This is a genomic window from Clostridium sp. BNL1100 (assembly GCF_000244875.1).
Lineage (GTDB): Bacteria > Bacillota > Clostridia > Acetivibrionales > DSM-1351 > Ruminiclostridium.
Map to the genome: position 1 here is coordinate 1158187 of NC_016791.1, position 115343 is coordinate 1273529.

Consider the following 115343-nt stretch of genomic DNA (forward strand, 5'->3'; position numbering starts at 1 on the left):
AGTTGTGCTTCGGGGAAAGATATATGCATAGAGGAGCGTAATCCCAAAGAGGTTACTGAAATGTGGTATGAAAAAAGAATGGCGCCAAAGGATATTAAAGTTTTTAATCCTGCTTTTGACGTTACAGATGAAAAATTTATTACAGGAATAATAACTGAATTTGGTATAGCTAAAACTCCCTATAATGAATCTCTAAAAGAAATATTTAATCGTAAAAGAGGTATGGTGTAATGGTAGAAACTAAATATCTTACTGATGAGGAAGCCGCACATGCCATAGTTGAAGTTGGAAAGAGAATGTATTTAAAGGGCTTTGTAGCTTCTAATGACGGTAACATAAGCATTAAGACCGGCGAAAATGAAATCTTGACAACTCCTACAGGTGTTTCCAAAGGATACATGACTCCAGAAATGCTGGTGAAAGTGGATTTGAAGGGACAGGTTATATCCGGCAACACAAAACCCTCATCAGAATTGAAAATGCACCTGCGAGTATATAGTGAAAATCCTGAAGTAATGGCTGTAACCCACGCACATCCTCCGGTAGCAACTTCCTTTGCAATTGCAGGGATTGAACTGGACAGGGCTATTTTGCCTGAAGCAGTAGTAAATTTGGGGACTGTTCCCATAGCTCCCTATGCTACCCCGGGCAGTCAGGCTGTTCCAGACTCAATAGCACCCTATTGCCGGGAGTTCAATGCGGTACTTCTTGCAAACCATGGAGCTGTAACGTGGGGCAAGGATGTATTCGAGGCGTATCACCGCCTTGAGTCGCTGGAGTACTATGCCACTGTATTAATGTACACCGGAAATATAATCGGAAAAGCCAATGAACTTAGTTCCAAGCAGATTTCACAGTTGGTTGAAATCCGCCGGAAACTTGGAATTAATACAGGTGGAACACCGAAAGGTAAGGATATGGAATACAATACAGGTGATAATTTACCTGATGAATTTTTAATCCGTGATATTGTTGAACAGGTAACAAGTACTGTGCTAAAGAATTATAAAAGCAAATAAACCATAAGAGATAAATTCTTATATAAATTAGAGTGGAAAAAGTGGGATCAAGGATTATTTTAACATAAGTAATGTTTCAAATAGTACGAACTAAAGATTATTTATATTTGTGCGGGGCGCAGCTTTGAAGTACCGTTAAAATTTAACGGATACTTCAAAAGGTGAGGTGAAGAAATCGTGACAGACAAAAAAATTATAGTACAATTTATATTGCTGACATTTTGCATAGCCTACCTTGTGTCAGGCGTTTTGATTATTCTTGGGCAATTCGGATATTCAGTTCACAATTGGGTTCACTCATTACAGCAATTCGGGATGAATATTCCTTTTGCAATCTATATTTTGTCGCCCACTATTACTTCATATATCGTTCTGAAGAAAAATAACAAAATAGCAAATTTGAGGGAATGGTTGAAAACTGTTTTTTACGCCAAAAATAACATATCTCTTTATTTGTTCGTTGTTGCAGGGCTTGCACTGTATTTTTTGATACATATTGTAGTTTCAGGCCGCACGGAAATGGTACTTAGCTGGCTGGATGTACACACTGCAGCCTGAGCTTGACAAAAAATATGGCTTTGTTTTATCTTCTGTTTCTGTTGGAATCATTTGGATTTTGTGGCATATCCCTCTCTTCTTCATACCGGGGACAAATCACGGAGAGGGACTCATTAACTTTTGGATGTTTGCAATTCAACTTATTGCGTTTCGGTTTTTCAACGGGGCAATCTACAAAATATCAGGAAAAGGACGTGTGTTTATGTGCGTATTATTCCACACCATGTTCAATGCGGCATCTTCCATCTTTGGCACCATAACTATAACTTGGGCTGGAACCATTGCCGCAAATGCTGTGATTGTTCTTGTTTCAATTGTAACCGTTGTCATATACGACAAAAAGAACAGGATAAAAGTATAAGCATTATACGAAGTTAAGTTATGTTATTATATTTATATATCAAGAGAATGATTCTATTAACATACATTCGGTTGATAGAATGTGCGTTTTTATGTGCAAATTAGAGCATAGTAGACATGTAAATAAGTATTAGGAATTCTTGTAAATTGAGTATTGGATATATTTACCGGGGTGGAAACATGCGAACAGAACAGGAAATGTTTGATTTAATATTAGATGTTGCGAAAGCTGATGAGCGTATCCGAGCAGTTTATATGAATGGTTCACTGGCGAATCCGAATATAAAAAAGGATAAATATCAGGATTATGATATTGTTTATGTTGTAGCTGAAACTGAATCGTTCTTGATAGACAAGAATTGGATTTCGGTTTTCGGAGAAATCGCAATGGTGCAGGAACCTGATTCCAACGATTTTGGGTGGGGAGAAAATACAGACTATAGTCGTTCTTATTGTTGGTTAATGCTTTTCAAAGACGGTAACCGTATTGATTTACATATACAAGTCAAAGAAGTAATGAATGAAGAATACACAACAGACAGTTTAACTGTTCCACTTTTAGATAAGGATAATATTTTACCACAAATACCGCCTGCAAATGATAAAGGCTATTGGATACAAAAACCTAACAAGTCCAAATATGATGCCTGTTGCAATGAATTTTGGTGGTGTCTTAACAATGTTGCAAAGGGTATTGTACGAGACCAATTTCCCTATGCCATGAGAATGTATAATGAAATAGTTCACAAAGAGCTTGATAGAATGATTGAGTGGTATATCGGTACAAAAACAGAATTTTCTGTTTCAGTTGGAATGTGGGGAAAATATTTTAAAAAGTATCTTCCAGCAGAGACTTACGAGTTATATACAAAAACCTATTTAAATTACGAAAAGCTCTGGACGGCAATTTTTGCAGCTTGTGAACTTTTTCGTACTGTTGCTTCTGAGGTAGGCAGACACTTCGGGTATGTATATAACCAAAGCGACGATTACAATATGATGAAATATTTGACTAAAATGAAAAATAACGAAAGTTAATAACGGAAATAGAGACTATGCATTGCAACTATTTTAGAGGTGTGAATTTGAGAGTAATATTAGGTGCTGGGCAAACAAGATATGATGGTTGGATATCAACTCAGGAAAATGAGTTAAATTTACTTTCTATAGATGATTGGAATAGATTATTTTCAGAAAAAAGTATAGATGTTATGTTGGCAGAACACGTATGGGAACATTTAACATACGAAGAGGGTATATTAGCTGCAATAAACTGTTATAAATATTTAAAACCGGGTGGTTATATTCGATGCGCTGTTCCTGATAAAAACTTCCGTAACGATTGGTATCAAAATATGGTTCAAGTGGGTGGCCCGGGATCTATCGAACATCCTGCTGCTACTCATAAAATAGTTTATGATTATCAAACTTTAGAAAATGTATTTAAAAGTGCAGGTTTTATAGTTTCATTGCTTGAATACTGTGATGAAACTGGAAATTTTTATTATACATATTGGAACGAGAACGATGGAATGATTGGACGTTCTTTCAGATTTGACACAAGAAATTCTATAGAAAAGCTTGGTATGGTTTCAATTATTATTGATGCAAAGAAACCTCTTATTATTAAAGTTTAATTTTAAATGGGTATGGAAAACTTAAAAGTAAAAGATAGGCTTAGTTTTTGAGGGTTTTTTATGAAAATTAGAGAGAGAGCAAAGCAACTAAAAAAAGATATTCCAGCAGTTTTTTTGGCATTGAATAAAAAAGAAACACCCTGGTTAGCAAGGATTTTAGGAATTATAACAATAGGATATGCTTTGTCTCCAATTGACCTAATTCCTGATTTCATTCCTATTCTTGGATATCTTGATGATGTAATAATATTACCGTTACTGGTAGCAGCAACGGTAAAGGCTATACCAAGAGAGTTAATTGAACAATGCCGGCTTGAATCAGAGCAGTTATGGAAAGATGGTAAACCTAAAAGATGGTATTTTGCAATACCAATAATACTAATATGGGTTATAATTGTTGCTTTAATTATAAAAGCATTATTATAATTGCGAATTAATAATAAGGATTTTATCTCTACCGACATTCAGTAAAATGGTGTGCTTTTTTGATTACACTAAAATACCGCTTTTTAGAAAGTCTTATTTAAATTTAATTTTAGAAATTGGAGATTGAGAATGACAAAACAAAAGCACAGTGAAGCGAGAAAACTCTATGATAATATATTAAAGTACAGCACTCATGAGATTGCTGAAAAAATTGCTTATGATACAGATTTAATACCATCATCAAGCAACAGTGAAAAATCAGAATGGGTAAAATACGTTTCTTCTGAACTTGAGAAACATTTTGAGGAACATACAATAAAGAATATACGAATGAGTTGTTACTGCAATGAAAATGGAAAATTAGACGAATCAAAAGAATTCATTAGAAATATATATAAATCCTCAAATACTATGGCGGATTTTGTTAATAAAATGAATGAATACGGGGCAGGGTGGTACATAGAAGATGGATGTCTGTTCACCAAATATTTTTCTTGCCCATGTCCTATGCTTGAAAGTGTTGATGTTTTACCCACAAAAACTTGGTGTTATTGCACAGTTGGATATAATAAACAAATCTTTGAATATACTTTTGATTGTGAAGTTGAAATTGAATTATTGGAGAGCATTAAAACAGGAAGCAAGCAATGTCTTATGAAAGTTATCACACATAATAAGGATATTATTAAATGAAATGAATAGAGGTAATAGGATTGTTTGTTATACAAACGTTACTGAGTTTAGCCACAAAATTATTTTACGATATATTTTAAGGGGTATAGAATCATGGTAGTACACAATATTGTAACAGATCGACTTATCATTATACCTATGACATATTCAATGGTATGTACTGTTTTAAGCGGTAGCACTGAGGAGTATGAAAAGCTGGGTGTTAATTTTAATGGCAAGTGGCCGCTTCAAGATACTTTAGATATTTTACATTTCCTAAAAGATAAAATGAAAAGAAATGATACTGATGGATTTGATGTATGGATGGTCGTAAAAAAAGAAGACATGACTGTTATAGGTGATGCCGGCTTTAAAGGTGCACCAAATGAAAATGGAGAAATTGAAATAGGGTTTGGTTTAATAAAAGAAGAGCAGCAAAAGGGTTATGGATATGAAGTTGCAAGTTCCTTAATTAGATGGGCTTCACAAAAAAACATAGTAAAGGTTGTTAAGGCCGATTGTTTAATTGATAATATAGGTTCGATTAAATTATTGAAAAAGTGCGGAATGAATGAAATTAAAAGAGATAATGAGTTTATATATTGGGAAAAGAGGATTATATAATATACATATATAGCAATATGCTTAATATCCCCAACATTGGTAATGCTGGATATTAAAGTAAAGGACCCCAATTCATTAGAGGTAGAGATCAGAGGGTATACGATCTTAGCAAAATTCCTGAGTACAACAACATTGTCGTTACTGTGGCATCAATGGATGCATATAAAGCAACTTTTAAAAAGTTGATGTAAAGAGTAAACAATAAAAAACTGAATTTTATTATGTTAAGTCTCCTGTAACAGTTATTAACTGTATACAGGAGATTTTGTTTTTTCACAATAACCATTTATGTTAACATGTTCAAAATTTATCATAAATTGACAGTATAGGTTTTATATGCTAAACTTATGTCGGGTTTAATCGGTTAAACCATAATCTATTTATAAAATGCTTTTCAAAAAGGTATTAAGGTTGGTTTGGGGCTAAATCCCCGGATTAAACTTTAAATACAAAACTATTATATTAAGGGAGGAATGAAAATGAAAAAGTTTTTTGCTTGCTTGCTTGTTTTGGCTATGATTGTTTCAATTATACCAATAGATATCGCAAGTGCGGCAACAGGTGGATATTATGCCACCGGAACCTACAGGAACGTCTTCGTTGAAACAGGAAGGACAGAGGCTCAGGTTCAAGATAAGCTGGCTACTATGTTCGATAAATTTTTCAAAGGAGACACTAACAATCAAAGATTGTTTTATGAATCAGGAACTGACGAGGCATACATAAGAGATACCGGAAACGGTGATGTACGTTCGGAAGGTATGTCATACGGTATGATGGTTTGTGTACAAATGGACAAAAAGAAGGAATTTGATATGCTGTGGAAATGGGCTAGAAACCACATGTATCAAACCTCTGGTCAATTTAAGGGATTTTTTGCATGGCAGTGTAACTATAGTGGCGGTATAATAGATAGCACTCCTGCTTCTGACGGTGATGAATACTTTGCTATGGCTCTTCTCTTTGCTGCACGCAGATGGGGGAACGGAACAGGTATATACAACTATGAAGCAGAAGCACAGACTATATTGGATGCGATGCTACACCAGTCAGACGACGGTGTTGGATATAATTTAATCAATAAAAACACTAATCAGGTTGTTTTCTGCCCAAGTGCAGGAAATTATGATTTTACAGATCCGTCCTATCATCTCCCTGCATTCTATGAATTATGGGCATTATGGGGACCTGAAAGAGACAGAGCTACTTGGAGTACGGTAGCTGCTAAGAGCAGAGAATTCTTCAAAAAGTCTACTAATTCTACAACAGGACTTAACCCTGACTATGCAAATTTTGATGGTTCAGCAAAAGAAGTTTCATGGAGTTCAGGTCATGGAGATTTCAGATTTGATGCATGGAGAGTTATTCAAAATTCTTGCGTAGACTATGCTTGGTGGCAAAAAGACAGCTGGCCTTCAACTACTTTCGCACCTAAAATACAGGCTTTCTTCAAAAACCAAGGTTTATCCTCTTACGGTAACCAGTATACACTATCAGGTTCAAAGCTGAGCAGTGATCATTCTCCGGGATTGGTAGCTATGAATGCCGTAACATCTTTAGCACAAGATGCAACAACTGCTAAGCCTTTTGTTGATGAATTATGGAATACTGCTGTTCCATCAGGTCAATACCGTTACTACGATGGAATGCTTTATATGCTTGGAATGCTTCATGTAAGCGGAGAATTTAAGATATGGGGTGCAGTACCTACAGAGCCTACGGTAACACGTGGTGATATTAACAATGATACTGTTATCGATTCTGTTGACTTTGCATTGCTCAAATCTTATCTCCTGGGTAAGACAACTACATTGCCTAATATGGAAGCAGCAGACACAAATGGTGACGGTACTGTTGACGCAATGGATTTTGCTGTATTAAAGCAATATCTTTTAGGTATAGTTAAAACTCTATAACACCTTAACGTATTATTTTTATACAGGGCAGAGCCGTTACGGGTCTGCCCTGTAATTTTTGTGTTAATACTGCTTATTTGACAGACTTGGTGTAGTAAATTAAACTAAAAACTAGATTTAGTTTAATTCACTACAACGAGGTAATATAATGGATGAAATTAAGATATTTGATGCAGAATTACGATTTATGAACATTATCTGGAACAATGAACCTATAAAAAGCACCGAGTTGGTTAGTATTGCAAGTGAGGAACTGGGATGGAAAAAATCAACTACATATACAGTAATAAGAAGGCTTTGCGAGAGAGGTATAATAAAAAATAAAAACACAAAGATACAATCACTGATAAAGCGAGAGCAGGTAATGAGGTCCGAAACACAGGAGCATATAGAGAAGATTTATTCCGGCTCACTAAAGCTTTTTTTTACTACCTTCTTAAAAAGAAAAAAATTAAGCAAGGACGAAGTAGAAGAACTCAAAAAGATTGTTGATGAAAATAGTTAAATCATACAATTTTTTTATTGTAAAATTCACGGAATTTCATTGAATCATCAATATAAGTTATTTCTCTGCTAAAATTATTTTCGAATAACGCATTTTGAAAATTTGTTATTTTTTTAAAACTTGATTTAATGAACTTTGAATTTAAAAATAAAGAATCATTAAGATTTGTTCCGGCAAAAATTGATTGGAAGAAATTTGCATTGTCCAACTTTGTGTTACTTAAATCCGTACCGCCAAGATTAGCAGCTAAAAAATTAACATTTTTTAATTCAGATTTGCAGAATACAGTACCGTAAAGCTTAGCATTGGAATAGTCGGTATTTATTTGTTTAGTGTTCTCAAAAAAACAATGTTTGAGTTCACTATCAGCAAAATTAGTGTCTTTTATAATAGCTCCATGGAATTTTGTATTTATACCCTGACTAGATATAAATGATGCATTGTCCATTTTAGTTGCAATAAAGTTGGTTTTATTGGTAACAGAATAATCAAACTTTGTTTCCGATAATAAAGCGTGGTTAAAATTTGCCCCGGTTAAATCTGTATTTGTGAAAATTGCTTTTTGACAATTGGTAAAAGCAAACCTTGATTTTCTTAAATCTGCACCATTAAAATTCCATCCAGATAGGTCTATACCGTCTAGAGATACCCCACGGAGGCATGCCTGACTTAAATCATATTTTTTACCGTTCCTTGAGATTAATTCTATAATTCTGGATATAGCTTGTAGAATTCTTTCATACTCTTCAGAAGTTGATATCCATTCACTGATCACCTTATTTTTTTCTTCTTCAGTAATTTCTTCAATTGAAAGTTTTTTTAATTTTTGAGTGGAAGCTATTTTCCATTTTAAGGTTTTTTGAATCTGATTACTCCTATAATCATTGTTTCTATTGTTTATCTCATCTAAATCAAGGAAAAAGTTTTCAGTTAAATCCTCCTTGGATATTCCGAGATATAATAGCTTACTTGCCAATTCAAACTGTTTTTCAAGTAAAGATTTACTTTCATATAATAAATATGGCAATGTCTGCATGGGCATCTTAAGCAAAGCCGCAAGACATGTAGAAATAACATCACTGTTTGAATCAATTTTTAAGACATTTATGAGTAACTGAATGGAATTACTGTATTCACTTAGTGCTTGGATGGCAGACAGACGGATAGTGGTATCAGTATTACCCAATTCTTTAAGTAAATTGGATACACGTTCCTTTTCATTATGCTTAATTTGATTTGAAAGTCCTTCGGCTTGTATTTTCAATGCCCTTGACGTACTTCTTGTTGTTAAAAATAATGTAACAAATGCTATTATAATAGGTATTAGCTGTATTAATAAATTATAAATTCTTGAGTCATGTTCATCCTGAAGTTTTTGTGTTTCCAGAAATACTTTTTCTTTTTCTATGTCAGATTGTTGTACGTTTTTTATAATAGGAGACGGATGAAAAGTACTGACATTTGATTTGTCATAGGGAAAACTACATCCTGCAAGAAATAAAAAAATTAATATAATCAGACTGGCTATCGGAATTTTATTCTTAACCATTAAAGCTCCCCCTGACTTGAAATAGATATGTAAAATAATGCTATAATATGAAATATTACAACAAATGGATTTATAAGTAAATATTAGTGTAAAAAATATAAAACAATTTATATAAATATGTTAAAATGATTAAGAATTTATTGGAAATTTTGGTATTAGAATTTATCGTTACAATAAGGTGAATATATGGGAATTGCTAAAATTGAAATATCAAATTATAAATCTATTAAAAAATGTAGTCTGGATATAACCGACATAAACCTTTTAATAGGGGAAAATGGATGCGGTAAATCCAGTATTTTAAGTGCGGTGAAATTTTTTATGCAAAATTTGGGTTCTGATGAAGAAATAAATGAGTGCGGTAATATCTTTGATATGAATAACCCATTCAGCAATTGTGTAAAAATAAGTATTTATTTTGATATGAGTAAATTCAGATTGATTGCGTCAAATCAATTATTGAAAAATGATGCTAAAAGATATAGAAGTTATTACTTAAAGATAATGAAATTATCTGTAAATAAACTATTAAAAGTATCTCTGACTAAGATAAAAGATAAAAGGATTTTATGGAATATAGCAAGGAATGATAGAAAGATACTTAGTTCCATTTTCCCTGTCTACTTTCTCGATTCTAGAAGAATAGACTTATTTGATTGGTCAGAACTATGGTATTCCATAGGAGATTTGATAAAGCTGGATAATGATATAAGTATGCAATTTCAGGAAGCTATTAACAAGCACATGGATGAATGTAATGATCCGAAATTTTTGTATGCACTTAGAAATATAAATAATATTATTCAAACATCACCGGTACAGATTTTACAATATTCACCTAAAGAATATTCAAATTCACTTTTAAAAACATATTTACAAGGAGATACCTTTACTTATAAAACCAAAAAGCTTACATATTTCTCCAATGGAACAAATGCATATAATTATACTATTTTTCTGTTGGATATTCTGGAGTTGATTTCAAAAACAAAACTTAAAACACCCACTATTGTACTTGATGAACCGGAACTGAGTCTGCATCATTCACTGGTAGATAATCTATCAAATAAAATATTTGAAAGTGGAAGATATATAAAAACTATTGCTTCCACACATTCCCCCAGACTAGTTAAAAATGTTTTGCAGGATAGTGAACAAAAGAAATTAATTTATCATGTAAAATTAAAAAATAACTATTCAAAAACTAGTAGGATGAAATTGTTTACTAATATAAATTCACGTGAAAAAACTTTTATTACTGATGACCATTCCAATGCGTATTTTTCAAAAATACTGTTATGCGTGGAAGGGGAATCTGATCTGGGCTTTTTCAGTAACAAATATATCAGAGACATTTATCCTATATTGAATTCCGTTGATATTTACAAATCCATGTCAAATAAAGTAATTGAAAACATAATACATCCGCAAAAAAGAAAATACTCAACTCCCTGTATTACTCTATTGGATATGGATAAAGTTCTTAATTTCGATTTGAGAAAGTCAAAATTCAAACTGGATTGCTTTTTTATAAAAAGTAAAGAAGCATTTAAGTTTCAACTTTCATATAAGACCGCAAGGCTTAATTACATATACAAGAGAATAACAGGTATTGTAGATAAAAGTAATATAAATTTTAACGAGAAGTGGGGATTTTGTGAAGATGACTATTATTTTAGTTTAGTTAAATTGCTGAAAGAATACTTTGCCAGCCAATCAACCTTTATAAATGCTACAACAATTGAAGGAATGATTGTGACTAAGGATAATTTTGAAATATTTACAGAATTCTTTACAAGCAAATTAAAAAACAATAGATTAAATAAGTTTCAAAGTTTGTACAACTGTTTCGACACATCTGCTCAAAAGTGCAATTTTTTAAGGCTAGTATGTAATGGTAAATCGGATACCATATTAAACACGGATAAATTGAAATTATCCAGATCAGAAAAAACACAAATTGAGGAATTGAGACAAAGAAAGACTGACGGATGGATGAGTGAGTTTATCGAATTCTATGTAAAAAAATTCTTCAGTCAGCAGGGATTATTATGTTCGAGCTTTCAGCAGTATAAATCCATTATATATAAGAAACCTGATTTAAAGGAGCAGCTAAAGAGTAATTTTTATAATGATTTTAAGGAACTTAGTAGTTTAATACGGTTGATTGAATCAAACTGTAATGTTATAATTTAGATGCTTGAGTAAAAACTGGTAGCAAATCTATTAATTATATATAGTTAATAGGCCCTCGTGCGGGAAATGAGTACCCCGGCTAAACCGAGGGGAGTAAATTTCAAATTGGCATCATCTCGTTATTCTGTGTATGTATTTGTAGAGAGTCGCAAAGCGAATATTTAAGAGAGTACCAGTTTTTATTTAAGCTAAATTAAGGTGCCTATGAAAATTTATAAAGAAGAATATTTTTATAATAGCATATTAAAGCACAGTAAAGAAACTGTTTTAAAAGGTTTGGGTGCTAAGAGTGAGGCCTACTTTAAATTCGATATGCCAAAAGCAAATAACGAAAAGAGAACAATATCTGCATTAGATAAAGATAATCTGATTCATGAGCTGCAGTCTAATTTGAATAATAACTTTTTCTCACTTCAACCACTACCCATATGTGTTAAAGGTTTCGTAAAAGGAAATAGCTATTTAGACTATTTGAATGCCCATATTTATGATAATTCTTCAACATATTTTGTCAGATTGGATATAAAGGACTTCTTTGATTCAATCAGCAAAGAGGTATTGATTTCAACCCTACGGGAATTTGTTGGGATAGAAGATGTTATAAATGTCATTTATGATATTTGTACACTTGAGGAAAAGCTGCCACAGGGAGCAGTCACCTCTCCTTTGCTGTCCAATCTGGTTTTGAGAAGAATAGACCAAAGAATAACACTATATTGCCAGAGCTTAGGTGTAACATATACGAGATATGCCGACGATTTGTTGTTTTCAAGCAATGAAATTGATTTCAGACTTAAGAAATGGTTTGTAAAAAAGATAAAATACATATTATGCAGTATAGATTTAAAGATTAACTACAAAAAAGTAAAGTATGGTAAGGGTCTGATATCCATAAACGGATATGTTGTTGATAATAATGTAAATTTATCAAGAAAAAAGCTTTACAATTTAACATCAGTATTATATTTTTTCAATAAAAATAAAGGTAAATATAAAAAGATCTATAAAGTTGACAATAATATATTTTTAAATAGGACATGGTTGGAAGACTTAAATACATTTCTCACAAACTCAACATCGTCAAAATTAATATTTGGCAGTATACAAAAATTACAGAATTTCCTTATAGGTTATCGGGCTTACCTTATATCATGTATAGGTTACTCCAGTGAAAAGAAAATTGACCAATATAGTAGTAAAATAAACCATATTGAGAGCATTCTTAATAAACTTTTGCAATTGAATTAATAAGATAATTTCTTATTGACATTTAACACTTTAGAGTGATACACTAAATTATTATAAATTAAAAATATGTAGGAGCTAATATGTTGAATTTTCAGTTTATAAAACTGAATAATGGGTACAATATTTAGCACTTGTGGCTATGACAAAAAATCATAGGTGCAAGTGCTAAGACTTGTACCTATGTGATACTGTAATAGTAAGAATCACATTGGTAGATTTTAGTAGAATTTACATGTGGTTCTTTTTTTATACAGAAAGGGTGTGATAATATTTGGCATAAAACAATGCCTGCATGAAAACACAAGAATTATAATTGAATTTAACGGCGATGACGAAGAGAAGTAACGCAACTTATCGTTCTCAGTGAGTGGGAGATAGTGAGAACCCCATAAAGTGAATTTGCGTGAATAACACTTTAGCAGCTGCAATCTGAACATCGTACAAGTAATATTGTGTGATAAGTAGGAGAGCCGTAGACTGTACGAAAAACAGGAAGGTTTTTTGAACCGTAGAGTGACTGTTAGTCAGTAATTCAGGTGGTACCGCGGACATTATGTGTTCGTCCTGGACTTTTTAGTTTTGGATGAGCATTTTTTTATGCTCAAATATTGATATAAGGAGAAAACTTATGAACACATCAAACATATATCGGAACAGGACATTGGATAAAATCAGCGAAGGTGATGTTGGCTGGGGATTGAAAATAGCAGGATGGGTTGAGAACATCAGGGATCATGGAGGAGTATCCTTCATAGATCTCAGAGATATGTACGGCGTAATGCAGGTTGTAATGCGAGACAAAAACCTTTTAATCGGAATCAACAAAGAAGACTGTATATGCGTCGAGGGTAAAATTGAAATACGTGACGAAGAAACATATAATCCTAAAATCCCTACGGGAACAATTGAAATGGAAGCACAGTCCGTTGAAATACTTGGCAAGGTATACAAACAGCTACCTTTTGAAGTAATGACATCAAAGGAAATACGAGAAGATTTACGTCTTAAATACCGTTATCTTGACCTGCGAAATAAGAAAGTTAAAGATAATATAATTTTCAGATCGGAAGTTATCAGCTTCTTAAGACAAAAGATGACTGAAATGGGCTTTCTGGAAATCCAGACTCCTATTCTCTGTGCTTCATCACCTGAGGGTGCGAGAGATTATATAGTTCCATCCCGTAAATATAAAGGAAAGTTCTACGCACTTCCACAAGCTCCCCAGCAATACAAGCAGCTTTTAATGGTATCTGGTTTTGACAAGTATTTCCAGATAGCACCTTGCTTCCGTGACGAGGATGCCCGTGCCGACCGCTCTCCGGGCGAATTTTATCAGTTGGATTTTGAAATGAGCTTTGCTACACAGGAAGATGTATTTCGTGCAGGTGAAGAGGTGCTGACAGCTGCATTTAAAAAATTCGCCCCTGAAGGCAGTGTGGTAACAGATGCACCATATCCGGTAATAAGCTATAAGCAGGCAATGCTTGAATTCGGAACCGATAAACCTGATTTGAGGAATCCCCTAAGAATAGTAGATGTAACTGATTTCTTCCAGAGATGTACCTTCAAACCTTTCCACAACAAAACAGTTCGTGCAATCAAGGTACATGCCGACATGTCAAAGGGGTTTCATGAAAAGTTGTTGGAATTTGCTACTTCAATAGGCATGGGTGGTCTGGGTTATCTCGAAGTAAATGATGACATGACATATAAGGGGCCTATCGATAAATTTATTCCCGATGACATGAAGGACGAGATTGCACAAATTGCAGGGCTAAATCCGGGAGATACAATTTTCTTTATAGCAGATACAGAAGAACGTGCATCACTTTTGGCAGGTCAGATTCGCACAGAACTTGGCACCCGTCTTGATATATGCGAAAAAACTGCATACCGCTTCTGCTTTGTTAATGATTTCCCTATGTTTGAGTATGACAAAGAAGAAGAGAAAATTATATTTACACATAATCCGTTCTCAATGCCCCAAGGTGGATTGGAAGCACTTAATAGCAAAAATCCGTTGGAAATACTCGCATACCAGTATGATATAGTTTGTAACGGCATTGAACTGTCCTCAGGTGCAGTTAGAAACCATAATTTGGATATAATGGTTAGAGCTTTTGAAATTGCAGGTTATACAGAGGAAGATCTTCAGCAGAAATTTGGCGCATTGTATAATGCGTTTCAGTATGGTGCTCCTCCTCATGCCGGAATGGCTCCGGGTGTTGATCGAATGATTATGCTGCTGAGAAACGAGGAAAATATCAGAGAGGTTATTCCATTCCCGCTGAATGGTAACGCTCAGGATATGATGTGCTGTGCTCCTAATGAAGTAACAGAAAAACAGCTTCGTGAAGTCCATATTAAAATCAGATAGAAGTATTTTAGAACATAGCAATATAAGGTATACAAGTATAACATTAATAAATGGGAAAATTCAGTCATCCTGTTTATTGATGTTATACAATAGTACCTGGTTTAGTCTGCTTTTATACTAGAATAAATTATGTATAAAAAGGTTTTAAGAGGCGTGTCGCAATTACTTTTACACCACATTCTGATAGCACCCACAAGGCCCGAAGTACAAAATTCAAGAACATATATGTTTTTTAAATTCGTTGAACATGAGGAGTAGCTTGTAAGCAGGCATCTAATAAATCCCTGCAGTTTGTCTTCAAAAGTAATATTCCTTTTGTCGTTAAAAAACCTTATAAAAAAATCCCGATACTCATCAAACAAAGATACTACTTTATCTAGAAAATTATCAGTAGTTGTACTTGCTGCACCTTTAATCAATATATGGAGTTTTTGTTCGATATCAGATAGCACTCTATTTTCCAGACAATCCAGTGCATCATATATATCTTTGAAATAGTCATAAAAGGTTATTCTGTTATATCCGGCTGTATCTGTTAGCTTTTTAATGGTTATTTTGTCTATATCATGACTTTTATATAATTTCCAGAATGCATCCAATAGAATTTCCATGGTAAATTGTCTGCTTTTTGACATTTTATTCATAGTTTACCTCAAAAACATACATTTGGTATATTATTGTATGTTGAAAAAGCACGTAACTGTTTTATTCTATTTATATAACATATTATGAGGGATTTGTAAAATGGAAACAAAAAGGTATAAAAATGGAATATACATAATTTTTGCCGTTTGTCTGCTTGTTGTAATACTTTTCTTAATGTTTATTGCTGACAACAAAAGCGTTCCTACAAATGGCGGCTTAAGCTCCAAAGATTTATCCGTTAATGATATAAAATATCCGCAAACATTTTTAGATGATTCTAAAGTACATACTATTGATATTCAAGTTAATAACCGCACTTGGGATAACATGATAGATAACGCCCAGTATGAACAATACATTCCTTGTACGATGATTATAGACGGTGTCAGGATTGATGATGTTGGGATAAGGCCAAAAGGAGATACTTCCCTTAAACAGGTAGTAGACATGAATTCTCAAAACTTCAGCTTTAAGGTTGAGTTTGATCACTACAAAAGTCAGACATTTGACGGTCTTGATAAAATAACACTAAACAACTGTTCACAGGATACAACATATATGAAGGACTACCTTGCACAACATATGATGAGCTATATGGGTGTAGCTGCGCCGTTATCAAGCTATGTAAATATAACCTTGAACGGAAAGGATTTTGGCTTTTATCTGGCTATGGAAGCCGTAGAAAAATCTTTCTGTGTTAGGAATTACGGCGTCATTGATGGAAAGCTGTATAAGCCTGATGCACTTGATTTACCAAAATATGATTATATAAAAATTATGGGCTACGAGATGGAAGACGGTCAATCCGCAGTTGAGTATCTGACAAATGTTATGTCCGGCAATTCCTATAAAGGCTTTAACAGCGGCACGAGGGTCGACATGCTTGGGGATATGGCAAAAGTACTTATTGACTCAAACGAAATTAACACAGATGTTACAGGTCTGACATATATTGATAATAATCCTAAAAGCTATAAAGCTATTTTGGATACAGGAGTTTTTGCTGTAGATGAAAGTGACGAAGGAAGACTGATTAATTCTATAAAAAAGCTGAACAGCGGTGAAGATTTGGATAATACAGTGGACGTTGACTCTATAATAAAGTACTTTGTAATCCATAACTTTGTGGATAATTACGATGGGTATACAAGTATTTTTTCACATAACTATTATCTTAGTGAACGTGCCGGTAAATTGTCAATGATCCCTTGGGACTATAATCTGGCTTTTGGTTCCTTTGCTGTTGATCCCGGAAATTCATCTTCCAATCTGTTCGGAAATTATATAAAAACGACAGATGCCCGTTTTGGTATGAGTTCTACTAAAAGTATGGTTAATTATCCTATTAATACACCTGTATTTAAAGCTGATTTGGAAAAAAGACCGATGATAAATCAAATACTTAAAAATAGTGAGTATTCAGATAAGTATCATGAATATTTTGAAAAATTTATTACTGACTATTTTATCAGCGGTTACTTTGACAGATTTTATGAATCAACAGTTGATATGATATCACCATATATCAAAAATGATAAAAAGGGATTTTTTACATACAATCAATTTGTGGAGGGGGTTAATGAACTAAATAAATTCTGCAAGCTCAGAGCAAAAAGTGTTCAGGGACAGTTAACCAATACTGTACCGTCTACATTAAAAGGACAAAAAGAGCACCCTGAAAATTTGGTTGACACACAGGGACTGGATATGACCAAAACAATTACGATGTATTCATTATTGGGAATTTCGAACAAAGATATGGATGGGGTATTAAAAATTCTTATAAATTACCTTCCCGAAGAATATAAAACAGACGGTAAAATTGATCTGACCAAATTTGAAGCATCAGAGGATATTATATACCTTAAAAAAATCTTCGGAGTATTGGGACCAATCGCTTTTGAGGTTTCAAAAAGCGTCAAGGCATCAGATAATATTGAAATAAATCCAGGATTATCAAAAGTTCTATTATTTATTTCATTAATTGTAATAATCATATTCACTATGTTGCTAAGCAAGTATTCACGTGTAAAGTATAAAAAAAGAAGGGTAAGGAGGGGAAGTTTTGAAATTACGTCATGAATACAAGATATTTCTTAATTATTCAGACTATCTTACCGTTCGATCACGATTAAGGGCAGTAATACCGCATGATAATCACGTTGATGAAACAGGTGAATACAAAATAAGAAGTCTGTATTTTGACAACATATACAATAAGGCACTATATGAAAAAATAAGTGGGGTTGGTATACGTGAGAAATTCAGAATTCGTTGCTACAATGATAATTATGACTTCATAAAACTTGAGAAGAAAAGCAAAATAAACGGAATGTGCAACAAGGTATCGGAAACCATCACAAAAGAAGAAGTAAGGCGGATAATCCACGGTGACACAGAATGGATGCTTGATTCTGACAGGCAACTTGTTTCCGAGTTGTATGCAAAAATGAAAACAGAACAACTAAGACCTAAAGTGATTGTGGATTATAACCGTGAACCCTTTGTATACTCAGCAGGAAATGTGAGAATTACATTGGACAGGAATGTAAGGACAAGTATAAATAGTGTGGATATGCTTAATCCTGATGTTCCTACAGTTCTGGCAGAAGGTCAGACAATAATTTTAGAGGTCAAATATGATAATTACAAACCTACCATGATTTCAGATATAGTCATGGTTCAGGACAGGCTTATATCATCCTTTTCAAAATATGTAGCCTGCAGAAAATTCATATAAATACTTTTAGGGGGTAAATAAGTGGACAGTATTTTAAATTCAAGTTTTATAAAGAATGCTACAGCTGTAAGCGGTTTTGATATGTTTGTGGGAATTATAGTTTCATTCATAATAGGCTTTTTCATTTTCATGGTTTACAAGAAGACTTTTTCAGGAGTAATGTTTTCAGCAAATTTCGGGTTATCATTAATAGGTATGGCAATGATAACATGTGCGGTTATACTGGCAGTTTCAAGTAATGTAGTACTTTCTCTCGGTATGCTCGGTACACTTTCCATAGTGAGATTCAGGACGGCACTAAAGGATCCCTTTGATATTGTCTTTTTATTTTGGGCAATTACATCAGGAATAGTCGTTGGTGCCGGAATGATCCCACTTGCAGTTGTAACAAGTCTTCTAATGGGTATCGTAATGACTGTTTTTGTAAATAGAAAAAGCAGGACTACACCTTATATAATAGTAGTAAATTGTGAAAACTCAGATGTTGAAGACGGCGTAATGAATCTAATCGAAACAAAATCGGCAAAGTCGACTGTTAAAGGTAAGACAGTATCTAAAACAGGTATGGAGCTTACTGTAGAAGTTCAATTAAAAGATGGATATAGTAAATTTGTTAATGATATAATTGATATTGAGGGTGTTGTAAATGCCGTTATGGTCAGCTATAACGGAGAATATATGGGGTAAAATACTATTTTAGGGAAAGGGGATTCAATCATTGGAGAACAATATTATGACTGAATCAAATATAAAAAACAATAATAATAAGATTTTTGTGAATACTATATTTCTAATATTATTGAGTCTTGCATTTGCAGGACTTATCCTATTGATTAAATCAGGAACAATAGATAGTTTTGACAGTACCGTTTACGATTCATTGAGAAGCCTGAAATCACATTCTACCAAACAAATTGTCAAGTTCCTTGGGAGTATAGGTGATCCACAGGTAAACCTGTATTTGGGATTGGCAATAGCAGCGCTTGGTATTGTAGTTTTTGCTAACAAGGAAGGGTATTCTAAGTATATTTCATATGCTGCTGCAATACTTGTTGTATCTTTTTTAAACCCGCTGCTAAAGGAAATTTTCAGACGCCCTCACCCCGATGTGGAAGTGGATAAATTCTCCTTTCCAAGCAGTCATGCTGCAATGGCATTTATATTTTATCTGGTGCTCTATGTTGTAATTAACAAACGTATAAAGATAAAAGCAGGCAGAATAGCACTTGCGGTTTTCTGTATAATAATGCCGCTGCTTATCGGCTTTAGCCGTGTTTATCTTCAAAACCATTATGCAAGCGATATCATTGGAGGATATCTGGAGGCAGGAATAATATTTACAATTGCAATACTGGTAAATAATATATGTGAGCATTTTTTAGCAAAAAAATAATTTTAGTAAATAAAAAAATTCTTCTTTACGTTAAATTGTAAAGAAGAATTTTTTTTATCTATCAATATTACATAAATATGAACTTTTTCTTAATATTTAACGTCAAAATTGATAATAATTACTAGTGTGTTATAATTGTTTAAAGAAAAAATAGGAAAAAGCTGCTATATTATACTCGGCTGAAAGCGAGGAGAAATACTAAATGTCAAAGAAATTATTATCAATAGTCGTTCCGGTTTATAATGAACAGGAAGTAATAAATGAAACCTTTAAAAGGCTTTCCGGAGTGTTTGAAAATTATTTTATGGATGTTGAATACATTTTTATAAATGACGGAAGTAAAGACAATACATATTTGAAACTCAGGGAAATTGCCTTGGCGAATTCATGTGTACGGGTTATAAATTTTGCAAGAAATTTCGGACATCAGATAGCTATTACTGCAGGCATGGACTATGCAAAGGGTGACGCTGTAGTAATAATAGACGCAGACTTGCAGGACCCGCCTGAAGTTATTCTCCAAATGGTGGAACAATGGGAACAGGGTTATGAAGTGGTTTATGGAAAAAGACTTCAAAGAGAAGGGGAAACCTTCTTTAAAAAGTTCACTGCAAAAATGTTCTACCGTTTCCTTGACAGTATGACGGATGTCAAACTACCTGTTGATGTAGGGGATTTTCGGCTTATTGACAGAAAAGTCTGTGATGCCATGAAATGTCTCCCGGAGCGTTCAAGATATGTAAGAGGGTTGGTTAGCTGGGTAGGATTTAAGCAGACAAGCGTAGAGTATAGACGAGAAAAGAGATTTGCAGGTGAAACAAAGTATCCGCTAAAAAAGATGCTCAAGCTTGCAGGAGATGGAATATTCTCATTTTCGTATAAACCCTTGAAACTTGCAACGTTTGCAGGAATGCTTGTTTCAATAATAAGCTTTATATATTTAATTGTTGTTTTGATACAGAGATTTGTAAAAAACGATATTGCCTCAGGCTGGGCTTCATCAATGGCGGTATCCCTGTTCTTTAACGGTGTTATGCTTATAGTTATAGGGATTATGGGGGAATATGTTGGTAGGATATACGAAGAGGTAAAAGCCCGTCCATTATATATTATAGGAGAATTATTAGGATTTCAGGATGGGGCTGAGAGGAAAAAAGACATTAAATGAGTTCAAGAAACAGAGACGCATTAAACAAGACGATAATAATTCTACTAACAGCTTTTACAGCATATTTACTGTATCTTAACTTTTTGTACTCTGCATATAATAATGCATTTATATTCGCACTGTTGGTAATCCCGGTGGTACTAATTGTTTACCTGATTTCCTACAAGATAAATTTATCTCCGTTGACGTTTTTTACGATAATATTCCTGCTGGCATTTGCGGCTAAAGCTTTAGTCGCAATTACGTCTGATACACTACCTATATCGGATTTTAGCACATTTTATAATTGTGCCGTAAAATTGAATAATGGAGATAAGTCCTTTGGACATGGATTTTATTTTACGTCATTTGCTTATCAAACAGGGCCGGTTATATACTATGCCATGATTATGAAATTATTCGGAACGGGACTTCTGCCATTAAAGCTTGTAAATTGCCTTTTCATGGCAGGGTCCAATTCTCTTATTTATCTTATTGCAAGAAAAATATCGAATGACTATACCGCAAGGTTTATCTCATTATTGTATCTTTTATATCCCGCACCCTATTTTTTGACTCCGGTACTTACAAACCAGCATTTTGCTGCATGTATGTTTATGCTTTCCATATACCTGCTCCTTGAAACCCGTATAAATTTTGCAATAAGAAGTGTGGCGGCAGGCATATTTCTTTCTTTTGGTAATGCTGTCAGACCCCTTGGTGTGGTTATACTCGGAGGTGTTGTGATTTGGGCAGTTGCACAGTCCATCAGAGAAAAAAAGCTTGTACGTATTGGTGCCACAGTGATTATGATTGCAGCTTACTTCCTTTTGAGTTTTACTTTTTCAACGATAGTAAAAAAGGCGGACATAAACCCGGAAGGCTTAAGTAATAACTATACCTTGTGGAAATTTGTTGTGGGTTTCAATTACCAAACTAAGGGAACATTCTCTTATCCTGACCAGAACGAAATATTTTATATAAAGGATTTTAAACAGAGAAATGAAGTATCAAAGAAGGTAATAAAAGAACGTATATCCATAAGCCCGGCGAAAATGTTTGATTTGATTAATACAAAACAGAAGATTATGTGGAGCTACTTTGATACCATGAAGTGGGGCTTCTATGATAAAGTAAACAACCATCTTGTGCCTTCGGAAATCCTTAAAAAATACGAACTCCCTATTCTGAAAATAGAAAAAATGTATTACATCCTTGTATTTATACTCATGTTAGCAGGGTTATGTTTAACGCTCACACGGAAAAAAACCAGTACAGGTGTTGTGTTGATTGCTTCAATAATCGCATGCTATTTTGCAGCTCATGCCTTGATTGAAATACAGGTCAGGTACAGGTATTTTGCCATAATGCTTGTGTTTGTCCTTGCGGCCAAGGGAAGTGAACTGCTGATGACAGGTTTTTATGAATACAGAAAAAAATACAGACTGTCAGACTGACAAAAAGGATAATTCATTATATAATATAAAAAAGTAATATCAATGATGTGTAAAAACTATGCCGGAAATGGAGATATAATTCATGCAACAGTACCTTGATTTATGTAAACATATACTAAATAACGGTATAAAAAAAGAAGACAGAACAGGAACGGGAACTATAAGCACTTTTGGATACCAGATGAGGTTTGACCTTCAGAAAGGTTTTCCTTTATTAACAACTAAAAAGCTTCATTTAAAGTCAATAATACATGAACTTCTCTGGTTTATTAGCGGTGATACAAACACAAAGTATTTAAAGGAAAACGGAGTTTCCATATGGGATGAGTGGGCGGACGAAAATGGCAACCTTGGCCCCGTCTACGGACATCAATGGAGGTCTTGGAGTACCCCCGACGGAAGAAGCATTGACCAGCTTAAGGAAGTCATTGAACAAATAAAAAATAATCCGGATTCCAGAAGACTCATAGTAAGCTCTTGGAATGTCGGGGAAATAGAAAAAATGGCTCTGCCACCATGTCACTGCTTTTATCAGTTTTATGTGGCAAACGGAACCTTATCCTGTATGCTATACCAAAGAAGTGCTGACGTATTTATAGGTGTGCCTTTTAATATAGCGTCATATGCATTATTTACAATGATGGTAGCTCAAAGCTGCGGCCTCAAAGCCGGCGAGTTTGTCCATACACTGGGGGATGCACACATTTATCTCAATCACATTGAACAGGTAAATCTGCAATTGAGCCGTGACCCTAGGCCCTTGCCAAAAATGAATATTAACCCGGATGTAAAGGATTTATTTGAATTTAAATACAGTGATTTTACATTAACCGATTATGATCCTCACCCACATATCAAAGGGGCGGTGGCTGTATGATTTCAATGATATGGGCTATGGGTCAGAACAATGCCCTTGGTTGTAAAAACAGAATGCCTTGGTATATACCGGCTGATTTTTCATACTTCAAAAAAATTACTATGGGAAAAACGGTCATTATGGGGAGAAAAACCTTTGAATCTCTCGGTAAACCCCTGCCGGGCCGAAAAAACATAGTAATTACAAGGGAGACAGGCTATAGCCCTGAGGGCTGTACCACGGTTAATTCAATACAAAAAGCTATGGATTATACAGGGGAAGAGGAAGTCTTTATAATTGGGGGAGCGGAAATATACAAAGAATTTCTCCCTATTGCAGACAGACTGTATCTAACTCTGATAGAAAAAGAGTTTGAAGCGGACACTTTTTTCCCGGAAATCGACTATAGCCAATGGAAACAGGTATCATGCGAGAATGGTATCAAGGATGAAAAAAATCCGTATAAATATAAATGGCTGATATATGAAAGAATAAAACAATAGGGGAAATAAGGGTGTATAAAAATGTTGACAGAGTGAAGATATTTTGTTATCATATTTATGCAAAACAAGAAGAAGTTTTTCCACTTCTCACCTGAGCGGACAATGATTTGCCGGGTCAATATCGGTTTTAAACATATTTATATGTAATGGCTGAGATTTGAGATTATTAGTGGATACTTGCTTCTATCCACTTTTTTTATTGTTTAAATATTATATGGACTTGAAGAGAATCTTCTTGCCTATTAAATGCGGAGGTGTCAGTTATTAGCAAAAATGAATTAATGATCAATGAGGATATAAGGGATAAAGAAGTCAGACTTATCGATGCTGATGGTACTATGCTTGGTATATTAGCAATTAAGGAAGCCCAGAAACTTGCCAATTCAAAAAATCTTGACCTGGTAAAGATCGCTCCACAGGGAGTACCGCCTGTCTGTAAGATAATGGACTACGGTAAATATATGTTCGAACTTGCCAAGAAAGAGAAAGAAGCAAGGAAAAATCAGAAGATCATAAGCATAAAAGAAGTTAGAGTTTCCCCTTCTATTGAAGACCATGATTTTGAATTCAAAGTTAAGAATGCATATAAGTTCTTAAAGGATGGAGATAAGGTCAAGGTTTCCGTTAAATTTAGGGGGAGGGAAATGCATTACACCTCAATAGGCAACGAAATTCTAAACAAGTTTGCAGAAGCAGTAAAAGATGTTGGAACAGTTGAGAAAAGACCAAAACTTGAAGGCAAAAGTATGATAATGATACTTAATCCAAAGCAGTAGGATAGGAGGAGAATGATATGCCAAAGTTAAAGACACATAGTGCATCTAAAAAGAGATTTAGAGTTACAGCTACAGGTAAGATCAAAAGAGGCCAGGCTTGGAGAAACCATAGACTTGTATCAAAGTCAAAAAAGGCTAAAAAGCATCATAGATTAGGTGCATACGTTTCAGCTGCACAAGAAGCTACTATCAAAAAACTTATTCCATATAAATAAGAAGGAGGACGAAGGTTTATGGCAAGAGTTAAAGGTGCGGTTAGAACCCGTGCAAGACATAAAAAGATACTAAAGCTTGCAAAAGGATATTTTGGTGCAAAGAGCAAGCTCTATAGAATGGCAAACCAAGCTGTAATGAAATCTTTGAATTACGCTTTCAACGACAGAAGAGCTAAGAAGAGAGATTTCAGAAAGCTTTGGATCGCAAGAATTAACGCTGCTGCAAGAATAAATGGATTATCATATAGCAAATTCATCAGCGGTTTGAAGAAGTCAGGAATAGAACTTAACAGAAAAGTTCTTGCTGATTTGGCAGTAAACGATGCGGCTGCATTTGCTAAGCTTGCTGAAACTGCAAAAGCTGCTAAATAATAAACTTGACATATGAAGTATATTTAAAATATAAGGAGTCCTTTTTGGGGCTCCTTTATTTGACTTTATGTATTACTACAGACAGTTCCCTTTGAAAGGAGAATGACAGATGGACAGAGTAGTTTTCCTAGTGGATATGAACGCATTTTTTATTAGCTGTGAAATGTCCAGAAACCCTGTAATAGCCGGTAAACCGGCTGCTGTTGCAGGCAATCCCAAAACAAGAACGGGGATAATTCTTGCTGCAAACTATGAAGCAAGAAAATTTGGGATTAAAACTACTATGGTTATTCATCAGGCTCTGAAACTTTGTCCTGAAATGTTGCTTGTTCCACCGGATCACAGGTTCTACGAAAGAAAGTCCATGGAAGTTATGGAAATCCTTGAAAGATTTTCGCCGGTCATAGAACAAAACAGTATAGATGAGGCGTGGCTGGATATGTCGGGTACAGAAACACTCTTTGGAAGCCCTATAGAAGCGGCGCAACAGATAATGGATGCAATAAATGACGAGCTGGGCTTATGGTGCTCTATAGGAATTTCCCAAAACAAGCTTTTGTCAAAAATAGCATCCGAAATTAAGAAACCAATGGGGATAACAGAACTCTGGCAGAAGGACATTCATACAAAATTGTGGCCTTTAAAAGTAACAGACCTGTACGGAATAGGTAAACAGACAGGTCTGAAGCTTAACAATTTGGGGATTAAAACTATAGGCGAACTGGCAAAATATAATCCACAGGCCTTGGTCAGCTTCTTTGGCAGGCAGGGGCTGGAGCTTCAAAGAATGGCACACGGGCTTGATATGTCTACGGTTACGCCTCACGTGTCAGGAGAAATGAAGTCCATCGGGCGGTCAACAACACTTGCATCAGATATAACAGATATTGAAGAAGTGAAGACGACATTTATTGAGATGTGCGAAGAAGTTGGCTATGAAGCCCGGAAAAACAATAAGAAGGGACGTACTATTCAAATAACCATAAAGTATTCGGATTTTAAGACAATAACAAGACAAACAAGTATAGAGCCTACCTATCTCACAAAAGACATATATGAGACAGGTTTTACTCTCTTGAATAAAAACTGGAACAGCTTGATGCCTGTCCGGCTAATCGGAATAAGCATTAGTGGCTTTGAAAATGAAGGCCTTTCAGGACAAATGTCACTATTTGATGCAGCTGATTTTTGTGACAATTCATCCCGAAAAGAAGAAAAGCTTGAAAAAGCCATTGATTCAATAAGAAGTAAATTGGGAACAAACTCCATTGGCAGGGCCATACAAATTAAGAACCCGAAAATAAAGTAATTACTTTTTTGATAATGGATTGTTTTTCAGCATAAGACGCTGTTTTTGAAAAATGTACTTAGTTAGTGTGCTTGAATCCTGTGGAGAAATATAAACAAAATTCATACCCACTTCATGTTTCTTGTTCTCGACACTTATGGAACGGATTACTTGCGCCAGTACCCGTATTTGACCCATGCCTTCAAGGTCTACCAAAATATCTAACATCATACCCGAATCAACAGAATTATCCATAATCAGGCATAGACCGCTTCCACTGATATTTTTGGTTAACGCAGTTTTAAAATCATTTGAGGATATTTCTTTAAATTCTGGCTTTCCTCTAGTCGACGAGTGGTCATCAACAGTGACATATTTGCATTCCAGAACTGTATCCAGCCTATAGTTCATTCTTCTCTGGATTTTGGTAAAATCACTGGTTACTGACGCATCGAAGGTTTCCAGATGCCCTGATTTTTTATATTCTTTTACAGTGGCATTAAAATGCATCAGCTCTTGTCTCTGATTTAAAAAGTACACGATGATGTTCAGCCCGGCTGACAGATACTTATAACGGCCCTCACTCATTGGAGCAGCTATAGTTATGTTTTTTGCATCTGCCACATCCAGAAGTTGACTGATATAACTGGAAGTCTGGGAGGGAAAACTTTTTATGTACTCCGGTATTTCGATTTCTAATTTGGTCCCGATAATAATGTCATTAGCATTCATTAGAATTCTCCATAATAATTCATATTAAATTTTATATCTGATATTTTTATTATATTCTAATTATTATAAATTTTAAACTGCTAAATGAATGATTTTCCGGAGCAGTGGACATGGTATTAAATGTGAGATATAATTATCACTGGCATTATGGGTGCATAATTTTATAATAGCGGAAGTGATGGATATGAAGAGTTATTTTACAGGAAACAGATATGAAACTACAGGGAATAAGAGAAATATATTTGACAAGCTTTTTCTGAATACCAGATGGTATTTTGTTTACGGCTATGCAAAAGTAGTTTTAAAGGGAAGGAACCTTGCAGTAAAGAATAAGTACGATTCAGAAAAATGGGCGGCTTCCAGTTATAAAATATTAGAATGTATTGAAAAGAGCGGCGGCAAACTATTTATTGAGGGTTTGGATAATATTTCAAAGTCAGATGGACCTGTTGTGTTTGTCAGTAATCACATGAGTACATTGGAAACCTTTGTATTTCCTTGTATAATTGTACCGTTAAAGGAAGTTACCTATGTTGTAAAGGATTCTCTTGTATCAATGCCGATATTCGGGTCTATTATGCGAAGCAGAAACCCTATAGTAGTATCCAGAAAGAACTCAAGGCAGGATTTACTCAATGTAATAAACAAAGGAAAGGAAATACTTGCTGAGGGAAGGTCTATTGTTTTATTCCCTGAAGGAACAAGGCAGGAGCAATTCAATCCGGAAAAGTTTAATTCATTGGGTATAAAGCTTGCAAAAGAGGCTGGCGTACCCGTGATACCTGTTGCAATAAAAACCGATTTCTGGGGAAATGGCAAGCTAATAAAGGACATTGGACCAATCCGCAGAAAAGAACCGGTATGTATGTCTTTTGGCGAACCCATAACCATAACCGGAAATGGTAAGGCAGAACATAAGCAGGTTATAGAGTTTATAACCAATAAAATAAATGAATTTAAAAATATCAAAATTTGAAAAAAATTCTCATTTTAGTCTTGTAAAATAAATTACTTCCTAGTAAAATAATATAATGAGATTCGGGGTGTGGCTCAGTTGGTAGAGCGCGACGTTCGGGACGTTGAGGCCGCTGGTTCAAGTCCAGTCACTCCGACCACAAAAGGACTTGCTGATGTAGTTGGCAAGTCTTTTTATATTTTATTCACTCCTTAGTGCTTCCACCGCATCTTTTCTGGAAGCCATCTTAGCAGGAATATGTCCTCCGAGTATGGTAAGAACTGTACTTAGCAAAACAAGCAGTAATGCATGAATTATTTGCAACTGGGCCACACCTTTGAGCTCCGTCATATTGTATATAATCTTATTGATAGGTATAGTCAATAGCCATGCAATTACTATACCAAGGACTCCGGAGAATACCCCTATAATGCAGGTTTCAGCATCAAATACCCGGGCAATATCCCTTTTTCTTGCACCCAATGAACGCAGTATGCCTATTTCTTTTGTACGTTCAAGCACTGATGTGTAAGTGATAATACTTATCATTATTAGGCTTACTACAAGAGAAATGGACGCAAAGGCTAAAAGTACGATGGTAATACCATGCATAATTCCTCCTGTCATCTGAGACATTGTTCCGGCAAGGTCCGTATAAAATATCTTATCAACCAGAGGTTTGCCTTCATTATATGCATCCAGATAAGCCGTAACAGCATCCTTATCACTGAAATTGTCAGGATAAACCATTATCATAAATGGAGAGGCAGTTCCGCCCAGATAGGCAAGAAACATGGATTTTTCGATTTTATCCATATCCTGCATGGTAATGACATTTTTACTGCTGTCCTCCTGCTCCTTTACGATGTCGGAATCTTTTGAGTTGTTTATTACCAACTGGGTTAGCTTATCACTATATGCAATTCCGGGAGCAAGAATTCCGATTTTAACATTTGGCTTTTTTCTGACTACCCCTGTAATAGTAACGGGAATACTGTTTTTAGAAGAATACATGGCTTCATAATTATCACCCGGAAGGTACGTGCCGAACTCGGTTTTAACATAGTAATCATTGTTTGATACTATCTTAAACTGGGTACCTACAATGTTATCAAAATTTATAGATTTCCTATTGTCAGTTAGAAAGCCCATTCCTTTTAGTATAGTATAGTTTATCCGGTTTTTAGAATCTACTACAAGTACCATATCAGTAGGCTTATCGGGGTATTTACCTGCCATGAGCTCATAATTTTTCGAAAGATATGATGGGTCATTTTTTTTTAATTGCTGGGGGTATGAAGAGAGACCGACTCCTTCCATACTGGACGTGTTTGCTTTTTCCTTCATGGCTTCCATTGGGTTAAACAGCGTTACAGGCGAGGCCTTTCCGTTAATTTTCCGCACCAGATTGATGCCTACTATTCGGGCATAGCCTATACTGTTACAGATTTTAGGATCAATTTTACTGATGTATTCCAGATATTCCTCGGTAAAAATATTTCTATGATTAAATTTGCTTTTTGACGAATCGTATAGATATACCTTGTCTGAATCAGCGTATTCAGCAGTTCCGATGTTTGTTTTCTTTGTGTCGCTTTTGAATGATTTTATATTTTCCGAATTCATATGTGAAGGAGTTTGCGTCAGTATTATAGGAAATTCAGCGAGGGCATCACTCTGAAATTTATCAATCTGCTTCTTGAACCCTGTAGATAAGCTCAGAATAACCGCTATACCAATGATTCCAATACTTGAAGCCAATGAGGTAAGAAAAGCTCTCCATTTTTTTGTCTTAATATTGTTAAATGACAGTTTAAGGGCCGTAAAAAAGCTCATGCTGGTTTTCTTCAAATGAAATACCGCTGACACCTGAAGAGGCTCACAGGGATTACTGTCGGAAATAATTTTGCCGTCTTTAAAATTAATGATTCTGTCGGCATATTTTTCAGCAATGGCTGGATTGTGTGTTACCATAATAACCAGACGATTGTGAGATATATTTTTTATTAAATCCATGATTTGAATACTTGTAGCTGAATCTAGAGCACCCGTAGGTTCATCGCATAATAGAATTTCAGGATCATTGGCAAGGGCTCTGGCAATTGCCACACGCTGCATTTGACCACCTGATAGTTGGTTTGGTTTTTTATGAAGATGTTCCTTGAGGCCAACCTCATTCAATACGTCTAGAGACTTTTTCCTCTTTTCTTCCTGGGAAATTCCACTGAGGGTCATACCCAGTTCCACATTATCAATAATACTTAGATGGTTAATCAGGTTGTAACTCTGAAATACAAAGCCTATGGAATTATTTCGGTATGCGTCCCATTCTTTTTCCGTAAAATGAGATGTTTTTTTACCGCTTATACTCATTTCACCTGAATCGTATCTGTCAAGCCCTCCGAGAATATTTAAAAAAGTTGTTTTACCTGACCCGCTTGTGCCCAAAATTGCAACGAACTCTTTTTTTCGAAAGCACACACTTATTTCAGACAGTGCTATAGTGTCCACATTTCCCACGTGATAGGTTTTACTGATATTATTTAATTCCAGCATAAATCTTTTGCTCCGATTTTCTAAAAATACTTATGATGTATAAGAGTATTTTGGTCTATCGCTGAAAAGATATTCAGTAAAATTTTAACGGAATAATAATAAATTCTTATTATTGTATAAATACTATAAAAGAATTGTTAAAAATGTATTACCATATGTACTATGTTCTGCTATAATATTTTTTGGTACTCGAAAGATTATTTTGGTAAAAATCGGCTTTTAGCTGTATTTAATAACCGAGTTCTTTTTTTTTGCTATTTATAAATATTAGATATATCGGAGGAAAAAATGAGTGTTAATCTGTCGGATGCGTTATTGAAGAGTGTTGAGAAACCATCTAGATATACCGGTAATGAATGGAACAGCGTCATAAAAGACCCTAAAAGTGTTGATATACGTTTCGCATTTTGTTTTCCCGACTCTTACGAAGTAGGCATGTCCCATCTGGGTATGAAAATACTATACCATTTGTTAAATGAAAGAAATGACTGCTATTGTGAAAGAGTATTTGCTCCATGGACGGATATGGAAGAAAAAATGAGACAGAACAATATTCCGCTTTATGGACTTGAATCTAAAGACCCAATCAGGGATTTTGATTTTGTAGGCTTTACACTTCAATATGAAATGAGCTTTACAAATATAATAAATATGCTTGATTTGGCAGGTATACCTCTGACCTCGGACAAAAGAAGTGACAGTGATTCATTTGTTTGTGCAGGAGGCCCCTGCGCATATAATCCTGAACCATTGGCTGACATAATCGACTTTTTTATGATGGGCGAAGGCGAAGAAATAATCAATGAAGTAATGGATGCATATGCAAAATGGAAGGGAACAGGACGTTCAAGACAGGAATTCCTTGAAGATATAGTCAAAATAGAAGGTATATATGTCCCGGCATTTTATGACGTTTCATATAATGAGGACGGTACTATAAGAAGCTTTGAGCCTAAAAAGCCGGATTATCCCGTAAAAATAAAAAAGAGGATAATTAAAGATATGGACAAGGCATATTTTCCTGAAAAAATAATAGTTCCATATACTGATATAGTACATGACAGAATAATGCTTGAGGTATTCAGAGGTTGTACAAGAGGATGCAGATTCTGTCAGGCAGGATTTATATACAGACCCGTACGTGAAAAGAGTCACAAGAGATTGCTTGAGCTGGCCAACAAGCTTGAGGAAAGCTCAGGCTATGAGGAAATTTCCCTGACCTCACTTAGTACAAGTGATTATACGGAGCTTCACGAACTGACAACAGGATTGCTTGATGAAATGGAAGAGAAAAAAGTAAATTTATCTCTGCCTTCATTAAGAATTGACTCATTCTCACTGGATTTAATGGAAAAAGCCCAGAAGGTAAGGAAAAGCGGACTTACATTTGCTCCGGAAGCAGGAACCCAGAGACTAAGAGATGTAATCAACAAGGGTGTAACGGAAGAGGATTTGTTAAACGCTGTATCTATGGCATTTAATGGTGGCTGGAACGGTGTGAAACTGTATTTTATGCTTGGACTTCCTACAGAAACCATGGAAGATGTTGAAGGAATTGCTGATCTGGCTTATAAGGTAGTAAATGCTTATAAAAACGTTCCAAGGGAAAAGAAAGGAAAATTCCTCAATGTTACTGTGAGTACATCTTCCTTTGTACCAAAGGCCTTTACGCCATTCCAATGGGAGCCACAAGACAGCAGGGAAAATCTCAATGAAAAGCAGATGCTTTTAAAAAGTAAGATTCGTTCCAAACAGGTAACCTATAACTATCATGAAAATAGACTCAGCCTTCTGGAAGCCGTGTTTGCCAGAGGAGACAGAAGGACCTGCAAGGTGCTGCTGAAAGCTTGGGAAATGGGCTGCAAATTTGACAGCTGGGGTGAGCACTTTAAATTTGATGTATGGATGAAAGCCTTTGAAGAATGTGGGGTGGATCCATATTTTTATGCAACACGCAAAAGAGATTATGAGGAACTGCTGCCTTGGGATCATATTGATATAGGAGTTTCCAAAAAATATCTTATAAACGAATCGAAAAAGGCACTGGAAGAAAAAATTACGCCCAATTGCCGTGTAAACTGCGGCGGCTGCGGTGCTACAATATTTGATAGTGGTATTTGTGGAGGTAATTAAATTGACTATTATACGTGTAAAGTTCAGACGTGGCGATGAAGTCAAATTCATTTCTCACCTTGACCTAATGAAGGTATTTGAAAGAGCCATAAGAAGGGCAAGACTTCCCATAGCCTATTCTCAGGGCTTTAATCCTCACCCGGGTATGGTTTTTGGTCTGCCCTTGGGAGTTGGAGTTACAAGTGAAGCAGAGTACGGTGATTTCGAAATTACCGATGATGAAATGTCAGCACAGGAATTTGCGGACAGACTAAATTTACAGCTCCCTAAAGGAATGGAGGTTTTAGCTGCCAAAAAGAAGGTGTCAAAGCAAAATATAATGGCTACTATAGCTGCATCTGAGTATATTGTAATTGTGGGTACTCCGGCAGAATGTAACCAAAAGACTCTGAAGACGGCTATTGACAAATATTTATCACAAAAAGAAATTGTCGTTAAGAAAAGAACAAAAAATGGTGTAAAGGATACAGATATCAGAGACATGATATTTGATTTAAATTTCGAGCTTCAGCCTTTTGGTACCTTCAACATAATTAGATTTACCGCTCTTGTCAGTGCCGGAAGTAAAGCGAATTTAAAGCCCGACCTTCTGATTGAGTCTCTGTGCGGATATCTTGGAATTGAATACGAGATTGACAGGATTCACAGAACAAAGCTTTTTGTAAGGTCTCAGGATCAGCTTCTGGACCCTATGGAAGAAGTAGTTTGAGGTGATTAGATGGTTAATGAGATTATAGTAGATGTTAGTCCGGGTGAAATAAGAGTTGGTATTCTGGAAGATAAGGAACTGGCTGAGATTCATATAGAAAGAACAAATCATCAGGGGCTTGTGGGTAACATATACAGGGGAAAAGTAAGCAGTGTGCTTCCGGGTATGCAGGCCGCCTTTATCGATATCGGATATGAAAAAAACGCATTTTTGTATGTGGGTGATGCCATTCCCAAAAAAGAATATTCCGATGATGAAACAGAGGTTTCCAGTAACTACGAAGAATATAATATTACCGATATCCTCAAAGTAGGACAGGAGATAACGGTGCAGGTTATAAAAGAACCTATTGGCACAAAGGGCCCTAGGGTTTCAACGCATATAACTTTACCTGGAAGAAACCTTGTTTTGCTGCCAAATGCAGATTATATAGGGATATCCCGAAGGATTGAAAACGATGCGGAAAGGCAGAAGCTAAAGAAAATAGCCGAAAAACTAAAGCCGCAAAACATGGGGTTAATTGTTAGAACCGTTTCTGAGGGAAAAGAAGAATCTGACTTTGTAGAGGATGTTTCTTTCCTTTTGAAGCTTTGGGCAAAAATAAAGGAAAGTGAAAATAAAGGCCCTGTACCAAGGTGTATCCACAAAGATATAAACCTTATATACAGGTCAGTCAGAGATTTGTTCACATGGGATGTAAATAAATTTATTATAAACAATGAGAAAGAGTACTTAAAAGTACTTGAACTTGTTGAAATGATATCCCCACTCCTCAAAAGCAGAGTAGAACTGTTTCAGAAGGATTACAAGATTTTTGATTACTACCAGATAGAAACGAAAATTGAGCGTGCTCTATCCAGAAAGGTATGGCTAAAATGCGGTGGGTATATAATTATCGACAAAACCGAGGCTCTCACTGTAATTGATGTCAATACAGGCAAGTTTGTAGGAGAGAGTAATCTCGAGGAAACAGTACTTAAAACTAATGTTGAAGCAACAAGAGAGATAGCAAAACAGCTTCGACTTAGAGACATTGGCGGTATTGTAATAATAGATTTTATTGACATGAACAACCCCGAACATCAGCAACTGGTATTGGATTCTCTTAAACATAGCTTAAAGAGTGATAGAACAAAGACAATAGTACTGGGTATGACAGAGCTTGGCTTGGTTGAGATGACCAGAAAAAAGATAAGGCAGGAGCTGTCAACCGTTATGAGCTGTGATTGTCCTGTATGCGATGGAGCAGGAAGAGTTTATACCGGGGAAACCAATGCTATGAATATACTCAGGGAGGTAAGGGAGCATATGAATTGTACATCTGCAAAGAAATTTAAGCTGGAAGTACACCCTACCGTAGCTCCTGTAATTGAAGATAATATCGAAAGACTCTCAAAGGAATTTGTGGAGAATAAGGATAAAAAAGTAAAGGTTACTGCCGTCAATGATATAAGACCCGCAGGCTATAGAATTAAAGACATTGACATGGATTAGTCCTTGTGCTAAAATATATCGGTAGCCGCACGGCCAAGGCTCCTTAAATATAATTCATTTGAATTATTGCCTGTGATGAATACTCCTGTTGATGTAGTATATACGTCATAAAGCCGGCGAGATTGATATTAGGAGGTGTATATATGTACGCAATTATAATGACTGGTGGAAAACAGTACAAAGTTCAGGAAGGCGATGTAGTTTTCATAGAAAAGCTCGCTGCTGAAGAAGGATCTTCAGTAACTTTTGATAAGGTTTTAGCTGTATCAAAGGATGGAAATGTTAGCTTTGGTGCTCCTGTTCTCGAATCAGCTTCTGTAAGTGGAAAGATTCTTAACCACGGAAAAGGTGAAAAGATTATCGTTTTCAAATACAAAGCAAAGAAGAACATCAGAAACAAAAAGGGACACAGACAACCGTATACAAAGGTTCAAATCGAAAAGATCAATGCTTAATTAAGGATAACAGTTAGATGATTAAAATTAATATAGGCAAGGATTCAGCAGGTACTATTAGGACGTTTGTAGTAAAAGGACATGCAGGGTTTGCCGAAGAAGGCAGTGACATTGTATGTTCAGCCATTTCCGCAATCGCTTATACTGCGGTAGGAGCTATTGAAGAGTTGATTGGACTAAAAGGCTTTTTTAAACAGAAGAACGGGTTTATGTCATGTAAGCTTGACATGGAGTTGTCTCCTGAAAAAAGGCATGATGCCAATGTAATTATGGCCACAGCGGAAATTGGATTCAAACAGATAGAATTTGCTTATCCCGACTATGTGAAGGTATTGGATGAGGAGGTGTAATCTCATGATAAAGGTTAATTTACAACTTTTTGCTCATAAAAAGGGTGTTGGTAGTTCAAGAAACGGACGTGACAGTGCAGCTAAAAGACTCGGTGTCAAAAGAGCTGATGGTCAATTCGTTCTCGCAGGAAACATTCTTGTTCGTCAAAGAGGTACAAAGATTCATCCCGGTGTAAACGTAGGAATAGGTAAAGACGATACCTTGTTTGCATTAAAGGATGGAAAAGTTAAGTTTGCAAGACTTGGCAGAGATAAGAAGCAGGTTATGATAGTTACTGCTGCTGAGTAATAACAAAATTATCGCATTAAAAAAGGTAGAAAATGTGATACGCATTTTCTACCTTTTTAGCGTATAATGAAAGTTATTTTTCACATAAATTATTTGTTTAAGGTTAAAATAAACAGAGTTCTGGATTATATAAAAAAGAATATTTGTTTTAATGGAGAGAAGATAAATGTTTACAGATAGTGCTAAAATATATGTCAAGGCCGGTAATGGAGGAAACGGAATGGTTTCATTCCACCGTGAAAAGTACATAGCGGCCGGAGGCCCGGACGGGGGAGATGGCGGAAAAGGCGGAGATGTTATTTTTGTAGTTGATGAAGGACTTAACACCCTCATTGACTTCAGATACAAAAAGAACTTCAAGGCTGAGGCAGGCCAGGATGGAGGTCCGTCAAACTGTTCCGGAAAAAACGGGGAAGATCTTATTATCAAGGTTCCTCTTGGCACCATGGTAAAGGATGAAACAACCGATATGGTACTTGTTGATTTGATAAAGCCCGGTCAAACATGTGTTATAGCAAAAGGCGGAAAGGGCGGAAAAGGCAATCAGCACTTTGCCACTCCTACAAGACAGGTACCGAACTTTGCGAAAAGTGGTGATCTCGGCGAAGAGTACAACCTGATTCTTGAAATGAAGATGATAGCCGATGTTGGACTTTTGGGATATCCCAACGTGGGTAAGTCCACAATACTGTCAATGGTTTCTGCTGCAAAGCCAAAAATTGCAAACTACCACTTTACAACTCTGGTTCCAAACCTTGGAGTTGTGCAGATAGAGCAGGGTAAAAGCTTTGTAATTGCTGATATCCCGGGTCTTATTGAAGGAGCACATGAAGGTGTTGGTCTTGGTCATGAATTTCTGAGGCATGTTGAGAGGACAAAACTCCTTGTACATGTTGTAGATGTATCCGGGGTTGAGGGCAGAGATGCAGTAGAGGATTTTGATACAATTAACTCAGAACTGCAAAAATATAATGAGGTTTTGTCTACAAGGCCACAAATAGTAGCCGCAAATAAAATGGATATACCCGGTGCAGAGGAAAACTACAAGGCTTTTAAGGAAGCACTTGAAAAAAGAGGATACAGAGTATTTGGAATATCAGCCGCAACTAATAAAGGGCTCAAAGAACTCATGTATGCTGTTGCAGATACATTAAAAACACTTCCAGACACCATTCTTCTTGATGAAACAAAGAATGAAGAGGTTGTATACAAAGCCCAAGAGGAAAAGCCCTTTGAAATACACATTGAAGATGGTGTATATGTAGTTGAGGGTAAATGGCTGAGAAAGGTTCTCGGTTCTACTAATATCACTAATTATGAGTCACTGCAATATTTCCAGAGAGCTCTTAAGAAAAAAGGAGTTATTGCGGCACTTGAAGAGATGGGAATAGAGGAAGGCGACACAGTCAGAATTTATGATACCGAGTTTGATTATACCAGATAGTAGGAATATGCATGGATATTTTCTATGCGGACATGGAGGATGCGATGCTTACAGGTAAACAAAGAAGCTATTTGAGGTCGCTTGCAAATAATCTTCAACCCATTTTTCAGGTTGGAAAAGGCGGAGTAAGCGACAATATGATAAAGCAGTTTTCAGATGCACTGGAGGCCAGAGAGCTTATAAAGGCAACTGTCCTGAAAAATGCAGAATGTGATACGAAAACCATATGTGAAGAAATTGCAGAGCAGACAAATTCCGAAGTAGTTCAGGTTATCGGAAGTAAATTTGTTTTGTACAGACCATCTGAAAAGAATTCCGTAATAGAGCTGCCGTAGGGCGGCTTTTTAACGTATTGGGGAAATATGTAATAAAATTATACAATTCTGAATAATATAATAAGTATTTCGTTGAAAAAAACTTAGTAAAATTTTCAGGAGGGTATATGAAAGAAAACTACGCTACACAAAATCACACTTATGAATCTCTGGACAAATCATCAATAAAAAAACTCAGCGACAAGGTTCTGCTTGAAAAGACTAAAGATACATATAAGTTTTTAAAATTAAACGAGATTTACCTAAAAAATATAAGAGACGATTATGGGAAACAAAAAATAGCCCAGCTGAGAGTTAAGTTTATTCGTCATCAGCTGGAACTGCTTATTAGAGAGTGCTTTTCAAGGGGATTGAAACATGGACTAAGTAATTATTACTAAAAAGTCAGATGTTATTTTCCGAAGTTATCGTTACCTGTATCAGTGAGTGCCGACAATATTTTACTGTACAATTTCTCTGAATTCTGAGCCCAGTTGTCGCATATTTTATTAGCGTCATTACGGCTTCCAACAGACATTTTTAAATCAATATAGGTAAAGCTTCCTTCACAAATCCTTAAACTAACGATATACTCATTTTCTTTTACGGCAACAAAGTCTGACTGTATGTTTATTTCATTTTTTTTGCTTTTTTTATATTTATTTAAAGCCTCATCAATCCTGGCTTTTATGCCGGCAGGAATTAATGAAGTAAAGTACTCCAGACTTTGTTTTCCGGCAGAAGAAATACTATATGACAGTTTTTCATCAGAATCTATTTTTGTAAGAAACTTTCCCTCACAAAGCTCATCAAGATATTGCTGAAGAAAAATATAATTCATCAGCTTGTTTTCTAAAATTATTTTCGTTATAAGCAAATTGGTTACTGGTGACTCCAGATTATGAATAATATATAATAATATCAGCTTGTTTTCGGCAAGTTCTCTGCTGTTTTCAATAGAACTCATAAATACCTCCGTTCTTAGCTGTAATTTAGCCTAAAATAAATTCCCAAAAATATATTTAAAATTATACCATAAAGGCTTATGGTTTACTATATTACCCCAAAAAGACTTTTTATGCGGTCAAATTTGAGCTTTATTTCCCGTGCATCACCTTTATAGTTAATGATATAATATTTAAATCAGGATTAAGCATAAAAGGAGATATACGTGTCAGATAATTTATATAAAGAACTGGAAACAATAGTATACGGCATGGGGGGAACTTTCTTTGGAACATCGGAAGTAGTGGAGCATTTACCTGACCCGTTAGAAAGCTATCCTATTGCCATAACCTTCGGTATCAGACTGTCAGATGCAATAATAGACGAGATAGGGGATAAACCTACCTTTACTTATTTTAACCACTATAGGTCTGTTAATGCCCTGATAGACCAGATATCACTTAAATTGGTTCTGTCTATTCAGGCACACGGCAAAAGGGCATATTCCATTGCTGCTTCACAAAGCATACCTTCCTCTCCAATACCTTACAGCGGTGTGTTTCCGCATAAAACAGGTGCGGTTTTAGCAGGACTGGGCTGGATAGGTAAAAACGGCTTATTTATTCATAAAGATTACGGCCCCAGAGTAAGGCTTGGGACTGTTCTTACAGATATGGTGCTTCCTTGTGAAAATAAGATACTACAGAATAAGTGTTCATCATGCAACAGGTGTGTAAAAGCATGTCCTGCCCTTGCTCTTACCGGGAATAAGTGGGAGGTTGGGAAACCTCGTGAAAATGTAGTAGATGCAAGAGCATGCTCAGAATATATGAACAGGAATTTAAAGCATATAGGAAGGGGATCCGTGTGTGGTATTTGCATAAAGGTATGCCCAAGTGCGGGTAGTAGAACCTGACGGTAATGCTAGGAAAATTAAGGAAAAATGTCATTAAGAAGTGTTCATACTCGTTGACTGTGGAAAATACGTATGCTATTCTTTTTAGGATAGAAGGTATTCTTTTTTAATGGTTTATTTGAAATATAATCCCTAGAGTATACTACTTTCAGGGATTTTACTTTTTATACGATACAGAAAAATACGTATATAGGGTGGTTTACATGTCTATAGATAGGAAAAAAGTTGAAGAGCATATCAGAGGTTTACTGATTGCTTTAGGAGAGGACCCCGACAGAGAGGGACTTAAAGATACACCCTCACGTGTTGCTCGTATGTACGAGGAGATTTTTGAAGGAATCAGCTATACAAATGACGAGATTGCTGAAATGTATAACAAAACCTTTGAAGATGATCTGGTGATACCTAAAGACAACAAAGAAATGGTATTGGTTAAGGATATAGATATTTTCAGTTATTGCGAGCATCATATGGCACTTATGTACAATATGAAAGTTGCAGTTGCTTATGTACCTAACGGCAAAATACTGGGCCTTAGCAAAATAGCCAGAATAGCCGACATGGTCGGAAAACGTCTACAGCTGCAGGAAAGAATAGGTTCTGACATAGCTGAAATTATGCAAAAGATTACTGATTCAGAGGACGTTGCGGTAATTATTGAAGGACAGCACGCTTGTATGACTGCCAGAGGCATTAAAAATACAGGATCTCGGACTACAACTACTACATTTCGAGGAAATTTCAACACAGATACAAATCTTACAAAAAGATTGATGATACTATATAAGTAATAATACAGGTGACCGTATGGAAAGAGTACAAAGAATATTAAACCATCCGCAATTTAAAAAGTATATGGAGTTGAATTTTCAGGCAGAAAAAGACCGTAAATTTTGCCGCCATGATATTCAACATTCATTGGATGTGGCAAGAGTTGCCTATATTATTGCACTTGAAAACAAATATGACCTTGACAAAGAAATAATTTATATAACTGCACTCCTCCATGATATTGCTAAATGGAAGCAATACAGCCAAAATGCAGACCATGCCGCTGAAGGGGCTGTTTTAGCACGTAAGATTCTTGTTGATTTAAATATGGAAAAAGGCGACACCGAAATGATTTTGGATGCGATTGCAAAACACCGAAAAATGGAAGGACACAGTACTTCTCTAAGTAAGGTTTTATACGCAGGTGATAAGTCCTGTCGCCAGTGTGTCAGCTGTAGTATGGTTAAGGAATGCAACTGGTTTATCAACGGCAGCACACCTGTATTCAATTACTAAAATAATGAAGGATAACACAAATATGATAGCTGGATGTTTTAAAATTGGGAACAGTACATGGGAATGGGGCAAAAAGACTTATGTAATGGGTATTCTTAATGTAACGCCGGATTCATTTTCGGACGGGGGCAGTTATACAAAACCGGAAATAGCACTTAAGCAGGCATTTCGGATGCTTGCAGAAGGTGCAGATATAATTGACGTTGGCGGAGAGACCACAAAACCCGGTGCAGTACCTGTATCCTCTGAAATTGAACAGCAGAGGATAATACCTGTCATTGAAGCTTTGTCAAAGGCGATTAGCCTGCCTGTTTCTGTGGATACCTACAGGGCAGACACAGCAGAACTTGCCATAAAGGCAGGTGCAGATATGATAAATGATATCTGGGGACTCAAATATGATTCCCGCATGGCTCCAACAATAGCAGAGTATGGCGTACCTGTATGTATAATGCACAACAGAACTACTGGAACAAATTACGGAGAAGACTTTATAGGACAAATATTGAGGGAGCTTGAGGAAAGTATATTAATAGCAAAAAAAGCAGGCATAGAGGATGATAAAATAATCATAGACCCCGGTATAGGCTTTGCAAAGACCTGGGAGCAAAACTTAGAGGTTATGCGTAAACTTGAAGATTTTAAAATGCTTGGCTATCCCGTGCTTTTGGGTGCTTCAAGAAAATCCTTTATAGGAAAGGTTCTGGACCTTGAAGTATATGACAGGCTTGAAGGCACGCTGGCGACAACTGCAACAGGTATTGCAAAAGGTGTTGATATTGTGAGAGTTCACGATGTTTTACAAAATGTAAGAGTAGCTAAAATGACGGATAGTATGGTGAAATAAATGGATAAAATAATTATAGAAGACTTGGAAGTGTATGCTTACCACGGGGTAGCAGAAGAAGAGAAAAAACTGGGGCAAATGTTTCTTGTTTCGTTGGAAATATCAGCCGACTTAAGCACGGCTGCCATAAACCATGATTTGAGCTCTACTTTAAATTACGCAGAGGTATGCAGAGTTGTTGGGGATGTTGTAAGTTCAGATAAATATGATTTAATTGAAACGGTTGCATATAAAATTCTTGAGGGTATATTTATTAACTTTAAAAAGGCGGTATCAGTAAAAATACTGCTGAAAAAACCTTGGGCTCCGATGGGATATCATCTTAAATACGCAGGAGTCCAACTTGAACGTACCAGAGGCGAATTCAATGTGTGATAATGTAGTCACTGCATATATAGGGTTAGGTTCAAATATAGGGGATAGGGAATACCAGTTGAACCGGGCAGTTGAACTTCTTAAACTGGCTGAAAAAGTTCAAGTTACGGCGGTGTCCTCTTATTATAATACTGCCCCGGTAGGATATGAACAGCAGCCGGATTTTTTGAATGCTGTGGTTGAAATAAGGACATACTTGTCAGCCAGAGAACTTCTGACAGTGTGTTCAGGAATAGAAAAAGAACTCAAAAGAGAGAGAATAATACACTGGGGGCCAAGGACCATTGATCTTGATATACTGCTCTACGGAAGCGATATAATCAATGAAACTGATTTGGTGATTCCTCACCCAAGGATGCATGAACGGAGATTTGTGCTGGAGCCTTTAAATGAAATTGCACCTTTTGTAATGCATCCGGTTTTTAATAAAAATATAAATGAGATATTTCATGATAACTTTCTGTAATATAAATGGAGGACTTCTATGTGTAAAAAAGGTTTAGTACACATTTATACAGGCGATGGCAAAGGTAAGACTACAGCTGCAATAGGACTTGGAGTAAGGGCCTGTGGAGACAATATGAAGGTTCTAATGGTTCAATTTCTCAAAAGCAGAGATACCTGCGAGCTTCATTCTCTAAAGAAACTGGAACCGGAGTTTACTGTAATAAGAGGTTTCAGCTGTAAAAAGTTTGTATGGAATATGACTGAGGAAGAAAAAGAAGAAGCACGAAAAGAGGCTTCTGAGATTTTTCAAGGTGTAAAAAATCTTATTTCACAAAGTAATTATGATTTGGTTATTATGGATGAGCTGATAGGCGTTCTGAATAATGGGTTTATCAGTGAAGATGATGTTATTGCTATGATAAAAGATAAACCCCAAGAAACAGAACTTGTATTAACCGGGAGAAATGCCGGGAAACGCCTGATAGAAGCTGCCGACTACGTATCTGAAATAAAAGCCGTAAAACATCCGTATCAAGAAGGCATTTCAGCCCGAAAGGGAATAGAATTTTAGAGTCACTGCTATTTCTGCAACGTTTTACGGTACATATTCATGTATTCGTGTGCTGATTTTTCCCAACTGAAATCTGATCGCATACCTCTTTGAACAAGAAGGCTCCAAATGTCTTTTTTATTGTAATAAAAATCTACTGCACGCCTGATTGTATTGAGCATATCGTGTGCATTGTAGTTTGTAAAAGTGAAACCGTTTCCTTCTCCGGTAGTCTCGTTGTATGAAAGAACGGTATCATTAAGACCGCCTGTTTCACGGACTATGGGAACAGCTCCATATCGGAAGCTGAAAATCTGACCAAGACCGCAGGGCTCAAACAAGGAAGGCATAAGAAACATATCTGATGCCGCATAAATTCGCTGAGCCAGAGTATCGCTAAAGGTTATGTTTGCTGAAACTTTGTCTTTGTGCCAATATGCTGCATTTTCAAAAACATATTTGTAATGTTCATCGCCTTTACCAAGTATGATAAGCTGAATATCCATTTGCAGGATTTCTTCAAGTACACGTTCAATAAGGTCAAACCCTTTTTGAGAGGTGAGCCTCGAAATAATACTGATTACAGGTACTTCAGGCTTTACAGGAAGGCCTAAATCCTGCTGTAGTCTCCGTTTGTTTTCATACTTTTGTGATATCTTGTCAGCCGAGTACATAGCATACAATCTTGTATCATTTTCAGGATCGTTTTTTTCGTAGTCTATACCGTTCAATATTCCGTATAAATCCTTTGATCGGCTATTTAATACACCATTTAATCCCTCACCGTAAAAATCATTTTTTATTTCATCAGCGTAAGTAGGGCTTACAGTACTGATGGAGTCCGAATAAACAAGGCCGGCTTTCAAAAAGTTTACACTTCCGTTAAATTCTATTCCTTCGGGGGTAAAGTATCTCCAATCCAATCCAAGCAGGTTCGAAAGTACTTCTTTAGAGAAGATACCCTGGTATTTGAGATTGTGTATTGTAAATATGGTTTTAATGTTTTTGTAAAAGGGGTCGCTTTTATACACAGCCTTCAATAGAAGACTTACAACTCCGGTCTGCCAATCATTGCAATGTATTATATCAGTCTTAAAACCAATAAAAGGAAGTATTTCTAAAAGTGCTTTGCTGAAAAAAGTAAACTGTTCGGCCTGGTCAAAATCGCCATAGAGTTCAGGCCTGTTAAAGTAATATTCATTATCAAGAAAATAATATGTTATTCCGTCATATTTTAATCTAAAAATACCACAATACTGATGTCTCCAGGATACATCTACATAAATGAAGCCCAGATATTCCATTTGTGATTTGTACTGCTCAGGGATTGCACTGTATTTAGGCATAACTACACGAATATCGCAGCCCAGTTTTGACAGAGCTTTTGGAAGGGAACCGGCAACATCGCCAAGACCTCCGGTTTTTGCAAAAGGGAATACTTCTGAAGAAGCAAACAAAATATTTATATTATTCACCCTGTTACCTCCTGTAAATACTAGTGGTATAATTTTTCCAGATACTTAAAGTCTATCAGAAATTGTTTCAACCTACAACAAACAGGGAATAAAGTAAGCATAAAAAATGCTGATTGACACATTACGGAGGTTGGATTATTCTTGTATTAAATATTTGACAGTAAGGTAAACGGAGGGTAGTAAAAATGCAATTCAAAACAAGGGGAACATGCTCAAGTCAGATAAGTTTTGAGATTGAAGACGGAAAACTAAAAAATGTTCGGTTTAGCAACGGATGTTCCGGAAATCTTCAGGGTATCAGCTCCCTCGTTGAGGGTATGCCGGCACATGAAGTAATTACAAAGTTAAAAGGTATTGATTGCCAGGGAAGAGGTACTTCCTGTCCTGACCAGCTGGCTTGTGCTATTGAATCGGCTTTAAAAACACAGCAGGCAGTATGATATAAATTTAATTTATCATAAACCTATCTATCAATTTTAAATGTAAAGTCGTATAATGTTAATAATAGGTATTTTATTATCCATTATTTATAATCTAAATTACATACTTTAATGAAGGAGGCGTTTAAAAATGGATTTAAAGGATTTACTCAAAAAGAATAAAAAGAAATCAACTAAAAAACAGGCTGCTAAAAATGTTGCAATCGGTGCCGGAATAGGAACAGCCGTTGGTGTAGCTGCCGGAGTACTTTTAGCTCCCAAATCAGGAAAGGAAACAAGGGACGACATAGCTAAAGTTACAAAGGATACACTGGAAAATGTTAAGGATGGCTTAAATACGGCAAAAGAGAAGATTGAAGATATCATAAAAAAGGAAAAGGACTGCTGCTGTTGCACTGAAAACGAAGCCGTTGAAGAATGTGTATGTACAGAGGAAGAAAAGGCTGAATAAAAGCTTTTATACACGAAAGGGTGTTTACATATGTCTATTACTTTAGACCTGAGTGTTGTGGCATGGTTCATAATATTTTGTATAGCTGTTATTATAGGAGTTCTTTTAATAATAGTTTTAAGAAATTGTTTAAAGATTACCGATAAGGTTAACAAAATTTTAGATGACAATGCTGACTCAGTGGGAAAGACACTGGAGGTTTTACCTGCCACTGTGGCAAATATAGATGAACTCGCAAAAAGTGCAAAAGGTACGTTAGATAAGGCTACTTCAGTTGTAACAACAGTTGAAGATTCGGTTTCTGATACCATAGATTCATTTTCTTTTAATGCTGAAAACATATTGAGCATTATTAATGTTGCAAGCTCTGTAGTTAAATCTATTATCAGTTCATTTTCTTCAAAGAATTAGTTCTTGTTGCAATGGCTGTTTCAGGCACTCAAAGAAATCTTTTTGAGTGCCTTTTTACATACCTCAAATAACTAATTTTATTGTAAAAGCAATTATTGTGTGATATTATTTACTTACAAATTCCTACCAATTAGTTATATATTTTTACTAAAGAATTTAAAAATACGTTACGGGGTGAAATACTGTGGATGGAAACATAAGGCTAAGTGCTACAGTAATAAGTTGTATGGGCAGCAGCTCAAACAAAGACGATTTCTATTTCAACGGCAGCTTCTCAAATTGCCATAATACACAAAGTATTCAGTGTTCTTTTGAAAAATCCTCAAGTAACTTCGTGTTTGCTGTTTCAGATTCTCTGGGAATTGATGATGGTGAAACGGATAGCATATCTGCTGTAAGAGAAATAAAAAGATATCACGAAACTGCTAAAAAGCAAAATTTTTCTCTTGAAGCTATTACCGAAAAAATATATGAGGCAGTTCAGCTTTCCAGCAATTTAATATACAGTAAATCCGTTATATCCAGTCAGAACAACCCGATATTAACAGGGTTTTCTTCGTTAATTATTGAAAACAACAGGGCTGTAATAATGAATCTTGGTAATAATGGTGCTTTTCTGTTCAGGCATGGACTTCAAAAAGATATTTTTTCAAATGGCGAAAGCAGGAAGAACGAAAAGCTTAAAGCACTTGGGATAACCCCAAACACTGCAGAGCTATATAACGATACCGACAAGATACTAAAAATAGCAGAACAGGAATCAAAAACAAAAATAAAGCTTTCCTCCAGCATAACGATTGAAGAAGGCGATGTTATTCTTCTATGTAGTGACGGAGTGTTAAACAGTTTAAACAGGAGCAGGATTGAAGCAGTTATTGATTCCGGCTTGGACCCTCAAAAAATGGCAAGCGTTCTTTTTCAGGAAGCATCCAAGAATGATATGGATGAAAGTTTAACTCTTATGGTTATAAAAGTTGAAGAGGTAAGAACTTTATCATATATTCCAATGCAAAGAAGAATGGCACAGTTCGATATGGACGAAGATGAGGACGAAGACGAATTACCCGACGAGCCGGAAAAAGGCCATAATGTTGTTAACTACATATTGGGTTTTATATGTGTGCTGATAATATCAGGAGTTTTATTTATGGGGTATCTCATAGTTAGCAATAAGGGACTGTTTGCTTCTGACGGAAAGCAAGGAAATCCTACTCAGTCAACCCAGACGGCTTCAAATACTACTGACACACCTTCCGTATCTACAGATACTGAGGGTACTGCAACAGCTTCAGATACGGATTCCCAATCGGTACCATCTAAAGCCAGTGACAGTAAAAACAGCGATACTAACGTTGATGATGTCAAGGATTCGGATAATGATACAGAACCTGTAAAACCTTCTGAACCTTCGGACACAAAGTCGGAGACTGACGAATATACGGTACATGTGGTTCAACAAGGAGAAACCCTTAGTTCCATTAGTACCAAATACTATGGAACACCTTCAAAGTATACCGATATACTTAAATTCAACAATATGAAGAATGCAGACAGTATTAAAATAGGTGATGAGTTGAAAATACCAAAAACAAAATAATACATGAATAAATGGGGAACAACCTGAGTTACAGGCTGCTCCCTTATTTTTTAATGCAAAAAGGTTACAAAGCTGTTGGTTGTAAAATTAACCATATAAAAATAAAATAGTTATATAAAATATGGAACTTCATAATTCATATTGCGTCTAAGTTTTTGGTAGGATTTACATGCATTAAAAAAATAAAAAACAAGAGGTGATTGTATTGAAAAGATTTATTTCAATGTTGGTGGTGGTTGCTGTCTTGGCAGCTTTTATGATTCCTGCAATGGCAGCCGACGATTCAGCACAGGTGGACAAAGAGCTGCAAAATGCCATTAAGTTTGTTAAATCAAAGATTGATATTCCTAAGGAATGTACTAAATTCAGTTACAATATTTACAACAGAAATGATCAAATTGTTTGGAGTCTGGCCTGGACCGATGAGGATTCACAAAAGAATGTAAATGTACAAGTAGATCAAGACAATTTTATATCATCCTACAATTCCTATGATTATATGCCAAGCGATGGTAAAAAAATACCTAAGTATTCAAAGGAACAGGCATATAAGATAGCAGAACAGTTTGTAAATCGTCTGAATCCTAAACTTATGGATGAGTTCAAACTTAATGAAACAAATGATTATGGGTATAACGGAGGATATAGTATTAACTATATCAGACAAGTAAACGGTATTAAATATAGAAACAATTACATTAACATATCAGTTAATTCTTATACCGGAAAAGTAATAAGTTATACATGTAATTACTCAAAAAACACCAAGTTTGAAGATTCTTCAAAGATAATAAGCCTCAACCAGGCTCAAAAGGCATTTGCTGAAAAACTTGGACTTAAACTGGTTTACAATGTTAAATTTGAAAAGGATAAGTCTGAAACATATCTTGCGTATGTTCCAAAGGCAACAAATAAGTATATAGACGCTGTTACCGGAGAGGTTGAAACTGCAACAAATTATATGTTATATGAAAATGCTTTATCTTCCCAGGCTCAAAAAATGGCAGCAATGGATGCTGCAGGAACAGTTTCAAATATTGCACTTACTCCTGATGAATTGGATGCCGTTAATAGCATATCCAACCTAATTACAAAAGATACTGCCGACAAGAAATTGCGTTCTTTAAGCAACTTCAATCTTGACAGTTCATTTAAACTTACAAATTCTTACTTGGGTAAGGTTTGGAGAAACAGCAATTCACTTGCATGGACATTGACTTATACAAAGGTACTGGATGAAAGCAAAAAGCTGACAAGAGAAGTTCAAATTACCGTAGACGCAAAGACAGGAGCTTTAATAGAGTTCTGGACTAACTATACATCGCCAACAGGTGCAGTTCCCCAAAAGTCTGAGGAACAAGCAAAAGTAATTTGTGACGAAGCATTAAAGACACTTATACCTGATATTTATGCAAAAGTTAAATTTGACGATTCGTATATAAAATATGATTCAAAACCTGAAAACTCATATTCATTCAAGTATATAAGAATTGAAAACGGATTGGAGTGTCCGGATAACTATATCTCCATATCTTATGATAATCTGTCAGGAAACATTAGCAGCTTTTATACATACTGGGCAAAGGATTTGAAATTTGATGACCCTAAAAATGTAATTAGTGTTGAAGAAGCAAATAAGGTTATGTTTAATAAAATAGGTTATGAAATACAGTATATACCTGATGATTCCGACACCGAAGAAACATTAATTATGGATTATAAGCTTGGTGTATCAAATACTCGAAATGCTGTTCTGGGATATTTTACAGATAGCTCAAAGCCATGCATTATAAGTGCAGTTAACGGCGACATTCTGGATAATTCCGGAAGGGTATACAAAGATAATAAAGTTGCAGACTATACAGACGTTAATGGAATTAAAGCTGAAGATAAGGTAAAGGTATTAACACAGATAGGTATAAGATATATTCAGGATGAACTTAAACCGGCTGATGTACTGCTTCAAAAGGATTATTTTATTCTGCTTTCCAGATTAAATGATTTTTATTACATGGACAAAGCAACCGATAATGATAAAATGATTGAAAACATGTACAATCAACTGATTAGCCAGGGTATTATAACAAAGGCGGAAAAAGCTCCTCTTTCCGTAGTTACCAGAGAGGATGCGGCGAAGTATTTTATAAAATTCAAGGGATTAAGTGAGGTCGCTGAAATAAAGGGTATATACAAGAGCAGTTTCAAAGATGCTAATAAAATCAACCCAAATCTTTTGGGATACGTGTGTCTTACTACAGGATTTAAAGCAATGAACGGCAGCAACGGAAACTTTATGCCAAAAAATAAAATGACAAGATTGGATGGACTTATGACCATATACAATTTTCTGGCTGCTAAATAAATAAAAATACAAAAAAAGAGGGACTGGCAAAACTGCCAGTCCCTTAAATAATAGGGATTTATCAAAAATATAGAAATAAGCATTAAAAATAACATGAATTAATACTCATGCCCATGTATAATTATACAACGATTAAAAACATAATTCAAGTAAAATTTTAATAATTTACCATAATAAATCACTAAAACATAAATTACCAAATAATGTAACAAATACTTTGCTATTTTTGTTTGACTATATCCTTTATCAAAGTTAAAATTAAGGAAAATACATAAAATAAATACATGGAGGTATTACAAAAAAATGCTTACACACATTGTTTTATTCAAATTAAATGACAAGAGTGAAGAAACCATTCAGAAAACAAAAGACCTATTGCTTGGATTAAAGGGACAAATACCTTGTTTAAAATTTATAGAAGTTGGAGTAGATATTGTTCATTCTGAAAGGTCATATGATATAGGACTTTACACTAAGTTTGATTCAATGGCTGACATGGAGGCGTATCAGGTTCATCCTGCACACCTTAAAGTTCTTGAGCATATAAAGCTTGTTAAGGAATCGTCTGTTGCAGTAGACTATGAAAGTTAAACAACCACCGTCTATTAATGGGAGAAAACAAATGAAAAATTATATTGCAGCAATTTTAGCATTGGCAATTACTGCATCAGTTACCACAGGATGCGGGGTTAATGAATATTACTCGGGAAATAAGAATGCAAAATCAACAAACAGTACTTCAGCAGTTACATCTACTCCTTCAAAGACAGCAGTAGATACACAATCTCAAGGTAACTCTACAAAGGCAGCCGATAATTCCCAAAAACCCGAACCTGTAAAAATTGACTATAATAAGGTTAAACCCAACGAAGCAGGGCAAATAATGGTTGTTATGTTTCATAACTTTGTTGAAACATACCCAAAGGGAAAAAACGAATATACAACAACTTTTGTAGAATTTGAAAGCTTGTTGGATGAACTATACCAAAAAAATTACAGGCTTGTAAACCTTGAAGACATGTTAAACAATAATATTGACGTTCCGGCCGGGTGCATACCTATGGTTTTCACTTTTGATGACGGGACAGCAGGTCAATTTAATCTTGTTGAGCAGGACGGGCAGCTGAAAGCAAATCCAAAATCAGCGGTTGGGGTAATGGAGGCGTTTAACAGCAAACATCCTGATTTTGGCCTTAAAGGTACATTTTATGTGAACCTTGGAGTAGAAACTTTTAATGGAGCGGGGACAGTTCAGGATAGACTTAAATATTTGATTGATAAAGGTTTTGAAATAGGAAATCATACAAAGACGCATGTATCTTTGCCGGATGTTAAAACTGCGGCTAAAATGCTTGAGGAAGTTGGTGGAAATCAGAAATTAATGGAAGAGTACATATCCGGATACAAGTTTAAGGCATTTTCATTGCCATTTGGGAATGCGTCAAAGGGTTTGAAGGACTATGTTATTCAGGGCAACTACCAAGGTACAGAGTACAAACATACCTCGATAGTACTTGTAGGTGCAAATCCATCGCCGTCACCCGTATCGCCAAAGTTCAATCCTTATGCTGTACCAAGGGTAAGGTCTACAGGACAGGAAAAGGTGGAATGTGACCTTGCATGGTGGCTGGATGCCATGGGAAAAGGAAGTTCACAGTATATCAGCGACGGTAATAAGGATACAGTGGTAGTACCTGAACCAAAAAAACAAAATGTTGATACGTCAAAATTAAACGGCAAGCAACTGATTACCTACTAAAGAAAATTAAATATCTTTAATTATTATGAGCTGTCGGGCGTTATGTCCGGCAGCTTTTTGCATGGAAAACGGTATAAAATTTGACTTACCAAACCATACTTTTAATAAATGCTTATTGCTTTATTTCCCTTATTATATAAGCGGTTAACATGGCAAATACCTCCGATTTCGTTAGGCTGTGTATCTAAACCAACCATGGCGAGATTTACAAAAAAATACCAAATATAGTATAATAAATGTAAATATATGGATAATATTTGCTGACGTATCAAATAGAGAAGGAGTGAATATTTAATGGGTCAAAAACAGGTAAGAAAGATACAAACAGATATAGACGTAAAAAGAAAAGCTGTAAAACAAGTTGTGCTCCATATAAAGAAGAAAATAACTTCTGAATATTTGGGGAGTGAGTATATAAAGGAATGGCTTTTACAAATAGAAGAAATACTTGCAAAGGACGAATTTGATGTAAAGGAATATATTAAGGCAAGAAAGGAGTTGAATGACATAATAGAAAGAACCCTGGACGAGCAGATGCGGTTTAAACTCAGGGATTCATGGTTTAGTTTGGGTAGAGCGTTGGAAAAGAAGGTAAAGATTAACTAAACACAATAGTTACTTACAGACAAATCGGAGGGGAAAATGTTTAGAAAAAGACGCAAAGTAATTGCCCGCAAGGAAGTAGAAGTAATAGACAAAATTAAAAGAGATATAGAAACAGAGTTATCAAAAAAAGGAGTACGTGTATCGTGTATGAATTTAAACATAAATTCTGAAAGGATATCGCTTAATATCTTACTTAATGGCAGCAGAAGGCTGGCATAGCCGATTTTTTTAAAGAAAATTAAAAAAGATATTTGTATGGGATTGAAACTTTTAATATAACCCACCCATACAAATATCTTATATAATTTTTACGCTAAATTAAAGAACTTAAAAATGATTTTGCATTTTCAATGGCCTTTTCTTCGGTTTCACGTGCTGGGCCCCCAACCAGCTTTCTGCCTGAAACACATTTTTCCAGACTTATTTCAGTGTACACATCCTCCTGAATTTTATCTGAAAAACTTTTGAATTCGTCCATTGTCATATCATCAATAGCCTTGTTGTTTTCAATACAATAAAGAACCATTTTTCCGATTATTTCATGGGCACTTCTGAAAGGGATACCCTTTTTTACAAGATAATCTGCAATGTCTGTTGCATTTGTAAAACCACCTTGAGCAGCCTTATACATATTAGCTTTACGGACTTTCATGGTATCAATCATGTTTGAAAAAACAGGAAGACACATTTTAACGGTATCTACAGCATCAAATATTGCTTCCTTGTCCTCCTGCATATCCTTGTTGTATGCCAGGGGCAGGGATTTCATTACAGTGAGGAGAGTCATAAGGCTTCCGTATACTCGGCCTGTTTTACCCCTTGCAAGCTCTGCAACATCTGGATTTTTCTTCTGAGGCATAATGCTTGACCCTGTACTGTAGGCGTCATCAAGTTCAACAAAACCGAATTCATGTGAGGACCAGAGAATAATCTCCTCGCTTAATCTGCTTAGATGCATCATAAGTATTGATAAGCAGGAAGCAAGTTCAATTGCAAAATCTCTGTCACTAACACCGTCAAGACTGTTTTGAGTTACATCGTCAAATCCCAATTCCTGAGCAACCATGTGCCTGTCCAGAGGGTAAGTAGTTCCGGCAAGAGCACCCGAACCAAGAGGGAGGATATTCAATCTGGAATAGCAATCACAAAGTCTTTGGTAATCTCTCTTGAACATTTCAAAATAAGCCATCATATGATGAGCCAGTGTAATTGGCTGAGCCCTTTGAAGATGTGTGTAACCCGGCATAATAGTATCAAGGTTTGATTCCGACATTTTTACAAGAGTCTCTAAAAAAACGGCAACCATTTCTTTTATTGCAGTTATCTCATCTCTCAGATACATACGGATGTCCAAAGCAACCTGATCATTTCTGCTTCTTCCTGTGTGGAGCTTCTTTCCGGTGTCTCCTATTCTTGATATAAGAATTTTTTCAACATTCATATGAATATCTTCAGCATCAATCTCAAAATCAATTTTTCCGGCTTCTATATCATTTAAAATATCTTTAAGAGTATTTTGAATCATACTGCTTTCATCAGTAGAAATAATACCGCATTTTCCAAGCATATTTGCGTGGGCGATGCTGCCCAGAATATCGTGCCTGTACATTCTACTGTCAAAGCGTATGGAAGAATTGAAATCATCCACCAATTTGTCTGTTCCTTTTGCAAATCTACCGCCCCAAAGTTTCATAATTATACACCTCAATTAAAGTAGGATTAAAAATCTAATATATTAAACAAGGGCATACCTGCATAATCAAGAGGTCTTTTGAAAACCTATGGTCTACCGGAATGCCTTATTCTATGTGAATATTCTTTTATTACAAGATTTTCTTAATTCTATTTGATATCCTTGTTTTGCAGCATTTGAGCCCTAACCTTCATTGGTAGACCAAAGAGGTTGATAAATCCTTCTGCATCCTTCTGATTGTAAACCTCGTCTTTACTGAAGGTAGCAATTTCTTCACTATACAGGGAGTATTCAGACTTGGCACCTGCAGGCATACAGTTACCTTTGTAAAGCTTCAGTCTTACAGTACCTGTAACAGTTTCCTGAGTCTTATCAACAAAAGCTGACAAGGATTCACGAAGAGGAGTGTACCACTGTCCGAAGTATACAAGTTCTGCAAATCTTTGTGCAATAACGTCCTTGTAATGGAGAGTGTCTCTGTCAAGGCAAAGCAGCTCAAGCTCTCTGTGAGCAGCATATAAAACTGTTCCCGCAGGAGTTTCATATACACCTCTTGACTTCATACCCACAAGTCTGTTCTCAACCATGTCAACAATACCTACACCGTTTTCCCCTGCAAGCTTGTTGAGAACATCCATCATTTCAATAGGACCGTATTCAACGCCGTTAACCTTTTTAGGGATACCTTTTTCGAAATAAATTTCAACGTATGTAGGTACGTCCGGAGCCTTTTCAGGAGAAACCATCAGCTTTAAGAGCTTTTCATACTGAGGTTCGTTCCAAGGATCTTCCAGATCGGAGCCTTCATGACTCAAATGCCAAAGGTTCCTGTCCATGCTGTAGTTATCTTTTTTGGTTACGGGAATAGGAATATTTCTTGCTTCAGCATAATCTATAGCATCTTCTCTTGACTTGATATCCCAAATTCTCCAAGGTGCAATTATTTTAAGATGGGGGGCCAAAGCCTTTACGGTAAGTTCGAATCTTACCTGGTCATTACCCTTACCGGTAGCTCCGTGGCAGATAGCCGTACAGCCTTCCTTAATAGCAATTTCAACCATTCTCTTTGCTATAATTGGTCTTGCAAAAGACGTCCCCAGAAGATATTTTCCTTCGTAAATTGCTCCTGCTTTCAAGGTAGGATATATAAAATCAGTTATGAATTCTTCCTTCAAATCCTCTATGTAAAGTTTTGATGCACCGGTTTTGATTGCTTTCTCATTTAAAGGTTCAAGCTCTTCGCCCTGTCCCACATCTCCGGCCATGGCAATAACTTCATAACCGTAGTTCTCTTTAAGCCATGGAATAATTATCGAGGTGTCAAGTCCACCTGAATATGCTAATAAAACTTTTTCCTTACTCATTTCAACCACCCTTTCCGCTGATTCTCCAGCAATAAAAACGAATATAAATGCAGATTTATTTCTCTTAAACAACATATTAAAAGTATGCTAAAATATATATGATTTGAATTAGTCAGCAAAAAGCAATGTCCCAAGGAACGGCTTTCTTCGCTGACCTGTAGCTTGGGTTTATTATACAACAAATTGTATAAATATGCAATACTCATCTATAATTATACAAAAATTTATTAACAATATTAGTTTTACGGAGGATATTTACTGTGGTAATAATGGGGATTGACCCTGGATTTGCAATTACAGGCTATGGTGTTGTAAAATATGAAGGGAACAAATTTTCGGTTTTGGATTACAGTGCAGTTACAACAGGAGCATCCATGAAATTTTCGGACAGGCTTCTGGTACTGTATAATGAACTTGAAAAATTGATAGATAAGTACAAGCCTGATGCAATATCCATAGAAGAACTGTTCTTCAATAAGAATATTAAGACTGCACTTACGGTAGGACATGGCAGAGGAGTAGCCGTACTTGCCGCTGCCAAATCCGGAATAGATATATTTGAATATACGCCCCTGCAGGTTAAGCAATCGGTTGTTGGCTACGGCAGGGCAGAAAAGGCACAGATACAGCAGATGGTAAAGGCTATATTGAATCTTCCGGCGATTCCAAAGCCGGACGATGTAGCAGATGCTCTGGCTGTGGCAATATGCCACGGAAACTCTCATAGAATGGGGTCATTGCTGGGGAACGGAAGGTTCTAGAAATTATTATTATTTGGAGAATAAAAAATGTTTGCATACATAAAAGGAACAGTGGAAGTAAAAAACAACGACAGTATAATAGTAGAAACCGGTGGAATCGGGTACAGGATATTTACCGCACTTTCTACAATAAATAACATGGGACAGCCAGGTACACCAGTAAAGATTTATACTCATTATTATGTCAGAGAAGATATTGCAGCCCTCTACGGCTTCGGTACAGTGGAAGAACTGGCTATGTTTGAGATGCTTCTGGCAGTTTCAGGGGTTGGGCCAAAGGCCGCAATATCCCTGATTTCAACGCTGTCGCCATCAAGATTTGCATTGGCTGTTGTCTCTCAGGATACAAAGTCACTGACAAAAGCCCCGGGTATAGGAATGAAAATGGCTCAGCGAATTATACTTGAGCTAAAGGACAAAATATCAAAGGAACAGCTTACAGCTTCTATTCCGGCAGCTGGTCCCGAAAACAGCTGGGCTCCCGGAGATTCTGTCCTGTCGGAGGCTGTTAGTGCTTTGATGGTTTTGGGATACGGCTCGGTAGAAGCATCAAGCATTATAAGCGGTATTTATGAAGAAGGAATGAGTGTAGAGGATTTAATAAAGAAGGCGCTCAAATCCCTTTCAAGATAGCCTTCCTTATTTAAGGACGTTGAGAAAATAAGAGAATAAGTTTCAATATTTTTTGGCAGCCGTAGCTAACGGCTCATGGAGGCTAATATGACAGATTTAACTGATGAGAGGCTTGTTGAGGCCGGTAACCGTTCTGATGATTTTGATGAGGTGAGCTTAAGGCCCAAAAGGTTCGATGAGTACATAGGACAGTCCAAGGCCAAGGATAACCTGACAGTATTTATAGAGGCAGCAAAAAGAAGGAAAGAAGCTCTGGATCATGTTTTGCTTTATGGCCCTCCGGGACTTGGCAAGACTACTCTTGCAAGTATAATTTCATCGGAGATGGGCGTAAACCTCAGAATTACATCCGGGCCGGCAATAGAAAAAGCCGGTGACCTGGCTGCTATACTTACAAACCTTGGTACTCACGATGTATTGTTTATAGATGAAATACACAGGCTTAACAGAAGCGTGGAAGAAATCCTTTACCCTGCCATGGAGGACTATGCTCTGGATATTATAATCGGCAAGGGTCCAAGCGCCAGATCAATAAGACTGGATCTTCCCAAGTTTACCTTGATAGGTGCCACTACAAGAGCGGGACTTTTGACTGCACCTCTAAGGGACAGGTTTGGTGTAATAAATAAATTGGAAATGTATACTTCCGAAGAATTAAAAGAAATCGTAAGTCGTTCGGCCGGGATTCTTAATATTGGTCTTGACCAAAAGGGTGCTTATGAGATTGCCAGAAGATCCAGAGGAACCCCCAGAATAGCAAACAGACTGTTAAAAAGAGTACGTGATTTTGCACAGGTAAAGGGAAGCGGTGTCATAGATATTGAACTGGCAAAACATGCCCTTGATGCACTTGAGGTTGATGAGATAGGTTTGGATGGTGTTGACAGAAACATGCTGCTGAGCATAATTAACAAGTTCGGAGGCGGGCCGGTAGGACTGGATACACTGGCAGCTTCAATAGGAGAAGAATCGGGCACTATTGAGGATGTGTATGAGCCATATCTTATACAATTAGGATTTATCAATAAAACTCCCAGAGGGAGAATGGCAACAAAAAATGCTTATGCACATTTCGGATTGGAGTATGACGGTTAAGCAAGGCTGGAGTATATAATATAGAAAGAGTGATAACACAATGAAAGTACTATTGCACATGTGCTGCGGACCATGTTCCACATATCCTGTACAGGAACTTATGAATGAGGGCGTTGATATACAAGGGTATTTTTACAACCCCAATATACACCCTATCGAAGAACATACAAAACGCAGGGAAAATGTTGAAAAGTTTAGCAAAATTAAAAAAATTCCCGTAATATATGATGATGATTTCAGACAGACTGAATGGGAAGATATGAAGGATATGGGTGATGCCCGGTGTCTTCACTGCTACAGTGTAAGACTTGAAAATGCGGCAAAACTCGCTGCCCAGAAGGGCTGTGACGCATTTTCGACAACACTGCTTGTGAGCCCGTACCAGAAACATGATTTAATAAAAGAACTTGGGGAAAAATACGCAGCGCAATACGGAACTACATTTTTATACCGGGATTTCAGACCCGGGTTCAGACAGGGACAGCAGATGGCAAGGGAGATGGAACTGTATCGTCAAAAATACTGCGGATGTATTCTATCCCTTCCTATTTAATCATTCAGGGTAATTTAGCCCATTATTTTGCCATAATTTTTACATTAAGGTTACATTTGTTTTAAAATGTCTTATTTTTTACCCTTTTTTGTCAAAACAAAGATATAATAGTAGTAAACAAAATAATGGTAAACTATGAGGTGACAGAAGACAAATGAAGAAAAAAACGAATTTAAAAAAAATGCTGGCATGTATTTTGGGATGTTTTTTGGTATTAATACCTCAGTTTTCTGTGTTTGCAGCACAGTCGCTGACTATGAATTATGACGGAAAAAAAGTAAAATATTCCGACACCATTTATAAAATTACAATAGACGGTAAGGAATTAAAAACCGACTTTCCAGGTATTGTTTTTAATAAAACAACCATGCTGCCGGTAAGGGCAGTGTTTGAAAAGCTGGGTGGTAAGGTTGTATGGAACAGTAAAACACAGGTTATGGATGTTTCTTATAATGGATTAAAGCTCCAATTCAAAAATAATGACATAAATACAAAGATGGATGGAAAAACCTATAAGCTTACAACTCAAGCAAAGAAAATTAACGACAGGCTTATAATACCTGTTGACTTTATTAAAAATATAAAAAGTCTTTCAGCGACGGTAGACAGTAAGTCCAAATCTATAAATATAAAAACAGTAAAAGCTGCTCCTCCTAAAAATGAAAATCAGAACGTTAAACCTGAAAAGCCAAGTGAACCGGTAAAGGATAAGCCGGCTGACGAACCCGAAAAAGTACCTGTAAAGCAAGTGTTAAGTTCCTACCTCACATATGTTAGTAATCAGGACAGGGTGTACTTTGCATTTAAAGGAATTGCATTAACAAGTACCGGCTCAACTATAAAAAAGTATTTTACCGAAAACTACGATAAGGAAAGCGGAAGATATACTATTACTATATCTGCAAAAGCAAATTTAAAACTTGCAGAAAATACATATAAAATTGATGACGATTATGTTGATTCCATAGCCATTTCACGTAATAAGGAAACATTGGTTACAAATTTTGATTTTAATGTAAAAAAGGAATTTACATTTTATACTTCTTATAATGAAGATTTAAAACAAACGGAAGTAAATCTTCTCACACCTGCCAAAGAAGGTGAACGGCTGGTTGTTATAGATGCAGGACATGGCGGTGTTGACCCGGGTGCTTCAGGAGGTTCTACCCGCGAGAAGGATGTAAATCTGGATATTGCTTTAAAGCTGGAAAAATTATTGAAGGCTAAAAATGTAAATACTTTTATGCTCAGACAAGATGATACATTCGTAGGTCTCTACGACAGACCTTATATAGCAAATGCTTTAAATGCAACACTGTTTTTGAGTATACATAATAATTCATTCGATAAAAGTACTGCAAAAGGGACAGAAACCTTGTATTACCCGGAAAAAGCCGGAGATAAATCTTTTACAGGTCAAAAATTTGCTCAATTAATTCAGAATTCACTTATGAGCAGATTGGACACATATAATAGAAAAACTGTATCAAGACCCGGTTTAGTTGTTCTCAAATATACACATATGCCTTCAAGTCTGGCAGAAATCGGATTCCTGTCAAATCCGGGTGACTTGCAAAGGCTTAACAATCAGGATTTTCAGCAGAAGACTGCCGAGGCATTATGCGATGCTATAGTTAAGGGGCTGGACCAAATTAATAAAGAACAAAAAAATAAAAAAGAAGAAAATAAAAAAGAAGAAAGTAAAGAAGAAGATAATAAAGAACAAGAAAATAAGGAAGAACAAATTAAGGAAAAATAAACTATAAAATTACCAACACTTACGGGAAATAATAATTTTTGCATATATAGTCTATAATTACCATATGTTTCAAATTACTCTAAGGAGGACTATATATGAAAAAAATTATTAGTATTGTGTTGGTAATTATGCTTTTATCGACAGGATGCTCTTTTATTGGTCACAAAGAAGAACAGGAGCCCAGCATTCAAGCGGCAAATCAAACCCTTAATTCCTCTGCAACAAACACGGCTCAGGATTCTAAAGCAGCAGCTTCCGCCACAGCGAGCAGTTCAAAGGGATTGGCTATGGCTACCGGTACAGCAGCTCCCACAACAACAAGCTCCATGGTAAGCGGTAATTATACCGGGAGCCAGATAAACGGTCTTGTTATAGATAATGGGGCGGGTAAAGGTATGGTTCCTGCTTCTGATAAAACCAATCTTCTTATAACTTTATACTACAAAAACAAAAAAGGACTACTTGTACCTGTTACCAGAACAGTAAAAAAACAGGAAGGTCTTGCAAAAGCAGCAGTCCTCGGGTTAGTAGATGAAGCTGTAACAAAAGAACAGCTGGACTACTACGGGCTTTACCCCGTACTGCCCAAAGGCACAAAGATAAAAGGCATAAATATAAAAGACAAAGTTGCTGTAATTGACTTTTCAAAGGAATTTTTAAATTTATCCGGTAAGCAGGAAGAGCAAGAGGCGGTAGCTTCTGTTGTGTATACACTGACTGGTTTTTCCACTGTATCAGACGTCAGAATAAGGGTTGAAGGAAAGGAAATAACAACTCTTGAAAATGGAACGGACTTATCAATTCTACGAAATAGAAGCAATACATTAATTAATTCAAGTGATACTCAAATTAAGGATGGTTGTGTGAAATGCGACTTATATTACGTTTCAGACGACAGCAATAATCACAATTATCTTGTCCCTGTATCTGTACAGATACCTCAGACAGACCCTAACGGAATACCTGAACTAATCTTTAACGAATTAAGTAAAAAGCCCGATGATACGACATACTTTACATCCATTCCGGAAGGTACAAAGCTCATATCTTTCGACCAACAGGGAAGTACTGCTGTTCTGGACTTTTCAAGCCAGATTACAAATTACGGCGGTTCAGAAAAAGAAGATAGTCTTCTAAATCAAATATATTATACAATCAGCCAGATGAAAGGAATACAAAAAATAAAGCTCCTTATAAACGGTATGGAAAAGCCTTTGCCCGAAGGGACTGAAGTGGCTTCAGCTAAAAGTGTTCCTGTGACCTTTAATAAGGTAATAGATAACTAAAATTATGTAAAGTATACAAAACATATAACATTAATGTTAATTATTTATCTAAATATACGGATGATTTTTTAGGATATTTGGGTTATTATTATTTTGTTTTTAAGATATGGAGGGAATATGTTGAGGCATGACGGAAGAAGCAATACACAATTGAGGCCGGTAAGGATTCTGAGAAATTACATTAAACATGCGGAAGGGTCAGTTCTCATAGAAGTTGGGGATACAAAAGTAATATGCACGGCTTCTGTTGAGGAGAGGATTCCTCCTTTCAAAAAGGATTCAGGAGAAGGTTGGATAACTGCTGAATATTCTATGCTTCCCAGAGCTACAGCTGTAAGGAATCAAAGAGATATTTCAAAATTAAAGCTTAATGGAAGAAGTTCTGAAATCCAACGACTTATAGGAAGGTCACTAAGAACTATAGTTGACCTGAAACTCTTGGGTGAGAGAACTATAACCATTGACTGTGATGTAATTCAGGCCGACGGCGGAACCAGAACCGCTTCCATTACGGGAGGGTATGTGGCATTGGTAGATGCGTGCAGGACACTGGTTAAAAACGGCATGATTTCAAAAATGCCGATTACAGGAACTGTGGCTGCAACAAGTGTAGGAATTGTTAATGGTGAGGAGCTTTTAGACCTCTGTTATATCGAGAATAGTAATGCAGCGGTTGACATGAACGTTATAATGACGGATAAAGGTGAATTCATCGAAATACAGGCTACCGGTGAAAAGTCGAGCTTTAGTAAGAAACAGCTGGATAAACTTTTTGATTTGGCTGAATCCGGAATACATGAGCTGATAAAGGCTCAGAATGAGGTCTTATGGAAAGATTAATTGTTGCTACAAAAAATAAGGGAAAAATGGTTGAAATCAAGCAGGTATTATCAGGACTGCCACTTGATGTTATATCAATGAATGAAGCAGATATTGATATTGATGTAGTTGAGGATGGCGATACTTTTGAAGAAAACTCTCTGAAAAAGGCCCTTGAAATAAGTAAAGTGTCAAAAAGCATGGTGTTGGCAGATGATTCAGGATTGGAAGTCGATGTTCTTGACGGAGCTCCGGGAATTTACTCTGCCAGATTCGCAGGACCTGAAGCAAGTGATGCGGATAAAAATAAAAAATTATTGGAAATGTTAAAGGACGTACCTTTTGAAAAGAGAACCGCAAGGTTTGTATGTGCAATAGCGGTAGTATTTCCTGATGGCAGGCACTTTGTAGTTAGGGGAACCTGTGAGGGATTTATAGATTTCGAATGTAAAGGCAGTAACGGCTTTGGTTACGACCCCCTTTTCTTTGTACAGCAATTTGACAAGACTATGGCTGAAATAGATGCGGATTTGAAAAATAAAATAAGCCATCGCGCTAAGGCACTGGCATTAATGCAGGAAAAATTACAGAAATATTTATAATAATCGTTGTAGCAGGTTTTGCTGTATGGGGGAATGTTGGTAATGAAAGTACTTGTTATGAGTGATACTCACGGGTATCTTACTAATGCAATGAGGGCAATAGAAAAAAACCCGGATGTTGAAATAATAATTCATCTGGGTGACTATTGTCGGGATGTAGCAGATCTTGAACAGCTATATCCGGATAAAAAGTTTGAGTATGTTTATGGAAACAGTGACTTTGGCGTTGGAACGGTTGAGGCGGAAAAGACTCTGGAAATTGAGGGTAGGAGAGTATTTTTGACTCATGGTCACAAATATTCGGTGAAGTGGGACCTGGACCGTATAATTGCAAGGGCAGAAATAGAAAATGCGCATATTGCTCTTTATGGTCATACGCATGTAGCGTTGATTGACCAAGTCTGTGACCGTATGGTTTTAAATCCGGGAAGCATAAGTGAATCCAGAAGTAATTTATCGGAGTCCTATGCAATTTTGGATATAACACCTGAAAAAATAGACGCTGAATTCTTTTATATTTAGCGAAAAGTGAACATAAAAAACATGCGAAAAATTAAAAATAAAATGTTGACAAAAGATAATGTACCTTGTATAATAGTAAAAGTCAGCTGGGGGACACGTCCTAAAGGCTGAAAAAACAAGGTATTGCGGGTGTAGTTCAATGGTAGAACATCAGCCTTCCAAGCTGATTGCGTGGGTTCGATTCCCATCACCCGCTCCATTATGTGCCCATAGCTCAGCTGGATAGAGCAACGGCCTTCTAAGCCGTAGGTCTTGGGTTCGAATCCCCATGGGCACGCCAAAAAAGCATCTACTTATGTAGATGCTTTTTTATTTTGAATAATTCAAATTGTCATAAATGTCAGAATGTCGTATTGTAAAGTTTGTATTATTATTGTGATTAATAATATCGAGAAGTCTCCTGATTTCTTGTACCTCGTATTTTTTCATATGAGGTGAAGCCAGTATCTCTAGAATGATTTTGGAGGGATCAACTTTAACTTTTACTCCTTCTTGGGGGAGGTTTTCCAGTCCGAAATGAAATCTTCGACTGACTTTGTCGGCAAGGATGGTTTCGTCAGTGCAAGTGGAAACAGGGGTTGATTCATTTCTTTCCTTATATAGAATAATTCTGAACTCATTTTCGTAAATAAATTCTTTTCTTTTGTTTTTAAAAGGAAGAAGCTCATTATAAATGTAGTCGGTATCGTTCTCCTTATCAAAATCTATATAGTTTACTTGAGACATTATCATACTGTAACCCTCTGGAATAACCAATGAATTTGCAAGCCTTTCTGTCGTTGTGTTGACCGCAATTCCAAAGCCTGCTTTTGCGTATAATTCCCACATTGCCGCAGATTCGGTGTCGTTGATGTGCCAGCAGCTTATTGCAGCCTTTTTTCTTTTTTCGTTGAAAATTTTTTGGAATTCAAGTATTATATCAGTTTTATTCTTGGCAGTGCCGTAATCCCTGAAATTTTCTATCATACTTTGAAAAGTTTGCTTTGGGATTGCACCTTCATATTTGTCCTTAAAAGTATCGGCGCGGGCAAAATATAATTCACCGTTAATCAATGTCAGAAATTTTATCAAGTCGTAGTATCTCCACAGTTTTTGATCTTTCACTTTAACCTCCAAAAAGCATTGTATATTCATATAATCCCAATAACGAGCATTATAGATGCATGTAAAATAAAAGGCACAAATTGTAAATTGAGTATGTATTATCAATAAACAATTTGCACCCTGTATTAATCTAATCAATGAAGTAGAGAGTTTTGGTTTAGATCAAAGGTAGAATGTGACAAATTTAATTGTAAAGAAATCACAAACTACGATATCATCAGTTTCAGCCTGCCTCAAAACAAGATAGTTGGCACCTACGGCCAGCAGTGTGCCGAATTTATCTACAAGAGTTCCGGTTCCGATAAGAAATTCTACCCTTACGGTTTTACCTATCTGTGTTCTTAAGAATCCGTTCATAAACTCAGTACTTTGAGTTGTCATTGGCTGGGGTTCGGTTGTAGGGGTAATGGGTGCCAATGGATTCATTTGCTGATTCATAATCTGGGGCTGTGACATCATCTGATTTTGTGTATTCATAAACGGGATAGTCTGACCAACCGTTGAAGAGCCCATAGGGAAGGCTGTAGAGCCGAAAGGGCCTCCTGTAGGTATTCCAGTGGGAAAACTTTCGGGGTTTATCATATTGTTATTTTGACGGTCGTCAAAATAACAATCCGGTATGTTGTAGTATGGAGTATGTGAGCTTTTCATAATCTACTTCCTTTCTTTAAGAACGTTAAAGTTTAGGTACTTGCATACTTTTGGGTGGGGATATAATAACAGTGCTGATTTACCCTGGTTAAATATGTTCCGTTTTCACCGGGAGGAAAAAAGGATATACATGAAGGTTTAAACGGATTGAAATACCATAATGAGTTTGCTACAGCACCAAGAGTGTTGCCGGTCATAGCCCAATCGGCTATGTCATAATGTACTTGTAATGGAGTCATATTAAATATATTTTGAGGGTTATATTGACCATTTACGACTTCCATTACACAAGTAAACTGTCGGGGCTGGAATATTGCAGCTCTGATATCACCATGAACTAGTCTGAAAAACTCGCCATACGGAACAGTTACTCTGTTCATAACGACAGAGGCAACCCCTCTCATACCGTTGTCCCCCTCACCTTCGGCTTCACATCGTATTAGTCTTGCAAGCAGTTCTCGGTCTGTTAATGGCATATTAAATCACCTTAATAAATATAATTTTTCTATTACATTAGTAGTATATTAAGACGATGTGCTTAATGTTACATAATACTTAAATATAATTTGTTCCGAGTCCCGGTACTATATTGAATTGTATAGAGATTTAAAGAATAGGAAATTAATTATGTAAATTGAATACGTTAATTAATTTCTAAAAAAAAGAGAAAACAAAAGCCGGTTTGACCCGGCTTTATTTTATGCTATTTCTGAAACAAAATGTTCTATAATTCCTCTGGTAAAATGGGAGGCCGCTTCTTCGATAAATCTTGGGAAGTTGATATTTGCATGCTCATCTGCTTTGTCAGAAATAACACGGAATATAATATAATCTACACCATGTTCGTAACAAACCTGTGCTACGGCTGCGCCTTCCATTTCAATACACTTTAGATTCTCTATTTCCTGAGTAAGGCTTAAAACCTTGCTGCTGTCCGCAACAAATTGGTCGCCGCTTGCCACTGTACCTGTTACAATATTTGGAGTACAGATATTAAACTCTTTTAAGATACTTTCATCGACATCTGTGTTCAAGCAGCTAGATACATAAAACTCCGCAGATTTTTTACCCAGCGACACCATATGAGAAGGAGCAACAAATGTTCCAACTCCCAAAAGTGGTATTTCAAACTTGCTGAATCCCGGCAAGGAACTTGCATCCATATCATGCTGCACAAGCTTGTCCGCAACAATTATATCGCCTATTTTTAAGTTTTTATCAGCCCCTCCGGCAACGCCTGTAAAAAGAACAACATCAACATTAAAGGTTTCAATAAGTGTAGTAACGGTTGAACCTGCAGCAACCTTGCCGCACTTTGAGAAAACCAGAACAACGTCTTTACCAAATAGTTTGCCGATATAATATTCACGCATAGCAATAGTTTTTGTTTCATTTATCAGCATGCTCTCTGCCAATAGCTTTATTTCCTGTTCCATAGCTCCAATTATTCCTATAAGCATAAATAATCCTCCTGCTTTATAAATTTAAAAGGCCTGCAGGCACAAATTGCCTACAGACCTATTATAATGGAAAAAATATTCAATTTAAACTACCAATTCCATTAATTAACTTTGCAGTACTTCGCCATTTGTACCTATTGTTACAATACTCCAGGGCAACATTTTTCCCGAATTAATCAAGGCAGTTTTTACCGCACTTACAATGCCTCCACAGCAAGGGACTTCCATTCGGAGAACTTTTACACTGTTAATGTTATTGTTTGCAATAATTGCAGTAAGTTTCTCAGAATAATCACCTTCGTCCAACTTAGGACATCCGATAAGCGTAATTCTGTTTTTCATAAAATCCTTGTGAATGTTTGCATATGCGTATGCAGTACAATCGGCTGCAATCAGTAGGTCGCAGTTGTCAAAGTATGGTGCATTTACCGGAACCAGCTTGATTTGGCACGGCCACTGCATAAGCTCTGATACCGCCGGAACAGAAGCTGTAGTTGATATAGTTTCCGATGCCGGAGCTTTCTTTATTGCCATTGCTCTTGAACCGGGACATCCGCCATGCATGTGATGATGTACCGGAGGAGTTTGTGCGGCAGCTTTCATTGCTATATTCTTTTTGACAAGTTCTTCATCGTATGCATCTGCTTCACGTTCCTCAATAGTTATTGCATTTGTAGGACATTCGGGAAGGCAATTTCCGAGACCGTCACAGTAGCTGTCGGATATAAGTTTTGCCTTACCGTTTTCTAAAACCAGCGCACCTTCATGACATGCTGTTACACATAATCCGCACCCATTACATTTTTCTTCATCTATCCTAATAATATTTCTCTTCATAATATAACTCTCCTTAAATATATATTTTATTTGTTTGTCGTTTAAATGATTATGTAATGATTATAAGGTATAATTATATTAAGTTCGGTATCTGGAGATACAAAAGGAGGGAAATATGAAATTAAACGAAAGTGAAATTAAAAATATAACAGAAGTTCTTCTCAATTGTGAACTGTTTGAGAACTTTGACAGTAAACAAATTATATCAATCCTTGAATGCTTCAACCCAAAGATTTATAGCTATAACAAGGGGGATTATATTGTAATGGCAGGGGGCAGGTATCACGGGGTGGGGATACTTGTGGAGGGCAACGGAGTTGTAACTAAGGAAAATGCGGCAGGGAATCGTGTAATGATGAATCTCATTAAACCGGGAAGCATTTTTGGTGAGGTCATTGCATTTTCCGGGACGGAAAAATGGCCTTCAAACGTTCAGGCCCAAACGAATTGCCGAGTAATGTTTATCGAAAATGAAATGATATTAAATCAATGCAGTGATGCTTGTTCTCATCATTCTCAGCTTATAAGGAATCTTTTAAAAAGTGTTTCTACAAGGGCGATTATGCTTAACAGAAGAGTCGAATATCTTTCAATGAAAGGAATTAACTCCAAAATTGCATGCTTTTTGCTTGAATACATGGAAAAGGCAGGCAGTAATACTTTCAGACTTCCCATAAACAGAAACGAAATGGCGGAATTTCTGAATATATCAAGGCCTTCCATGTCAAGAGAGATGGGAATAATGCGGGACATGGGTATTATTGAATTTCAAAAGGAAGCCGTAAAAGTAATTAATGCTGAGAAATTAAAAAGCATGATTGAAGAATAATTTTTGTATGGAAAATATTGAATTTGTAATATTAATATGATATCATTTAGATATCATATTAATATTTATTTTTTTATTTAATTAGGGAGGTTGATAGTTGTGAAAGAGATTGATGGAAAAACCACTTCAGGTGGAAAGATACTTTTAGGTGCATTTTTTATACTTATTTTGAGTGTAGTTCTTTTTGGAGTAGGTGTATACAAAGAAGCTAATGTTTTAATTGCACTGGGAATTGTTTTATTTATTGTTTTTATATTTATTCTTCCCGGATTTTTTACTATTCAGCCTAATCAGGCAATGGTATTGATTCTTTTCGGAAAGTATACGGGAACTATAAAAAAGGAAGGCTGGCACTGGGCTAATCCTTTTTATTCCAAGAAAAAGATTTCATTAAGGTCAAGAAATATAAACGGTGAAAAAATAAAGGTTAATGATGAAATGGGTAATCCAATTGAAATAGCCGCAGTAATTGTATGGAGAGTTGAAAATACCGTTGAGGCCATATTTGATGTAGATAATTATGTTGATTATGTAAATGTTCAGAGTGAATCTGCTTTGAGACATTTGGCAGGAATGTATCCATATGATAATACCGAAGATACTCATACCATTTCTCTGAGAGGAAGTACGGATGAGGTTGCAGAAGCACTTAAAAACGAACTGCAGCAAAGACTTGGAAAAGCAGGTGTAATTGTTGAAGAAGCAAGACTTTCTCATTTGGCATATGCACCTGAAATAGCTGCAGCAATGCTTCAAAGACAGCAGGCGGCTGCTATTATTGCAGCAAGACAGAAAATAGTTGAGGGTGCTGTCGGGATGGTTCAGATGGCACTTAACAAGCTTAGTGAAAATGAAATAGTGGAGCTTGACGAAGAAAGAAAGGCTGCAATGGTAAGCAACTTATTGGTGGTACTATGCGGTGAGAGAAATACACAACCGGTTATAAACACCGGAACATTGCATAACTAAAAAGGCGATGGTATTATGGCGGAAAAAAAGACACTTTTACTCAGGCTCAGTCCCAAAATGTGGGAAGAAATATCGAAGTGGGCTGATGATGAATTCCGGTCTGTAAATGGCCAAATAGAGTATCTGATTAGTGAAGCACTTCGTAAACGCAATAAATCAGCCCCTATAACGGATTCCCACAAGGAAAAAGCTGATGGTTGATTAAGTTAAGAAAAGACACGGCATAACAAAAAATGCCGGGTCTTTTCCTGCTTAAGAATTTCTCTGATAAACTTTTACATTTCTTAATAAATAGTTAAATATTTTATGCTATAATGTAGATTATATTGCAGCAAAATAATAACAATATATATTATGAAAGGACGTTTGATTTGGATAAAGGCGTGAAAATAGGTATTTGCGGAGGTACATTCGATCCTGTGCATGTTGGACATCTGGCAGTTGCCGAGATGGTCAGAGAAGAATTTGCACTTGATAAGGTATTATTTATACCATCAGGAAAACCGCCTCACAAAGACCTTGCTTCAGTTACTGACCCTGTTCACAGATTGAATATGGTACAGTGTGCAGTCAGCACAAATCCAAACTTTGAAGCGGTTTCTATTGAGATAGAACGCCGAGGATACACATATACGGTAGATACTCTTAAACAGCTGCATGAACTTTATCCTAAGGGCACGGAGTTTTATTATATAATTGGCGCTGATGTAGTAATGGATCTTCTGAAATGGAAAAGTGCGGAGGAAGTATTTACACTAACAAGTTTTATAGCATTAATGCGGCCCGGATTCCAAGATGAAGAATTTAAGACACGTTTAACTTATTTAAAGAGTGAATATGATGTTAATATTACAGGTTTTGAAGCGCCCCTAATTGAAATTTCATCAACCTTTATAAGAGATAGAATAAAAAACGGAAAATCTGTTAAATATTTTATAATTGAGCCTGTTGAGGGGTATATAAAGAAAAATAAATTGTATATTTAAGAGGATGGAAAATGAATTTTAGTGAAATGGATATACTGCTTAAAAAGTCCCTAAAACCGGGAAGGTACATTCATTCTGTTAATACTATGAAAGTCGCTGTTGAATTGGCTGAACATTATGGTGAGGATATAGAAAAAGCTAAAGTGGCAGGACTTTTGCATGATTGTGCGAAGAACCTTGAAGACAATGAAACAAAGCGGTATTGTATTGAAAATCACATAGAACTCAGTCCGATTGAGGAAAATCAGTTATTCCTTATGCATGGAGCAGTAGGTGCTGTAATGGCAAGACAAAAGTACTGTGTGGAAGACCCTGCCGTACTAAATGCAATTAAGTATCATACTACCGGATTTGCGGGGATGAGTACAATGGATAAAATAATATTTCTGGCTGATTACATTGAGCCGGGAAGAACCCACGGTGATGTACAGGAAGCACGGAGTTTGGCATTCGTAGATTTGGATCGTGCTTTGATAAGTGCTTTTAATAGTGTAATCAAATACGTTATTAGCCAAAATGGCTTAATTCATCCATTTACTATTGAGGCTAGAAACTATATATTATTAATGACACAAAAAACCGAGGAGAACTAGTTTTGGAGATAATAAAAAATGAGTAAATTTTTTAAATTTGTATTTTACGCAGTAGGAACATTTTTACTACTGTTTTCATCAATTATAGTAGGGGCAAATTTTTATAAAGATTCAGGTGTTTTCGACAAAAAGGTTGTTGAAGTAAAAAAGCAACCCGTTAAACCTGCACCTGCATCAAAGACCCCCGGGAAAATAATAGTGGATAGCAAGCCTGTTGAGGATTCCGCTAAAGACACGGCAGAAACTACAAAGAAGAGTGGAAAGACCACAGTTCAGGTTGTTAACTGTACCGGTAAAAAAGGTCTCGCAGGAGAGGTTAAGACTATGCTTGTGGCACAGGGATTTGAGGCAAGTGCCGAAACCGGCAATGTTCAGAGTACTTCTCAAATAATTGTAAGAAAGAAAGGCGTAAAGGCAGGTCCAATCAGCAACATGTTAAAAATATCCAAGGTTTCAGAAGAAATACAGGCTGAACCTAATTTTGATATTACAATAATACTTGGAAATGATTATAATCCTTAATAAAAAACAATCAGAAGATGAGGTGCAAAATATTGGATTCAAAAACATTGGTAGACAAAATCGTTGCGGCTATGGAAGATAAGAAGGCAAAGGATATAAGCATAATTGATATTCATGATATTACGATTATTGCCGATTATTTTGTTATATGCAGCGGTACATCCTCCACTCATATAAAGGCTATAGCCGATGAAGTTGATTTCAAACTGGCTGAAATGGGGCTGGAGGCACACCACAAGGAAGGTTACGATTCTGCAAGATGGATTCTTCTGGACTACGCTGACGTTGTAATACATGTTTTCCATCAGGAGGACAGAGGGTTTTACAATCTGGAAAGGTTATGGTCTGATGGAGAAATGACCAGCATTAGATATTGAACATTGTAATAAGTTGTGCTTTAATATTATTGGGAAAAGCATTAACTATGCTTTTCTTATTTTATGCTGTTTTTGACAAATAAAATAAACATTTAAATTTATTTAATATTTATAATAAAAGGATAGGATATTTAGTTATCCTGCCTGGAAACGGAGATAAAATGATTAGTGCAAACGGTGTCTCTCTAAGGTATGGGGGACGTGCTTTATTTGAAAATGTAAACATTAAATTTACACAGGGAAACTGCTACGGATTGATAGGTGCAAACGGTGCCGGAAAATCAACCTTTCTAAAGATACTTTCTGGTGAAATTGAACCCAATAAGGGTGATATTTCGATTTCTCCCGGAGAGAGAATGGCTGTTTTAAAACAGGATCATTATGCATACGATGAATTTGAAGTTATTAAAACCGTAATGATGGGCCACAAGCGATTGATTGAAATTATGGATGAAAAAGAGGTACTTTACGCAAAGTCTGATTTTACAGAGGAAGAAGGAATAAGACTTTCTGAATTAGAAGGAGAATTTGCGGAGCTGAACGGATGGGAAGCAGAATCCGACGCTGCTACGTTATTAAACGGATTAAACATAACAGAAGAGTACCATTATAAACTCATGAAGGATCTTGACGGTAATCAAAAGGTAAGGGTGCTTTTGGCTCAGGCTCTTTTCGGAAATCCTGATATTCTATTGCTGGACGAGCCTACAAACCATCTTGATATAGCATCTATTACTTGGCTTGAAAACTTTCTGGCCAATTTTGAAAATATAGTTATTGTAGTATCCCATGACAGACACTTTTTGAATCAGGTATGTACACATATTGCTGATATTGACTTTGGAAAGATACAGCTATATGTCGGAAACTACGATTTCTGGTATCAGTCAAGTCAGTTAGCACTTCAGCAGGCGAAGGATGCAAACAAAAAAACTGAAGCAAGAATAAAGGAATTGCAGGAATTTATTCAAAGGTTTAGTGCGAATGCTTCAAAATCAAAACAAGCTACTTCTCGTAAGAAATTATTGGATAAACTTACACTTGAGGATATAAAACCTTCATCAAGAAAGTACCCTTTCGTGGATTTCAAGCCGGAGAGAGAAGCCGGAAACGATTTGCTCATGGTTAATGGCCTTTCAAAGGAGATTGAAGGTGAAAAGCTTCTCAACGACTTTAACCTTATAGTAAATAAGGGTGACAAGATAGCGTTTGTCGGAACATACGGAAATGCAAAAACCACATTGTTTAAAATTCTTATGGGTGAGACTGAACCGGACAGTGGTGACTTTAAATGGGGTATAACTACGTCACAGGCTTATTTCCCAACGGACAACTCCGAATTCTTTGAAGGTGTTGACTTAAATTTGGTGGATTGGTTGAGACAGTTCTCAAAGGATCAGACAGAGACTTTCCTTAGAGGATGGCTTGGAAGGATGCTGTTTTCAGGTGAAGAAGCTTTAAAAAAGGCTTCGGTACTCTCAGGAGGAGAAAAAGTTCGTTGTATGCTGGCAAAGATGATGCTTTCAGGTGCAAATGTACTTGTTCTTGATGAGCCTACAAACCATCTGGATTTGGAATCTATCACTGCACTGAACAATGGTCTGATTAACTATAAGGGAACAATTCTCTTTACTTCTCATGACCATGAGTTTGTTCAGACAATAGCCAACAGAATAATTGAGATAACTCCAAAAGGGATTATCGACAGACAAATGACATATGATGAATATCTTGAAAATGAAGATATTGCAGCATTAAGAAAAGAACTGTGGTCTTAAATAGTCAATTAGAAAATTCACATAATAAAAATAAATGTCCAAGGGTGAACTTAGCCTTTGGATATTTTTTTACATAAAATACATTAACAGACTATTATGTATTGTAATGTAAAATAAAATCGATTATAATCAAATTATAAGAAGAAAAGAACGGGTGAATATTGATGCGATACATAAAGGATTTACAGCCATATAATAAATTCTGGGGGAACTGTATTGTAAATATGTTTCTTTCAATACTAACAAAAGTTGATGCCAGCTATGAACCACTTGCATATCTCAATTATTATGAGTATACCTATTACCCTGATAATGTTTTTCATATGGACTACACTCAAGAGTACTACAATTTTTTCGCAGAAAATATCTTTAAATATGAAGCATTTAATTTTAAGAATAAAGAGAATTTTATACAAGAATTTAAAGATATTCTCATGAACAACTTATATGCAACGCTCAACGTTGATTTATATAATTGGAATAGATTTTCGTATTACTATAATAAAATTCATACATCCCACTTTGCTTTTGTTACAGGTTTTGATGAAGAAAAAGATGTTTTTTATGCTTATGAGGATGATGTAAACTTATTTTATGATATAAGAGAAATTCCTACAAATGAAGTAATTCAAGCTTTTCATTCACCACTTAAACAAATTAAGACAGATTACAGAATTCTTTCCTTTAAAAATGACTTTATTCCTCCCTACGAAATAGACATAAAACAGTTTATAAAATGTACAGAGCAACTGATTTACAATTTGGATATGCTTATAGAAAAGCAGGAAGTTGTAAACAAAACAATGATAAATGAGGACGCATCTAAAATTCATCATTACAATTATGAGTTTTCCAAGATATCTAACAGGTTAAAAGGGAACAAGCTGCTACTTTGCACACTAAAGGATAAGGGACTATTGGATGAACGCCTAACCGATGAATTGAATGAAGTATTGGATGAGTCATGTATCACGTGGAAAAATCTCCAGGGTATATATCTTAAACATTGTCTGAGAAATAACTTTGCTGAACTTGATAATATAGAGGGAAAAATTTCGGATGCCTTTATGACTGAAAAAGAAGTGTGGGAAAAAGTTATTGAAAACCTAAAAAGGCCGGAATAATAAGAATCCCTATAGATTCTATTACTCCGGCTTTTATTTATATGTTTATAAAATTAGCCCACATTTTCAACATATCTCTTGATTTTTTTGGTCGTTGTTTTTACAAACTCTTCTTCACGAATTGTAAAGTCTTTTATTCGCTTATAAAGCGGCATCTGCTTGTTTATTTCCTTGATTTCCCCGTGAATAACCTTGCGTATTTCATCATTTGAAACAATATTAAGATTCAGCTTTGCCTTTATCTCATCAATGTCAGGCAAAATCTGTGCATTGACTTCGGTTTCCCCGGTTTCTTCATCAAATCTGCCCCATACAAGGCTCTCCTTGACAAACTTACTCTTTGCAAGATATGCTTCAACTTCTTCAGGGAATATATTTTTACCGTTCTTTGTGACAATGACATTTTTCTTTCTGCCTGTAATATAAATAAAGCCTTCATCATCAATATATCCTAAGTCACCGGTATATAAACGGCCGTTTTTTAACACATTTCGGGTTGCTGATGGATTTTCGTAATAACCTAACATTACACAATCACCGGATATAACAAATTCTCCAATGCCGTCCTCGCCGATATTTTCAAGCTGTACATCTACCCCTGCAAGCGGCTTTCCGGCGGAATCATGTCTGAACCCACGGTCATTGTTTACTGCAACTATAGGTGAAAACTCAGTGAGTCCGTAGCCTTGGACTATCCTTATACCCATAGCACATAAATCATTCGAAACATCCGGATTTACCGCAGCAGCACCGGAAATAACCAGTCTTACTCTGCCTCCGAAAGTGTTTAAAACTTGTTTGAATAATTTTTTTCGTATATCTATTTTAAAGAAATTATATAGAAAATTGCTTATTTCAATTGCAGTATTAAACTTAATTTTACCCATCCTTGTTTTTGAAGCCTGCTTTACTATTTTCTTGTGCATGTTTTCAAGTATCAGAGGAACCAACATAAGGATTGAAGGTTTTGTCTCCTGCAAGTTTTGAACTATATACTTTAGTCCCTCGTTAAATGACATACAACACCCGCTGTACATCATTACCAAAAAACCTGCCGTACATTCATAGGTGTGATGAAGTGGCAAAATAGAAAGAACACTGTCGGTCTCGTCTATGTAGAGCATTGATACAACAGCTCTTACGTTGGACACAATGTTCTTGCTTGAAAGCATAACCCCTTTAGCCAAATCAGTTGTACCTGATGTAAAAATAAGGGCACACATGGCAGCAGGGTCTATCTCAGCATCCAGATAACTCCTGTCCCCTTGTTTCATTAAATCTCTGCCCTTTTCAATTAAACATGAATAGGATAGAAACCCATCAGATACCTCTTCTTTTTGATCAATGTCTATGTAATATTCAACCCCGGAATTATGGGATAATTTCAACATTTCGCTGCGGTATTTTGATGAAAAAACTATTGCACTGACTCCCGCACGTGAAATAAGATTTTCAACCTCATTAAAAGGAAGCTCCTTGTCTAAAGGGACTATAACACCTACTCCGCCTGTTATTGTAAGGTACGAGGTACACCATTCTGCACTGTTCTGAGACAAAATAGCAATTTTTTTGTCCTTTAAACCTAGACTTATCAATGCCGTACCAAAAGCGTCAATATCGCTTTTGAGTTCAGTATATGTTTTTCCGTAGTACTCACCATTTTTGTCTTTAATGTAAAATGCGTTTTTATCTCCGAATAATTTTGCGCTTTGAACCATAAGATCTTTGAGATCAGTGATTTTCCTAGTCTGGTAAATCGGTTCGGTTCTCATTGACTACACTCCTTTTAAAAAAGCCAGTAGTATTTTTTCAGTTATTTACTGCATATAAACATATACTATAATATAAGTATATTTAAATTAAATCAATATATGAGGCTAATAAAAACATAAAAAGTCGGATTTTTAATTGAAGTTTCTTAATTTGTATTTTCTTTTTCTTGATATTTTTCTTAATATAAATCTCATAATAAAAAAGCAAATTACTATAATTACTCCAATTATAACGTATTTAAAGAGATTATTGCTTGTTATACCCTTTACATAGTCCTTGGATTTTGATTTTAGTGTTTGTTCAACAGTTCTTGAAGAAACGATATCTACTTTTCCCAGCGTTATGCCTTCTCTTGTGTACTCGATGCTCCCAAGAACCGTACCTTTTTTAATAGGAGCTTTTACATCCTGCCTGACATTGATTTTTTTATCAAGCTGCCATTCGTTTTTATCATTAGGTAAAAGTGCCTCAATTACTCCGTTAGTTATAAGATCAATCTTATCCCCATTTGCAGCATCCTTGACGGTGATTTCCTGAATTTTTGTGGAACGGTCAATAATCATTTGTCTGGAATAGTTTTCGTAGCCTGCCTTTAAAAGAGTTTTTGTAAAATCAAAAACACTTCTATTGGGTTTATTATTTACACCGAGTACAACAGAAATCAATTCAAGGCCATCCTTATTTATTGCACTGGAAATAAAATTTGCACCTGCTCGGGAAGTCGAACCGGTTTTTAAACCTGTAATGGTAAACTGATTTCTGTCGTCGCCTGTTTCAGGACCGTACTTAAAGGATTGTCCCAGTAATTTATTTGTAGTATTAAGTACATTCCAAGTTTTATGTTTATTTGTGGCTGGCAGCATATTAAGCTGCTTCTGGCCTATAATTTCACGAAATAAAGGGTATTTTAAACACTCTTTTGCTATAAGAGCCAAATCTCTTGCAGAGGAAAAGTGCTCGGCATCTTTTTCATATTCATCAATTCCACAGGGATTAGTGAAAGTCGTATTTTTTGCTCCCGCTTCTAAAGCAACCTTATTCATTTCTGCCATAAACTTAGATTTATCATTATACAGGTTTTCGGAGATTATGTTGGCAGTTTCATTTGCCGAAACTATCAAAAGAGCGTGAAGCAGATCATTTAACGACATCTGTTCTCCAGGCATGATGCCTATATTCATGCCACCTACGCCTATATCGGTAACTGCCTCATTACTTGCGGTCATTACCTGATCCATATTACCTTCCTTAAGAGCTACTAATGCAGTTGCTATTTTTGTAGTGCTGGCAGGACGCCATTTCAGATCGGGCTTATATTCGTACAAAACACTTCCTGTTTTTGCATCCATTAGTATGTATGAAGCAGCATCAATGTCGAGATTTGCACAAAATGCAGGTGAGACTTGAAATAGTAATACTATTGATATGATTAATGTTGCCAGTACTTTCTTCATAACTCCTCCTGTGAATAAGTAAATATATTATAAGTATAAAGCAAGAATTCACTTTTTTAAACTTTTTTATAGAGATTTGTTTAAATAATATGGTAAAATACTAAAATATGTAATATAATATTTATGAAACATTTCTATATTTTCTTTATTTCTTTCCACAGTATAAATTATAAAGCTGAATTTTCAAAGTATTATTGGTTGGCAGAGGTGGAAATAAATTTATAAATTTCAACAGCTTTTTCTATTTATTTTAAAATCTTTTATTTTTAAAAAACTTAACATAATAGGAGGTAGGCTATGGAGATATCTGTTTTTGGCAAAAAGATATTTTTAAGTAAAATTCATGCAGTATGTATTATTGCAGTTCTGGTATTAGGTGCAGGTATATTAGGTTTTATTCTAAAGCAGGTTTATCATCCACTTGAAATACCAATGGTTGAAGAAAAAAACACCGCAATTGTATCAAAGGAGGCGGAGCCTTCAGAAGAACAGACCGAGGAGGAAAAAGTACCAGATATCAAAGTCTATGTTACAGGTTGTGTAAACAAACCGGGAGTAGTAATAATAAAAAAGGGACAGATTATTGAAGATGCCATAAAAAACGCCGGTGGTGCCACCAAACAAGCTGATCTTGATAATATAAACCTGGCGTACCCTTTAAATGAAAATACTATGTTAAGAATCAAAGCCAAGGGAACGGCAAAAGCAGCAAGCACGGGAAAGACAGGTAATCAGCCTCAATCAGTAAAAGCTACGGGTGGCAATCCCTTAAACAGTGGTGTTGATGTTATAATTGACAGCTTGGGAGCTGATGTGGGGGAGAAAGAGAGCAATTCATCGGATGAATCAAAAGCTAAGCTTCTGAATATCAACAAAGCCTCTCAGGCAGAGCTTGAAGAGCTGCCAAATGTAGGCCCGTCAACTGCAAAAGCTATCATAGAATACAGGGAGCAAAACGGTGGTTTTGTAAAACTAACCGACATTATGAAAATAACGGGAATTAAACAAAAGACATTTGATAAAATAAAAAACTACATATGTATCGACTGATTTTTTTATAGAAATACAAAACAAGAAACCGGCCATTTTCAGCCGGTTCGAAATAATTTAAAGGAGGAAAATATAATTTAATCCATGCACTTATTATATTATTATACTTAGTTAATTCAAATAGTATTAATATACGATTTTCTTACAATAAAAAACCAAAATGATATGCAATATTAACAATTACTTGACATATAACGGCATAATAAACACTAAAAAAGATATATAAACTAATAATACCGATAATGCCGGCAGTACGAAACCTAGAAGTAATAGTTTAAAATATTTCTTTCTCCTGTCTCTCTTACAACGTATAACCCTCTTGTTTCTCAAACTGGTCCTCCTGCTTTTAAAATGTAATAATAAATATCAATAGCTATATTATTTACAAATAATAGCAAAAATAACATCAAATTCAAAACAGTTTATGAAGTATTGACATATAAAAACAGTAAGGAATATAATAAATAAAAAGATACATTAATATCAGCAAAGGCGTTGACGAGAAGAGTAAGTATAAGCTGGGGTTTCAGAGATTGGATATTATTAGCTGAAAGTATCCAAACCTTCACTTTACCGAAGACCACCTCCGAGCTGTATCGGTGATAACGTTATAATCAGCGTATTTTTACGCACAGAGCAGAAAGTAGGGTGGAACCGCGAGATAACTCTCGTCCTTATATAAGGACGGGAGTTTTTTATGTCTTATAAAGTATTGCAAAAGGGAGGTTTTGTACATGATAAAAATTACCTTGAAAGACGGTATTGTAAAAGAATATCAGGAAGGTATAACAGTCCGTGAAATTGCAGAAAGCATAAGTGCGGGATTGGCCAGAGCAGCATTGGCCGGAGAAGTTGACGGTAAGGTAACGGAGCTTGATTTTAAACTGGAGAGTGATTGCAGGTTAAATCTTTTAACTTTCGAAGATGAAGGCGGAAGGTTTGCATACAGACATACCGCTTCCCATGTATTGGCCCAGGCTGTAAAAAGACTGTACCCGAATGCCAAGCTGGCAATAGGGCCTGCAATAGATACCGGATTTTATTATGACTTTGAAAGGGAAAAACCATTTTCGTTAGAGGAACTTGATAGCATTGAAAAGGAAATGGAAAAGATAATAAAAGAGGACTTAAAGCTGGAGAGGTTTGTTCTTCCAAGGAACGAGGCAATAAAGTTCATGGAGGAGAAGGAAGAACCCTATAAGGTCGAACTTATAAAGGACCTTCCGGAAGGAGAAGAAATATCCTTTTACAAACAGGGTGATTTTACAGACCTTTGTGCAGGGCCTCATTTATCCGGGACAGGTAAATTAAAAGCCGTAAAATTGCTTTCTGTTGCAGGTGCCTATTGGAGAGGCAATGAGAAGAATAAAATGCTTCAGAGAATATATGGTACAGCCTTCCCCAAGAGAAGCCAGCTGGATGAATACCTTTTCAGAATTGAAGAGGCAAAAAAGCGTGACCATAGAAAGCTGGGAAGGGAGCTGGATTTATTCGATATATTGGACGAAGGCCCTGGCTTCCCGTTTTTTATGCCAAAAGGTATGGTTCTTCGCAATCTTCTTGAGGATTTCTGGAGATCGGAACACAAAAAAGGCGGATATCAGGAGATTAAAACACCTGTTATCCTGAACAAGGAGCTCTGGCTGAGATCAGGACACTGGGACACTTATAAAGAGAATATGTATACTGTTGATATTGATGAACAGGAATATGCCATAAAACCCATGAATTGTCCTGGAGGAATTCTTGCATTTAAACGTAAACTACATTCTTACAGGGACTTGCCTCAAAGAATGGGAGAACTGGGTCTAGTACACAGGCATGAGCTTTCAGGGGCACTTCACGGATTGATGAGAGTAAGGTGCTTTACACAGGATGATGCACACATTTTTATGACACCTGAGCAGATAACTGATGAAATTGTTGGCGTTATAAATTTAATTGATGATTTCTATAAAGTTTTTGGATTTAAATACAATGTAGAATTATCTACAAGACCCGAAAACTCAATTGGCTCGGATGAAATGTGGGAATTATCTACACAGGGACTTAAAAAAGCATTGGATTTAAAAGGAATTAAGTACACTGTAAATGAGGGAGACGGTGCATTTTACGGGCCGAAGATAGATTTCCATCTGGAGGATTCGATTGGACGTACATGGCAATGCGGAACCATTCAGTTGGATATGAACCTGCCGGAACGATTCGACCTCAGTTATATTGGCCCAGACGGTGAAAAGCACAGACCTGTAATGATTCACAGGGTTGTTTTCGGTAGCATAGAAAGATTTATAGCCATACTAACAGAACATTTTGCAGGTGCGTTTCCAACGTGGCTGAGTCCTGTTCAGGTTAAAATTCTTCCTCTGGTTGACAAGCATCACGATTATGCCTATGAAGTTAAAAAGCTTCTGGAAGCTGAAAATGTTAGGGTAGAGGTAGATGTCAGAAATGAGAAGATAGGTTATAAGATTCGTGAGGCCCAGATAGAAAAGACTCCTTATATGCTTGTAATCGGTGACAAGGAGCTGGAGGGCAGACTGGTTTCTGTCAGATCAAGAAAAGAGGGTGATTTAGGGACTATTTTACCTGAACAGTTTGCAGAGAAAATATCGAATGAAATAAAAAATAAGCTGAAATAAACAGCATTAATAAACGGAGGTAAAAAATGATTAAGATTACATTAAAGGACGGAAGCAATAAGGAATACCAGAACGGTATTACAATCAAGGAAGTTGCTGAAAGCATCAGTGCAGGACTTGCAAGGGCAGCTCTCGCAGGGGAAGTTGACGGAAAGGTAAAGGAACTTGATTTTAAACTTGAAAATGACTGTTCACTTAGCCTTTTAACTTTTTCAGATGAAGGCGGAAGACTTGCATACAGACACACCGCATCACATGTTCTTGCACAAGCTGTAAAAAGGTTGTTCCCAAATGTTAAACTTGCAATAGGCCCGGCTATAGAAAACGGCTTCTATTATGACTTTGATACTGAAAAGAACTTTGCACCCGAGGATTTGGCAAAGCTTGAAAAGGAAATGGAGAAAATCATAAAGGAAGATATTCCTCTGGAAAGATTTGCATTGCCTAGGGAAGAGGCAATCAAATTTATGGAAGACAAGGGTGAACCCTATAAGGTTGAGCTGATAAAGGATTTACCCGAAGGCGAAGAAATATCCTTCTACAAACAGGGGGACTTTGTTGATCTTTGTGCCGGTCCTCATCTTATGTCGACCGGAAAGCTCAAGGCTGTAAAACTTATGAGTGCTGCAGGTGCATATTGGAGAGGCAATGAAAAAAACAAGATGCTCCAGAGAATTTATGGTACCGCCTTCCCTAAAAAGAGTGAATTAGAAGAATATGTAACTAAACTTGAAGAGGCAAAGAAAAGAGACCATAACAAACTGGGCAGAGAACTTGAACTGTTCACAACTGTTGAAGAAGTTGGACAGGGCCTTCCTTTACTTATGCCAAAAGGAGCTAGAATTGTTCAGACCTTGCAAAGATTTGTAGAGGATGAAGAAGAGAGAAGAGGCTATGTGCTGACAAAAACTCCATTTATGGCAAAGAGCGACTTATATAAGCTATCAGGACACTGGCAGCACTATAAGGATGGAATGTTCCTGCTGGGAGATGAGGAAAAGGACGAAGAAGTGATGGCATTAAGGCCTATGACCTGTCCTTTCCAGTTTATGATATACAACACAAAGCTTCACAGCTACCGTGATTTGCCTATAAGATATGGTGAAACTTCTACCTTGTTCAGAAACGAGGCATCCGGGGAAATGCACGGCCTTATACGTGTCCGTCAGTTTACAATTTCAGAGGGACATTTGGTTTGTACTCCTGAACAGCTCGAAGATGAGTTCAAGGGGGTAGTTGACCTGATTAAATTTATGATGGAAACTTTGGGAATACAGGAGGACGTAACTTACAGATTCTCAAAATGGGATCCTAAGAACAAGGAAAAATATATCGGAAACGAAGAAGACTGGGAAAATGTTCAGGGCCAGATGAGAACTATTTTGGACCACTTGAAAATAGATTATAAGGAAGCAGAAGGTGAAGCAGCCTTCTACGGACCAAAACTTGATATCCAGTGCAAGAATGTACACGGAAAGGAAGACACCATTATTACAGTACAGGTTGACTTTGCCCTTGCCGAAAGACTTAGCATGGTTTACGTAGATAAAAATAATGAAAAGAAACATCCATATATAATTCACAGAACATCAATAGGTTGTTATGAAAGAACTCTTGCAATGCTTATTGAAAAATACGCAGGAGCGTTCCCAACTTGGTTATGTCCTGTTCAGGCAAAAATTCTTCCTTTGGTTGACAAGCATCATGATTTTGCACAGAAGGTTGCACAAATGCTCAGAGACAGGGGAGTAAAGGTTGAAGTTGATACAAGAAATGAGAAGATTGGTTATAAGATAAGAGAAGCTCAGATGGAAAAAATACCTTACATGCTTGTAATAGGCGACAAGGAAATGGAAAACGATGCTGTTTCTGTACGTTCCAGAAAAGACGGCGATCTTGGAGCAATGTCTGCAGAACAGTTTGTTGACAAGATAGTTGAAGAAATCAGAACCCGTGCGAAATAACATTTACTTTTATGTATATTTATGGTAGCCTTTTGAATAAGAAAAATGAATTTAAGGGGTATACATGAACGATACAAATTACCATAATGTTATTAGAGAAATGATAAAAGAGGAGACATCCATTGTAAACAACAGGATGAATTGGCTTATACTTTTGGAAGGCCTTTTATTTGCCGGCTATTCGAGCTTATCAACCAGAGGCTTTTCGTTATATATTATTGGAATACTTGGGTTTGTGGTATCTTTATGCATGAGGTATTCGATTCTGTCCAGTGAAAAAGCCATAGCGTTCATAATGGATAACTGGAACAGGTATTTAAAGAAAAACAATATGAAATATATGGATTTCCCGCCGGTCTGGGCCGGAGCCAATCTACAGACAAATCGCTTACAGGCAATTATGACTGCACACAGATTTATACCGTTTGTGTTTATGCTTGCCTGGGTTGGCCTGATTATTAATACTTTGCTACTGAATTTAGGCATATTTAAATAGCGTGTTGGCAGAATATTAAAAACAAGGTATGAATACCATTTTAACAGGTGTTCATACCTTGTTTTACTTTAGAATTATTGTAACATTTACCTTGGGCTAAGTCTGAGTTCCATCCAGTCAAATGCTATCCAATCACTTGGGCCGGCAGTTGAAGTATTTACTATTGTAACTCTGTTGTTTCTTCTTAAATTAGGTACATTAAAGGTTAAATCTCTCCAATTGGTAAACATTCCTCCGGCAGGTACACCATGCTGCAAAGGCACAGGACCGTTATGGACAACAGAACCGTTTATTGTTATTCTGGCAGAGTAACGGTTTACTGGTACACTTGAATGGTCATCAAGAACCGACCTTATAACAATTTGTGCTCTTTGGTTTCCCGGTACAATTAAAAAAGCAGGAGAGTCAAAAGTCCAAGTTCCCTGGTTTCCTGTGTACAGTATATCCGCATTTCTGCTTGGATTTCCGTAGTTCGGAAAACCGGTAAGCTCTTTGAAAAGTACAATCCTGGTAGTGGCAGGGTTATTACTTAAAACCGGCGGTGGGTCGCCGGGTTGACGGAAGGCAGAGTAATCATCTGTATACTGGTAAGCATCATATTCAGATTGTACAGGGTAATAAGGTTGTTCCTGCATAACCGTTGGCTGCTGGCTTACGAAAGGATATCTGATATAAAACATAAATCATCCTCCTATAACATTATATTTACATAATATTCAAAAGGTTAGCTTTATGTTACCTAATTTATAGGAGGATACATTTGAATTTTGGGGGGGCATAATTTACTATATTTTAAGAATTTTTTTATGGAACTTATTACACTAGTCAAGTAAAGTTAAAGTTGGTACTATAATCATGCAGGGCCAATTTATAATAAGAGGTGACATATGAAAAAAAGAATAACAGGTAATTTACTTAAAACAGTAACTGCGATTTTGATTGCAGGGAACATGGTTTTTGGCTCAGCTACTGTTCAGGCGGCTGAGGTAAGTGATTTGAACAAAAGTTCAACGTATGCCAGAGAAGCTATTCAATGGATGGCAAACAACAATATCATTAGTGGGGATAAGCAAGGCAACTTTAATCCACGTCAAAGCATAACAAGAGCTGAACTTTTAACGCTACTGGTAAAGGCTCTGGACATTGATACTTCAAACCTCCCTTCAACAGCTACTTTTTCGGATGTACCTACAAGCCATTGGGCCTTCAAATATGTTGAAGCTGCCAACAGGGCTGGTATAACCAGTGGTACAGGAAGCGGTAAGTTCGGCATTAGTAGCCTGACTACACGGGAACAGGTTACAACAATGCTTTTAAACTATCTTTCAGTATCAAAGGAAGCTATTATCGCAGAGCAGGGTTTGGATGATCTTTTAAAATTCAAAGATGCCGGAAAGATGTCTGATTGGGCAAAGGCATCAATCAAGTTTGCTGTTTCCAATAATATTATGAGCGGAGTAAGTGCTGATTCATTTTCACCGTCAGGAAAAGCGACAAAAGAACAAATAGCTGTTATATTATACAAGTTTTTAAATTCCAAGGAAAGTATTGAGCAAAATGCAGCAGCTCTAAAAAAAGTAGTTGTTACTTACAACGATGACTTAATTAAACTTCAAACACCTGTTAAGGTTATTGAAAATGACATAATGATTCCGGTTGAGGTTTTTTCAAAAACAGGGGCTAAGGTTGATTTTGATAGTCAGATAGGCATAATAGCCATTAAAAGCTTAACAGCTCAGGATAAAAATATCTATATGAATATAGGTAGTAAATCAGCTTATGTTAACTATACTGGTAGCGGCAACCCAATCTCAGACCCATCTGCTCAGGATAAACTGGTTACCCTAAATAATGCGCCTGAACAAATTGATGGGGTAGCTCTTGTTCCTGCAAAGGCAGTAGTGGATGCACTTGGTTTAACAATGGAATGGAACAATAAAGTCAACCTGTTGAAAATTAAGGATAGTACTATTCCTAAGAATCCACAGTTGTACAATGCAATGAAGAGTATGCTGGATTACAAGGGTGAATATAGTACAGAATTAATAATAAACATGAAAGAAAACAGCTTGAATATGAATATTGGAATGAATATGTCCATAAATGGAGCGATAAACGGGAATAATTCAACGTCAAACTCCAAATTTACAATGTCATTTGACGGGGAACAGGAAGACATAATGGATTATCAAACCATAAATATCGGAGACAAGATATATGTAAAAAATCCAGAGACAGATTCATGGAACACATACACCAGAAGTCAGGCTGAAGAAGAAGGTATCCTGTATACTGATTTTGAGTCTGATAGAAATGAAATGCTGCGGTTATTGGATGTTTACGGAAAAATGAACATATCTAATGAGGGAAAAACAATACTCAATGGAGAAGAAGTTTCAAAGTATCAGGTAAGGCTAAATATGGAATTACTGCAGGGATTGTTATCAGCAGATATGCTGGAATATGGCTTAGGACTTGAAGATATATACAACAATGGCCTTGATACAAAAATGTTTGTATATGTTAATTCTCAAGGGCAGCTGGTAAAGCAGGCGATTGTTATATATGGATCCATTGATATGGATGGTTCAACAGGGGAAATTAATATGACAGCCAATAGCATGTATACAAATATCGGAAAAGAAATAGAGATTGTAAGTCCCATAAAATAATCTAGTTATAGCAAAGGAGCAGAAGTCTGAGTTAAAGCAGACTCTGCTTTTTTTGTTTAAAGATACTCTGGAACTTTTTTCATCCTTTAGAGTCAAAGAAATTAAAGTATAATATTAAATGCAGAGGGCTCTTTGAAATATTAAAGGCCCTCTTCTTTATTGACATTATATATCAGAGTGATATAATGAGACTATATCACTCTGATATATAATGGAGGTTGCAAATGAAAAACAGCAAGACCAAATATGCAGTGTTAGGAGTAATAAGTCTTTTAGGTCCGATGTCAGGCTATGATATAAAGAAATTTTGCGATAAATCTATTTCATTTTTTTGGAATGAGAATTTCGGACATTTATATCCTGTACTGGCACAGTTGGAGTCTGATGGACTGATATTGAGAAGCCATTCAGAAGAAGATACGAGAAAAAAGTTGTACATCATTACGGATGAGGGCCGTAAAGAATTGAAGTCCTGGCTTATTGAGCCGGTTGAATATCAGCCTGAAAGGTCGGAGCTGTTATTGAAGTTGTCCTTTGGAAATGAGATGCAGCTAAAAGATACTATTTGCATGTTGGTAGCTGCCAAAGCAAGAAACCAGTTAAAGTATGACCAACTAAACAGCATATACGAATATTATCTGAATAATGATGATGCAAAGAAAAAGCCCCAGTATCCATACTGGCTTATTACCCTCAGATACGGAATAACTTCTTTGGAGGCATCTTTAAAATGGTTTAATGAAGCTTTAGAGTTTTTGAATAAATATGAAGGGAGAATATAAGATGAAAATATCAGAAGGATTGGCAATGCTGGAATTGAAGTCAAATGTACCCAATGTTGAGGGCGTAATGTATCCCGTAATCGTATGGGATGAAAATGAGCTTGTACTTATAGATACCGGCTTACCTGGGCAGGAAAGTAGCATTTTAGACCTTATAGAAAAAGAAGGAGTTTCTCCTCAAAGAATGACAAAAGTCATAATCACGCATCACGATATGGATCACATCGGCAGCCTTGCAGAAATAGTCAAGACTGCAGAGAGCATAAGCGGTAAAAAAGTCGAAGTTTTATCCCATGAAATTGAAAAACCCTATATTCAAGGAGAGTTAATGCCTTTAAAGTTCACCAAGGAAAAGATAGATTCACTAAAAAAGCAAATGGAGGAGCTGCCTCCTGAAAAACGCTTAAAATATCAAAGTTTGTTTTCCTCCAATAAACCTAAAGTAACAAAAACACTGGTCGATAAGCAAGAGCTTCCTTATTGTGGAGGTATAACAATAATACATACTCCGGGACATACATTAGGACATGTTTGTGTTTACCTGAACAGGTACAAAACGCTTTTAGCTGGAGATGGTTTGAATTTTCTAAAACTTCCGGATGGCGAACCGAAGCTTACAGGGCCTAACCCTCAATTTACGTATAATATGGATGAAGCTGTAAAATCGCTAAAAAAAATCTTGGATTACGACATACAGAAAATAGTTTGTTATCACTGCGGTTTGATTCAAAATAATTTAGGCGAACAAATAAACCAAATCTTGGATTAAACAGGTTATTATATGAGGAGGCTTTATGCAAAACAATAATATTAACAATATGTATCCCGCTGATAAGAAAGAAATGTATAAGCTTTTAGCTTCACAAATGAAAGCACTTCTTGAGGGAGAAACAAACACTATAGCAAACTTGGCCAATGCTTCAGCTTTAATGAATGATGCGCTGGATGGAATTAACTGGGTAGGTTTTTACCTTATGGATAACGGAGAGCTTGTACTGGGCCCGTTTCAGGGAAAGATAGCATGTGTGCGTATCGCTGTAGGAAGGGGTGTTTGCGGTACGGCAGTGAAGGAAAATACAACTCAATTGGTTATGGATGTTCACAGTTTTCCGGGACATATTGCTTGCGACAGTGCATCCAATTCCGAGCTTGTAGTGCCCCTTCGCCACCAAGGAGAAGTAGTAGGAGTGCTGGATATTGATAGTCCGCAAATAGGCAGATTTGACAAGATAGATGCCGACGAACTTGAAAAAATAGCACGAATTATTGAGGAATCCTGCCAATGGAACAGTAAATAAGTAAAGTGTGAATAGCATAAACTTGTATCAATATAGCCTGAAAAGACAGTGTTAGATACAAGTTCATGCTTACACGGCTATTATTTACTTGTTTTCCAGGAGCCTTCTTCCGTACAAACTGACTGCAAACCGTTTTCAGTAGTGATTTTTGAGCCTACTGCGTGTCTCTTGTGGTCGTATACGCAGAATGGGTCTTTTCCTGCGTTACCTGTACCTTTTTTTGTTACTTTACTTATATCATTTTCCTGAGTTATATTATCAACGGAGATACTGTCTTGTTGTTTTCTATTCTGCATAGTATCAAATCCTTTCGTTTGTTAGCTGATAAAATCTTCAATATAAATATGTGTAAAAGCAATCAGAATGATTCCTTGAAAAATCAGGCAAGATAATTGTTAAAAATATTTAACATTATCTCCATACTTTTTTAATAAATTTTCAGTACAATGTTTATGCAGGGAAAATTGGGGTATATATACTATGAAAGGAGTGTGTAGCTTTGTTGGATTCCAGAAAATGTTTGGAGATTTATGAATTTTGTCAGAATCAGTATAAAAAACTTGAGAAAAAGACCGGATATTATAGTCCTAAGCATGATAAGGTTGTCATGGAACTTGCATCAAAAGAGTTTCAGATGAGTGAGGCTACCATTAATAGTGCCTTTGATTTAGCTGCACAAACATTAAGCAAAAACAATAAAAGTAAGTCTGAAAAAATAATTAGAAACAAGCTTATTCATGGAACCTTCTAATCAATATATAAAATATATAAAAAATTAAGGCATAGGCATTAAAAGTCTGTGCTTTTTTTATATATATAAAAATCACATTCGGAGTAAAATTGTATCAATTACAAAATAATTACATTATTACAATATTATCGTCGATTATTGAGAATAATTGGTTTGTAGGATATAATTTATCTAAGATTCTACTTAATTAGTACAATCTATAAATGGGGGTGTATTATGTATCACTTTTATACAACGGTTTTTTTGGTAGGAGTTTTTTACACCATTATTTCTTTAATTATAAGTGGTATATCAGGAGTCTTTCATTCAAACGGGGACTTTGGGGGCTCTCATATGCACGGACATGGCGGAGACAGCGGGCATATACCGGGACATGTTCATGCCGATGGGGGAAGTGTTGATGGAAATCATTCGGTTCATGGGTCTCACAGCGGTGACGTGACTGATATGTCGAACAGCATTCTTTCTTGGGTAGGACTGTTATTCAATCCGTTGGTAGCAGTTTCTTTCCTGACAGTGTTTGGAGGGATAGGAATTACCAGTACTAAATTCTTGAGCTGGAATTGGGTTGTTGTTTTAATAGTTGCATTAGGTTCCGGCATAATTATTTCAACAATTTTATATAACTTAGTAGCAAAGCCCCTTTACAGGAGTGAAAATTCTTCTGGCGTTTCCAGAGAAGAACTTTTGGGAATTCAGGCAGAGGTGACAACCGATATTATGGAAAATGGTTTTGGTACTATCAAGTACACTGTTAATTCAATCAAGTATACTGCACCTGCAAGACATGTTGAAAATAAACTCGTAAAGCAAGGTGAAAAGGTATTTATATGTAAGATAGAGAATAATACTTTCTATATTAGTGAGTTGTCAAAAGTAATAGTTTAGAAAACAACTTTCATTTTCCAGATAAATTAAATCTTTATATGGAGAATTTAAGGTTGAAATATAAAAATCACAAAGGAGTGTTAAAATGTTTGATTCAATTTATTTTGTGCCGGGAGTAATCATAGCTGTAGTATTTATATTGATTCTTACCTTTGTTTCAATGTACAAGAAGGTACCTCAGGACAAAGCTTTGGTAGTAACCGGGTTCAGAGGTAGGAGAGTTATAACCGGCGGTGGCGGTATTGTTGTGCCGATGCTTGAAAGAACAGACATCATTTCACTGGAAAACATGCAGATAGATATAAGAATTGATGGGGCATTAACTTCTCAGGGAGTTGGCATAGTAGCTGATGGAGTTGCGGTAGTAAAAGTTAAATCCGATAAGGAGTCCATCCTGTCGGCTGCTGAGCAGTTCAATACTTCAAAGGGTCTTGACTACATGCTTGGAATAATAGCAAAAACTACTCAGCAGGTTCTGGAAGGTAAGCTCCGTGAAATAGTTTCAAAAATGACAGTAGAAGAAATTTATAAAGACAGAGAAACCTTTGCATCACACGTTCAGGGTGTTGCAGCAACAGAGCTGCAAAACATGGGTCTTGAATTAAAGGTTCTTACAATCAAAGATATAGCAGATAAAAACGGCTATCTTGAAGCTCTTGGAAAACCGAGAATCGCTGAAGTAAAAAGAGATGCTCAGATAGCAGAAGCAAATGCAACAAAGGAAACCAAGGTTAAAACTGCTGAGGCTAACAGAGAGGGTGAAGCAGCAAGAATTCAAGCTGAAACTCAGATAGCTGAGGCAAACAAGGATAAGGAACTGAAGGTTCAGTCCTATAACAAGGATCAGCAGACAGCTAAGGCTGAAGCTGACCTGGCATACGATATTAAAGCCAATATCGTTAAGAAGGAAGTTGCTGAAACTGCAATGCAGGTAGAAATAGTTAAGAAACAGAAGGAAATTGAACTTGCAGAACAGGAAGCAATGAGAAGAGAAAAGGAACTGGAAGCTACTGTAAAGAAACAGGCAGATGCTGAAAACTATCAGGCAACAAAGGTAGCTGATGCCAACAAGTACAGAGAAGTTGCAGCTGCGGAAGCAAGATCACGTGCTATTGAGATGGAAGGTGAAGCCAAAGCTAAAGCTAAGAGAGCCGAAGGTATGGCAGAAGTTGAAATCATCAAAGCAAAAGGTGAAGCGGAAGCTCTTGCAATGGCGAAAAAGGCTGAAGCCTTTAAAATGTACAATGATGCGGCCGTTACACAGATGATTATAGAAAAACTTCCTGAAATAGCAAATGCAGTAGCTAGTCCGCTTTCAAAGACAGAGAAGATAGTTATAGTAGACAATGGCGGACAAGGAAAAGGTGCATCAAAGGTAACTGGATATGTAACAGATATAATATCTCAATTACCTGAAACCGTAGAAGCACTTACTGGAATGAACGTACTGGATTTCCTTAAAAAGAATACCGTTCAGACCCAGAATGAAAATGTAGTGGAAGACGCAGAATAGAATTAGATAAAAACAGCCCTGCATAAAAGTTTGGCAGGGCTGTTTTTTTTGTTGCTTAAACACAATATTATACAAAATTTACATATTTTATATTGTAAAAATTCACATAAATCTTTCATATAATATGCAAATATTCAGCAATTAAATGAAAATATTTTATTTTCATGGTTAAAATTGACATGCATATTATTACAGGTTTACAATTTATATGTTTCCATAAAATATAAATTGTTGAGGTGTAATATATGTTAAAAAACCTGAAGATAGCACATAAAATAATTTTTCTATCCGCTGTTTTACTTTTGTTCATAGTTATTGTAGGTTTTACAGGTTACTATTTTATAAATAGCTCCCATACAGAAATGGGTAGTATGTACCAGGACAGGCTGTTGCCCATAGAATGGCTGAACGATAACATAAGTAAAACAAATGAAAATGAATCATATATACTTTATTTAGTATTGTACGGCAATGATAAGCAATCGCAAACTCAGTTTATAAACAATATAGAAATCAATTCAAAAGCAATAGACGAAAATTGGGAAAAATATAAAAAAACGAAACTGGACAAATTTGAATCAGACAATATTGTGGTATTTGAAAAAGCCAGAAAAGAATTCAGAGACGTGAGGGATAAAATATTAGCAGCAGCATGTGCTGGGAATAAGGAAGAAGCCATTGATTTACTGAACAACAATATTAGTTATTTACGGGGTGAGCAAAAAACACTCGAGGATTTAGCTGAATACTGTAGAAATGTTGCAAATGACATTAATTCACAGAATAATAAAAACTTTATATTTGCTATGGAAATTATGATTGCAATAATTGTTTTTGCTTTGGTAGCTGGCTTGTTGCTTAGCTTCCTGATTGCAAATGGAATAATTAGACCTATAGGAATGCTAAAAAAAGAACTCAACTTATTGGTTGAAACAGGCGGAGACCTTACTCAGGAAATAGATATCAAGCGTAAAGATGAGGTAGGACAGCTTGCAGATTCAGTTAATCAATTTTTGGCTAATCTGCGAACTATAGTAAGCGGCATAATTAAAGAATCAACGGTTGTTGAAAACTCTATAGCATTAGTAGAACAGAAAATGGAGGATTTAAATACATTTGTTGAAAATGTGTCAGCTACTACCGAAGAGATTTCTGCCGGCATGGAGGAGACAGCTGCTGCAACGGAACAAGTAAATGCATCATCACAAGAAATTGAATCCGCAATAGAAGCAATGAATGAAAAGGCTCAAAATGGTTCAATGGAGGCAGAAGAAATAGGTAATCGGGCGATTACATTAAGAGACAGCTCAATATTATCTGAGAAAACAGCAAATGACATTTATGATGAAACAACACATAAATTAAAAACTGCATTGGAAAATTCAAAAGCAGTAGAGCATATTACTGTTCTGACTGGAACAATATTACAAATATCCGAACAGACTAATCTTCTTGCACTAAATGCAGCAATAGAAGCAGCAAGAGCAGGTGAAGCAGGAAAGGGATTTGCTGTTGTTGCCGACGAAATCCGAAAGCTGGCTGAGGAATCTAAAATAGCAGTAAATGAGATACAGAGGGTTACAAACGAAGTTGTTTCAGCAGTTGAAGATCTTTCTGAAGGCTCGAGAACAGTATTGAATTTTCTTGATACAACCGTTAGACCTGATTATTCTAGCATGGTGAAAACAGGTGAATCCTACAATAACGATGCGGCATTTGTATTTGAACTTATTTCTGATTTTAGTGCAACATCACAAGAACTCACAGCTTCAGTAGAAGGAATAATCCGTGCAATTAATGATGTAACCAAAACAGTAAATGAGGGTGCAGCGGGAACACAAAGTATAGCGGAGCAGAATATCGAGATAGTTGAAATGGTAAGTAAGGTTAAGAATGAAATGGAAATCAGCAGCAGAAGCACTCAAAAATTAAAGGGAATTGTTGAAAAATTTACAGTATAGATTTCTATGGACTAAAGCCATTAATATAAGTTATACTAGTTCTGCGCATAATATATTTTTTAACAGGGGTACAAAATGAGTATATTAAATGTAGAGAACGTAAGTCACGGCTTTGGTGCCAGGAAAATATTGGAGGATGCCTCTTTCAGACTTCTTAAGGGAGAGCATGTAGGACTTGTCGGTGCCAATGGTGAGGGAAAATCCACTTTTTTAAATATTATAACCGGTAAGCTTATGCCTGATGAGGGTAAGGTGGAATGGTGTAACAGAATAACAACGGGATATCTTGACCAACATACGGTTCTTACTCCGGGAAAGACTATCAGAGAAGCACTTCGAGAAGCTTTTCAGTATATGTTTGATTTGGAAAAGGAAATGCTGGAGATATATGAAAAAATGGGCGATGCTTCAGAGAGTGAAATTAACTCAATGATGGAAGACGTAGGGGATATACAGAATGTACTGGAGCATAACGGCTTTTATATATTGGATTCGAAGATAGAAGAAGTAGCAAACGGTCTGGGGCTTGGGGATATAGGTCTTGAAACAGATGTAGCAAACCTGAGCGGAGGACAGAGAGCAAAGGTACTACTTACAAAACTACTTCTGCAAAGCCCTATGATATTAATATTGGACGAGCCTACCAACTTTTTGGACGAGAATCATATTAACTGGCTTAAGAATTATTTGAAAAATTACGAAAACGCATTCATTCTTGTTTCACATGACATTCCATTTTTGAATGACGTTGTAAATGTAATTTACCATGTTGAGAATGCTGTGCTCACAAGGTATGCGGGAAATTATGATGAGTTCCAGAGAATGTATCAGCTGGCAAAACAGCAGACTCAGCAGGCATATGAGAAGCAGCAGAAGGAAATTGAGAAGCTTGAGGATTTCATAGCAAGAAACAAGGCTCGTGTAGCAACAACAAATATGGCAAAGAGCAGACAGAAAAAGCTTGACAAGATGGATATTATTGAAAAGGTTAAGGAAAAGGCTAAACCTATTTTCAAATTTAGAGAGGCAAGGGCTCCAGGAAGGTATATTTTCCAGACTGAAAATCTTGTAATCGGCTATGAATCGGCTTTGTCAAGTCCTTTGAATATCTCCTTGGAGAGAGGGCAAAAAGTAGCTGTAAAGGGAGTAAACGGTCTTGGTAAATCTACCCTGATGAAAACCCTTTTAGGTGTACAAAAGTCATTTGCAGGAAGTGTAAAGCTTGATGATTACCTGTATCCGGGCTACTTTGAACAGGAATCTGAACGTTATAACACAAATACTGCATTAGAAGAAGTGTGGAACGATTATCCCGGTATGAGCAATGCCGAGGTACGAGGAGCTTTGGCTAAATGCGGTTTGACTACAGAGCATATAACAAGCCAGATGATGGTACTAAGCGGCGGCGAAAACGCAAAGGTCAGACTGTGTAAGCTTATGTTGAAGGATGTTAACTGGCTTATATTGGATGAACCTACAAACCATTTGGATGTTGATGCAAAAGACGAGCTAAAAAGAGCATTGAGAGAGTTTAAGGGTACAGTACTACTGGTATGCCACGAACCTGAATTCTATGAGGATTGGGTTACCGATGTGTGGAATGTGGAGGACTGGACAACAAAAATAGTTTAATAGCGGTAATAACCGAAATATTAAGCACTAATCTTAAATAGATTAGTGCTTTTATTTCTTGCATATATATTAAATATACATACGATTCAAGTTCGGGCAACTGAATATTAATAATTATTTGCAAATTTTTTGTTTGTACTCCTTAGGGCTCATTCCGGCATATTTGGTAAAAACATGAGTAAAGTAGGCGGGATCTTCAATGCCCACAGCACTGGCTACCTCGAAAACTTTTCTTGCAGGGTCTTTTAAAAGCTTTTTAGCATAGTCAATACGATAGTTGTTAATGGCATCCACGATAGATTCGCCTGTTTCCTTTTTATATACTCTGCTCAGATAACTACTGTTTATATGGATGTGATCAGCTATGGACTGAAGGTTTATATTTTTGTTAAAATTATCACGAATATGCTTATGGGTTTCCTTTACTAAATAACTGAATTTATTATCATTGCTTACAACAACTTGTGCAACACTTTCTATTAACTTCCTTAAGACATCTAGCAAATTTTGGATATTTCTACTGGACTGTATCTGCTTGTATATTTCGGGCTCGCTTTCGGCAAGCTCCGGAGCTAACAACTTGTAGCTTGCAAGAAGCCTGAAACAATAAGAGGCTATGAGCATACAGGAGACCTTGATGTTTTCTATAGGCTCTTTATTACTCCTGTATTCCTCTAAAAGCTTTTCAATGCTTTTTACTGCCTCTGATGGATTTTCCAACTTGAGACTACTGACAATTTTCTCAGCAAAATAATGTGGATGGTTTGTTGAGGAAAGCACAGGGGGGGTGTGGGGCATAAAAACTGAAACATGGTTGTTATTGTAAAATCCACCCTTCAGTGCTTCCTTGGCCTCCTGGTAGGCAACAGGCAGAGCCTGAACCTTTTGCTGCATTTGACTCAGTCCAATACTGATAGTAAACCTCATGAAGCTGTCCGCCATAGACAGAATTTCATTGCAGGTCATGAGCAGGGTTTGAGTACATACAGGAACATTGTAGTTCTTGAAAGAAATTACGGCAGCAAGGAGATTTCTGTCCATTGCCACAGTATAGTGAGGGTAACTCTTAAATGCCAGGGAAAGCAAATTATTCACAGACTGAATGAATTTATTGTAGTCCTCGGGGCTGATTAATGAATTTCCGTTCGAAACGCTGTGAATGTCAAATAAAACAACAAAATAGTTTTCGATATTTATTTCAAGTTCAGCAAGTTTGCTTTGAAGAATAGTTTCATTTACAATAATTCCATTAAACACATCTTTGAAAAACTTTTCCCTTATTTCTGATAGTCTCAGATTTGCTTTTTCTTCCATAAGCTTCAACTTTTCTTCTGTTGCTTTTTCTTGTGCAATTAAAGCCTTTGCTTTACAAATGGCATCAGGGATTTTCTCAGTTGGGTTTGTTTTTATGACAAAATCCAATACATTGTATTTAATTGCAGCCTGAGCATAGGTGAAGTCTGAAAAGGCTGTAAGAATGATGACTTTTATAGAAGGATAATTTTCATATATAAGTTTTGATAGTTCCAGGCCATCCATTCCAGGCATTTTAATATCAGTTAAGACAATATCCACGGGATGGACTGCCAATTTTTCCAATGCATCAATCCCATTTTGTGCATCACATATCACTTGGCAATCAAGAGCTTCCCAATTGACAAAGCATAAAAGCCCCTGCTTTATTACCGGTTCATCATCAACAATCATTACGTTATACATTATCTGTTTCACTCCTATCAATGGGGATATGTACTGTTACCTTTGCTCCTATGTTAGTCTTGCTCTCAATTTGAACACCATAAGGCTCTCCATACATCAGCCTGATTCTTTTATGGGTATTTAAAAGGCCTATATTGTTATGCCCCTTCTTGCGTCGGGTAATGGTTTCGTTATCTTCCAGATTAATTTTGCCGGTTTTAAAACCTGCACCGTCATCTGTTACTTCAAAGAATATGGATTCGTTTTCCCTTCGTATAGTTAGTTCTAGGGTGCCTTTTCCGACCTTTTCTTCCAGCCCGTGAACTACCGCATTCTCCACAAGAGGTTCGATACACAGTTTGGGAAGTACAAAATCTAAAATGCTTTCGTCAGAAACATGAATATTATACTCAAGGTTGTCTCCGAATCGCATTTTCTGCAAATAAAGATAAAATTTCACAAATTCCAATTCCTGCCTTATGGGGATCTTTGCCTGACTATTGGAATAAATACCAGCTTGTAACAGCTCTGTGAGGGATGTGACCATTTTATAGATAGTCTCATCTTTTGCTAACTTGGCTTTATATCCAATAGTAATAAGGGTGTTGAAAAGGAAATGCGGATTCATCTGGGACTGAAGAAATTTAAATTCTGTCTCTTTTATTAGCAATTGTTTTTCATAAACCTGATTGATAAGATACTTTATTTCATCGGTCATATTGTTGAAGGTATTACTCAGCAGTTCCAGTTCGCTCTCTTTGTAATAAGGCATTTTAACCTCATAATCTCCAACTTTTACCCTGTTAATAACGGAAAGCAGGTCTCTGACAAATCTGGTAAACCTCAGGGAAATAATAATTCCGGCAAAAACCGATACAAATATAATAATAGCTGTGATAACGATATAATTTTTCATACTGTTGGACAGATTTGCCAAAACCTGTTTTTTGGGAATTCCGGCAATAAAGTTCAGCCCGGTATCACTTATTTTTCTACGTGCAATTAAATATGTAATATTTCCTATGTCAATCTCACAAACACCTGTATCATTTACTAAATTCATGATGGAGGAATGTACATTGCTTCCAATCATGTCTCTCTGAGAACTGGAATAAATAATGCCTTTTTCATCCGTAATATATACCATTGACCCTTGAAATGAAAGTAGTTCGCTATATTCTTTATAGAGATCTTCTTCTTCGGTTCCTAAAATCATAACCAACCTTTGCTTAGGATTATTAATGTTTGTGACTATGCGTGTAAAATAAATAGTTCTGTCATTCAAGGAAGGGGGTATTATTGTCTTTCCCCTGATTTTGCTGCCGCTTATTTTTTTAAATATTTTTATATTGTTATCGTCTAACAGCTGTATATTTGGTGTGGATTTGAAAATGGAGCAATAAGTGTCTTCATTCAAAAAAACATAGGCTGTAGAGATGAGGTTCATATCCCATGCATTATTAAACATCAAGCTGTATTTGAGGTCTTCTTCAATAAGGCTTTTATTTATGAAAAGGCTGTAGAAATCTCCATCAAAAGTCGTATTGCCCGAAGCCCAGGATCTTATAGATTTATTGGAAAGAAAATGAAGAGAGGTGGTGTCGATTATTTTATAAGAATTCTCAATATTTCCGTTTGTTTGATGAATAAGATGAATCAAATTGTCATTGGCGTTTTTTGTTAATACTGAAGCCATGTTCCAATAAAAATAAATGCCAACAAGAGACATGGATAGCAGAAGTAATAGAACTACAGCTAATGTAATCTTGTGCCGGATGGGTGTTCTTTTGATGTATTGGATCATATTCATTAGCAATGTGTCAACTCCTTAATTATAGCATGTTAAGAGGGAATATAGAATTATATATTATGTAACCCTATAATTCTACATAATTCTACAAAATAATTCTACAAGATAATTCTACAAATTAAGTTGTGTTCCTTCTCCAAAAAAGCATGAGGTAAAAAAAATCATACAATGGTAAAGATATTACAAGCAATTCTGAATCGGTAAATATTTTCTCTGAAATGGGAATTTAATTTAGAAATATTACAAAAACAAGTATAAATAACTAATTAACTTTATGTCATCTGGGAAGTAAAATATAATTCATTAAAATGAGAGGAGTATCTAGAATTCGGATGATCTTTTAGTAAATTTAATGGAGGGATAAAATGTATAAAAAGGTTATTATGAAAATGGTTTCGGTAGTACTAAGCGTTTGCATGTTACTTTCAACTGCATTTCAAAGCGGAATAACATACGCAGCGGGTAGTGATACAAGCTTAATTATTGATCAAAGCCAATTGAACGGGGAATATGCTCTTAATCTATCACAGGTTGGAGATATTGATTGGTTACATTTTAAAGGCGATGGTTCAAATGGTGTTACACCGATTAGTAAGTCAGCTACTTCAAGTGCTATATCATTTAATGTACTCCCCAATTCTGCCCCTGAGGGTAAAGTAAGTAATGGCGATCCCGATCGAGTAGCCAGTACTTGGATTGACGGTATGGCCGGTTATGAATCAGGCACCAATGATACCGGGTTTGCTGTTCTATTCCCCCCGGCAGGCAGCAGAGGTGCCGGTACCTGCGCTGATAACGTCGGCTGGAATTTTTCAGTAGCAGCGCAGCCTGTCCAGACAACAGTTGTATTTACTGTTGGGCTTTGGCAGTCAAAAGTTGATGTAAAATTCTACATGGATGGCACGCAGGTTGATACAAAAAGTTTATCTGTCGGCGGCGGCGCTCAGGTATATAAATACCAGGTAATGGTACCTGCAAATAAGGTATTGAAGGTTGAAGGTATACAAACAGAAATATTATCACAGGACGGTAATTCTTCAATCTCAAACATAGCAGTGGGTACAAAGGGACTTAATATTTCACAAAACCAGGTGAGCGGGGAATCTGTTCTTAATCTTTCAACAGCTGGAAATGTTGACTGGTTGCATTTAAAAGGAGACGGTTCAGGCAATATCTTACAAATAAAGAAAGCAACTACTCCAAGTGCCATTTCATTCAACACATTATCAAATACAGGTTCTGAGGGCAAAGTAAGTAATGGTGATGCAGACCGTATGGCCTATACCTGGACTGACGGTATGGCAGGATATGAAGCGGGTACTAATGATACAGGGTTTGGTGTTTTATTTCCAAAAGACAATAGAGGCTCAGGTATCTGCAGCGCTGACGTAGGCCTTAATTTTACGGTAGCAGCACAACAGCAGGAAACAACAGTGCTATTTGGCGTGGGACTCTGGCAGGCAAAAGTAGATGTAAAATTCTATATGGATGGTGTACTGGCTGATACCAAAAGGATTTCGGCAGGCGGTGGTGCCCAGACATACAAATATCAGGTAATTGTACCTGCAAATACGGAACTGAAGGTTGAGGGTATACAAAAAGAGACTTTATTCCAGGATGGTAATTTTTCACTCTCTGGTATAGCGGTGGGCGATGGAGCCTATGTTGATAAGACAGCTTTACAAAACCTATATGATGGAGTTAAGGATTTAGTTCAGGGTTCCTATACAGCAGAATCATGGGCAGCTTTTGATAGTGCGCGTACTTCTGCAAAAGCTGTTCTTGACGATCCGGCTGCAACACAGACTGCAATAGACAGTGCAAAAACTATATTGGAACAGGCACAGGCTGCTCTTGTGACCATTAATGCAAATGATTTAAAAATTACTCAAACTCAAAGTAATGGGGTGTACAACATTGACCTGACTGTAGTTGGAAATGTTGACTGGCTACATTTAAAAGGAAATGGTTCAAACGGTCTTATACAGATTAAGAAGAATACTGAGAATGCCATTTCTTTCAACGCACTTCCTAATACTGTAACAGAAGGGAAGGAAACTAATGGTGATACTAACCGTGCGGTCGCATCTTGGACAGATGGAATGGCTGGTTATGAATCACTCAGCAATGATACCGGCTTTGGTGTTTTCCTACCTTTGGCGGATGATAGAGCTGCCGGTGCCTGCAAGGAAAATGTAGGCTGGAATTTTTCAGTAGCAGCACAACCTACTTTGACAACCGTTGTATTCAGTACTGGTATCTGGCAGGCAAAAGTAGATGTAAAATTCTACCTTGATGGTCAATTCGTTTCTACTAAAACTATGGAAGCAGGCGGTACTTCACAAGTATTCAAATATCAGGTAGTTGTTCCTGCAAACAAGGTTCTTAAGGTTGAGGGTATTCAAACATATAAAAATGCTTATGATGGTAACTCATCATTATCAAATATAGCAGTAAGCAGCGTAGAAATCGCTGACAAGTCTTCCTTACAAACATTATATGATGAACTTAACGGAATAACCCAAAGCTTTTTTACAGATGCCTCATGGCAGATTTTTATTGATTCAAAAGTAGCAGCAAAAGCAATCCTGGATAAAACCAGCGCGACACAGGCAGAGGTTGACAATGCAAAAGCTGCACTTACCTTGGCTCTGAATAATCTTGTAAAAAAAGCTACAAATGTGATGATTGACTATACAGGTGGTAAAAAGGGGTTAAGTTATGCTCTGGGTCATGAGATAGATCAACAGGACAGATACCAGACCTTTACATCCAGTGTTGATTTCACAATGGAATATGTCCAAGTTGGGTTATATAAAAATTCTGAGGATGGAAACGATTTAATTGTAAAGTTGTATGCAACAGATAGCAATGGACTGCCTACGGGAACTGCTCTAGCGCAAACGACTGTGCCAAAGTCAGACATTATACAAGGTGGCTTAACTACAGCTAAGCTTAGCTATAATATAGTTAAAGACACAAGATATGCTATCGATGTAACTCAGTCTACATTAAAAAATGGCATGTACAACTGGATAGTTATGCCAAAAAATTATTATACAAAAAATGAATTTTACGGTAAGACAGTTTCAGGAAGTTTTGTACCTGAGGCATGGCTTGGTACAGGGTTATTGAAAGTTATAAAACAACTGAATGTAAACAGAGATTCACTTGAAGCGTTGGTATCAGAAGTAAGCAAGTATAATGATAAAATTTATACTGTTGAATCCTGGCTGACTTTAGTGGATGCTAAAGAATCAGCAAAAAATTGCCTGAATAACTTTGATGCATCGCAGGCAGAAATTGATGCTCAAACCGCAAACCTGATGGCTGCTAAAGATAGTCTTGTTATAAATATAGACATATCTGATTTCAACAGTTTTATTACAAGTTTTGATAATATGGTAGTTAAAGGCTATACAACTGCTTCTGTAGCTGTATTAACAGATGCAATTGCAAATGCAAAACAATTGGACAGCAGCGTTTCCGATGCTGAAAAGCTGCAGGCCTACGTATCAGTTCTGAACGCTATTTCAAAACTTCAGGTTTCAGGAAAATATTCATCTGAAACAGATGGAGGACTGACAGGGTCATTTGGTTTTGAAGGTGACATGAATGCTCCGATAGCTTATATTGACGGATCCTTTAGATTGCCAAGCAGAGGTAATCTGATGATAAGATTTGGTGTGACAGGGCTTAAGGAAAAAGGAGTTTCAGTTGATTGGTATAACAGGGACGGATATTTGCCTTGTTATGTAAGTGAATACACAGTAGATGGTGTTACATATAAAATCGAAGAGTTTGCCAATAAACACACAATAGACGGCAACCCTGTAGAAATTGCATATGTAAAAATGACGGCAATAAACAACTCAGGTGAAAAACGATTACTTCCTGTTGTATCAAAGGAATTAGTGCCGCTTAATAACGCTGCTGAATCTTCTTACGTTATAAATGCAGGAGAAACAGTTGTAAGAGAGTATGCAATAAAAGCAGATAGATTTGAAAATGAGGGGCATACCGGAGAAAGGTATGAGGTGGAACCTAAAGCCCCGTTCCCAGTGGATCAGAAAATTCTTGAAGCTGCAAAAGTTGTTGCTGATACTGGTAAAAACAGTATATTTGAAAATAATTATGCAGCAATGAAGAATTACTGGGATAACAGACTTGCAGGAATAATAGATATAGAAATGCCTAACAGTAAAGATGCAAATAACAAAGACAGTCTGGTTAATGCATATAAGGCAGGATATATTTATACTCTTATTATCAAGGATAAAACATTCTTACATGTTGGTGAGAACGGCTATGACAGACTGTTTTCACACGATACAATCGGAATTTTGCAGTCACTTATTACTGCGGGTGACTTCCAAGAAGCTAAGGATTATCTTGAAAGCGTTCCCATGACCGGTGGAGTAAACATTGAGAATGGTGAAGTAGATCCTGATCTATACTGGGATGCAAACTGGAAGTTACCATGGGCATACTCAGTGTATTTAAGTAAAACGGGAGATCTTGATTTTATAAAAGAAAAGTATGAAGGTGTAATCAAAAAGATGGCACATTCTATTCATGACGACCGTACAGGTGCAAACCATGATGGAATTATGAAAAGCACTCTCGCTATTGATTCATACGGCCAATGGACAGTTGATGATCAGGCTGCGCTTATGGGGATTATAGCATATAAATACATTTGTAACGAATTAGCAATAAAGGAAAATGACCAAAGCAAGAAAGAGTACTACTTATCAGAGGCTCAATGGGCAAATACTGAATATGACAGTTTATTGAAAGTGGTAACAGAGACTCTTGAAAATACTATTAGCACTAATAATTTAAACTATATTCCGGCTTCAATAGTTCAGCCGAATACTGAAAACAGATGTAATGATATTAGAGATGCAAACTGGGCATCAATGTTGTTATTCGGATCATTCCCATGGGATGGATATCTGTATGGCGCGGATCAAAGCAAGGCTGGGGCGAATATAGATATGATAGACCAGACTTATGCATATGGGTTAGAAAGACGTAAAGACTTGCCGGGTGCTTCACCTTATAATTTTGGAGGTTATCCTCACGGCTGGTACTCAAGTGCATATAATGCAGGATATGGTATTGCAGCACTTCGTGGTGAAGCTTATAGAGATATAGGAATAAAAGCTTATGAATTTGCTATAAATAGTGCTATGAGCTCACCCTTTGGCTGGTGGGAAGGTGTCGGACCAACTAATTTTCCGACACAAGATCCTACATCTGCATTGTGGAGTCACGATAATGCTTCCGGCGGTGGAGGTTCCTGTCAGCACATGTGGGGACAGGCAACAGCCTCCAAAGTCCTGTATGATGCATTTATAGCTGAAAGAATCTATAATGATAATAAAAATGCGGATCTTATTATCGGACGCGGTATTCCTAAAGAATGGGTAACTAATGCCACTAATGATAATAACGTAGTTGCAGCTGTTGAAAACTCTCCGGTTCTTCAAGGCGGAAGAGCGGGATATACAATTGTAAGAGATGGCAGCAAGCTGAAATTTACATTTGACCTTAACAAGGAAAACTCAAAAATTGATGCCGGTACTGTAGAACAATGGAGTATCCAACTTCCATATATGGTAAACAATATCTATTCAGCTTCTGTTGGAATAGTAGATAATGCCAATGGTATTGTTACCGTTCCTATAGAGACTCAGGAAGTTACAATTGAGCTGAAGGATTTAATGTCTGGCTCTTTGTCTATAGATACTACATCTTTGCCAAACGGCAAGGTTGGTACAGCATATTCGTATGAACTAAATGCGGTAGGTGGAACAGCGCCCTACAAATGGAGTGTTGAAGGACTTCCGGCAGGTCTGTCTATCACAAATGAGGGAGAAATAAAAGGTACTCCTGTAGTAGCCGGTACTTTTAGTGTTAACGTAAATGCAGAAGACAGCAGCAATCCGATTATGAGTGTAAGTAAAACTTTAAGCATTGTTATAGCTCCTGTAAACGGCACAGGCAGTGGTAATGGAAACACTGGTTCTGGAAGTACCGGAGAGACTGTAATTCCGGTTGATTCCACCACAAACGGTGATCAAATACTACTCTCTGTTTCATTAAAAGCAGGAAATGAATCGGGAGCAGCTGTAGCTAATGTTGCAAAAACTACCATTAACAATCTTTTAGAAAAAGCTAAGGAAGCGGAAAGTAATGGACAGAAAGCTACAATTGAAATAAAACTTGATTCTGACGAAGATACAAAGTCTGTAAAGATAGGACTTCCTGCGGAAGCGCTGAAAGAAATCTCCAAAACTGTCGGAGCTAACATTAAGTTTAGCACTAGACTGGGAAGTGTTGTTTTTGACGCTGTAGCAATAGATTCAATAAATGCTTCTGCTACATCTGGTAATGTAAACATTATAATAAATAAGGAAGAAGCTTATTCCTTATCAGAAGAAATAAGGACTACAGTGGGAGATCGTCCTGTTTATGATTTCTCAATTCAGTCTGGTGATAAAGAGATAACAGAATTTGGCGGAGGAAAAGCCCTGGCAAGCATACCTTATAATCCAAAGTCAAATGAGAAGCAAAACTCTATCATAATCTACCACATAGATAAGGATGGAAACTTAAAAACTGTCAGAAGTATATATAACCATGTTTCAGGTACAGTGAATTTCATAACCAATCATTTTTCACAGTATGCCGTAGGTTACAATGAAGTAAATTTCAAAGATATTACATCCAAAGACTGGTATGATAAAGCAGTTGGATTTATGTCGGCCAGAGGTATAGTGAAAGGTGTGGGAGACAGTAGTTTCGCTCCTCAGAATAAAGTTACAAGAGCTGATTTCCTCATAATGGTAATGAAGTCTTACGGTATTGAGGTTGATAAGACAGTAACAGACAACTTTACAGATGTCGGCAGCAAATACTATACCAATTATCTGGGCACTGCAAAACGCCTTGGTTTGGTATCAGGAACAGGAGATAACAAATACATGCCGGATGCTACCATTAGCAGACAGGATATGCTTGTTATACTGTACCGAGTATTAAACACACTTGGTGAATTACCGGCTGCAAAAAACGGAAATTTTGATGGTTTTAGCGATACAAAGGATATTTCCGGGTACGCGAAAGATACAATGAAGTTATTTGTTGAGGCAGGTATTGTTGCTGGAGATAACAATAAATTGAACCCTAAGGCCAACACATCAAGAGCTGAGGCAGTACAGGTATTGTATAATCTACTGTCCAAAATATAATAAATTAAGGGGTTAATCCTGAAAAATGCACCTAAACTGATAGGACATTACATGGTGTTCATCAGTTCAGGTGCATTTTTTAAGCCGAAGCAGAAAGTAAAAAAAATTATACAATGGTAAAAATATTACAAGCAATTTAAAATTGTTGAATAATTTATCGGCAGTAGGGAATTTAATTAGAAATATTACAAAAACAAGTATAAATAACAAATTAACTTTTAAGATTCAACATCCTATAATTTTATTGTAGCGCTACTAGTCAAAATGTAAAAACAACAAGGAGGAATTTAGAATGAAAAGGTCCGCAGCATTATTATTAACTGCAGCAATGGTTGCATCTTTAGCTGCATGTGGTTCAAATGCAACTTCTGACAAAACGGCAGAGGTTTCAGGGTCAACCAGCGCGAAAACAAGTGTTGAAGCAAAGGCACCGGTAACAATAAAATATCCTACATACAGAGTAGGTACTCATTACTCTGCTCCTTTCGAGAAGGATCAGATTGAAAAATTTAATGAAAAATTCGGCAATGAAATAAAGGTGCAGGTGGAAGAGATTCCTAGCGATACGGCATATAACGACAAAATGAAAATTTTAGCAGCGTCAGGAGATCTTCCCGATGTTATTATGGGTAAAAACGGAATAAATGAAATATTAATCAAAGGCAACCTGGCTACACCTTTTAATGAATATATGGATAAGGATCCAGAATGGAAATCTGATATAGGTGATGAAGCACTTGCCGCAAATACACGGGATGGGAAAATATGGTCCATCAGTGATCAAAAACAGGTTATAGGTTATTTTTACAATAAGGATATGTTCGAAAAGGCAGGTATAAAGCCTGCTGAAACCTGGGATGAGTTTATGACTAACTGCGACAAATTAAAAGCAGCAGGTTTTGCTCCGTTGGCTTTGATGACAGGTGAAAATGCATGGACAACCAACCTTTTGCTTTCCTCAATGGTAGGTACAAGCGGAGAGGCCGGAACTAAATACATGAATACTCTTCACCCAACAAGTTTTGAAACTCCTGAAGTTATCGATGCATTGAAGAAAATGCAAATAATGTTGCAGAAATATACAACAAAAGATGCAATAGGAGCAGTATATGCAAATGCAGCAAATAATTTCGAACAGGGTAAAACTGCTATAATTGCCAACGGCCCATGGATGATCGGTGATTTCAGTGATAAGACCAAGTCTCCGGAAGGCTTCGACAAGAAGGTTGGTGTTGCTGCATACCCTGGAAGCGGAGCATTTTTGTCGTACGAAGTAGGATATATGATTGGCTCAGAAACTCAAGAGAAAAAAGATGCTGCAGCTAAATTTATTAAGTACAAGACCGGCGTTGAAGGACAATCCATAGCACTGGAACTCGGTAACGTGTTACCCGTTTCAGACAAGGTACAGCCTTCAGAAGAATTCAAACAGAAATATCCGGTATTTGTAGAGACCATTGAGGTAGGAAATAGTGCAAAGGTTAAATACCAGTACTTTGACACTATTGTACTCCCAAATGTAACTGATTCCTGGAAGAATTTGTATCCAGAATTGGCTTTCAATAAGATAACAGCCGAAGAGATGGCAAAGAAACTTACTGAGATATCTGCAAAGAATAAATAGTATTACTGTCTGTTAGAACCTGCTCAGTATCTTATTACACTCGTCATTTTGGCGGACTTCACACCATGCTGCGTTAAATTTTCTTGCAATAAACAAATTTTATTTACTGCGAAAATTTGGTCCTTGCCTGACACAAAATCCACTTGAAATGCCAAGCACAAGCAGATACTGAACAGGTTCTTATAAAGAAATAAAGGTTGTAATGAATTCTCCTCGGAAAGTTCCGCGGAGAATTGCATTTAAGGAGATGATGAAATGACTAAAAATAAAGGCTACATAGCTTTATTCCTTATACCCACTTTAATTCTGTTTTTAATAGTTTATGCAGTATCAATTGTTATCCTTTTTGGTACTTCTTTTACAGAATGGTCAACAGGAAGAAATCCTATTTTTATAGGATTAGGCAACTATATTAAAATGTTTACCGATGATTCGGATTTTAGGCAGAGCTTTATTAATACTATTATATGGATTGTTCTGCAGTCCACTGTTCACGTTTGTATTGGTGTTGTATTCGCTATTATTCTGAATATGAAGGAATTTTATTGGAAATTTGCAAGAACAGTATTTATGATACCAAACATTATATCGGGGGCTGCCGTGGGAATGCTGTTCCTATGTATATTAAACCCTGAGTTTGGAGCTGTAAATAGTATTATCCGGTTATTGGGACTTGAGGATTTTTCTCAAAACTGGTTTATGGACTATAAAACATCTTTCTTTTCTGTAACTATGACCTGGTTACCTTATGCCGCTATTGTTACAATACTTGTTCTTGCTGAAATAGCAGCGATTCCTGATGGCCTTTTTGAAGCGGCCAGAATTGATGGCGCCAGCGAGATTAAAATAAACCTGTATGTAGTGCTTCCTTTACTCAGAAATATTATCGGAACCTGTGTTATTTTATCTGGGACAAGTATGCTTCAGAAGCTAGATATAATTGTGATGACTACAGGAGGAGGACCCGGAAATCAGACAATGAACCTCCCTATGTATATATATAAAACAGCATTAATGGACAACAATTTTGGATACTCGAATACTATAGGTACATTTCTTGTAGCGTTTGGAATTGTATTAGTACTAATATATCGTAAAATATTTAAAATAGGCAGTTCAGATGTATGAAAGGGGTGACTGATTTGAAAGGAATGAAGCTTTTTTTATCAATTTTAAAATACATATTTGTTTTAGCCATAATTGTTTTATCAATTGGGCCATTTTTATGGGTGTTCATATCATCGTTTAAAACGAATTCAGAGATACTTAATTCTACAATAGGATGGCCTTCAAGTCTTAGATTTTCAAATTATTTGAATGCATTTAAAATAGCTCCTTTAACACAGTTCTATTTGAACAGTGTCATTGTAGGTATTTTCGGTACCTTATTGAATTTGATTATTATGGGAATGTCGGCTTATGTAGTTGCAAGGTTTGACTTTAAGGGTAAGAAATTATTAGTAGGTCTTTTTTCCCTATCTCTTCTAATCCCAGGTGCTGCAATGCTGCAGCCTTTGTATCTGACAGTGAATACGCTTGGACTGTATGACAAACTAATAGGTTTGATTATTGTTTATGCAGGATTTGGACTTCCCGCATCACTTTATATAATTTCAAGTTATTTTCAAACAATACCAAAAGAAATGGAAGAGTCAGCCAGCTTGGATGGAGCAGGTTTTATCAGAACATTTGTCTCAATTATTCTTCCAATTGCTAAGCCTGGATTTGGAACAGCAGCTGTACTTCAGTTCCTGCTCTGCTGGAATGAATTTCAGTTTGCAATTACCCTTACTACAGGTAATAAGAGCCGTACGCTTCCATTGGCACTTTACTACTTTAAAAGTCAGTTTGCCAGTGATTATGGAGTAATGTTTGCGGCTACAGTTATTGTTATTATTCCAAGTATTATTGTGTATGTACTTCTGCAAAAGCAGGTTGTATCTGGATTGGCAGCGGGAGCGGTCAAAGGTTAAATGAGCTTCACTATTTGAAAAGGAATGGATTTTGATGAGTAAACAAAATAAGACACATGTAGCAGACGGTTTATGGTGTATAGAAGAGAACAGGTTTAGCCTGGATACAAACAAACATTTTGAAGGACTATTTACCCAGGGTAATGGCTATATGCATGTGAGAGGAAGCTTTGAGGAAGGCCTCCGGGGAGCGGCACAGGATGAAGAGTATATGCGTATGCCTGCTAATGTTACCCTTGAACAGCCAAGGCACACAGAAACTAAATGGGGAACCTTTATACCGGGTATTGTAGGAAAGCACCCGCTTCTAAAAGAGGAAATAATAAATCTGCCTTATTTTCTTGGTATGGACTTAGTCATTGCTGATGAAAAATTGGATATGGAGTCAAGTACCATAAAGGATTATAGAAGATGGTTGGATTTGAGGGACGGTTGCCTTTATAGAAGCTTCATATGGGTAACAGAAAATGGACTAAACCTTAAACTTAGTTATAAACGTTTTGTCAGTATAGAGGATAAACACCTCTGTTTGCAGCAGCTGCAGATAGAAATGCTCTCCGGAGAGGGGATTCTTGACATCAGATGCGGCATAGATTCGGAAGTTAGAACCAATGGTTTTAATCATTTCAAAGAAGTACTGACAGAGGACAAGCACTCGGAATACATTTGTACAAAGACTGTTACAGATGGAGGAAACAATGTTTTAATGCTGTCAGGTATCAATGCTTCTGAGAATATTTGCTGGAGCAAGTTAACCCAAAGCAAAAATATATTTTTTTCAGGATTTAAGTTATTAAAGGCCGGAGATAGTCTGGAGGTTCAGAAAGTAACGTCGGTTGTCACCGACAGGGACCTTGAGGATGGAACTCTTATAGAAAGAGGACAGAAATATCTTGAATACTTCTTTAATCAAGGCTGGGAGAAAATATATAAAAGACATTCAATGGCTTGGAACAAAAAATGGGTTACCAGTGATATTGAAATAACCGGAGATGATGAGGCACAGCTTGCAATTCGTACATATATCTATCACCTTATCAGGGCAAATAGTGAAAATGACTCTAGAGTTGCTATCTGTGCGAAGGGATACGCCGGCGAAGCATATTTCGGACATTATTTCTGGGATACAGAGATAAACATGCTACCCTTCTTCATTCATACCAATCCTGAAGCTGCCAGAAACTTGTTAATGTATAGATATAACACCCTGAATGGTGCACGGAAAAACGCTATGGAATATGGGTATGAAGGGGCGAAATACGCATGGGAGGCGTCAGTTACGGGAGAAGAACAATGTCCCTGCTGGCAGTACGCAGATCACGAAGTACATGTTACTGCGGATATCATATATGCCATGTACCATTATGCAAACGCTACAGGAGATACTGCATTTGTCAGAAGCTTCGGCATTGATATGATGGTTGAAACTGCAAGATATTGGGTGCAAAGGGTTGACAGAAACAATGACGGATATTACGACCTGTTAGGTGTTATGGGGCCGGATGAGTACCTTCCCGTCACAAGGAACAATGCATTTACCAATCGCATGGTTAAGTTCAGTCTGGAAAAAACAGCAGAGCTTCTTAAAAAAATTAAGCATGAAGATAAAGACGGATATCTGGAAATTGAAAACCGGCTTGGTTTAAAGGCGTGGGAGCTAGACAAAATCAAGGAAGTCGGAGATAAGTTAATACTCCCTTATGACGAAAATTCAAAAATCGTTCCTCAGTCAGAGGATTTTGAAAGCTATGCGGATGTTAATTTTAATGCAATTTGGAAGGATAGAACCAAGCCCTTCGGAAATTTCATATCCCAGGAGAAAAACTACCGTTCCAAAGCTTTAAAGCAGGCTGATGTTATTGAACTGATGATGCTTTATCCTGATGATTTCACTCGTGAGCAGTTAATTAATGCCTACGACTATTACGAACCTATAACAACCCATGACTCATCACTTTCAGCATCGGTTCACGGAATCGTAGCTGCCTGGATGGGGAGAATGACTGAATCTGAAAAATTCCTTAAAAAGGTTATGGCTATAGATATGTCTCAGGAGAAGAAAGGTGCGGCAGAAGGTATACACATAGCAAACTGCGGAGGTTTGTGGCAGATGATTGTATATGGCTTTGCCGGTCTTAAGAGTGCTATGTGGTGTGAGGAAATACAATTAGCACCGCACCTTCCTGATAAATGGACAAATTTGAAATTTACACTGGCATGGCATGGAAAACGGTATAGAATTACCGTTACAAAAGACAAGCATGAGGTTACTGAATTATACGAGTAATATAAAAGGACTGGAGGCAATAGTGTGGAACCATTTAAGGCGGCAATTTTTGATTTGGATGGAGTAATTGTAGATACAGCAAAGTTCCATTTTATGGCATGGCGCAGACTGGCGGCAGAATTGGGTTTTAAGTTTACCGAAAAGGATAATGAACGGCAAAAAGGCGTGAGCCGTATGGAATCACTTGAAGTACTGCTTGAAGTAGGTGGCTTTTTAGATCTGTCTTTAGAAAAAAAAGAGGAGCTGGCTACTAAAAAAAATGAATGGTATAAGGAATACCTTTACGAAATGACTCCGGCAGAGATTTTACCTGGAGCAAAAGATTTCTTGAAATATCTGAGGCTTAGAGGAATAAGAATTGCTTTGGCCTCTGCAAGTAAAAATGCACCCATTATACTTGAAAAGCTTAATATCACAGACCTTTTCGATGCCATTGTAGACGGTAACAGCGTTTCAAAAGCAAAGCCGGATCCGGAGGTGTTCTTAAAGGCTGCTGAACAGCTTGGAATTGACCCGTCTGAATGCTTTGTTTTTGAAGATGCGCAGGCAGGAGTAGAGGGTGCAAAAAGAGCAGGCATGAGGGTTGTAGGTATAGGGCAACCTGAATTATTACATCAGGCAGAAATAGTGGTGAAAGGTTTCCCGGAAATAGATCCGGTGATTCTGTTAAGTCATATTCATCCGAAAAGCAGCATTTGCAGATAAGCAATATGTAAAAGTATATTTGTCATGCATTGGGGGTAAAGGATGATTATGAATAGTAAAAATCAGAAGCGATTTGTTGAATTGAAGGTGGGTAACCGGATTGAACTGCCATCCGGAGGTTATGTAGAAAAAAAGGTATTCATTGACAGGTATGGATGCCACATAAATATACTGACCATATCCAACGGTTTGCTGATGTTCACGGTTATTCTGGAAAGAGGAATGGATATAGGTGAAATATTCCTTGGTGAGGACAAAATTACATGGGACAGAAAGGATGAATATCTTATCCATCCTGATAAAGTAGACCTGTATGAAAAAGGTGGATGGGACAGAGGATTTTATGCGGCTGTTGCAGCTATAGGGCCTGAAATTTTTGGTACTCCCGATGAAGTAAGAACGGTACACGGGACAGGCTCTTATTCAAAAACAGATTTGCAATCCGTAAGTATTTTATGGAATAATGAGCAGATATGTATTGAAGGTACAGTTCCTATAAGGGGCTACAGCACTGAACCCGTTTATCAAAAGGACATCAAAATCTTTACAAGATACAATTCATCATTGATTCTAAGAAAGGACTCCACAAGAAATTTAACGGGAGAACATCAGCCTTTGGACGACGGATATCATATCCAATTGGCCGGAAACTATGTTTCAAAGGGAGGAAGATATGTACTTCCTGTTTCACGGGATAAAATGCTGCTTCGGGATTCGGCACCCGGGGAAAACAATCCTTTTGAGATATATGAATTCAATTCAAGCCTTGACCCAATAAGGTGCTACCAGTATATACCCGAACCAGTAATCGGGCTGGAAGAAGCTATTGAACTTTCTGATTATTTAGATACGGTTCAGATTAAGGGAAAAATAACGGCAGAAATGATAGTAAATTCAGAAAAAACAAAAGGTGCTTATGTTATAAGGTCCCTTGAAAGTTTTCCAAGGTCACTTATTGCCAAGAGAGCCATTGACGAACCTATGTATGCTCTGGAACCATGCAGGACAAGACCGAATTCCATACGCCAGAAGGCTATCGATGGAGAGTTGGCATATCTTGAGTCACACGGTCAAGCTGATTCATGGATTATTATAGGTGCCGCCTTTAGTAATTCAACAATCCAATTAATGGAGGACTTAATCGAGGGAGCTGTAAAATAAGTGGTTAAACAGAGAAAATTGTGATATCTCCCTATAAATTTGAAACGAAGAGGTAAAAAAAACACAAGAAAAGTAAGAACATTCTGATTTTTTGCATGGTAAAAAAATATATAATAGTTATGTAAACAAATAATTAAGCTATCAGATACTTTCCAAAACTTAAAATATTATTCAATAATCTAAAAAGGAGACTGTTATGAGGAAAAAAAGTTTAATTATGGTATCGTTGGCGATAGTACTTTCAATATTGCTGACAAGCATTTCTTATGCAGATGTAACACCAGATTACCAAAATCCCCTTATGCGCGGCGCTGATCCGACAATTGCAAGGGCAGCAGATGGATTTTATTACTCATGTTTTGCTGTTGACAATGATATCTACTTAAAGAAAGCAGATACAATTCTCGGAGTAGGGACTGCAAAAAGCAGACTGGTTTGGGACAAACCCGCTGATTTCGGGTATGTATGGGGACCGTACATCTATAGACTGGATGGGAAATGGTATATCTATTTTACATCAGGCCCGGAGACAAGTTTTGGTTATGGACATCCAAGTTCCTATGTACTGGAAAACACATCTCCTGATCCATTTGAAGGAACCTGGGAGCTCAAGGGTATGTCCTCTAATGCAGACGAAGACGGACAGGTTACTAGCAAGCAGGGACTGCTGAATACTCAAGGCTATGGTTTAGCCTGCGGCGTTGTAACTATGGGTGGAAAGACGTATTTCACTTATACAAAATACTTCTATTACCCTGACCCAAATGATCCTACAAAGGAAAAATTTGATGAGTGTCCGACAATTGTGCAAATGTCGGATCCATGGACTTTAACAGGGACAGAAGGTACTTTAGCTCGTCCGGTATATGCTTGGGAAAAGCACGGTGACAGCATAAATGAAGGTGCAGCGGTAGTTGAAAGAAACGGAAAAGTATACTTTGCATATTCCGTAAGCAGCTTTATGAATGACAACTATGCTGTAGGAGTCTCAACAGCAGATTCATCAAGTGACTTGTTACAAGAAAGAAATTGGACAAAGAACCCTGAGCCGGCAATGTCGAAATCACCTGAAAACAGTACTTTTGGACCTGGCTCACCTTTGTTTGTAAAATCAGAAGACGGAACTGAGGATTGGCTTATTTATCATGGCGGACCGGTTGGTGGACAAACAGGTTCAAACAGATGGGTAAGAGCTCAGCGTATCAATTGGAATGATGATGGTTCCATAAATCTCGGTATCCCATCAAATCCAGGA

Annotated in this window: 108 protein-coding genes, 3 tRNA genes, 1 pseudogene and 1 other annotated feature (2 of these 113 only partly in view); of the genes and pseudogenes, 93 read left to right on the forward strand and 19 right to left on the reverse strand. The window is 36.6% G+C overall.

The window, feature by feature from the left end; genetic code table 11:
• From mtnA to CLO1100_RS04765, 10 genes and pseudogenes are all read left to right on the forward strand, one after another.
• Positions 1-231 carry the end of an S-methyl-5-thioribose-1-phosphate isomerase gene (gene mtnA / locus CLO1100_RS04720; RefSeq protein ID WP_014312608.1) on the forward strand. 858 nt of this gene lie to the left of the window's left edge, so 231 of the gene's 1089 nt are visible here — the last part of the coding sequence; its start codon lies off the left edge, out of view; the stop codon is at positions 229-231.
• Positions 231-1019, forward strand: a complete 789-nt coding sequence (locus CLO1100_RS04725) for a class II aldolase/adducin family protein (protein WP_014312609.1) — start codon at positions 231-233, stop codon at positions 1017-1019. Before mtnA ends, CLO1100_RS04725 begins: the two co-directional genes overlap by 1 nt.
• A 177-nt stretch (positions 1020-1196) precedes the next feature.
• Positions 1197-1938, forward strand: a pseudogene (locus CLO1100_RS21350) (CPBP family glutamic-type intramembrane protease).
• 179 nt (positions 1939-2117) lie between these two features.
• Complete coding sequence (locus tag CLO1100_RS04735) at positions 2118-2975, forward strand: aminoglycoside 6-adenylyltransferase (RefSeq protein ID WP_041700163.1); 858 nt, start codon at positions 2118-2120, stop codon at positions 2973-2975.
• Between the two features lie 41 nt (positions 2976-3016).
• Positions 3017-3574: a hypothetical protein gene (locus CLO1100_RS04740; protein ID WP_242836724.1), complete on the forward strand. Its 558-nt coding sequence runs from the start codon at positions 3017-3019 to the stop codon at positions 3572-3574.
• Positions 3575-3634: 60 nt separating this feature from the next.
• Entirely contained in the window at positions 3635-4000 is a 366-nt protein-coding gene (locus tag CLO1100_RS04745; protein ID WP_014312612.1) for a YkvA family protein, read from the forward strand.
• A 129-nt stretch (positions 4001-4129) separates the two neighbouring features.
• The gene (locus CLO1100_RS04750) at positions 4130-4693 is read left to right on the forward strand and encodes a DUF6144 family protein (protein ID WP_014312613.1); all 564 of its coding nucleotides are present in this window, start codon (positions 4130-4132) and stop codon (positions 4691-4693) included.
• Between the two features lie 93 nt (positions 4694-4786).
• Entirely contained in the window at positions 4787-5296 is a 510-nt protein-coding gene (locus tag CLO1100_RS04755; protein WP_014312614.1) for a GNAT family N-acetyltransferase, read from the forward strand.
• A 479-nt stretch (positions 5297-5775) separates the two neighbouring features.
• On the forward strand, positions 5776-7212 hold the full coding sequence (locus tag CLO1100_RS04760) for a glycosyl hydrolase family 8 (protein WP_014312615.1): 1437 nt from the start codon (positions 5776-5778) through the stop codon (positions 7210-7212).
• A gap of 148 nt (positions 7213-7360) precedes the next feature.
• Positions 7361-7717: a BlaI/MecI/CopY family transcriptional regulator gene (locus CLO1100_RS04765; RefSeq protein ID WP_014312616.1), complete on the forward strand. Its 357-nt coding sequence runs from the start codon at positions 7361-7363 to the stop codon at positions 7715-7717.
• A 1-nt stretch (position 7718) separates the two neighbouring features.
• Here the strand turns inward: CLO1100_RS04765 and CLO1100_RS04770 are convergent, their stop codons facing one another.
• A complete protein-coding gene (locus CLO1100_RS04770) occupies positions 7719-9266 on the reverse strand; it encodes a pentapeptide repeat-containing protein (RefSeq protein WP_014312617.1) in 1548 nt (515 codons plus the stop codon).
• A 186-nt stretch (positions 9267-9452) separates the two neighbouring features.
• Here CLO1100_RS04770 and CLO1100_RS04775 point away from each other — a divergent pair, with 186 nt between their 5' ends.
• The 3 genes from CLO1100_RS04775 (at position 9453) to aspS (ending at position 15087) form a co-directional block, all read left to right on the forward strand.
• A complete protein-coding gene (locus tag CLO1100_RS04775; RefSeq protein ID WP_014312618.1) occupies positions 9453-11462 on the forward strand; it encodes a retron Eco8 family effector endonuclease in 2010 nt (669 codons plus the stop codon).
• A gap of 204 nt (positions 11463-11666) precedes the next feature.
• Positions 11667-12710, forward strand: a complete 1044-nt coding sequence (locus CLO1100_RS04780; protein ID WP_014312619.1) for a reverse transcriptase family protein — start codon at positions 11667-11669, stop codon at positions 12708-12710.
• Between the two features lie 628 nt (positions 12711-13338).
• Entirely contained in the window at positions 13339-15087 is a 1749-nt protein-coding gene (gene aspS / locus CLO1100_RS04785) for an aspartate--tRNA ligase (protein WP_014312620.1), read from the forward strand.
• Positions 15088-15188: 101 nt separating this feature from the next.
• Here aspS and CLO1100_RS04790 read toward each other — a convergent pair whose 3' ends face one another.
• Positions 15189-15731 carry a TetR/AcrR family transcriptional regulator gene (locus CLO1100_RS04790; protein WP_014312621.1) on the reverse strand — a complete coding sequence of 181 codons (543 nt, stop codon included), beginning with the start codon at positions 15729-15731 and terminating at the stop codon, positions 15189-15191.
• A gap of 100 nt (positions 15732-15831) precedes the next feature.
• On the opposite strand from CLO1100_RS04790, the gene CLO1100_RS04795 reads away from it, so the two are divergent.
• The 12 genes from CLO1100_RS04795 (at position 15832) to dinB (ending at position 26500) form a co-directional block, all read left to right on the forward strand.
• Entirely contained in the window at positions 15832-17814 is a 1983-nt protein-coding gene (locus tag CLO1100_RS04795; protein ID WP_014312622.1) for a CotH kinase family protein, read from the forward strand.
• Entirely contained in the window at positions 17798-18472 is a 675-nt protein-coding gene (locus CLO1100_RS04800) for a polyphosphate polymerase domain-containing protein (protein WP_014312623.1), read from the forward strand. The genes CLO1100_RS04795 and CLO1100_RS04800 overlap by 17 nt, the downstream gene beginning before the upstream one ends.
• A gap of 21 nt (positions 18473-18493) precedes the next feature.
• A complete protein-coding gene (locus tag CLO1100_RS04805; RefSeq protein ID WP_014312624.1) occupies positions 18494-19159 on the forward strand; it encodes a DUF4956 domain-containing protein in 666 nt (221 codons plus the stop codon).
• Positions 19160-19205: 46 nt separating this feature from the next.
• A complete protein-coding gene (locus CLO1100_RS04810; RefSeq protein WP_014312625.1) occupies positions 19206-19865 on the forward strand; it encodes a phosphatase PAP2 family protein in 660 nt (219 codons plus the stop codon).
• Positions 19866-20067: 202 nt separating this feature from the next.
• Complete coding sequence (locus CLO1100_RS04815; protein WP_014312626.1) at positions 20068-21033, forward strand: glycosyltransferase family 2 protein; 966 nt, start codon at positions 20068-20070, stop codon at positions 21031-21033.
• Positions 21030-22469 (forward strand): glycosyltransferase family 39 protein, encoded by a 1440-nt coding sequence (locus tag CLO1100_RS04820; protein WP_014312627.1) that lies wholly within the window; start codon positions 21030-21032, stop codon positions 22467-22469. The genes CLO1100_RS04815 and CLO1100_RS04820 overlap by 4 nt, the downstream gene beginning before the upstream one ends.
• Before the next feature lie 82 nt (positions 22470-22551).
• On the forward strand, positions 22552-23346 hold the full coding sequence (locus CLO1100_RS04825; protein WP_014312628.1) for a thymidylate synthase: 795 nt from the start codon (positions 22552-22554) through the stop codon (positions 23344-23346).
• Complete coding sequence (locus CLO1100_RS04830; RefSeq protein ID WP_014312629.1) at positions 23343-23828, forward strand: dihydrofolate reductase; 486 nt, start codon at positions 23343-23345, stop codon at positions 23826-23828. Before CLO1100_RS04825 ends, CLO1100_RS04830 begins: the two co-directional genes overlap by 4 nt.
• A 60-nt stretch (positions 23829-23888) precedes the next feature.
• Positions 23889-24033 (forward strand) — a sequence feature (ribosomal protein L20 leader region).
• Between the two features lie 76 nt (positions 24034-24109).
• Positions 24110-24604 (forward strand): translation initiation factor IF-3, encoded by a 495-nt coding sequence (gene infC / locus CLO1100_RS04835; RefSeq protein ID WP_014312630.1) that lies wholly within the window; start codon positions 24110-24112, stop codon positions 24602-24604.
• A 17-nt stretch (positions 24605-24621) separates the two neighbouring features.
• On the forward strand, positions 24622-24819 hold the full coding sequence (gene rpmI / locus CLO1100_RS04840) for a 50S ribosomal protein L35 (RefSeq protein ID WP_014312631.1): 198 nt from the start codon (positions 24622-24624) through the stop codon (positions 24817-24819).
• Positions 24820-24837: 18 nt separating this feature from the next.
• Positions 24838-25191, forward strand: coding sequence for a 50S ribosomal protein L20 (rplT, locus tag CLO1100_RS04845; RefSeq protein WP_004617037.1), 354 nt, complete (start codon positions 24838-24840; stop codon positions 25189-25191).
• Positions 25192-25300: 109 nt separating this feature from the next.
• Positions 25301-26500 carry a DNA polymerase IV gene (gene dinB, locus CLO1100_RS04850; RefSeq protein WP_014312632.1) on the forward strand — a complete coding sequence of 400 codons (1200 nt, stop codon included), beginning with the start codon at positions 25301-25303 and terminating at the stop codon, positions 26498-26500.
• Here the strand turns inward: dinB and CLO1100_RS04855 are convergent, their stop codons facing one another.
• Complete coding sequence (locus tag CLO1100_RS04855; RefSeq protein WP_014312633.1) at positions 26501-27211, reverse strand: flagellar brake domain-containing protein; 711 nt, start codon at positions 27209-27211, stop codon at positions 26501-26503.
• A 184-nt stretch (positions 27212-27395) separates the two neighbouring features.
• On the opposite strand from CLO1100_RS04855, the gene CLO1100_RS04860 reads away from it, so the two are divergent.
• Together CLO1100_RS04860 and CLO1100_RS04865 are read left to right on the forward strand one after the other, a co-directional pair.
• On the forward strand, positions 27396-28187 hold the full coding sequence (locus tag CLO1100_RS04860) for a lysophospholipid acyltransferase family protein (RefSeq protein ID WP_014312634.1): 792 nt from the start codon (positions 27396-27398) through the stop codon (positions 28185-28187).
• 63 nt (positions 28188-28250) lie between these two features.
• Positions 28251-28326, forward strand: a tRNA-Pro gene (locus CLO1100_RS04865).
• Between the two features lie 41 nt (positions 28327-28367).
• Here the strand turns inward: CLO1100_RS04865 and CLO1100_RS04870 are convergent.
• Positions 28368-30722, reverse strand: coding sequence for an ABC transporter ATP-binding protein/permease (locus tag CLO1100_RS04870; protein ID WP_014312635.1), 2355 nt, complete (start codon positions 30720-30722; stop codon positions 28368-28370).
• A 288-nt stretch (positions 30723-31010) separates the two neighbouring features.
• Here CLO1100_RS04870 and CLO1100_RS04875 point away from each other — a divergent pair, with 288 nt between their 5' ends.
• From CLO1100_RS04875 to CLO1100_RS04915, 9 genes are all read left to right on the forward strand, one after another.
• Entirely contained in the window at positions 31011-32855 is a 1845-nt protein-coding gene (locus tag CLO1100_RS04875) for a TIGR03960 family B12-binding radical SAM protein (RefSeq protein WP_014312636.1), read from the forward strand.
• Between the two features lies 1 nt (position 32856).
• Positions 32857-33564 (forward strand): TIGR03936 family radical SAM-associated protein, encoded by a 708-nt coding sequence (locus tag CLO1100_RS04880; protein WP_014312637.1) that lies wholly within the window; start codon positions 32857-32859, stop codon positions 33562-33564.
• 9 nt (positions 33565-33573) lie between these two features.
• The gene (locus tag CLO1100_RS04885; RefSeq protein WP_014312638.1) at positions 33574-35058 is read left to right on the forward strand and encodes an Rne/Rng family ribonuclease; all 1485 of its coding nucleotides are present in this window, start codon (positions 33574-33576) and stop codon (positions 35056-35058) included.
• Between the two features lie 143 nt (positions 35059-35201).
• Positions 35202-35513 carry a 50S ribosomal protein L21 gene (gene rplU / locus CLO1100_RS04890; RefSeq protein ID WP_014312639.1) on the forward strand — a complete coding sequence of 104 codons (312 nt, stop codon included), beginning with the start codon at positions 35202-35204 and terminating at the stop codon, positions 35511-35513.
• 17 nt (positions 35514-35530) lie between these two features.
• The gene (locus CLO1100_RS04895) at positions 35531-35863 is read left to right on the forward strand and encodes a ribosomal-processing cysteine protease Prp (protein WP_014312640.1); all 333 of its coding nucleotides are present in this window, start codon (positions 35531-35533) and stop codon (positions 35861-35863) included.
• 4 nt (positions 35864-35867) lie between these two features.
• Entirely contained in the window at positions 35868-36152 is a 285-nt protein-coding gene (gene rpmA, locus CLO1100_RS04900; protein WP_014312641.1) for a 50S ribosomal protein L27, read from the forward strand.
• 166 nt (positions 36153-36318) lie between these two features.
• The gene (obgE, locus tag CLO1100_RS04905) at positions 36319-37596 is read left to right on the forward strand and encodes a GTPase ObgE (RefSeq protein ID WP_014312642.1); all 1278 of its coding nucleotides are present in this window, start codon (positions 36319-36321) and stop codon (positions 37594-37596) included.
• A gap of 44 nt (positions 37597-37640) precedes the next feature.
• A complete protein-coding gene (gene yhbY / locus CLO1100_RS04910) occupies positions 37641-37931 on the forward strand; it encodes a ribosome assembly RNA-binding protein YhbY (RefSeq protein ID WP_031342451.1) in 291 nt (96 codons plus the stop codon).
• A 107-nt stretch (positions 37932-38038) separates the two neighbouring features.
• Positions 38039-38311: a hypothetical protein gene (locus tag CLO1100_RS04915; RefSeq protein WP_014312644.1), complete on the forward strand. Its 273-nt coding sequence runs from the start codon at positions 38039-38041 to the stop codon at positions 38309-38311.
• A gap of 11 nt (positions 38312-38322) precedes the next feature.
• Here CLO1100_RS04915 and CLO1100_RS04920 read toward each other — a convergent pair whose 3' ends face one another.
• Positions 38323-38877 (reverse strand): DUF4364 family protein, encoded by a 555-nt coding sequence (locus CLO1100_RS04920; RefSeq protein WP_014312645.1) that lies wholly within the window; start codon positions 38875-38877, stop codon positions 38323-38325.
• Positions 38878-39081: 204 nt separating this feature from the next.
• Here CLO1100_RS04920 and CLO1100_RS04925 point away from each other — a divergent pair, with 204 nt between their 5' ends.
• From CLO1100_RS04925 to CLO1100_RS04955, 7 genes are all read left to right on the forward strand, one after another.
• Positions 39082-39771 carry a 4Fe-4S double cluster binding domain-containing protein gene (locus CLO1100_RS04925; RefSeq protein ID WP_014312646.1) on the forward strand — a complete coding sequence of 230 codons (690 nt, stop codon included), beginning with the start codon at positions 39082-39084 and terminating at the stop codon, positions 39769-39771.
• A 203-nt stretch (positions 39772-39974) separates the two neighbouring features.
• Positions 39975-40562 (forward strand): GTP cyclohydrolase I FolE, encoded by a 588-nt coding sequence (gene folE / locus CLO1100_RS04930; RefSeq protein WP_014312647.1) that lies wholly within the window; start codon positions 39975-39977, stop codon positions 40560-40562.
• A gap of 16 nt (positions 40563-40578) precedes the next feature.
• Positions 40579-41058 carry an HD domain-containing protein gene (locus CLO1100_RS04935; protein ID WP_014312648.1) on the forward strand — a complete coding sequence of 160 codons (480 nt, stop codon included), beginning with the start codon at positions 40579-40581 and terminating at the stop codon, positions 41056-41058.
• A 22-nt stretch (positions 41059-41080) separates the two neighbouring features.
• Complete coding sequence (folP, locus tag CLO1100_RS04940) at positions 41081-41905, forward strand: dihydropteroate synthase (protein ID WP_014312649.1); 825 nt, start codon at positions 41081-41083, stop codon at positions 41903-41905.
• Positions 41906-42280, forward strand: coding sequence for a dihydroneopterin aldolase (gene folB / locus CLO1100_RS04945; protein WP_014312650.1), 375 nt, complete (start codon positions 41906-41908; stop codon positions 42278-42280). It begins immediately after the preceding gene.
• Positions 42273-42746 (forward strand): 2-amino-4-hydroxy-6-hydroxymethyldihydropteridine diphosphokinase, encoded by a 474-nt coding sequence (gene folK, locus CLO1100_RS04950; RefSeq protein WP_041700164.1) that lies wholly within the window; start codon positions 42273-42275, stop codon positions 42744-42746. The genes folB and folK overlap by 8 nt, the downstream gene beginning before the upstream one ends.
• A gap of 18 nt (positions 42747-42764) precedes the next feature.
• On the forward strand, positions 42765-43298 hold the full coding sequence (locus tag CLO1100_RS04955; protein WP_014312652.1) for a cob(I)yrinic acid a,c-diamide adenosyltransferase: 534 nt from the start codon (positions 42765-42767) through the stop codon (positions 43296-43298).
• 8 nt (positions 43299-43306) lie between these two features.
• On the opposite strand, the gene glgA is transcribed toward CLO1100_RS04955, so the two are convergent.
• Positions 43307-44752 carry a glycogen synthase GlgA gene (glgA, locus tag CLO1100_RS04960; RefSeq protein ID WP_014312653.1) on the reverse strand — a complete coding sequence of 482 codons (1446 nt, stop codon included), beginning with the start codon at positions 44750-44752 and terminating at the stop codon, positions 43307-43309.
• Positions 44753-44937: 185 nt separating this feature from the next.
• On the opposite strand from glgA, the gene CLO1100_RS04965 reads away from it, so the two are divergent.
• The 9 genes from CLO1100_RS04965 to CLO1100_RS05005 all read left to right on the forward strand — a co-directional run bounded on the left by CLO1100_RS04965 (position 44938) and on the right by CLO1100_RS05005 (position 52597).
• A complete protein-coding gene (locus CLO1100_RS04965) occupies positions 44938-45192 on the forward strand; it encodes a TIGR03905 family TSCPD domain-containing protein (RefSeq protein WP_014312654.1) in 255 nt (84 codons plus the stop codon).
• A gap of 130 nt (positions 45193-45322) precedes the next feature.
• Positions 45323-45643: a YtxH domain-containing protein gene (locus tag CLO1100_RS04970; RefSeq protein WP_014312655.1), complete on the forward strand. Its 321-nt coding sequence runs from the start codon at positions 45323-45325 to the stop codon at positions 45641-45643.
• 30 nt (positions 45644-45673) lie between these two features.
• A complete protein-coding gene (locus CLO1100_RS04975; RefSeq protein ID WP_014312656.1) occupies positions 45674-46054 on the forward strand; it encodes a hypothetical protein in 381 nt (126 codons plus the stop codon).
• Positions 46055-46238: 184 nt separating this feature from the next.
• Positions 46239-47651, forward strand: coding sequence for a LysM peptidoglycan-binding domain-containing protein (locus tag CLO1100_RS04980; protein WP_014312657.1), 1413 nt, complete (start codon positions 46239-46241; stop codon positions 47649-47651).
• 196 nt (positions 47652-47847) lie between these two features.
• Complete coding sequence (locus CLO1100_RS04985) at positions 47848-50013, forward strand: DUF4901 domain-containing protein (protein WP_242836686.1); 2166 nt, start codon at positions 47848-47850, stop codon at positions 50011-50013.
• Positions 50014-50316: 303 nt separating this feature from the next.
• Positions 50317-50604: a Dabb family protein gene (locus tag CLO1100_RS04990; protein WP_014312659.1), complete on the forward strand. Its 288-nt coding sequence runs from the start codon at positions 50317-50319 to the stop codon at positions 50602-50604.
• Between the two features lie 31 nt (positions 50605-50635).
• Positions 50636-51772: a polysaccharide deacetylase family protein gene (locus tag CLO1100_RS04995; protein ID WP_014312660.1), complete on the forward strand. Its 1137-nt coding sequence runs from the start codon at positions 50636-50638 to the stop codon at positions 51770-51772.
• Positions 51773-52066: 294 nt separating this feature from the next.
• Positions 52067-52378 carry a hypothetical protein gene (locus CLO1100_RS05000; protein WP_014312661.1) on the forward strand — a complete coding sequence of 104 codons (312 nt, stop codon included), beginning with the start codon at positions 52067-52069 and terminating at the stop codon, positions 52376-52378.
• 36 nt (positions 52379-52414) lie between these two features.
• The gene (locus tag CLO1100_RS05005) at positions 52415-52597 is read left to right on the forward strand and encodes a hypothetical protein (protein ID WP_014312662.1); all 183 of its coding nucleotides are present in this window, start codon (positions 52415-52417) and stop codon (positions 52595-52597) included.
• Positions 52598-52691: 94 nt separating this feature from the next.
• Here the strand turns inward: CLO1100_RS05005 and argH are convergent, their stop codons facing one another.
• Positions 52692-54071: an argininosuccinate lyase gene (gene argH / locus CLO1100_RS05010; protein WP_014312663.1), complete on the reverse strand. Its 1380-nt coding sequence runs from the start codon at positions 54069-54071 to the stop codon at positions 52692-52694.
• 149 nt (positions 54072-54220) lie between these two features.
• Complete coding sequence (locus CLO1100_RS05015) at positions 54221-55435, reverse strand: argininosuccinate synthase (RefSeq protein WP_014312664.1); 1215 nt, start codon at positions 55433-55435, stop codon at positions 54221-54223.
• A gap of 260 nt (positions 55436-55695) precedes the next feature.
• On the opposite strand from CLO1100_RS05015, the gene ruvC reads away from it, so the two are divergent.
• From ruvC to CLO1100_RS05070, 11 genes are all read left to right on the forward strand, one after another.
• Entirely contained in the window at positions 55696-56196 is a 501-nt protein-coding gene (gene ruvC / locus CLO1100_RS05020; RefSeq protein ID WP_014312665.1) for a crossover junction endodeoxyribonuclease RuvC, read from the forward strand.
• A 27-nt stretch (positions 56197-56223) separates the two neighbouring features.
• On the forward strand, positions 56224-56829 hold the full coding sequence (gene ruvA / locus CLO1100_RS05025) for a Holliday junction branch migration protein RuvA (RefSeq protein WP_014312666.1): 606 nt from the start codon (positions 56224-56226) through the stop codon (positions 56827-56829).
• A gap of 87 nt (positions 56830-56916) precedes the next feature.
• Entirely contained in the window at positions 56917-57924 is a 1008-nt protein-coding gene (gene ruvB / locus CLO1100_RS05030) for a Holliday junction branch migration DNA helicase RuvB (protein ID WP_014312667.1), read from the forward strand.
• 40 nt (positions 57925-57964) lie between these two features.
• Positions 57965-58477 (forward strand): epoxyqueuosine reductase QueH, encoded by a 513-nt coding sequence (locus tag CLO1100_RS05035; protein WP_014312668.1) that lies wholly within the window; start codon positions 57965-57967, stop codon positions 58475-58477.
• A 154-nt stretch (positions 58478-58631) separates the two neighbouring features.
• A complete protein-coding gene (locus CLO1100_RS05040; protein ID WP_014312669.1) occupies positions 58632-60236 on the forward strand; it encodes an N-acetylmuramoyl-L-alanine amidase in 1605 nt (534 codons plus the stop codon).
• 95 nt (positions 60237-60331) lie between these two features.
• Positions 60332-61522 (forward strand): GerMN domain-containing protein, encoded by a 1191-nt coding sequence (locus CLO1100_RS05045; RefSeq protein ID WP_014312670.1) that lies wholly within the window; start codon positions 60332-60334, stop codon positions 61520-61522.
• 117 nt (positions 61523-61639) lie between these two features.
• Positions 61640-62362 carry a ribonuclease PH gene (gene rph, locus CLO1100_RS05050; protein ID WP_014312671.1) on the forward strand — a complete coding sequence of 241 codons (723 nt, stop codon included), beginning with the start codon at positions 61640-61642 and terminating at the stop codon, positions 62360-62362.
• Complete coding sequence (locus CLO1100_RS05055; protein ID WP_014312672.1) at positions 62350-62943, forward strand: XTP/dITP diphosphatase; 594 nt, start codon at positions 62350-62352, stop codon at positions 62941-62943. The genes rph and CLO1100_RS05055 overlap by 13 nt, the downstream gene beginning before the upstream one ends.
• A 42-nt stretch (positions 62944-62985) precedes the next feature.
• Positions 62986-63465 carry a metallophosphoesterase gene (locus CLO1100_RS05060; RefSeq protein ID WP_014312673.1) on the forward strand — a complete coding sequence of 160 codons (480 nt, stop codon included), beginning with the start codon at positions 62986-62988 and terminating at the stop codon, positions 63463-63465.
• Between the two features lie 125 nt (positions 63466-63590).
• A tRNA-Gly gene (locus CLO1100_RS05065) sits at positions 63591-63664 on the forward strand.
• A 4-nt stretch (positions 63665-63668) separates the two neighbouring features.
• A tRNA-Arg gene (locus CLO1100_RS05070) sits at positions 63669-63745 on the forward strand.
• A gap of 29 nt (positions 63746-63774) precedes the next feature.
• Here CLO1100_RS05070 and CLO1100_RS05075 read toward each other — a convergent pair.
• The 5 genes from CLO1100_RS05075 to CLO1100_RS05095 all read right to left on the reverse strand — a co-directional run bounded on the left by CLO1100_RS05075 (position 63775) and on the right by CLO1100_RS05095 (position 67517).
• Positions 63775-64569, reverse strand: coding sequence for a DUF2971 domain-containing protein (locus CLO1100_RS05075; protein WP_014312674.1), 795 nt, complete (start codon positions 64567-64569; stop codon positions 63775-63777).
• Between the two features lie 162 nt (positions 64570-64731).
• Entirely contained in the window at positions 64732-65220 is a 489-nt protein-coding gene (locus tag CLO1100_RS05080; protein WP_014312675.1) for a hypothetical protein, read from the reverse strand.
• A 32-nt stretch (positions 65221-65252) separates the two neighbouring features.
• Entirely contained in the window at positions 65253-65696 is a 444-nt protein-coding gene (locus CLO1100_RS05085; protein ID WP_014312676.1) for a cell wall hydrolase, read from the reverse strand.
• A 222-nt stretch (positions 65697-65918) separates the two neighbouring features.
• Positions 65919-66680, reverse strand: coding sequence for a 5'-methylthioadenosine/adenosylhomocysteine nucleosidase (locus CLO1100_RS05090; protein ID WP_014312677.1), 762 nt, complete (start codon positions 66678-66680; stop codon positions 65919-65921).
• 105 nt (positions 66681-66785) lie between these two features.
• Positions 66786-67517: a 4Fe-4S binding protein gene (locus CLO1100_RS05095; protein WP_014312678.1), complete on the reverse strand. Its 732-nt coding sequence runs from the start codon at positions 67515-67517 to the stop codon at positions 66786-66788.
• A 115-nt stretch (positions 67518-67632) separates the two neighbouring features.
• On the opposite strand from CLO1100_RS05095, the gene CLO1100_RS05100 reads away from it, so the two are divergent.
• The 9 genes from CLO1100_RS05100 (at position 67633) to CLO1100_RS05140 (ending at position 74695) form a co-directional block, all read left to right on the forward strand.
• The gene (locus CLO1100_RS05100) at positions 67633-68346 is read left to right on the forward strand and encodes a Crp/Fnr family transcriptional regulator (RefSeq protein ID WP_014312679.1); all 714 of its coding nucleotides are present in this window, start codon (positions 67633-67635) and stop codon (positions 68344-68346) included.
• 99 nt (positions 68347-68445) lie between these two features.
• Entirely contained in the window at positions 68446-69315 is an 870-nt protein-coding gene (locus tag CLO1100_RS05105) for an SPFH domain-containing protein (RefSeq protein ID WP_014312680.1), read from the forward strand.
• 15 nt (positions 69316-69330) lie between these two features.
• Positions 69331-69516: a hypothetical protein gene (locus tag CLO1100_RS05110; protein ID WP_014312681.1), complete on the forward strand. Its 186-nt coding sequence runs from the start codon at positions 69331-69333 to the stop codon at positions 69514-69516.
• 170 nt (positions 69517-69686) lie between these two features.
• Positions 69687-70301: a nicotinate-nucleotide adenylyltransferase gene (nadD, locus tag CLO1100_RS05115; protein WP_014312682.1), complete on the forward strand. Its 615-nt coding sequence runs from the start codon at positions 69687-69689 to the stop codon at positions 70299-70301.
• Between the two features lie 11 nt (positions 70302-70312).
• On the forward strand, positions 70313-70894 hold the full coding sequence (yqeK, locus tag CLO1100_RS05120; protein WP_014312683.1) for a bis(5'-nucleosyl)-tetraphosphatase (symmetrical) YqeK: 582 nt from the start codon (positions 70313-70315) through the stop codon (positions 70892-70894).
• A gap of 18 nt (positions 70895-70912) precedes the next feature.
• Positions 70913-71416, forward strand: coding sequence for a LytR C-terminal domain-containing protein (locus CLO1100_RS05125; RefSeq protein ID WP_014312684.1), 504 nt, complete (start codon positions 70913-70915; stop codon positions 71414-71416).
• 32 nt (positions 71417-71448) lie between these two features.
• The gene (gene rsfS / locus CLO1100_RS05130; protein ID WP_014312685.1) at positions 71449-71793 is read left to right on the forward strand and encodes a ribosome silencing factor; all 345 of its coding nucleotides are present in this window, start codon (positions 71449-71451) and stop codon (positions 71791-71793) included.
• 161 nt (positions 71794-71954) lie between these two features.
• Complete coding sequence (locus tag CLO1100_RS05135; protein WP_014312686.1) at positions 71955-73571, forward strand: ATP-binding cassette domain-containing protein; 1617 nt, start codon at positions 71955-71957, stop codon at positions 73569-73571.
• 164 nt (positions 73572-73735) lie between these two features.
• Positions 73736-74695, forward strand: a complete 960-nt coding sequence (locus CLO1100_RS05140; protein ID WP_014312687.1) for a hypothetical protein — start codon at positions 73736-73738, stop codon at positions 74693-74695.
• Positions 74696-74748: 53 nt separating this feature from the next.
• Here CLO1100_RS05140 and CLO1100_RS05145 read toward each other — a convergent pair whose 3' ends face one another.
• A complete protein-coding gene (locus CLO1100_RS05145) occupies positions 74749-76467 on the reverse strand; it encodes an AMP-binding protein (protein ID WP_014312688.1) in 1719 nt (572 codons plus the stop codon).
• 132 nt (positions 76468-76599) lie between these two features.
• Positions 76600-77922, reverse strand: a complete 1323-nt coding sequence (locus CLO1100_RS05150) for a D-alanyl-D-alanine carboxypeptidase family protein (RefSeq protein ID WP_014312689.1) — start codon at positions 77920-77922, stop codon at positions 76600-76602.
• 297 nt (positions 77923-78219) lie between these two features.
• Here CLO1100_RS05150 and CLO1100_RS05155 point away from each other — a divergent pair, with 297 nt between their 5' ends.
• The 4 genes from CLO1100_RS05155 (at position 78220) to CLO1100_RS05170 (ending at position 84074) form a co-directional block, all read left to right on the forward strand.
• Entirely contained in the window at positions 78220-78972 is a 753-nt protein-coding gene (locus CLO1100_RS05155) for a helix-hairpin-helix domain-containing protein (protein ID WP_014312690.1), read from the forward strand.
• 734 nt (positions 78973-79706) lie between these two features.
• Positions 79707-81614, forward strand: a complete 1908-nt coding sequence (thrS, locus tag CLO1100_RS05160; RefSeq protein ID WP_014312691.1) for a threonine--tRNA ligase — start codon at positions 79707-79709, stop codon at positions 81612-81614.
• 26 nt (positions 81615-81640) lie between these two features.
• The gene (gene thrS / locus CLO1100_RS05165) at positions 81641-83578 is read left to right on the forward strand and encodes a threonine--tRNA ligase (protein ID WP_014312692.1); all 1938 of its coding nucleotides are present in this window, start codon (positions 81641-81643) and stop codon (positions 83576-83578) included.
• 64 nt (positions 83579-83642) lie between these two features.
• Entirely contained in the window at positions 83643-84074 is a 432-nt protein-coding gene (locus CLO1100_RS05170) for a hypothetical protein (protein ID WP_014312693.1), read from the forward strand.
• Positions 84075-84160: 86 nt separating this feature from the next.
• Here the strand turns inward: CLO1100_RS05170 and CLO1100_RS05175 are convergent, their stop codons facing one another.
• Positions 84161-84754, reverse strand: coding sequence for a hypothetical protein (locus CLO1100_RS05175; RefSeq protein ID WP_014312694.1), 594 nt, complete (start codon positions 84752-84754; stop codon positions 84161-84163).
• Positions 84755-84961: 207 nt separating this feature from the next.
• On the opposite strand from CLO1100_RS05175, the gene CLO1100_RS05180 reads away from it, so the two are divergent.
• From CLO1100_RS05180 to CLO1100_RS05195, 4 genes are all read left to right on the forward strand, one after another.
• A complete protein-coding gene (locus CLO1100_RS05180; RefSeq protein ID WP_014312695.1) occupies positions 84962-86746 on the forward strand; it encodes an S-layer homology domain-containing protein in 1785 nt (594 codons plus the stop codon).
• A 224-nt stretch (positions 86747-86970) separates the two neighbouring features.
• Positions 86971-87528 carry a PadR family transcriptional regulator gene (locus CLO1100_RS05185; RefSeq protein ID WP_014312696.1) on the forward strand — a complete coding sequence of 186 codons (558 nt, stop codon included), beginning with the start codon at positions 86971-86973 and terminating at the stop codon, positions 87526-87528.
• A gap of 1 nt (position 87529) precedes the next feature.
• The gene (locus CLO1100_RS05190) at positions 87530-88297 is read left to right on the forward strand and encodes an MBL fold metallo-hydrolase (RefSeq protein ID WP_014312697.1); all 768 of its coding nucleotides are present in this window, start codon (positions 87530-87532) and stop codon (positions 88295-88297) included.
• Positions 88298-88322: 25 nt separating this feature from the next.
• Positions 88323-88826, forward strand: a complete 504-nt coding sequence (locus tag CLO1100_RS05195; protein ID WP_014312698.1) for a GAF domain-containing protein — start codon at positions 88323-88325, stop codon at positions 88824-88826.
• A gap of 80 nt (positions 88827-88906) precedes the next feature.
• Here CLO1100_RS05195 and CLO1100_RS05200 read toward each other — a convergent pair whose 3' ends face one another.
• On the reverse strand, positions 88907-89122 hold the full coding sequence (locus CLO1100_RS05200; RefSeq protein WP_014312699.1) for a hypothetical protein: 216 nt from the start codon (positions 89120-89122) through the stop codon (positions 88907-88909).
• Positions 89123-89325: 203 nt separating this feature from the next.
• Between CLO1100_RS05200 and CLO1100_RS05205 the strand changes: the two genes are divergently transcribed.
• The 5 genes from CLO1100_RS05205 to CLO1100_RS05225 all read left to right on the forward strand — a co-directional run bounded on the left by CLO1100_RS05205 (position 89326) and on the right by CLO1100_RS05225 (position 95571).
• Positions 89326-89577 carry a hypothetical protein gene (locus CLO1100_RS05205; RefSeq protein ID WP_014312700.1) on the forward strand — a complete coding sequence of 84 codons (252 nt, stop codon included), beginning with the start codon at positions 89326-89328 and terminating at the stop codon, positions 89575-89577.
• Between the two features lie 216 nt (positions 89578-89793).
• Complete coding sequence (locus CLO1100_RS05210; RefSeq protein WP_014312701.1) at positions 89794-90465, forward strand: DUF1449 family protein; 672 nt, start codon at positions 89794-89796, stop codon at positions 90463-90465.
• Positions 90466-90550: 85 nt separating this feature from the next.
• Positions 90551-91978, forward strand: coding sequence for an SPFH domain-containing protein (locus CLO1100_RS05215; protein ID WP_014312702.1), 1428 nt, complete (start codon positions 90551-90553; stop codon positions 91976-91978).
• A 245-nt stretch (positions 91979-92223) separates the two neighbouring features.
• On the forward strand, positions 92224-93939 hold the full coding sequence (locus CLO1100_RS05220) for a methyl-accepting chemotaxis protein (protein WP_014312703.1): 1716 nt from the start codon (positions 92224-92226) through the stop codon (positions 93937-93939).
• A gap of 75 nt (positions 93940-94014) precedes the next feature.
• Positions 94015-95571 (forward strand): ABC-F family ATP-binding cassette domain-containing protein, encoded by a 1557-nt coding sequence (locus CLO1100_RS05225; protein WP_014312704.1) that lies wholly within the window; start codon positions 94015-94017, stop codon positions 95569-95571.
• A 114-nt stretch (positions 95572-95685) separates the two neighbouring features.
• Here the strand turns inward: CLO1100_RS05225 and CLO1100_RS05230 are convergent, their stop codons facing one another.
• Together CLO1100_RS05230 and CLO1100_RS05235 are read right to left on the reverse strand one after the other, a co-directional pair.
• Positions 95686-97290, reverse strand: a complete 1605-nt coding sequence (locus CLO1100_RS05230) for a response regulator (RefSeq protein WP_014312705.1) — start codon at positions 97288-97290, stop codon at positions 95686-95688.
• The gene (locus tag CLO1100_RS05235; protein ID WP_242836687.1) at positions 97283-99079 is read right to left on the reverse strand and encodes a sensor histidine kinase; all 1797 of its coding nucleotides are present in this window, start codon (positions 99077-99079) and stop codon (positions 97283-97285) included. The genes CLO1100_RS05230 and CLO1100_RS05235 overlap by 8 nt, the downstream gene beginning before the upstream one ends.
• A gap of 365 nt (positions 99080-99444) precedes the next feature.
• Between CLO1100_RS05235 and CLO1100_RS05240 the strand changes: the two genes are divergently transcribed.
• The 8 genes from CLO1100_RS05240 to CLO1100_RS05275 all read left to right on the forward strand — a co-directional run.
• Positions 99445-106338, forward strand: coding sequence for an S-layer homology domain-containing protein (locus CLO1100_RS05240; protein ID WP_014312707.1), 6894 nt, complete (start codon positions 99445-99447; stop codon positions 106336-106338).
• Between the two features lie 292 nt (positions 106339-106630).
• Complete coding sequence (locus tag CLO1100_RS05245) at positions 106631-107962, forward strand: extracellular solute-binding protein (protein ID WP_014312708.1); 1332 nt, start codon at positions 106631-106633, stop codon at positions 107960-107962.
• Positions 107963-108217: 255 nt separating this feature from the next.
• Positions 108218-109090 carry a sugar ABC transporter permease gene (locus CLO1100_RS05250; RefSeq protein WP_014312709.1) on the forward strand — a complete coding sequence of 291 codons (873 nt, stop codon included), beginning with the start codon at positions 108218-108220 and terminating at the stop codon, positions 109088-109090.
• Between the two features lie 23 nt (positions 109091-109113).
• The gene (locus CLO1100_RS05255; protein WP_242836725.1) at positions 109114-109935 is read left to right on the forward strand and encodes a carbohydrate ABC transporter permease; all 822 of its coding nucleotides are present in this window, start codon (positions 109114-109116) and stop codon (positions 109933-109935) included.
• 34 nt (positions 109936-109969) lie between these two features.
• Positions 109970-112222 carry a glycosyl hydrolase family 65 protein gene (locus CLO1100_RS05260; protein ID WP_014312711.1) on the forward strand — a complete coding sequence of 751 codons (2253 nt, stop codon included), beginning with the start codon at positions 109970-109972 and terminating at the stop codon, positions 112220-112222.
• Positions 112223-112246: 24 nt separating this feature from the next.
• Positions 112247-112927 (forward strand): beta-phosphoglucomutase, encoded by a 681-nt coding sequence (pgmB, locus tag CLO1100_RS05265; RefSeq protein ID WP_014312712.1) that lies wholly within the window; start codon positions 112247-112249, stop codon positions 112925-112927.
• 48 nt (positions 112928-112975) lie between these two features.
• Positions 112976-114088, forward strand: coding sequence for a DUF4432 family protein (locus CLO1100_RS05270; protein WP_041700376.1), 1113 nt, complete (start codon positions 112976-112978; stop codon positions 114086-114088).
• Positions 114089-114284: 196 nt separating this feature from the next.
• Positions 114285-115343 carry the 5' end (the start) of a CBM35 domain-containing protein gene (locus CLO1100_RS05275; protein ID WP_014312714.1) on the forward strand. The gene runs 4329 nt beyond the window's last position, so 1059 of the gene's 5388 nt are visible here — the first part of the coding sequence; the start codon lies at positions 114285-114287; its stop codon lies off the right edge, out of view.

Bases quoted from the DNA above. Each gene is read 5' to 3' on its own strand.
- infC (WP_014312630.1), top strand. From the start codon at position 24,110: ATGATCAATGAGGATATAAGGGATAAAGAAGTCAGACTTATCGATGCT.
- folK (WP_041700164.1), top strand. From the start codon at position 42,273: ATGTGTGATAATGTAGTCACTGCATATATAGGGTTAGGTTCAAATATA.
- CLO1100_RS05015 (WP_014312664.1), bottom strand. From the start codon at position 55,435: ATGAGTAAGGAAAAAGTTTTATTAGCATATTCAGGTGGACTTGACACC.
- CLO1100_RS05200 (WP_014312699.1), bottom strand. From the start codon at position 89,122: ATGCAGAATAGAAAACAACAAGACAGTATCTCCGTTGATAATATAACT.
- argH (WP_014312663.1), bottom strand. From the start codon at position 54,071: ATGAAACTTTGGGGCGGTAGATTTGCAAAAGGAACAGACAAATTGGTG.
- CLO1100_RS04780 (WP_014312619.1), top strand. From the start codon at position 11,667: ATGAAAATTTATAAAGAAGAATATTTTTATAATAGCATATTAAAGCAC.
- CLO1100_RS05095 (WP_014312678.1), bottom strand. From the start codon at position 67,517: ATGAAGAGAAATATTATTAGGATAGATGAAGAAAAATGTAATGGGTGC.
- CLO1100_RS04765 (WP_014312616.1), top strand. From the start codon at position 7,361: ATGGATGAAATTAAGATATTTGATGCAGAATTACGATTTATGAACATT.
- CLO1100_RS05090 (WP_014312677.1), bottom strand. From the start codon at position 66,680: ATGCTTATAGGAATAATTGGAGCTATGGAACAGGAAATAAAGCTATTG.
- CLO1100_RS05245 (WP_014312708.1), top strand. From the start codon at position 106,631: ATGAAAAGGTCCGCAGCATTATTATTAACTGCAGCAATGGTTGCATCT.
- CLO1100_RS05190 (WP_014312697.1), top strand. From the start codon at position 87,530: ATGAAAATATCAGAAGGATTGGCAATGCTGGAATTGAAGTCAAATGTA.
- CLO1100_RS05185 (WP_014312696.1), top strand. From the start codon at position 86,971: ATGAAAAACAGCAAGACCAAATATGCAGTGTTAGGAGTAATAAGTCTT.
- CLO1100_RS05255 (WP_242836725.1), top strand. From the start codon at position 109,114: ATGAAGCTTTTTTTATCAATTTTAAAATACATATTTGTTTTAGCCATA.
- thrS (WP_014312692.1), top strand. From the start codon at position 81,641: ATGATTAAGATTACATTAAAGGACGGAAGCAATAAGGAATACCAGAAC.
- CLO1100_RS04965 (WP_014312654.1), top strand. From the start codon at position 44,938: ATGCAATTCAAAACAAGGGGAACATGCTCAAGTCAGATAAGTTTTGAG.
- CLO1100_RS05150 (WP_014312689.1), bottom strand. From the start codon at position 77,922: ATGAAGAAAGTACTGGCAACATTAATCATATCAATAGTATTACTATTT.
- CLO1100_RS05155 (WP_014312690.1), top strand. From the start codon at position 78,220: ATGGAGATATCTGTTTTTGGCAAAAAGATATTTTTAAGTAAAATTCAT.
- CLO1100_RS04760 (WP_014312615.1), top strand. From the start codon at position 5,776: ATGAAAAAGTTTTTTGCTTGCTTGCTTGTTTTGGCTATGATTGTTTCA.
- ruvA (WP_014312666.1), top strand. From the start codon at position 56,224: ATGTTTGCATACATAAAAGGAACAGTGGAAGTAAAAAACAACGACAGT.
- CLO1100_RS05225 (WP_014312704.1), top strand. From the start codon at position 94,015: ATGAGTATATTAAATGTAGAGAACGTAAGTCACGGCTTTGGTGCCAGG.
- CLO1100_RS05060 (WP_014312673.1), top strand. From the start codon at position 62,986: ATGAAAGTACTTGTTATGAGTGATACTCACGGGTATCTTACTAATGCA.
- CLO1100_RS05125 (WP_014312684.1), top strand. From the start codon at position 70,913: ATGAGTAAATTTTTTAAATTTGTATTTTACGCAGTAGGAACATTTTTA.
- CLO1100_RS05000 (WP_014312661.1), top strand. From the start codon at position 52,067: ATGGGTCAAAAACAGGTAAGAAAGATACAAACAGATATAGACGTAAAA.
- CLO1100_RS04795 (WP_014312622.1), top strand. From the start codon at position 15,832: ATGGAAACAAAAAGGTATAAAAATGGAATATACATAATTTTTGCCGTT.
- CLO1100_RS05230 (WP_014312705.1), bottom strand. From the start codon at position 97,290: ATGTATAACGTAATGATTGTTGATGATGAACCGGTAATAAAGCAGGGG.
- CLO1100_RS04750 (WP_014312613.1), top strand. From the start codon at position 4,130: ATGACAAAACAAAAGCACAGTGAAGCGAGAAAACTCTATGATAATATA.
- CLO1100_RS05195 (WP_014312698.1), top strand. From the start codon at position 88,323: ATGCAAAACAATAATATTAACAATATGTATCCCGCTGATAAGAAAGAA.
- CLO1100_RS04755 (WP_014312614.1), top strand. From the start codon at position 4,787: ATGGTAGTACACAATATTGTAACAGATCGACTTATCATTATACCTATG.
- rpmA (WP_014312641.1), top strand. From the start codon at position 35,868: ATGATAAAGGTTAATTTACAACTTTTTGCTCATAAAAAGGGTGTTGGT.
- CLO1100_RS04860 (WP_014312634.1), top strand. From the start codon at position 27,396: ATGAAGAGTTATTTTACAGGAAACAGATATGAAACTACAGGGAATAAG.
- CLO1100_RS04955 (WP_014312652.1), top strand. From the start codon at position 42,765: ATGTGTAAAAAAGGTTTAGTACACATTTATACAGGCGATGGCAAAGGT.
- CLO1100_RS05145 (WP_014312688.1), bottom strand. From the start codon at position 76,467: ATGAGAACCGAACCGATTTACCAGACTAGGAAAATCACTGATCTCAAA.
- CLO1100_RS04855 (WP_014312633.1), bottom strand. From the start codon at position 27,211: ATGAATGCTAATGACATTATTATCGGGACCAAATTAGAAATCGAAATA.
- folE (WP_014312647.1), top strand. From the start codon at position 39,975: ATGTCTATAGATAGGAAAAAAGTTGAAGAGCATATCAGAGGTTTACTG.
- ruvB (WP_014312667.1), top strand. From the start codon at position 56,917: ATGACAGATTTAACTGATGAGAGGCTTGTTGAGGCCGGTAACCGTTCT.
- CLO1100_RS04995 (WP_014312660.1), top strand. From the start codon at position 50,636: ATGAAAAATTATATTGCAGCAATTTTAGCATTGGCAATTACTGCATCA.
- CLO1100_RS05260 (WP_014312711.1), top strand. From the start codon at position 109,970: ATGAGTAAACAAAATAAGACACATGTAGCAGACGGTTTATGGTGTATA.
- yqeK (WP_014312683.1), top strand. From the start codon at position 70,313: ATGAATTTTAGTGAAATGGATATACTGCTTAAAAAGTCCCTAAAACCG.
- CLO1100_RS05045 (WP_014312670.1), top strand. From the start codon at position 60,332: ATGAAAAAAATTATTAGTATTGTGTTGGTAATTATGCTTTTATCGACA.
- CLO1100_RS05220 (WP_014312703.1), top strand. From the start codon at position 92,224: ATGTTAAAAAACCTGAAGATAGCACATAAAATAATTTTTCTATCCGCT.
- CLO1100_RS04870 (WP_014312635.1), bottom strand. From the start codon at position 30,722: ATGCTGGAATTAAATAATATCAGTAAAACCTATCACGTGGGAAATGTG.
- aspS (WP_014312620.1), top strand. From the start codon at position 13,339: ATGAACACATCAAACATATATCGGAACAGGACATTGGATAAAATCAGC.
- CLO1100_RS04770 (WP_014312617.1), bottom strand. From the start codon at position 9,266: ATGGTTAAGAATAAAATTCCGATAGCCAGTCTGATTATATTAATTTTT.
- yhbY (WP_031342451.1), top strand. From the start codon at position 37,641: ATGCTTACAGGTAAACAAAGAAGCTATTTGAGGTCGCTTGCAAATAAT.
- CLO1100_RS05085 (WP_014312676.1), bottom strand. From the start codon at position 65,696: ATGCCATTAACAGACCGAGAACTGCTTGCAAGACTAATACGATGTGAA.
- CLO1100_RS05110 (WP_014312681.1), top strand. From the start codon at position 69,331: ATGGCGGAAAAAAAGACACTTTTACTCAGGCTCAGTCCCAAAATGTGG.
- CLO1100_RS05140 (WP_014312687.1), top strand. From the start codon at position 73,736: ATGCGATACATAAAGGATTTACAGCCATATAATAAATTCTGGGGGAAC.
- CLO1100_RS05180 (WP_014312695.1), top strand. From the start codon at position 84,962: ATGAAAAAAAGAATAACAGGTAATTTACTTAAAACAGTAACTGCGATT.
- CLO1100_RS04920 (WP_014312645.1), bottom strand. From the start codon at position 38,877: ATGAGTTCTATTGAAAACAGCAGAGAACTTGCCGAAAACAAGCTGATA.
- CLO1100_RS04825 (WP_014312628.1), top strand. From the start codon at position 22,552: ATGCAACAGTACCTTGATTTATGTAAACATATACTAAATAACGGTATA.
- CLO1100_RS05210 (WP_014312701.1), top strand. From the start codon at position 89,794: ATGTATCACTTTTATACAACGGTTTTTTTGGTAGGAGTTTTTTACACC.
- CLO1100_RS05135 (WP_014312686.1), top strand. From the start codon at position 71,955: ATGATTAGTGCAAACGGTGTCTCTCTAAGGTATGGGGGACGTGCTTTA.
- CLO1100_RS04990 (WP_014312659.1), top strand. From the start codon at position 50,317: ATGCTTACACACATTGTTTTATTCAAATTAAATGACAAGAGTGAAGAA.
- CLO1100_RS05215 (WP_014312702.1), top strand. From the start codon at position 90,551: ATGTTTGATTCAATTTATTTTGTGCCGGGAGTAATCATAGCTGTAGTA.
- CLO1100_RS05040 (WP_014312669.1), top strand. From the start codon at position 58,632: ATGAAGAAAAAAACGAATTTAAAAAAAATGCTGGCATGTATTTTGGGA.
- CLO1100_RS04810 (WP_014312625.1), top strand. From the start codon at position 19,206: ATGACTGAATCAAATATAAAAAACAATAATAATAAGATTTTTGTGAAT.
- dinB (WP_014312632.1), top strand. From the start codon at position 25,301: ATGGACAGAGTAGTTTTCCTAGTGGATATGAACGCATTTTTTATTAGC.
- CLO1100_RS04830 (WP_014312629.1), top strand. From the start codon at position 23,343: ATGATTTCAATGATATGGGCTATGGGTCAGAACAATGCCCTTGGTTGT.
- CLO1100_RS05080 (WP_014312675.1), bottom strand. From the start codon at position 65,220: ATGAAAAGCTCACATACTCCATACTACAACATACCGGATTGTTATTTT.
- CLO1100_RS05035 (WP_014312668.1), top strand. From the start codon at position 57,965: ATGAAAGTACTATTGCACATGTGCTGCGGACCATGTTCCACATATCCT.
- CLO1100_RS05170 (WP_014312693.1), top strand. From the start codon at position 83,643: ATGAACGATACAAATTACCATAATGTTATTAGAGAAATGATAAAAGAG.
- CLO1100_RS05005 (WP_014312662.1), top strand. From the start codon at position 52,415: ATGTTTAGAAAAAGACGCAAAGTAATTGCCCGCAAGGAAGTAGAAGTA.
- CLO1100_RS04790 (WP_014312621.1), bottom strand. From the start codon at position 15,731: ATGAATAAAATGTCAAAAAGCAGACAATTTACCATGGAAATTCTATTG.
- rplU (WP_014312639.1), top strand. From the start codon at position 35,202: ATGTACGCAATTATAATGACTGGTGGAAAACAGTACAAAGTTCAGGAA.
- CLO1100_RS05100 (WP_014312679.1), top strand. From the start codon at position 67,633: ATGAAATTAAACGAAAGTGAAATTAAAAATATAACAGAAGTTCTTCTC.
- CLO1100_RS04820 (WP_014312627.1), top strand. From the start codon at position 21,030: ATGAGTTCAAGAAACAGAGACGCATTAAACAAGACGATAATAATTCTA.
- CLO1100_RS04815 (WP_014312626.1), top strand. From the start codon at position 20,068: ATGTCAAAGAAATTATTATCAATAGTCGTTCCGGTTTATAATGAACAG.
- thrS (WP_014312691.1), top strand. From the start codon at position 79,707: ATGATAAAAATTACCTTGAAAGACGGTATTGTAAAAGAATATCAGGAA.
- rph (WP_014312671.1), top strand. From the start codon at position 61,640: ATGTTGAGGCATGACGGAAGAAGCAATACACAATTGAGGCCGGTAAGG.
- CLO1100_RS04735 (WP_041700163.1), top strand. From the start codon at position 2,118: ATGCGAACAGAACAGGAAATGTTTGATTTAATATTAGATGTTGCGAAA.
- CLO1100_RS04885 (WP_014312638.1), top strand. From the start codon at position 33,574: ATGGTTAATGAGATTATAGTAGATGTTAGTCCGGGTGAAATAAGAGTT.
- folP (WP_014312649.1), top strand. From the start codon at position 41,081: ATGATAGCTGGATGTTTTAAAATTGGGAACAGTACATGGGAATGGGGC.
- CLO1100_RS05240 (WP_014312707.1), top strand. From the start codon at position 99,445: ATGTATAAAAAGGTTATTATGAAAATGGTTTCGGTAGTACTAAGCGTT.
- folB (WP_014312650.1), top strand. From the start codon at position 41,906: ATGGATAAAATAATTATAGAAGACTTGGAAGTGTATGCTTACCACGGG.
- CLO1100_RS04895 (WP_014312640.1), top strand. From the start codon at position 35,531: ATGATTAAAATTAATATAGGCAAGGATTCAGCAGGTACTATTAGGACG.
- rplT (WP_004617037.1), top strand. From the start codon at position 24,838: ATGGCAAGAGTTAAAGGTGCGGTTAGAACCCGTGCAAGACATAAAAAG.
- CLO1100_RS04725 (WP_014312609.1), top strand. From the start codon at position 231: ATGGTAGAAACTAAATATCTTACTGATGAGGAAGCCGCACATGCCATA.
- CLO1100_RS05235 (WP_242836687.1), bottom strand. From the start codon at position 99,079: ATGAATATGATCCAATACATCAAAAGAACACCCATCCGGCACAAGATT.
- CLO1100_RS05250 (WP_014312709.1), top strand. From the start codon at position 108,218: ATGACTAAAAATAAAGGCTACATAGCTTTATTCCTTATACCCACTTTA.
- CLO1100_RS04970 (WP_014312655.1), top strand. From the start codon at position 45,323: ATGGATTTAAAGGATTTACTCAAAAAGAATAAAAAGAAATCAACTAAA.
- CLO1100_RS04745 (WP_014312612.1), top strand. From the start codon at position 3,635: ATGAAAATTAGAGAGAGAGCAAAGCAACTAAAAAAAGATATTCCAGCA.
- CLO1100_RS04875 (WP_014312636.1), top strand. From the start codon at position 31,011: ATGAGTGTTAATCTGTCGGATGCGTTATTGAAGAGTGTTGAGAAACCA.
- CLO1100_RS05270 (WP_041700376.1), top strand. From the start codon at position 112,976: ATGAATAGTAAAAATCAGAAGCGATTTGTTGAATTGAAGGTGGGTAAC.
- CLO1100_RS05175 (WP_014312694.1), bottom strand. From the start codon at position 84,754: ATGTTTTATATCAGATATCCTTTCGTAAGCCAGCAGCCAACGGTTATG.
- CLO1100_RS04935 (WP_014312648.1), top strand. From the start codon at position 40,579: ATGGAAAGAGTACAAAGAATATTAAACCATCCGCAATTTAAAAAGTAT.
- CLO1100_RS04915 (WP_014312644.1), top strand. From the start codon at position 38,039: ATGAAAGAAAACTACGCTACACAAAATCACACTTATGAATCTCTGGAC.
- rpmI (WP_014312631.1), top strand. From the start codon at position 24,622: ATGCCAAAGTTAAAGACACATAGTGCATCTAAAAAGAGATTTAGAGTT.
- CLO1100_RS04975 (WP_014312656.1), top strand. From the start codon at position 45,674: ATGTCTATTACTTTAGACCTGAGTGTTGTGGCATGGTTCATAATATTT.
- CLO1100_RS04775 (WP_014312618.1), top strand. From the start codon at position 9,453: ATGGGAATTGCTAAAATTGAAATATCAAATTATAAATCTATTAAAAAA.
- obgE (WP_014312642.1), top strand. From the start codon at position 36,319: ATGTTTACAGATAGTGCTAAAATATATGTCAAGGCCGGTAATGGAGGA.
- CLO1100_RS05055 (WP_014312672.1), top strand. From the start codon at position 62,350: ATGGAAAGATTAATTGTTGCTACAAAAAATAAGGGAAAAATGGTTGAA.